Source organism: Clostridium perfringens ATCC 13124, from assembly GCF_000013285.1.
GTDB lineage: Bacteria > Bacillota > Clostridia > Clostridiales > Clostridiaceae > Sarcina > Sarcina perfringens.
This window is the reverse complement of sequence record NC_008261.1, coordinates 3,015,687-3,131,029: the sequence shown is the minus strand read 5'-3', so window position 1 is coordinate 3,131,029 and position 115,343 is coordinate 3,015,687. Positions and strand designations below refer to the sequence as shown.

Genomic DNA, 115,343 nt, shown 5'->3' with positions numbered 1-115,343 from the left:
CTTACATCTAAAATTAGTAAATCTTTATTTTCATCTATTAATTTTATAGATTCTGTTATATCTATATCTTTATACATTAAAGTTTCCTCCTAGAAATTCTCTTTTATTTATTATAAATTTTTAAAAGTATGGTTAATATATCAATAAGTAATAATATATTTGATTATACAACATAATTCAATTATTTTAGAAAAATTTATAATATATAATAATATTTGCATTGAATTAATATTTGAATTTTATTACAATTATTAATAAGAAAACGTTTTTTTGAAAAAAAATTAAAAGGAATTTGACCAAATTGCAGAAATATACATAAATTCCTTGTATAAATGTAAAGTTATCATTATAATATTGAAGTATTAAGAAATAGATAGGTAATAAGTTAGAGTATAGGAGTTGAGTTAGATGGCTGCTTCAATTAAAGACGTTGCTAGAGAAGCTGGAGTGTCAATAGCAACAGTTTCAAGAGTATTAAATGACATAGACGTTGTAAACGAAGAAACTAAGAAAAAAGTTTTAGAAGCTATAAAAAAACTAGGATATAGACCTAATATAGTGGCAAGAAGTTTAAAAACACATAGAACAAGAACTGTAGGTATATTAGTACCTGATATATCAAACCAAATATATCCTGAAATAGTTAGAGGTGCTGAGGACGTAGCTAACATATATAAATATAATGTAATGTTATGTAATTCAGACTTAGATTTAGAAAAAGAAAAGGAATACTTAAGAGTTCTTAAGGAAAAAATGGTTGATGGTGTTCTTTACATGAGTTCATCACTAGGAGAAGAAACTTTAAATTTAATAAATGAATTAGATTTAAAAACAGTTTTAGTTGAAAATGATGAGCAAAATGGTAAGTTCCCAAGTGTAACTATAGATAATGAAAAAGCTACATATGAAGCTACTAATCATTTAATTGATAAAGGTATGAAAAACATAGCTTTCATAGGTGTAGAAGGTGATTTAAATAATGCTTGGGGTAAAAGATACAAAGGATACCAAGCTGCATTAAAAGATGCTGGAATAGAAATGAAAGAAGAATTAACTTACTTTAAAAACTTAAAGGTTAAGACTGGATATGATGCTATTTTAGCAATGCTTGAAAATGGTCAAAAAATAGAAGGAATAATCTGTGCTTCAGATGAAATAGCTATGGGTGCTATAAACGCTTTAAGAGATAAAGGAATAAAGGTTCCTGAAGAAGTTAGCGTTATAGGATTTAACGACATAGATTTAGCACATGTATTCTATCCAAAATTAACTACTGTATCACAACCAATGTATGATATGGGATCAATAGCTATGAGAATGTTAATTAAAATAATAAATAATAAACCTTTAGATCAAGATCATTTTGTATTAGATCATGATTTAATAGAAAGAGATAGCTGTAAGTAATTAATGCATAAAAAATGCATAATCATTAGGTAACATAAGATTAAATTATGTTACCTTTTTTTATTTATGGAAAAATTTAAATTTTAGTAAGGGAGGAGTTGGAGGTGAAAAATAAGAGAAAATTAATAATATTAGGTTTAATTCTTTTCGCCCTAATAGGTATATATATTGGAAAAAACTATATTGAGGGAATAAAGCAAATAAATTTTCAGTCAATTAATGTGGTTGAAAATTTAGAAGAAGCAAAAGAGGGCATACCAACAATAATAATGTTTAAAACAGATACTTGTCCTTATTGTGTCGAAATGCAAAAAGAGTTAAGTTATGTTTCAAAAGAAAGAGAAGGAAAATTTAATATTTACTATGCTAGATTAGAAGAGGAGAAAAATATAGATTTAGCATATAAATATGATGCTAATATTGTTCCAACTACTGTGTTTTTAGATAAAGAAGGTAATAAATTCTATGTTCATCAAGGGCTTATGAGAAAGAATAATATAGAAACCATTTTAAATTCTTTGGGGGTTAAATAGAATATGGAATTTTTAGCTTATTTTAATAGTGTCATATCTAATAATATATTTTTAGCCATAATACTATCATTTTTTGCAGGAGTAGTAGCCTCTTTTAGTCCATGTACCCTTTCATCTATTCCATTATTAATAGGATATGTTCAAGGTAGTGAGGTTAAGGATAATAAGAAAGCATTTAAGTATTCACTGATATTTTCAATTGGACTTGGAATAACATTTACTGTAATAGGTTTACTTACAGCCTTAATAGGAAAAGCCTTTTTAGGTGCAGGAAAGTTTTGGTATATAATATTGGCTTTTATTATGATAGGATCAGGGCTACAAGTTCTTGATGTAATAAATTTATTTGGAGATAAAAAAGAGGCTTGTAAAATCACTAAAAGAAGAGAGGGAATTTTAGATGCCTTCTTTTTAGGAATATTAAGTGGAATATTAGCATCTCCTTGTGCAACACCTATAATGGCAGCAATAATAGCCTTTATAGCTGCTAGTGGTAACTTAGTAATAGGAATGATAATGCTTTTAATGTATTCATTAGGTCATAGTGTTTTAATAATTTTAGCTGGAACATCCTTTGGATTAGTTGAGAAAATAGCCTACTCTGAAAATGGTAAAAAGATAGGAAGAGTATTAAAAAATATATTAGGAACAATTATAATATTAGTTGGATTATACTTATTTTATCTTGGAGTATAGAAAATATGTAAACCAAATATACAGAAAGTGTTAAATTAAAATGAACTCAAGCAAAACTTATACTAATTTTGATATGATAATTATTAATATAAATTTTGATTGGAGGATTTTTATGGATCAAAATATCAATAAAAAATTATCAGTTGGACAATTTTTAAAATCTGTATTTAACATATTTATTAAAAATTTAGGAGATATAGCAATAATATCTGTGCTTTTTGCACTTCCTACTATTATAGGGAGAGGAAATGCTATATTTTCAGTAATTGGTATATTCAGCTTAGGATTTTCATCAATAGCTATAATAAAGTTAGCTAACAATTTTATTAGAGGTGAAAAGGTATCTTGGATTGAGACTATAAAATCAGCCTTTAAAAACCCTTTATTTCCTCTAGGAGTATTCCTTATACAAAACTTTGCTGTTTCTTTAGGCTCAAGCATATTTGCACCTTTAGGAATAGTAATATCAATTTTTTTTGTAATAGCTATGCAATGTTCTATATTTGAAAACATAAATGTCATAGAAAGCATAAGAAAAAGTTTTTTATTAGTAAAAAATAATTTTTTAGATATTCTTTTAAAGCAGTTTGCTTTAGTTTTTATAATTAACTTTTTTACAATGACCTTTGCAATGTTTTTAAATCAAAGTGTTTTATCAATAATAATATTTTCACTAGTTTTAAATATTATTACAGCTCTTACCTTAATAGGTGGAAATTTAATATATAAAGAAGTAACGGTTTAAGATTTTTAAAGACTATATAAGAGTCAAATTTATTTATCTATAGATAGTTAAATTTATGGAGAGAAAAAGTTTGATTTCCTATATAGTTTTTTATTTTTAAAATTTCACTGACTAAAAAATTAAAATTAATGTATAATAGAAAAGTTAGTATATATTTAAGAAATATAGATTTAAAGGAGGAGAGGCTTATGAAGGATCAAAAATTATTAGGGGAAGAATCAGAATTAAAGCTTTTGATCAAGTATTCGGTGCCAGCTATTATAGGTATGCTTGTAAATGCACTTTATAATATTGTTGATAGAATATTTATTGGACACATTCCAGGAGTTGGGCCAATGGCCATTACTGGAGTTGGTATAACTATGCCAATTATGTCTATATTACTTGGTTTTGGAATGCTTATAGGGATTGGTGCTACTGCAAACATCTCTATAAAATTTGGACAAAATAAAAGAAAAGATGCAGAGAAAATATTAGGAAACTCTGTGGTCTTAATAACTATAATATCTTTAGTTTTAACTATTGTTGGAATTGTCTTTGCAAACAGTATTCTACACTTATTTGGAGCAAGTGAGGCTACAATTTTTTATGCAAAGGAATATATAAATGTAATACTTTTAGGAACTATATTTAATTTAATGTCATTCTCTTTATATAGTACAATTAGAGCAGATGGAAATCCAAAGATGTCAGCTGCAGTAATGGTACTTGGATGTATTATAAATGTAATATTAGATGCAGTATTTATATTTGTATTTAACTTAGGGATAAAAGGTGCAGCTTTAGCTACAGTAATTTCTCAAATAGTTACTACATTAATAATGCTTTATTATTATACATTAGGAGGATCAAACTTAAAATTAAAATTTGAAACTCTTAAATTAGATTGGAGATTAGTTAAGATAGTTTTAGCTATAGGTGTAGCTCCATTTTCAATGCAGATGGCTGCAAGTGTAGTTCAAGTAATAGCTAACAATGCACTAAGAATGTATGGAGGAGACTTAGCTATAGGAGCTATGGCGGCAATTTCTTCAATAGCAATGATATTTTTAATGCCTATATTTGGTATAAACCAAGGTTCACAGCCTATAATTGGATATAACTATGGAGCTAAGAAGTATGAAAGAGCTCAAAAAACAGTTAAGTTAGCTATGATAGCAGCGACAACAATACTTGTTTTAGGAGGAATATTAATTCAAGCATTCCCAGCCTTAGTAATAAGTATGTTTAATTCAGATCCTAAACTTTTAGAAATAGGAGTTCCAGGATTAAGAATATATTTATTTATGATGCCTATAATAGGTATATCAATAATAGGATCTAACTATTTCCAATCAATAGGTAAAGCTAAGTTAGCAACTTTTTTAAGTTTATTAAGACAGGTTATACTTTTAATTCCTTTAACATTAGTCTTACCTAAGATTGCAGGATTAGGTTTAACAGGAGTTTGGTTAGCGGGTACAGTTTCAGACTTCTTATCTACAATAATAACTGGATTATTCATAATTAAAGAGTTTAAAAAAGAAGATAGTATAGAAGATGAAAAAGCGATTTAAAAAAAGCTGAGTTTAGAAATTTCTAAACTCAGCTTTCTTTTATATAATACCTTCGTCTTTTAATAAATCTTCAAGTTTTCTTACTTTCTCTGTTAGAGTAACGAATTTTTGCTTTAAATCATCTTTACTTAAATCATCTATTTGAACTTCAAGTTCTTCTACAGTTTTTAAAACTTCATCTATATCTTGTTGAGCTAATTTTAAATTTTTTTCGTTCATATAAAAAATTCTCCTTTTAAGTAAATTCGTTCTTTGTAGTTTTATGGTAACACTACTATTCTAACTATGCAAGGCATATATTATACAGAAATTACTTATGATTTAGGAGGAGAGATGATTAATTATATATGGTTTGCAATTATAGCCTTAGGATTGATTTTTAGCATAATGACAGGCCAGGGAGAGTTGATTACAACTGGCTTAACAGAATCTTCTGAAGGTGCTGTGAAGTTTATAATTTCCTTAGTAGGTATTATGTGTTTTTGGTGTGGAGTAATGAAGATAGCAGAAAATAGTGGATTAACATCTAAGGTTGCAAAACTATTAAACCCTATATTAAAAAAGATCTTTAAGGAGAGTTCTCATAGTGACGAGGCTATGGGAGCCATAGTTATGAACTTAACTGCTAATATGTTTGGACTATCTAATGCAGCTACTCCCCTTGGAATTAAGGCTATGAGCGAATTAAACAAGATAAATAAAGAAAAGGATGGAAGGGCATCAAATGATATGACATTATTTTTAGTTATAAATGCAGCTTGTATTCAATTAATTCCATCTACAGTTATATCAATTAGGGCAGCTGCTGGCTCAAGTGAACCTGCCAGTATAATAATTCCTGCTATTATATGCACTTTTACTGCCTGCTGTGTAGGAATCATATGCTGTAAAATCTTGCAGAGATACTTTTAGGAGGGATACTTTTGATTGCAAATAACATAATTCCAATAATATTTCTTTTAATAATAGTCTATGGAATGTTTAAGGGAAGAAAAGTTTACGAATGGTTTTTAGAAGGGGCAAAAGAAGGACTAATGGTATGCGTTAAAATTTTTCCTGCTTTATTAGCCATGATGATTGCCATAAGAATATTTAAAGATGCTAATTTACTTAATTATTTAAATAATCTTTTAGAGCCAATAGTTTCTCTAATAGGATTACCAAAGGATATTGTTCCACTAGTACTAATTAAACCTCTATCTGGAAGTGGAGCCTTAGGAGTATATACAGAATTAATAAATACCTTAGGACCAGATACAAGGGAAGGATTAATTTCTTCTGTAATAATGGGAGGAACAGAAACAATATTTTACACCATAACTGTTTACTTTGGGGCTGTTGGAATAAAGAAAATAAGACATACATTTTGGGCGGCTTTAATGGCTGATATAACTGCTATTATAATGGCGGTATTAGTAGTAAGTATGTTTTTTGGACTTTAAATGAATAAAATAATAAAAAAATAGCAACATAATATTAAGGAAAAAAGAAGCACAAAAGATGATTTAATTTAAATATGAAAGTACCTCAGAAATAATCCAAAATATTACAGAAATCGTTTAACTAAAATGTAAATATTTAAAGTTGATAAAAAAATCACAAAATAGTTAAAAAAATAACGAATTTTTGTCGATAAAATGTAAGAAATGTAAAAAAAAGTCTGGATTTTGATTTTGAAAGATGGTATTATAATCTCGTAAGGTTGGTAAAAAACTTTACAGAGCAGTTAAATCGCTTAAAAACAAAAAAAGATATGAAAAAAAGTTCTTAAATGGAATTTTATTAAAGTTAAAAACTTAACTAAATGCTTTTAATTAATTTTTACATATATTATGAAAATAAGAAACTAATCTATAATGAGGTGGGTATCATGAAAGTAACAAATGTAGATGAATTAATGCTTAGATTAGAGAAAGTTAGAGCAGCTCAAAAAGAGTTCTCAAAATTCTCTCAAGAGCAAGTAGATGAAATATTTAGACAAGCAGCAGTAGCAGCTAATAATGAAAGAATCAGATTAGCAAAAATGGCTGTTGAAGAATCAGGAATGGGTATAGTTGAAGATAAAGTTATAAAAAACCATTTTGCTGCAGAATACATATACAATAAATATAAAGATGAAAAAACTTGTGGGGTTATAGAAAAAGATGAATCATTTGGTATCACTAAAATAGCTGAGCCAATAGGAGTTGTAGCAGCAATCGTTCCTACTACAAACCCAACATCAACAGCTATATTCAAAGCTTTAATATCATTAAAGACTAGAAACGCTGTATTCTTTTCACCACATCCAAGAGCTAAAAACTCAACAATAGAAGCAGCTAGAGTTGTTTTAGAAGCAGCTGTTAAAGCTGGAGCTCCAAAAGATATAATAGGATGGATAGATGAGCCATCAGTTGAAATGTCACAAGTATTAATGGCAGAAGCTGATATCATACTAGCTACTGGTGGTCCAGGAATGGTTAAAGCAGCTTACTCATCAGGAAAACCAGCTATCGGGGTTGGAGCAGGTAATACACCAGCAATCATAGATGAAACAGCTCACTTAAAAATGGCAGTAAACTCAATATTATTATCAAAAACTTTCGATAACGGGGTTATCTGTGCATCAGAGCAAACAGTATTAGTTGTTGATAAAGTTTATGATGAAGTAAGAAAAGAGTTCGCTGATAGAGGAGCTTACTTCTTAAAAGATAAAGAAATAGATAAAGTAAGAAAAACAATTTTAATAAATGGTAACTTAAATGCTAACATAGTTGGTCAATCAGCATGGAAAATAGCTGACATGGCAGGTGTTAAGGTTCCAAAGGATACTAAAGTTTTAATTGGTGAAGTTGAGTCAGTTGAATTAGAAGAACCATTCTCACATGAAAAATTATCACCAGTATTAGGAATGTACAGAGTAGCTAACTTCGAAGAAGCTTTAGTTAAAGCTGAAAGATTAGTTGAACTTGGTGGATTCGGACATACTTCAGTTTTATACACTGATACAATGAAATCACAAGATAGAGTTCAAAAATTCGGTGCAACTATGAAAACTGGTAGAACAATAATAAACATGCCATCAACTCAAGGAGCTATCGGAGACATATACAACTTCAAGCTAGCACCATCATTAACATTAGGTTGTGGATCATGGGGTGGAAACTCAGTTTCAGAAAACGTTGGTCCTAAACACTTAATGAATGTTAAGAGTGTAGCTGAGAGGAGAGAAAATATGCTTTGGTTCAGAGTTCCAGAAAAAGTTTACTTCAAATATGGTGCTTTAGGAGTTGCTCTTAGAGAATTAAAAGATTTAAACAAGAAAAAAGTATTTATAGTAACAGACAACGTATTAGCTAGTCTAGGATATGTTGATAAAATAACAAGTGTTTTAGAAGAAATAGGTGTAGATTTCAGAGTATTCTCAGAAGTTACTCCAGACCCAACTTTAGCATATGCTAAAAAAGGTGCTGAAGCAATGAGAAGCTATCAACCAGATGCAATCATAGCTCTTGGTGGAGGTTCACCAATGGACGCAGCTAAGATTATGTGGGTAATGTATGAGCATCCAGAAGTTGCTTTTGAAGATTTAGCAATGAGATTCATGGATATAAGAAAGAGAGTTTACCCATTCCCAACTATGGGTCAAAAAGCTATGATGATTTCAGTTCCAACATCAGCTGGTACTGGTTCAGAAGTAACACCATTCGCAGTTATAACTGATGAAGAATCAGGAGTAAAATATCCATTAGCAGATTATGAATTAACTCCAGATATGGCTATCATAGATGCTGAGCTTATGATGAACATGCCAAAAGGATTAACAGCTGCATCAGGTATAGACGCATTAACTCATGCTTTAGAAGCTTACGTTTCAGTTTTAGCATCAGAGTACACTAATGGATTAGCTTTAGAAGCTATAAGATTAATATTTAAATACTTACCACAAGCTTACGCTGAAGGTACTACAAACATAAAAGCAAGAGAAAAAATGGCTCATGCTTCAACAATGGCTGGTATGGCATTCGCTAACGCATTCTTAGGAGTATGTCACTCAATGGCACACAAATTAGGATCAGAACACCATATAGCACACGGAGTTGCTAACGGAATCTTAATAGACCATGTAATAAGATTCAACGCTGTTGACAACCCAAGAAAACAAGCTGCATTCCCACAATACAAATATCCAAATGCTAAATGGAGATATGCAGTAATCGCTGACTACTTAGGATTAGGTGGAAAGAACGAAGAAGAAAAAGTTAATAACTTAATCAAGGCTATAGATAACCTTAAGAAAACAGTTGGAATCCCTGCAACAATAGCTGATTGTGGAGTTTCAAAAGAATCATTCTACGCTACATTAGAAAAAATGAGTGAAGATGCATTCGATGACCAATGTACTGGTGCTAACCCAAGATACCCATTAATAAGTGAAATCAAGCAAATGTACATCAATGCTTTCGAAGGTAAAAAAGACAGAGTTTAATAGCTTTGAAATAAGATAATAATAAATACTCACTAGATAATCTAGTGAGTATTTTTTTCTATAAAAATATGTAAAGATGTACTATTTGTTAAGATTTTAAATCTTATATATGGTAAAATTTAATAAATAGGAATTGGAGGGATTAAGATGAAAAGTTTAGTTTTTACTAAAAACAGAGAGAATTTATTAAAGAAACTAGAAGACAATTCATTATTAGTTTTATTTGCAGGAGAGGCTAAAAGAAAAACAGCAGATGAATATTTTCCATTTACTCCAAACAGAAACTTTTATTATTTAACAGGAGTAGATGAAGAAAAGCATATACTAATGATAAAGAAAATAAATGGTGTGGTTGATGAAGTCCTTTATATACTAAAGCCAAATTTAGAGCAAGAAAGATGGACTGGAAAAACTATAAGAGATTATGAGGCTAAAGAAGTATCTGGCATAGAAAATATAAAATATTTAGAAGAATTTAAAAGTGATTTAAATATGATTTTTACTAATGGAATTGCAGAAAATCTTTATTTAGATTTAGAAAGAGTTTCATTTGATGAAGAAATGAGTAAAAGTCAAAGTTTTGCAAAGGAAATTAAGGAGAGATATCCTCAAGTAGTTATAAAAGATGTTTATTCTGATATAGCTTCTTTAAGACAAATTAAATGTAAAGAAGAAGTAGAAGAAATAAAGAAGGCTGCTCACATAACAGCTAAGGGTGTAGAACTTTTAATGAAAGAATGTAAGCCTGGAATGAAAGAATATGAATTAGAAGCATATTTTGACTTTTATTTAAAACAAAATGGAGTTAAAGATTATGCTTTTAAAACTATAGCAGCTGCTGGAGTAAATGCTGCTACTTTACACTATGTTGATAATAATAGTGAAATAAAAGATGGAGACTTAATTCTTTTTGATTTAGGTGCTCAAGTAAATTATTATAATGGAGATATTTCAAGAACATTCCCTGCTAATGGTAAGTTTACTAAGAGACAAAAAGAGGTTTATGAAGAAGTTTTAAAAGTAAATGAAGAGATAATAAACGCTATTAGACCAGGGGTTGGATTCTATGAAATAAATGACAAAGCAAATAATCTTTTAGCTGAAGCTTGTGTAAGATTAGGTCTTATAGAAGACAAAAAGGATTATAGAAAGTATTATTTCCACTCAATAGGACATAGTTTAGGTCTTGACACTCATGATGTTGGTAAGAGAGATATCATTCTTGAAGAAGGTATGGTTTATACTGTAGAGCCAGGATTATATATTGAAGAAGAAGCTATAGGAATAAGAATAGAGGATGATGTTTTAGTTACTAAAGATGGCTGTGAAGTTCTAACAAAAGAATGCATCAAGTCTGTAGAAGATATAGAAAAGTTCATGAGTAATAGATAATTTTATAATTAACATTATTTTAAGAATAATAAGCTTTAAATTTGAAGAAATTAAGAGTAAAATGTAATAAAAATTAAAGAGCAAACTATGGTTTAGGAGATGATTTTATGATAAATGAATTAAAAAAAGCTGTCTTAGCTGGAATTGGAACTGCAGCTACTGCTTATGAAAAAACAGATTCTTTTATACAAGATATGGTTGCTAAGGGGAAAATAACTGTTGAAGATGGTAAAGTTTTATCTGAAGAATTAAAAAGAGATATGCAAGAAAAAACTACTGAAGCAACTAGCGAAATAATAACTAAGTTAGACAACATGAATCCTTTAACAAAAGAAGATTTTAGAGTTATGTTTGAGGAAGCTAATAAATCTACTTTAGAAGAAATAAATAAATTAAAAGAAAGAATAGCCGTATTAGAAGCTAAATTAAATGAAGAAGAAATTTAGGCTATAAAATAATAGAACTCTACAAGGGAAATGAAGAGTAGAATTTATAGCTATGTAAATAGCTAGTATGATTAAGCTTTTCAGTGCCTTGTAGAGTTTTTATAGTTTATTATTTTATTATCTTATAGGAGGTGAATTTATGAGTAAGGGACAGAGTGCAAAAAGGTTGAAAGAAATAATTAGGGTATTTACTTATTATGGTTTTGACTTTTTAATTTCATCAAAGTTGCCTAATAGTAAAAAGGCTGAGCCAAGGCCTCAAGCACTTAGAGAGGCTTTAGAAGAATTAGGGGCAACCTTTGTTAAAATTGGACAAATATTGAGTACAAGACCAGATTTACTTCCTAAAGCTTATATTGAAGAGTTGGAAAAGTTACAGGATAATAATGAAATAACAGACTTTCATAAGGTAAAGGAAATATTTTATGAATCTTTTGGGACAGATATAAATACATATTTCTTAGAGTTTAGTGAAACTCCATTAGCGTCAGCATCAATTGCACAGGTTCATAGAGCTAAATTAATAGATGGAAGGGATGTAGTAGTTAAGGTTCAGCATTATAAAATAGATGAAAAAATGAAGCTTGATTTAAGCATATTAAGAAGACTTAGCAAATTAACATCTAATCATATAACGAATACCTTAGTTAATCCAGTTGAAGCTTTTAAGGAAATTGAAGATGCTACCTTAAAGGAACTTGATTTCGAAAAGGAAGCAAAGAATACTAAAAGGTTTAGAGAGCTTAATAAAAATGTAGCCTGTGTTGGTGCACCTATAATTATTGATAAGCTTACTTCTAAGAAAATCCTTACCATGGAATATATAGATGGTTATAAAGTAACAGATTTTAATATTTTAAAAGAAGAAGGATATGATTTTGAAGATATTGCAAACAAATTAGCAAACTCATTTTTTAAACAGGTATTAGAAGATGGATTTTTTCATGGTGATCCCCATCCAGGAAATTTATTTATAAGAGAAGGCAAAATATACTTTATAGATTTTGGCTTAGTTGGAACTTTAGAAGCCAATTTAAGAAATTGGCTTAATAAGGCCATGATTGCTATGGTTTTAGGGGATATTGATACCTTAGTTGATTTTGTAAATGCCATAGGCATAAAAAAAGGAAAAGTTGAATATTCAATATTATATGATGATTTAAAAAATATAGTCTCAAAATATATAAATGCATCTTTAAAGACAATAAAGATATCAGATTTATTTAAAGAAATCTTTGAGATTGCAGAACGAAATAATATTCAATTTCCAAGAGAATTAGTTGCTTTAGTAAGATCCATAGTTATATTAGAAGGGGTTATAGCTAAAATAGATCCAGATTTAGAAATTATGGAATGTATTTATCCTTATGTAAAGGAAAGAAATAAAGAGGAAATGTTAAAAAGTTTAAACAAGGATAAACTTATAACTGAAGCCTATAAGTTTGCCTCTAAGAGCATAGAAATTCCTACTAAATTTTCAGAGCTTGTGGATAGCTTAACTAAGGGAAGAGCTAAGTTGCAATTTGAAATGAAGGGCTTAGATAAGCCACTTACAGATTTAAATAGAATGGTAAATAGAGTAGCATTCTCTTTAATAGTTGGATGTATGATTATAGGTTCTTCATTAATAGTTAATGCTAAAACTGGACCTACTTTTCAAGGGGTTCCTATTTTAGGATTAATAGGGTTTATAGTATCAGGAATTTTTGGTTTGTGGTTATTGATTTCCATAATAAAATCAGGCTTTTTTTAATAAATGGTTAATAAAGTAATTAAATACTTGAAAGAAACATAGTTATATTGTATAAATGTATACAATATAATAATTAAAAGTGAATAATTTAAAAAGAGGTAGAGGCGCGAGAATCAAGATTACTAAAATGGAGTTAAGTAGCGTAGAAGTTTTAGGAAAGGGATTATCGCCGAAGTTTTTGGCTAATACTTTAAGGCTAAATGCTGGGGTTGTATAGAATATATACAACACTGTCACAAAATGTGGAGAGCTATCATCTTAGGGAATTAAATAAATAAAAGTTTATTTGCAAAAGTGATTTTATTAAGTATTAAGACCTTAGGTTGATCAAGCCTAAGGTCTTTTTTGCAGAAATTTTATAATAAGAGAAAATAAGGGAACACCTCTGTAAATTAATTCACTGCATATTTAAGGGGGAATTTATAATGGGAAATAAAACTAGATTTAAAGTTTTTCTAACGGTTTTTGCAATGACAATGTTATGCTCAACCTTAGTCTTTGCTGCTGAAGATGCTGCGGCGGTAAACTCAGCTAAGTTTGGAATGTGGACAGTGCTGCCACCATTAGTTTCAATTGTATTAGCTTTTTTAACTAAGAATGTTGTAGTTTCTTTATTCATAGGAACAATTACAGGATGTATAATGCTTCAATTAAATGGATTTAATATAATTACAGCTTTAACTCAAGGATTTATTGATTTTACTTATAGAGCTTTAAATTCCTTAGCTGATCCTTGGAATGCAGGGATAATTCTTCAGGTTTTAGTTATTGGAGGAGTGATTCATTTAGTAGCTAAAATGGGAGGAGCAAAGGCAATAGCTGAGGCTTTAGCAAGAAAGGCTAAGACTGTTAAGAGTGCACAACTTACAACTTGGCTTTTAGGGTTAGCAGTTTTCTTTGATGATTATGCTAATTCATTAATTGTAGGACCAATAATGAGACCAGTTACAGATAAATTAGGAGTTTCAAGGGAAAAATTAGCCTTTGTTATAGATGCAACGGCAGCTCCAATTGCAGGGTTAGCAATAATATCAACTTGGATAGGCTTAGAGGTTGGATTAATTGGAGATGCCTTAAAAAGTGTAGGAATACAAGCAGATGGTTTTGGAGTATTTTTAGAAACAATACCATATAGATTTTATAATATATTAATTTTAGCTTTTGTTGTTATATCAGCAATAACTTTAAGAGAATTTGGACCAATGCTTAAAGCTGAGAGAAGAGCTAGAAGAGGAGAAGTTTTATCTACTACAGAAATTTCATCTGATAGTGAAGATTTAGAACCTATAGAAGGAATTAAATTAAGTGTTTGGAATGCAATAATTCCAATTGGAGTTTTAATAGTATCATCTTTAATAGGATTTTATTATAGTGGATGGGTAACTATAATGGGTGGAGAAGATTTAGCAATAATAGAGCTTATGAACAATACACCTTTTAGTTTTGCTGGAATACAAGCAGCATTCTCAAATGCAGATGCTTCAGTAGTTTTATTCCAATCAGCTTTATTAGCAACTATAGTAGCTCTTATATTAGGAGTAGGTAGAAAAATATTTACTATTTCAGAAGGAATAGGAATTTGGATTGAAGGAATGAAAGGACTTTTAATAACAGGAGTAATTCTTATATTAGCTTGGTCTTTAAGTTCTGTAATTAAAGAATTAGGAACTGCTTCTTATTTAGTAGGAGTATTATCAGATGCAATACCAGCATTTTTATTACCAGCAATAATATTTATTTTAGGTTCAATAATAGCCTTTGCTACAGGTACAGCTTATGGAACAATGGGAATATTAATGCCACTTGCAATTCCATTAGCCTTTGCAATAAATCCAGAATGGAATTTTGTTATAGTAAGCACATCAGCAGTATTAACAGGTGCTATCTTTGGAGATCATTGTTCACCTATTTCTGATACCACAATACTTTCCTCAACAGGTGCAGGATGCGATCATATAGAACATGTTAGAACTCAAATATGGTATGCAGTATTTGTAGGAATAGTAACTGTATTATTTGGATATATTCCAGCTGGTTTAGGATTAAGTATTTTCATAGTACTACCTTTATCCTTAGTAGCTTTATTCATATTAACAATGATATTTGGTAAAAAAGTAGATGACAAAGTAGTTAGCAATTAAAAAGGACATGTACCAAAATAACTTTTTATAAAACTTACAAACAGTATGAAGAGGAAATTTAGTAATTCTCGGAATATGTTTGTAAGTTTTATTATTATATTTTGATACAGCCCCTTTTAGTTAAATATATTAATTTGTTTTCTCTTCAGTTTTCTTTTGGTAAGGGTAGACAAGTCTGTTAATTATAATAGCTATTATTACCCCAATAAATGTATCTAGGATTCTATTAAAAGCATAGTCATATGAGCCAACACCCTTTAAGTTTGTCATTATGGCAAAAACAACTATACATGCACTATTTATTGCTCCTTTACAATTAAATAAAATACATAAAAAAATGGCTATAGTTGTACCTATGGCTGTTAAAAGAGCATAAACAATAAAGTGTTGAATACTTAATACATTAAATATGGCTGTTAATAATAAACCAACAATAGCACCTAAAAAGGTACCAAGCATTCTGTTTTTTCCCATTTTATATGAATTTTCAACTGTATCTTGCATGCACATCATTGCTGCAATACAAGCAAAAAAGGCACTAGAACGGCCTAATAGTTCAAATACTATAATGCATATAAATACTGAAAGAGAAGTTTTAAGGTTTCTAGCACCTATAGTTTGCAGGTTAAATTTAAACAAATATTTCCCTCCTAAATCATATTAGTTTTTTACATTAGTTCTTTTTATTTTCTTCTAGATTTTTTATATCATCTTTAACTTCTTTTTCAAGTCTAGAGATTTTTTCTTCTATATTTTCTAAATCTTTTTTTACCTTATTTTCATATTTATATATGTAGTTATTTATTAATAGAGCAATTATTATACCTATAAAAGTATCTATAATTCTATCAATTGCATAGGCATATGGAGCTTTACCATGTAAGTTTGTCATAATTGCTATTAATACTATACATGCTATAGAAACAGACCCTTTTCTGTTAAAAACATTAAGTAGATAAATGGTTATAACTATTCCAATCCCTGTTATTATTCCTGAGAATCTTGTAAGGTTAAAGTTTAAAGCTATAAAAGTTAAAGCTAAGCCAACAAGTCCACCAGTTATTGTACCAATCATTCTGCTTTTTCCCATTTTATATGAGTTTTCAACAGTATCTTTCATACAGATTACAGCGGCTATACAAGCATAAAAAGGATATTGTCTGTGTATTAGCTCAAAAAATCCTATGCATAAAGTTACAGCCAAAGCTGTCTTTAAGTTTCTTGCACCTATTTTAGGTAGGGCTAAACCTTTCATTTAAATAATACCTCCCAAACAATTTATATATTATTATAGATAGTATATAACATTTTTATATTAATACAAATTATGACTTAACAAGAATTTTAAAGAATTCAAAAATAAAAACGATTGACATTAATATAAAACTAATCATATAATTAAAATTAAGTGAGAAAATGCAATGAAGAGAAGAGTAATAAAGAAGATTGTATAAAAGAGAGCTGGGGTAGGTGAGAGCCAGATGCATGAGACTTTATGAAGATGGACTTGGAGCAGACTTTTTGAGAATTTTAATTTTAGAAAAGTACGGTGGCAACCGTTATATTGCAGAGTAATAAAATAAGTTAAACTTAGGAGTTACTTAGTGAGATATTTATGGTGACATAAATATGAAATAGAGTGGTATCGCGTAATTAACGCCTCTATGGGATTTCCCATAGGGGTTTTTTATATTTTTGAAATATTGGAAACAATAATAAGTAAGAATAAAGGAGGAAAAAATAATGTGTAAAAAACCATATTATATTACAACGCCTATTTATTACCCATCAACAAATCTACACATAGGTAATACTTATACAACTGTGGCTGCTGATGCTATAGCAAGATTCAAAAGACTTACAGGTCACGAAGTAATGTTCTTAACAGGAACAGATGAGCATGGTCAAAAAATAGAAAGAATAGCTAATGAAAAGGGAATTACTCCAAAGGAGCATGTTGACGAAATAGTTGCAGGAATTAAAGATCTTTGGAAAATGATGAATATAAGCTATGACAAATTTATAAGAACAACTGATGATTATCATGTGAAAGCTGTTCAAGAGATTTTCAAAAAGTTATATGATCAAGGAGATATATATAAAGATTCTTATGAAGGGCTTTACTGTACTCCATGTGAATCATTCTGGACAGAAACTCAATTAGTAAATGGAAACTGCCCTGATTGTGGAAGACCAGTTGAAAAAGCTAAGGAAGAAGCTTACTTCTTTAAAATGAGCAAATATGCTGATAGATTAATTCAGTATATAGAAGAACATCCAGATTTCATTCAACCAGAATCAAGAAAGAATGAAATGTTAAATAACTTCTTAAGACCAGGATTACAAGATCTTTGTGTTTCAAGAACAAGCTTTACTTGGGGAATACCTGTAAGCTTTGATGAAAAGCATGTTATCTATGTTTGGATAGATGCATTATCAAACTACATAACTGCTTTAGGATATGGTCAAGAAGACCAAGAGTTATACAAAAAGTTCTGGCCTGCTGATGTTCACTTAATAGGAAAAGATATTTTAAGATTCCACACAATTTACTGGCCAATAATGTTAATGGCTTTAGGATTAGAATTACCTAAGCAAGTATTTGGTCATGGATGGTTACTTGTTGATGGAGGAAAAATGTCAAAATCAAAAGGTAACGTTGTTGATCCAGTAGTTTTAGTTAACATGTTTGGAGCTGACGCTGTAAGATACTACTTATTAAGAGAAATACCATTTGGTTCAGACGGATTATTCAACAATGAAATATTTATAAAGAAAGTAAATACAGACTTAGCTAATGACTTAGGTAACTTATTATCAAGAACAATAGCTATGGTTTATAAATACTTTGATGGAGTTATTCAAGCACCAACATGCAAGGAAGCTATTGATGATGAATTAATAAACTTAGCTTTATCTACTCCAGGAAAAGTTGAAGCTAGCATAGATGCATTAAAGATTCCAGAAGCTTTAGAAAGTATATGGACTTTAATAAGCAGAGCTAACAAATATATAGATGAAACAACTCCTTGGATACTTGCTAAGGATGAAGAAAAGAAAGAAAGACTAGGAACAGTTTTATATAACTTATTAGAAACTTTAAGATTTGTTTCAGTAATGATTTCACCATTCTTAACAGAAACAAGTGTAAAAATAGATGCTCAATTAAACACTAAAGTTACTACTTGGGAAAGTTTAAAGGAGTTTAATGGAACAGTTGCAGGAGATAAAGTAGTTAAGGGTGATGTTATATTCCCAAGAATAGATGTTGAGGAAAAATTAGCAGAACTTGAAGCTTTAAAACAAGCTCCAGTTAAGCCAGCTAACGAAGAGTTAGTTAAAAATCCAATAAAAGAAGAAATAACTATAGATGACTTTGACAAGATAGATTTAAGAGTAGTTAAAGTATTAGAGTGTGAACCAGTTAAAAAAGCTAAAAAGTTATTAAAACTTAAAGTTGATTTAGGTGGAGAAGAAAGACAGGTTATTTCAGGAATAGCACAATACTATAAACCAGAAGAGTTAGTTGGAAAGTATGTAGTATTAGTTGCTAACTTAAAACCAGTTAAATTAAGAGGAGAATTATCTCAAGGTATGATACTTGCAGCAGCACCTTCAGATGATTCAGAACTTCTATTAGTTAACCCAGGAGAAATGTTAACTGGAAGCCAAGTAAGATAGTAAAATTAAAAAACTCTTATATTCATACTAGATTGTGGAATATAAGAGTTTTTTTGTATCATAATATTGTAGATAGAAGCATTTTAAGGGGGCTAATAAAATGAAAGTAATTATAGGTAATGCTTGGCCTTATGCCAACGGCTCACTTCATATAGGAAGAGTTTCATCTTGGATGGCAGGTGATATATTGGCAAGGTATCATAGGGCTAAGGGTGATGAAGTTATTTTTGTTTCAGGATCTGACTGTCATGGATCTCCAATTTTAAATAAAGCCAAGGAGATTAATAAGTCACCAGAAGAGCTTATAAATAAGTACCATAGGGAATTTGTTAGGTGCTTTAATAAATTAGGATTTTCCTTTGATATATTTACAAGAACAGATAGTGAGTATCATGAAGAGCAGGTGAAATATATAATAAAAAGCCTTTATAATAAGGGATTTATATATGAAAAAGAAACAGAAGAATTTTATTGTCCAAAATGCTGTGATACCTTAGATGAATTTGGGATTAAAGAAGGACTTTGTAATGAATGTAATAGTAAAGTTGAAGTTAGAAGTTCTAATAATCTTTTCTTTAAATTATCTTATTTTCAAGATTATATTCAAAATATATTAGATGAAGAAGAGAGTTGGAGAGAAAATGCCATTAAAATAACTAAGAGATATTTAGAGGGTGGGCTAAGAGATAAGATTCTAACAAGAGAAATTAATTGGGGAATAGAAGTTCCTATAGAAGGCTTTGAAGATAAAAGAGTTTATGTTTGGATTGATGCACTGTTAGCCTATGTTACTGCATCTAAGAAAGTTATAGAGGAAAAAGGACAATCTTTAGAAGAATATTGGAATAATGAAGAAAGTAGAATATACCTAGTTCATGGTAAGGAAAATATACCCTTTCACACAACAATGTTTCCAGCAATGCTCTCTGGCATTGGATTAGAGAAAAGTGAAATTAGAATATTCTCTTCTCAATATTTAACCTTAGAAGGAAAAACTTTTTCTACCAATAGAAATTGGGCCATATGGGTTCCTTACATTATGGAAAGATATAATATAGATTCTATTAGATATTATTTAATAAGTAGAGGTGCTGAAGAGAAAAATTCTGACTTTACTTGGAGAGATTTTATAAATGCAAATAATAATGAATTAGTAGGAGAAATAGGGAACTTTACAAATAGGGTTTTAACCTTTATAAAGAAAAACTTTAATGGGGAAATAAAGGGAGAAGAACTTCCTCTTCAATGGAAAAACATAATAAGAAGAACTTATGCTTCTGTAGGTAATAAATTTGAAGAGGGAGAATTTAAATCGGGAGTAAAAGAAATATTTAATCTTATAAAACAGGGAAATGATTTCTTTGATAAAAATAAACCTTGGATTTTAATAAATAATAACAAGAAAAAATGTGAAGAGGTACTGTATATTTGTTCTCAAATATTAGTAGCTTTAACTGATTTAATGAATCCTATAATTCCTTTTACTTGTGAGAAAATAAAAATGTTTTTAGGTATAAAGGATATAAAGTGGAGCTTTAAAGAGAGGAAGAATATAAGAGTTAATAGAGTTGAATTTTTATTTGATAAAATAGACAAGAAAGTTGCTATAGAAGAACTAAATAGATTAAAGAATAAAAAGATATAAATAAAATAAGCCTTGCTTCTATTAACATTAGAAACAAGGCTTATTCTACATCTTAAGGTTTAAGGTTAGGAATTATTATATAGAAATTTTTTAAATTAATTAAACTTAATAGCCCTTGACATTTGCGTAAGGGGGACAAACTATTCAAGGGCCATTTAAGGGGTAAAATTAAATTAGTGTTTTAGCTACGTTACAATTATTATATTAAGCTTCTTATGTGGCATTTATGTGTCAAAAAGTGTACAAAAATATTAACATTTGATTTAAAGTAAATAACCTTTTAACCCTTCTAAATCTTTTATTTCTATTATGTTTTTTGAAAAGTCTATAAGCCCTGCATCTCTCATTTTCATAAGTTCTCTAGACAATGAAGGACGTTGGACTCCAAGTTTGTCAGCCCAGTCCTTTCTTGAAAACTCTAACTTTATAGTTGTAGATTTTTCTTTGTTATATTTTTTTAATAAGTAATTGCAAATCATTTCTCTAATAGATTTCATTGTCACTTGTTTAAGTTTAGAACTTAGATTAAGAGCTTTATTTGAAAGAATTCTAAGTAACTCTCTTAAAAAAGCTTCATTTGAAGAGCATAGTTTATATATATAATCCTTTTTTATATGTAAAACTTGAGAATTTTCTTTAGCTACAACAGACATTGGGTAAAAGTTCCTATCTCCAAAAAGAAGATTTTCCCCAAAAACATTTCCTCTATTTAAGGTTGCAACCACTAATATGTTTCCGTTAGAATCTAATTTTTGAATTTCTATTTTCCCTTCTATAACTACACTTAAAAAATCGCAATACTCTCCTTCAGAAAACAGTAAGTCTTCCTTTGAATAGGATTTTACTGAAGCGAAACCAGAGCTTAATAATTCTTGAATATCTTGATCGCTGAAGTGGGAAAATAACCTACACTCTTTTATATTAGATAATTTTTTAAAATCCATTTTATTCACCACCCTTAAAAAATAAGTAGTATTATATTAATATAAATATATAATATTTTACACTATTTAAGTGAATTTTAAATTGATAGGAGTGAAAATAGATGAAAATTTATATTATAGGAGCCTTAATTGGAGCAGTAATAGGCTACATAACAAACTGGCTTGCTATAAAAATGTTATTTAGGCCAAGAGAAGCAAAGTATATCTTTGGCATGAAACTTCCTTTTACACCAGGGTTAATACCTAAGGAAAAAAGTAGAATAGCTAATAAGGTTGGAGAAACTGTAGGAACTCATTTACTAAATTCAGATAGCTTAAGCAAGGCTTTAAAGGATGATAAAATAAAAGCAAAATTTAATGAGGTTGCTAAAGAAAAAATTAATCAAATTATCAATAGCAATTCAACTTTAGAGAATTCATTAAAGAATACTTTAGGGGAAAATTACTATGCTCTAAAGGGAAATATGATAGACAATATAGCTAAGACTATTTTAGAATCAATTCAGGAAGAGGAGTTTAAAAATAAGGTTAAATTTTATATAGTAGATTCTATTAAAGAAAGACTAAATAAAGAGCCTGAAAAGATAATTGATTTTATAAATAGCAATAAATTTAGAGAAGTAATAATAAATACTTTAGAGGAAGAAAAAACAAGAGACATAATAGGAAAAGCTCTTCTTAAAGAAGTAAAAACTTTAGGAAAAGAAGATTTAACTATTGAGGAAGTAATTCCAGAAAATATTAAACCTTATATAGAAGAATATGTAAAATCTCAAAAAGATACCTTTGTGGATATAATAAAAAATCTTCTTAGAGATGATGAGGTTTCACATAAGATAAAAAGTGCAATAAATGATAATATACCATCTATAGTATCAATGTTTCTAAGTGGAGATGTAATATATGGAAAGTTAGTTTCATTAGTTGATAAATCTTTAAGTGAAGAAGAAAATAAAGAGTATATATGTGATGCGGCTTTAGCTTTTGTACATGAAAGTATGAAGAAAAAAGTAAGTGATGTAATAAATAATGTTGGAGAAGAAAAGCTAGAGGTAATATCAGATGCTTTAGGAGATAAGATTTCAAAAAAATTAAATACAGAAGAAAATATAGATTCTATAATAAGTAAACTAAATTGTAAAATTTCTTCTTTTAATAGTTATGAAGAAATTATAAAAGTGTTATTCAATGACTATGAAAATATTCTAATTGATAATATAGATTCAATGATTTCTCAAATTGTTAATAATAACCAATTATCTGGTGAAATAAGTAAAATGATTGAAAAGGTATTTGATAAATTTTTACAAAATTCCTTAAATGATATATGTTATAATAAACAAAACTTAGAAAATAGTATTATGAGTATTTTAGATAATTTATATAATGATTTTGTGGAAAATAAATCAGCTAAAGTACTAGAAATTGTGGATATTTCCTCAATAGTAGAAGAACAGATAAATGCTTTTGAAGTGGATTATGCAGAGGAAATCATAATTGGAATAGCTAATAAAGAACTTAAGGCAATAACTTGGTTAGGAGCTTTATTAGGAGGAATTCTAGGAATTTTATCACCACTTTTATCTACAATTTATATGTAAAATTCAAAGGAGAAAATTATGAAATATAAAATATTTGATACACATGCACATTACGACTCAGATAGTTTTGATGAAGATAGAGAAAATGTAATAAAAGAACTACAAGAAAATGGAGTTATTGGGGTTTTAAACTGTGGATCTGATCTTTATGGATTAAGAAAATCAGTTGAACTTGCAAAAGAGTTTGATATGTTTTATGCAGCAGTTGGTATACATCCAGAAAATGCAGATGAATTTAATGATGATGTTGTAAAAGAAATAAAAGAATTTGTTAAGAATGAAAAGGTTAAAGCCATTGGAGAAATAGGACTAGATTATTATTGGGAAGAAAATCCTCCAAGAGAAGTTCAAAAAGAAGTTTTTAGAGCTCAAATGAAATTAGCTGATGAATTAAATTTACCAGTTGTTATACATGATAGAGATGCTCATAAAGACACTTTAGAAATTATGAAGGAGTTTCCAAATGTAATTGGAGTAGTACATTGTTTTTCAGGTTCAGTTGAATTTGCAAAAGAGTGCATTAAATTAGGATATTACATTGGATTTACAGGAGTTTTAACATTTAAAAATGCTAAAAAATTAGTAGATGTTTGTAGAGAAATACCTGCTGAAAGAATGCTAGTTGAGACTGACTGTCCTTTTATGGCACCAGTTCCTTTTAGGGGCAAAAGAAACAAGTCAGATTATATTGAATATATCATAGATAAAATGAGTGAAATAAGAGGAATTTCAGGGGAAGAAATGAATGAAATCTTATTAAACAATAAAAAGAGATTATTCAAAATTTAATATAACCATAACTAAACTAAAGAAAAATAAATGTAATAACATGGAAAGTACACTAATATAATATAGTGTACTTTTTTAAATATAAATCAACCGTTATTTACCAAATCCCTGTATAAGCAGAGGTCAATTATTTATTATAATTTACAACTAAAAGTATAAATTTTAGGAGTCATCAGATTTGACATACTTGAAAAGGTAATATATAATGTCGAAATGACTCTTGCCTAAAAGGGGGAAGATTATATGAAAAAAATAATTAAGGCATTGAAAGAGAAGGTTGCCTCGAAAAATGGAAAAATTGTATTAGGAGTATTTAGTTTAGTTTTAGTAAGTTTTATAGCAGTTTTAGTTACAGCACATAAGAATATAACCATAAACTTAGATGGTGAAAATTTAGAGGTTGCCACATTTAAAGGAAATGTACAAGCAGTTTTGAGTCAACAAGGAATTTACTTATCTGACAAGGATAAAATAGAACCAAGTTTAACAAGCGAGATTGCTGATAATGATGTAATAAGCATTAAGAAGGCAGTTCCAGTAGAAGTAATGGTTGATGGAAAAAATATAGAGATAGATTCTGCGGAAGATTCAGTAAAGAATATGCTGGTTAAAGAAGGAATTAATCTAAATGATTTAGACAAAGTAGAGCCTTCATTAGAAACAGAACTATCAAAGGATTTGAAAATAAAGATTACAAGAGTTGAAGAGAAGACCATAGTTGAAAAAGAGCCAATAGACTTTGAAACTGTAGTAAAGGAAGATGATAACTTAGAGAGTGGAGTTAAAAAGACTACTCAAGAGGGTTCTGCTGGAGAAAAGGAAATAACTATGAAGTTAGTTATGGAAGATGGAAAAGAAGTATCTAGAGAAGTAGTAGAATCTAAAGTTGTTAAAGAACCAGTAGATGAAGTAGTGGTTAAAGGAACTATGGAGAAATTAGTTCTTTCAAGAGGAAACGATAATATAAATTATAAAAAAGCAATGGTAGTAGAAGCTACTGCCTATTCTGGAGATGGAATAACAGCTACAGGAACTGTACCTAAGAGAGATCCAAATGGATTAAGTACAATAGCTGTTGACCCTAGAGTAATACCTTTAGGAACTAAGGTTTATGTAGAAGGATATGGCTATGCAGTAGCAGAAGACACTGGTGGAGCTATAAAAAATAATATAATAGATTTATTCTTAAATTCAGCACCTGAATGTAAACAGTGGGGAAGAAGAAATGTTAATCTTTATATAATAGCTTATCCTGGTGAATGGTAATACCAATACTAAGAGAGGGATTCTAAAAGAGTATTCTTTTAGACCCTCTATTTATTTTGTATTAAAGCATTTTATTGACAGTTAAATGAGATATAGGTAAATTAAATATAGTACATATAATAAGAAAGGGAGTTTTAACCTTGATTAAAGAAGTTATAGTAGTTGAAGGTAGAGACGATATAACAGCAGTTAAGAAAGCCATAGATGCTGAAATCATAGCTGTTGGTGGATTCGGAATAAATGCAAAGGTTATAGAGAGAATAAAAGAAGCTCAAAAAAGAAAGGGAGTTATTGTATTTACTGATCCAGACTTTGCTGGAGAAAAGATAAGAGCAATAATATCAAAGAGAGTTAAAGGCGTTAAGCATGCTTACATAGGAAGAGCAGAGGGAACTAGAGCTAAGGATGGAAACATAGGTGTAGAGAATGCGTCACCAGAGGCTATAATTAGGGCCTTAGAAAATGCAAAAATAACTTTAGAAGAAAAAAGAGAAGAATTTACAATACAAGATTTAATATACTTTGGATTATCAGCAGATCCAAAGGCTAAAGTGAGAAGAGAGTTACTTGGTAAAGAATTAAGAATCGGTTATGGAAATGCAAACCAAGTTCTTTCAAGATTAAATAACTATGGCATAACAAAAGAAGAATTTGTTAAAGCTATAGAAAAGGTAGAAAAGATGATATAGGAGAGTAGTGAATGGATATAAATGAAATAAAAGATATAAAGACAAAAGAGCTTGTTCAGAAGTATAATTTTAGATTTTCAAAAAGCTTAGGACAAAACTTTTTAATTGATGATTCTGTTCCAAGAGATATAGTAAATGGAGCAGATGTTTGTGAAGATGATTTAGTAATAGAAATTGGACCTGGAGTTGGTACTCTTACTGTACAATTACTTAAAAGAGCAAAGAGAGTTGTTGCTATTGAATTAGATAGTTCACTTATTCCAATATTAACAGCTGAGCTTGGAGATAATCCAAAGTTTCAATTAATACATAATGATGCCTTAAAAGTTGACTTTAATGAAATTATAGGAGATGAAAAAAGCGTTAAGCTAGTTGCAAACTTACCTTATTATGTAACTACTCCTATAATAGTAAATTTATTAAAAGGTGGATATAACTTTAAATCATTAACTATAATGATACAAAAAGAAGTAGCAGAGAGAATGAATGCAGAACCTAATTGTAAAGATTATGGTGCTTTATCAATTTTAGTTCAATACTACTGTAATACTAAAATAGTTAGAAAGGTACCACCTTCATGCTTCATACCAAGACCAAAGGTTGATTCTATAGTAATAAGATTAGAAAGATTAGAAGAGCCAAGTGTTAAAGTTAAAAATGAAAAATTATTCTTTGAAATTGTTAGACATGCATTTAACATGAGAAGAAAAACTTTATGGAATGCAACTAAAAATGTAAAACTTCCTAAGGAATTAATGGAAAAGGCTTATGAAGAGGCTGGAATAGATCCTAAGAGAAGAGGAGAAACTCTAAGCCTAGCAGAGTTTGGTGCTCTTTCAGATGCAATAGATAAATATATGAATAACTAGAATATTTAGAGAGAATAAGAATTTTTAAATTTTTATTCTCTTTTTTTTTGTTCTCTCATATACTGTAGAGAATAAAATTATATTGGAGGGACCAGAGAATTGGCACATAATAAATCATATAGAACTTTTATAATATTACAAGAAGATGAAAAGGGGCATTCTATGGCTTCAGATAAGCCTTTAACTGGATATGCCAAGATAGAAACTAAGAATGATAAATGTAAAGTTTCTTTTTACGCTCAAAACTTAAAGAAAGAATACAAAGATTGTTATATGATGCTTATTTGTAACAAGAAAGATTTTAAGAAGAATATAAATCTTGGTCCAATGAACATAAATCAACAAGGAAAGGCAGAAATGAGTTTAGAATATGATTCTATCAACATAGGAGATTTAAATGTATCTTATGAGAATATAGTAGGAGCTGCTATAGGAAAAAATATTAATGGTAGAACAGTATTCTTTATGTGTGGATTTTTAAATAACCAAATGCCAAAGGATAATTGGAAAAATTATGAGATTAAGATGATATCAGGCAAAGAAAAGTCTCATTACGATAAAAATAATAAAGAAGACGAAATGAAAAAAGAATGTCCTATTAACATGAAAGAGCATAAGGAAAAATATAATGATGATAAAGATTATTATAAGGACAAGAAAGACAAAGATGAAAAAGATAAGTATAAAGAGTATCTAAAAGAAAAGGACAAGGATTATTTAAAAGAAGAGAATAAAGAAAAGGAATGTAAAAAAGAATATTGTAAGGATACAGAAGATAAAGAGGATAAAGATGATTGCAAAGAGCATTTAAAAGAAGAATATAAAGAGAAAAAAGATGACTGTAGAGGAAAAGACAAAGAAGAGTGCAAGCACCATGATAAAGAAGAGAAGCATGAGGAAAAATGTGAAGAGGATAAAAAATATAAAGATGATAAAGAGGACAAATATAAGAAAGAAGATAAATATAAGGATAAATATGAAGTAGATGATGATTGTAAAGATAAACATGAAGAGCATAAAGAATATAAGGATAAAGATACGGATAAAGATAATCATGAAGAAAAGAAAATAGAAGGTTATAAAGACTGCTATAAGGAAAAATATCACCGCAATGATAATTGGGATTATAGATCAAAATTACAAGAGTGTGATAGATTTATAAGTAAAATAGATTTAGAAAGAGAATATGATCCTTATGATGGAGAACGTTATGAGCTAGGTAGAAGATTTGCAGAGTACGAAAATGAAATAGAGCAAATGAAACTTAGAGATTGTAAGGAGAAAGAAGAAAAAACTTATGAAGTTGACTTTGATTGTCCTATAGGTGAAGTTTTAATGGGAGCTTTAGAAGGATGTAAGAAGGTTCCTAAATTTGCAGAGGATATAAAAAGATGTGCATGGTATAAGGTTGATGTTAGAAACTTCGATGATATGTGTAATATGTCAAACTATAATAAATACACAATGATGTATTATCCTATGATTAATTACTATCCTTATATAAGCAAAGAAGGTCATTTCTTCTTTGGTGTAAAGTGTGATAAGGATGGAGATATAAAATATATTTTATATGCTATTCCAGGAACTAAGGATAGAAAAGATCAACCATACGGTGGTAGAACTGGTTTCGTTACATGGGACAGATATGGAGATAGAGAAAATGGCTATTGGATAATGTTCTATGATTTTGAAAACTCATCTGTAGTTATCCCTATGAAATAATCAAGAGAAAAACTGTTTATATAGATTTTATTTCTATATAAACAGTTTTTTATTTATGTAATATTAATACTCTATTTAGTAATTTTTACTTACTTGTTGAATATATTTTAAATATAGACTTTCCTAAAAGATGAAAAGAGGTGATTTTTTGAATAAAAAACAATTTGGTATAACCCTAATATTAGTTTTGCTTATGATAATATTGGTAACTGGTGAAAATATGTTTACTGGAAATATAAAAAAAGTTGCATTAACAAATAATAATATTGAAGGGCTAAGTACATATACCGCCCTAGATGGTCTTTTAACCTATAAGTTACCTGATAGTTGGGACGTTGAAGAAAAAAAATACCCAGGAAATTATATTATTTATGATAATAGTTTTATAAGTGACACTATGGGCTTATGGGGATATGTGCAGATTTTAAATTCAAATGATGATTTAGACAAGATGGTTGAGAAGGAAAAAGAGCTTATTAGTAAGAATGATATAAGTGACTATTTAGTATCTGATGAAAGTCTTAATGATGAATTAGTGAAGAAGGTAGTTTTCAAAGAAAAAAATCAAAAGGGAATAATCTACGTTAATACTGTTTATTATAAAAAGTTGGGAGAAAATAAAATAATAAAGGTATTATTTAGTGCAAGTGAAAGTAAGCAAAAAGAAGATTATTCAATAATATATAAAGCCATAATTGATAGTATAGAGCATGGGGAGTAGAAAATTTGATTTGCTTTAATAGAAGTATTATAATTAAATTTAAAAGAGAAGCATAATAATATGCTTCTCTTTTAAATTTACAAATAAATATTGGAGGAGTTTATGAGGATTGTTTTAGGGGAAATCTTTGGACTTAAGATTTATAGCTATGGATTTATGATAGGATTAGGTATAATCTGTGCAACATTATTATTCTTAAAGCGAGGAACTCAAAGAGGCTATAACGAAGATAAGCTTTTTAATGCTACTATCTTAACTGTTATTTCAGGGATTTTAGGAGGAAAAATACTCTATATAATAACTGAGTGGAAAACAGTTATGCAAGATCCAAGTTTAATATTTAGAGATTTTGGAAATGGCTTTGTAATTTATGGAGCCATAATAGGAGGAGCCTTAGGAATCGCTCTATGCTCTTTAAAGAATAAGTGGAATGTATTAGAGCTTGCAGATTTAGTAGTACCAGGTTTAGCCTTAGCTCAAGGATTTGGAAGAATAGGATGTTTACTTGCAGGATGTTGTTATGGGGCTGAAACTACAAGTTCTATAGGAATTATATTTCCAGCTGATTCATTAGCTCCAGCAGGGATACCATTATATCCAACACAAATCTTTTCGTCAATTTTTGATTTTGCCTTAGGTTTATTTTTACTATGGTATGGAAATAAAAACAAAGAAAAAGGAAAAACTATGAGCATGTATATGATAATATACAGTATAGGTAGATTCTTTGTAGAGTTTTTAAGAAATGATCCTAGAGGTAGCGTAGGATCATTATCAACATCTCAATTTATATCAATATTTATATTAATAGGGGGTATATTACTATATAATATAAATAAATTAAAAGGGAGAAAAGAAACAAGTGAAAAATAAGAAATTAATTCTAGTAATACTTTGCTTAGTTTTAGGATTAGGCATTGCTGGATGTTCAGCTAAAGATATAAGCTCCAAATTTGTTGGGAGTAATAATAATGACTTTGAATATATAAAAGAAAATAGAGTTGATAAAATAGTTATTCAAAGTACAAGAGATTCTGGTTTTAGGTTTTTAGTAAAAGAAAAGTCAGTAATAGATAATATATACAGTATGTTATCTAAGGCTGAAGTTGTTAGCAAAAAGACAGATTTACCTCCAGATTATATTTTTGAAATACATGTTGGTGATGAAGAAAAGAAATTCTATTATGTAACAGGTGTAAAAAATAATGGAGAAGGTAATTTCTATGATGGAGATCACTTTTATAGAATATCTAAGAGATTAGATAACTATTTAATGCAAAATATGCAGGCAATAAGAAAACCTAGAGCTTTTGATGAAATATACTATACTTCAATACTTGAAGTAATGAAAAAAGAAAAAGATGAACTAAACAAAGATAATGCCAAAGTTGGTATTGATATACTTGGAGATAGAGATTGTACAAAATATATGTTATCATCAGATATTGAAGATTTTGAAAAAGATGTAAAAAAAGTAGTTCCAAATGCTTCAATAATGAACCATAATAGAGATGACTTTGATATAATAGTTACTGTAAGAAATTATGGTTATACATCTACTATGTTTAGAACTGTAATAACTATTGAAAACAGATTAACTCATTCAGAGAAAAAATTCTATGTAGATGGAGTTTATAAGAACTCTTGGGACATCAATGTTTATGATAGTTGGAAAGATGTTCAAAAGGAATGGGATAGATAACAGAATGGAGGATTTTTCTTATGGGAAGTTGTGCAAGTTGTGCAAATAAAGACAAATGTAGTTCAGCTAGTAAAGATGGAGGATGTAGTTCATCAGTACCAGCAAAATTAGGAACTAACTACGGAAATATTAAAAATGTTATAGGTGTTATAAGTGGTAAAGGTGGAGTTGGTAAATCAACTGTTACTGGAATATTAGCTACTCAACTAGCTAAAAAAGGATATAAAGTTGGAGTATTAGATGCTGATATAACAGGACCATCAATGCCAAGATTCTTTGGGATAAATGAAAAAAGAGCAGATATAGTTGCCATGGACAGTGAAGGTAAGCAAGTTAAATTTGTTCCAGTAAAAACTGAGCTAGGAATAAAAGTTATATCAATGAACTTACTTATGGAAGTTGAAGATGATCCTGTAATTTGGAGAGGACCAATGGTTACAGGAGTATTAAACCAAATGTTTAAAGATACTGATTGGGAAGAGTTAGACTACTTATTAATAGATATGCCACCAGGAACAAGTGACATAACATTAACAGTAATGCAAACATTCCCTATAAAGGAATTAGTAATAGTTTCAACACCTCAAGACATGGTATCAATGATAGTTAAAAAACTAGTTACTATGGCTCACAAAATGAATGTTTGTGTAAGAGGAGTAGTTGAAAATATGGCTTACATAGAGTGTGAGTGTGGTAAGAAGATGAGAGTATTTAGCAAGAAATCTTCAGAAGAGCATGCTGAATATTTAGGACTTCCTCTAATAGGAGAATTACCAATAAACTTAGACTTAACTGAAGCTTTAGAAAATGGAAAAGCTGAAGAATATGTGGCTGAAAATCCATTATATTCATTAATCTTTGAAGGATTATATTAGTATAAATAAAAGAATGAATCAAAATTATATTATTTTGGTTCATTCTTTTTATTTTTTAAATTAAGTTTATTTATAAAGTAATATAAATTAAAATTTAGGGAATAATGATATTGTTAATATAAAATTTTAAGGAGGCAATAATTATGAAAGCCAATGTAGATAAAGATACATGTATTGGATGTGGATTATGTCCAACAATAGCACCAGAAGTTTTTGATATGGATGATGATGGAAAAGCTCATACAATAGTTGAGGAAGTTCCTGAAAATAGTAAAGAAGCAGCAAAAGAAGCTGAGGGTAGTTGTCCAGTAGCAGCTATTTCAGTTGAATAATAATTAAAATTAAAAGATTCTAAAAGATTATATAATCTTTTAGAATCTTCTTTAGTTATAAAGATGTGAATATATTATTTTAAAGACTTCTAAGGCTTCTTTTATTTTAGGCTTTAATAAATGTTTTTTTTCTTCAAACTCTTTAAAACCTTCTGGCGTTAAAGAATATACTTTTTGTATTTTTCTTTTAGGATCATCCCAAGAGCCAGTTACAAAGCCTTGTTTTTCTAATTTCTTTAGTAAGGGATATATTCCACCTGTGCTAGGAAACCAAAGCCCATTAGTTTGTTCACCAATTTTCTGAGCTAAATCGTTTCCGTTAGTAGGTTGAATACTAAGAATATATAATGCGTATATAGGAAGAAGGCCCTTAGTGAAGACTTGTCCTACAGCATCTTTTTCTTTTTGTACTTTTTTTAAATTGGCTACCTGTTTTTTGTATTCATCATAAAGGCGTTTTTCTTCAGCTTTTATAAATTCATCATTATACATAGCTAAATTTCCTTTTGAATTGAAACACCCACCATACCAGGGCCAGCGTGAACACCCATAGCAGCTCCTATAGCTCTTACTTGAGATTTTAATAAGTTAGGATGAGAACTTATTGAATCAAGAACTTGATTAGCTTCCTCTTCTGCCATACCATTAAGGATAGCTACATTGCATTTACATTCATCAAGATGTTCTAAAATTATGCTAGCAAGTTTTTTCAAGGATTGTTTTCTTCCTCTTGCCTTAGCAATTGTTGTATAAGCACCATGTTCATCAACTGATATTATTGGTTTAAGGTGAAGTAAATCTCCAACTGTTCCTGCAACCTTACCTATTCTTCCACCACGTCTTAAATATTCTAAGGTATTAAGAGTATAAAATCCAGTTGTAGCTTCTCTTATACTTGGAAGAGCTTCAATTATTTCTTCAAAGCTTTTTCCTTCCTTAACAAATTCAGCTGCTTTTATAACTATAGAACCTAAAGGATAACCTATTATTTTACTATCAAATAAGTAAGATTTAAAAGAACTACGTTCTTCAATAACTAATCTAGCAGCATTGAATGTACCTGATAATGAGCTAGATATAAATATACCTATTAAGTGAGTATATCCTTCAGCTTCTAATTTATCTAATACTGAATTTATATAGTCAGGACTACATAGAGAAGTTGTTGGTACTTCATTGTGTAAGTTTTCGTAAACATCAATTGGTTTTATATCAAAAATATCATTATATTCTCTGTCTTTATATATTATCTTTAAAGGTAATATATTTAAATTATATTCTTTTATTTCATCTATAGTTAAGTCACAAGAGCTGTCTGTTATTATAGCAATTTTTTGCATTTTATATGCCCCCAATCATTTTATACTTACTAAATAAAATAATAATTTATATTCTATTTAGTGAATTAAATAGTAAACCGAATAATTCAACATTTATAGAAATTAATGAGAATTAAGTTTAGCTTTAACTGAATTATATATCAATACTGATACCATTATCAATATTGATAATGGTACAAAGAGAGAATAATCTGTTAATAATATATTAAAACAGATTATTCTTTAAGAAAACGGTTTACTTATGAACTTAATTGAGGGTTTAATTAAAAGATAAAGAAGAATTTTTATCTACTATATTCCAAATTGTGTTACCTCTAGATAAGTAAATTGGAGTGCCATCTTCAGTTTTTAATGTGGTTTTACTATTAGAATCTTCTTTTTCCCAATGAATTTTTTCCATTCTTCCATTAGAGAAAACATAGCCCTCTCCAGTACCTGTTAAATCAATATCTAAATGAGTATTATCAGATTGAAGTGACATATCAGTTATTTGAACCACTATATTTTTAAATTTAAGAGGCGAGTTGGTATTTTTATCTATGGCAAGCTCTCCATCCATATACTTTTCATAAAAGCCATCTACATATTTATAAGAGGTTTTGTAATAGTCACTTAGATTAAGTTTTATTTCAGATATATAGTTAGAAGAATTTAATAGAGAATTATCTTTAAAACTTAATGTATTGTTTTTAGAATACTCATATCCATTATCAGAAATGAACTTTCTTATATTTTTAGCTGAAGTATAAAGATTATGAGGTGCTTTTCTTGTGTTATCTCTCCAAAAAGCACTTCCATTTTTTATTTCGTTTATACTATTTAAGGATTTGTCACTAGATATTGTAGCTAGAGCTTCTGCACTTCCACCACAATGTGCAAAAGGTAGGTCGTGTTCCTTAGAAATATCTAAAAAATAAGGACGTACACTTCTTACAGGCCCAATAACCTCAGGAGAATTTTCATAAAATACAGCTAAGAATCTAGGAATTCCTGCCTCGGCCATGGTTTCATAAACTATATCTGCTTCTGAAAGTCCACTTTGAGGACGAGCTGCTCTAGAATTTTCAATTATACACATAAAAGGAATATTATCTATTGAATCTGATTCTAATATGTTTCCTGTGTATGGGCTAAGGGTTTCTAAAGATAACTCTTCCATATCAAAGTCATAGGGATTTTCTTCATTCATTGTTAAATCTATTGGCTTTAGTTCTTTTAAGGTATCTATTTTTTCTGATGTTTTTAAAGGCATAATTAAATTTCCCAATATGAATCCAACTAATAAACTTAATATTAATTGAAAAGCAATTAATGCTATTTTCTTCATTTAAACTCCTCCTATGAATTACTTTTCATATATTTATTATGTTACATTATATGGAATATTATTCATCTTATGGAGAAGATAAGAATAAGTTTTTGCCAATGTCAACTAAAGAAAAATTGAATATAGGCTAAGAAAAAGAAGGAAAGAGGGAGATAATAAGTCTTTTTTTTAGTATAAGGATTTTTTAAAATTAGCATAACTATTAATAGTAGAGTATAATGATTCGAGTACAAGATATAGTGGAGTGGAGGAATTGAAAATGCTACATGTTGTGAAAAGGGACGGTAGAGAATCTAGGTTTAATGCGGATAAAATAGCAAATGCAATAAAGAGAGCAGCCAATGAAGTTGGTATTGCAATAAGGGAAAGCCAAGTTTTAGATACTATACAAAAGGTAATTAATTATATTGAAATGTCAGGTAAGACAGATGTCACTGTTGAAGAAATTCAAGTTTTAGTAGAAAAGGCTTTAATGGATAATGGTTTTAACCAAGTAGCAACAGCATATAAGGCATATAGAACTGAAAGAACTAAAGTTAGAGAAATAAAATCAGACTTAATGAAAGCTATAAGTAAGATAGGAGTAGAGACTGATAGAGATAATGCCAATGTAGGAAATAACTTCTCATCAAAGCTTTTAAGAATAGCTTCAGAATCTAACAAATGGTATAACTTAGCTACAATGCCTAAAGAATTAGCAAAAGCTCATGAAAATGGAGATGTGTATTATCATGACTTAGATAGTTACAATTTAACTACTAACTGCTTACACATACCAACTGGTGAGTTATTACAAAGTGGATTTAACACTGGATACGGAACTATTAAGGCACCAAGAAGAATAGAGACAGCAGCGGAATTATCATGTATTTTATTACAATCAACTCAAAATGATATGTTTGGAGGACAATCACATCCAGACTTTGATAATGATATGAGTGTTTTTGTAGAACCTACAAGACAAGAGATAAGAGAAGAGTACATAGGATTAGGCTTAGAAGGAGCTAAGTTAGATGAACTAGTAGAGAAAAAATTAAGAGAAAGAGTGCATCAAGCAATGCAAGGAGTTGTTTATAATTTAAACACTATGCATTCAAGAGCAGGATCTCAAGTTCCTTTTAGTTCATTAAACTTAGGAATTCCATACAATGAAGATGCTGCTTTAGTTTGTGAAATATTCTTATTAGAATACGAAAAAGGATTAGGAAGAGGAGAACAACCAATATTCCCTAACATAATCTTTAGAGTAAAAGAAGGTGTAAATAGAGAAGTAGAGGATCCATATTTCTATTTATATGAATTAGCTTGCAGAGTAGCAGCTAAGAGAATGAATCCAACCTTCATGAATATCGATGCGGACTTTAATAAGGAATACTATGATAAGGGATATATGCCAGCAACTATGGGATGTAGAACTTATCTTATGAAAAATGTTAATGGTGAACCAGGATGTAAGGGAAGAGGAAATATAGCTCCTACAACTATAAACCTTCCTAGACTTGGAATATTAGCTAAAAAAGATATTAATAAATTCTTTGAGTTATTAGATGATAGATTAAGAATAGCTAAAGAATCTTTAATGCACAGATATGGAGTTCTTAAAAACTTAAAAGTTAAGGATTTACCTTTTGTTGCAGGTCAAGGATTAATGAAAGGTGCTGAAAACTTAGGTCCAGATGATTCAATAGAACCAATTTTAAAACAAGGTACTTGGGGAATTGGATTTATAGGAATTGCAGAAACTTTAATAGCCTTAACTGGAAAGCATCATGGTGAAGATGAAACTTCAAGAGAATTAGGAATAAAAATAGTTGAGAGAATAAGAGAATATTGTGATAGATTAACTGAGGAAACTAGATTAAACTGGAGCTGTTATGCTACTCCAGCAGAAGGATTATCAGGTAAATTTATAAAGCAAGATAAAAAAGCCTTTGGAATAATTAAAGGAGTAACAGATAAGGATTACTATACAAATAGTTACCATGTTCCTGTTTACTGTCCAATATCAATAAAAAATAAGATAGATATTGAAGCACCATATCATAAATTATGTAATGGTGGACATATCAGTTATATAGAAGTTGATGATTGTCCAAATGCAGAAACTATAATGAAAATAGTTAACTATGCTTACAAAGAAACTAATATAAGTTATATGGGGATTAACTTCCATATAAGATATTGTAAAAATTGTGGAACATATCTTCATAACAATGAGTGCAAATGTACTAAATGTGGATGCCAAGATATTCAAGGAATATCAAGGGTTACTGGATACTTAAGTCTTGATGAAAGATTTGGTCCAGGAAAATATGAAGAGAGAGAAGATAGACGTTCTCACTTAGAAGGAAATAAAAAAGCTTATCACTGTGTTTAATATTTTCAATGAAATTATTTATATAAGTTTATAGAAAAATCTATGCAATGTATTTTATATATTATCTTAATTAGATAAAAATTTAATACATGTGCATAGATTTTTATTTTACTTTAAAAATCATTTCAAGTTTTGTTAATAATTTATTGTTGACTATAAATTTTTATATGGTAAAATAAATAAAAAATAAATTTTGCTTCGTATAACTCTAATGATATGGATTAGAGGTTTCTACCAAGAACCGAGAATTCTTGATTACGAAGAAAGCCTATTTGCTTTCTTCGTAATCAAGAATTTTTTTTTAAACCTTTTTTAGGATATATAAATTCTTTATTCAATACTAGAAATTTTAGTTTTAATATAAATATTTAATTCGGGGAGGAAATATAAATGAACTTATTAAATTTACCAAAGATAGAATTACATTGTCATCTAGATGGATCCTTAAGAGTGGAGACTGCTATTGAATTAGCTAAAAAAGAAGGAGTTAAGCTAGATAGCTATGAATATGATAAGGTAAAAGAATTACTAGTTATTCCTAAAGAATGCAATTCATTAGAAGATTATTTAAATAGATTTGCTCTTCCAGTAAAACTGTTACAAAGAGCTGAGAACTTAGAAAGAGTTGCCTTTGAACTTATGGAAGATGCAAGCAAGGAAAATGTGAAGTACATAGAAATAAGATTTGCTCCATTATTGCATTTAGAAAAAGGGATGACTCAAAAAGAAGTAATAGAGAGTGTAATAAAGGGAATAAGAAAAGCTGAAGAGCTTTATGACATAAAAGGTAATTTAATATTATCTTGTTTAAGACATCATTCTATAGATAGTGTATATGAGGTAATTGAAGAGGGGAAAAACTTCATAGGAAAAGGTGTTGTTGCCATAGACTTAGCTGGTGGTGAATTAGAAAACTTTGTGAAACCTTATGAAGAAGTGATGAAATTAGCACGAAAGGCTGGTTTTAGGGTTACAATACATGCTGGTGAAACTGGATATGGTAAAAATGTTAGAGATGCCATAGAGCTTCTAGGTGCAGAAAGAATAGGGCATGGCTTATTTATATTTAATGATGAAGAGGCTTATAATTTAGTAAAAGAAAAAGGAGTAACATTAGAAATGTGCCCTAAGAGTAATATAGACACAAAGGGTGTGAATAAATATGAGGAGCATCCTATTTATAAATATCATAAAGATAATATAAAAGTTAATTTAAGTACAGATAACAGAACAGTTTCTAATATAAATCTTACTGAAGAATTTGAAAATGTACATAAGACATTTAATATAGATTTTGAAGATTATAAAAAGATTTATTTAAATAGTGTGGAAGCTTCATTCTGTTCAGAAGAGTTAAAGGAAAAATTAAAATTATCCATAATTATATAAATTTAAAATAATCCACAGGCAAATTAAGTTCTATTTGCCTGTGGATTATTTTTTAATTCAACAACTGTGGATATTTTTCAAAAAATTATTCTGTGGATAAATTTTTGAACGTATTATTGTTAGTAATTTGGTGTACTTTCACTAAAAACTTTAGTGAGATGTATATTATACAATAAAATCTTAGTGAAATTCTAGTAAAAATCTGATAAATTTAAAATTTTTGAACCTAAATATTTTAAAGAAGTGTAAATAAGAGAAAGATTATATTGACTAAGAGGTAGATTTATTAGACAATTAATAGGATTTAAAAGTAGATGGGCGGCTAAAGACTACCCATTTGCTTTTATTTTTTTGTATTTTTTTAAAAGGGGGATTAAATTTCATGAAAGGTTTTAAGAACAAGGAATTTTTACCTACTATGATAATGATGGCTGTTCCTATAACAATTCAGAGTTTCATTACATCGTCATTAAATCTAGTAGATAATTTAATGGTAGGAAAGCTAGGAGAAGAGTCAATAGCCTCAGTTGGGTTAGCTAACCAATATATATTTATTTTTACCTTATGTATTCTTGGGATAAATGCTGGAGCTAGTGTTTTCATGTCTCAGTTTTGGGGTAAAAAAGATTTGAAAAATATTAAAAAAGTTTTGGGACTAGATATATCTATTGGACTTATAGTTTCAACTCTTTTTGCCTTAGGCTCTGGATTTTTTTCTTATGAAATTATGGAGATTCTTTCTAATGATTTAAATGTTATAGAATTAGGAGCTAAATATCTACAGATTGTTTCTGTAAGTTGTATATTTACTAATTTTACTCAAGCTTATTCTTCAGCTTTAAGAAGTACAGAGCAACCTAGTGTTCCTATGTATGCAAGTATAGTTGGAGTCTTGATAAATGCATTTTTAAACTGGGTATTTATATTTGGAAATTTAGGATTTGAGCCTATGGGAGTTAATGGTGCAGCTTTAGCAACCACTATTGCAAGATTAGTAGAGATGATATTTATAGTTTCCTTTGTTTATTTTAGAAAGAATAAGGTGGCATCAAGATTAAATGAGCTTATATCCTTTGATTTAAATTTTGTAAAAATATACTTTAGAACATCTTGGTCAGTTATAGTAAATGAAATAGTATGGTCTTTAGGTATGACTGCATATTCAATAGCCTATGCTAGAATAGGAACAAACGCTGTTGCTAGCATGCAGATTGCTACCACATTAAATAATATGTTTATGGTATTACTAATAGGTTTAGCTACAGCTTCTTCTATAATGATAGGGAATAAAATTGGCTCTAATGAGGAAGAAATAGCAAGAGAATACGCTAAGGATATAGCTGTAATAGCTGTTTTAGTAGGATTTATTTTAGGAATTTTAATATGGATAACAGCACCATTAGCATTAAAGCCTTTTAATGTAAGTGAAGGAACTTATTTAGATACAGTTAAAGTTTTAAGAATAATAGGATTGTTCTTTACAATAAGAGCTTTTAATATGGTTATGATTGTTGGTGTATTTAGAGGTGGTGGAGATACTACTTACTCTATGTTAGTACAATGTGGAACAATATGGCTTTATGCTGTACCAATGGCTTTCCTTGGAGCTACAGTATTTTCTTTACCTGTATATGGAGTATATTTCTTAATTTGTACAGAGGAATTCTTAAAGATAATCTTCGAAGCAGTAAGATTAAAATCGGGAAAATGGATAAAGAATGTTATAAGTGATATTGAAGAAGATGAATCTGATAATAATTTAATTACAGTATAAATAAAAAAGGTTATATTAATAGTTTCAAAATAAGATTCTATTAATATAACCTTTTATTTATACTATTATTTCTTTTAATGGTAAGCAGGTTTTACTAGACATGATTTTAAGAAATTTATTACTATCTAAAAGATTTTTCTCTAAGTCATTATTTTTAGAACTTAGGTTTCCCAGCCTATTACATAGTGATAATAAGGCAACATCATGAATATCTGCCGTGTTTATTAAATCTATTATGCTATAGGAGACTCTATTAATAATAAATATAGGTGCAGAATGATGCTTTACTAGAGATATAATTTTTTCGTTTAAGTAAGTATCATCACTATATTCTCTAAGGAATCTTCTTGTTATTTCTCCTCCAATTCTATCATGGATTGGGTTTAGAGTTCTTATTTTTCCAATATCATGGAATAAGGCTGCCCACATAAAAGCTTTTGAGTTATTAGATAAATCTTTGTATTTTGAAGCTAGGTCTACTACATTTAATGTATGGGTCCAAGGATTGGATTGGTGGATTTGATTTTCCTTATTAAGTTGGTTGAAAATATTAAAAGAAGAATTTTTAAATGATTCTTCCTCTTTAATTTTATTTAAGAATATGGATGGTTTAACATCCTCTAATAAGTGCTTTTCTATTTCTAAAAATAAGTTTTGATTAGTCATTTTGTACCCCCTAATTAATACTTATTTTAATGATTAACAATAGTTAGTATTTTTAAACAGATAATTTTAAAAAAAGGAACATATAAATAATATAGGAGGTAATTTTCTATGAGTAATACTATTAGATTATCAGGAATAGCCTATGAGAGCTTAGTAAATGGTCCTGGAATAAGAAGAGTTTTCTTTTCACAAGGATGTAAACATAATTGTATAGGTTGTTTCAATCCAGATACTCATGATTTTAATGGTGGAGAAGAAAGAGACATAGATGAATTAATAAAGGATTTAGCTGATAATCCATTTATAGATGGAGTAACATTTAGTGGTGGAGATCCACTAGAACAAGCTAATAAATTTATATATATTGCTAAAGCTGCAAGAGAATTAGGATTAAATATTTGGAGTTATACAGGTTATAAATTTGAATATCTATTAGAACATGCTAATGAATTTAATAAGTGGAAAGAATACTTAGAAAACATTGATGTTTTAGTTGATGGAAAATTTGATATAAATAAAAAAGAAGATGGATTAAAATTTAGAGGTTCTTCAAATCAAAGAATAATAAATGTTAAAGAAAGTCTAAAAGAAGGAAAAGTAATTGAACTAGAATTTTAAGATTAAAATTTTAATAAATTTCAATTGTAATATGTTCATAATAGTTTATTTAAAAAAGCTATGGTAAAATTATTTATATAAATTTTGGGAAAGTGGAGATTAAATGCTTAAGGGGAGTAGAAAGCGCATATGTTGGAATTTGTTTTAAACAAAAATGAATTTGTAAAATGTAGAAAAGAGTTTATAAGCAGAGAAATTTTCTTTTGGACTTTGTTTGAAATCATAGGGGCTGTATTTGTATTTATAATGACCATGGTTTTTATTAAAGCCAGCAAAGATTTAAACAATAGTTTTTATTTTGTTACATTATTAGCATGGTTTATTTTTTCTATAGTATGTAATATTAAAAATAAAAAAATAATAGAGCGTGATATAGAAGAGAAGGTTAGATTCTTAGAAAATAAAAATATGTTTGGTAACTGTAAAGTAGAGATTTTAGGAAATGGAATAAGAATTGAATATAATGAAGGAGCAGTAGAGAGAATATATCCTTGGAAAATTATAAGAGAGGTATTTTCTTTTAAGGAGAATATATATTTATTTATATCTTCAATTGATTATGTTTCAATTCCAAAAGGAGCTTTCAAAAACAAAGAAGAGCGTATTTCTTTTTTAAACAAGATAAGTAGTGATAGAAATAATGTTAGAGAACGTATATTATCTATTATTGGATTAGCATAAGCTTAACTTTTTAGTTAAGCTTTTTTTCTTATATTGATTTGGTAATCTAGGTTACATATTTTTTTATAAATTAGGTATATATTAAAGATAGATTATTAAAGGTAAGTGTGATATATTAATTATAAAAATTTAAAGAGGTGGAAAATAAATGTATAATTTTTTAGTGAAAAAATCAAAGTGTACAGAGACAGATGCATTATTAATCCCATATTTTGAAGAAAAAACGAATATACCTAATGAAGAAATAAACAATAAGATAAATATACTTAAGAAAAAAGAACAATTTAAAGGCTCTTATGGAGAAATATTTAATATAACTAGAACAACTGAGGATAATATACAAGATATTATATTATTAGGTCTTGGAAAAGAGACAGAGATAACTAAAGAAAAAATTAGAAGAGCTTTTGGTAAAGCTGTAAATGAGATTAAGAGATTAAAAAGTAAAAGTGTATTTTTAAGGTTTGATTCAGTAGAGGCTATTGGATTAGAAAATACATTAAAAGCAATGGTTGAAGGATTAGCCTTAGGATCATATTCATTTAATAAATATAAGAGTGATAAAAAAGAAGAGATTGAAGTTACAGTTCATATTGGTGGACACAATATAAAGGAAGAAGAGGTAGAGCTTTGCGAGAAAGCTATTGATGAGGCTATTATTCTTTCAGAGACTACTTGTTTAGCAAGAGATTTAGTAAATGAACCTGCTAATAATATGTATCCAGAAACTTTAGCTAAAGAGGTTAAAAACATAGGTTCTAAATATGGATTTGAAGTTGAAGTATTTAATGAAAATCAAATAGAAGAATTAAAAATGGAATCTTTCTTATCAGTAGGAAAAGGATCAGATAATTTACCTAGACTTATAGTTATGAGATACTTTGGAGATAAGGATAATATGGATCAAAGGTTAGCCTTAGTAGGAAAGGGACTAACATATGATTCAGGTGGATATTCTTTAAAAACTAATGCTGGAATGGTAACAATGAAGGCTGATATGGGTGGAGCTGCTTCTGTAATAGGAGCAATAAGTGCCATAGCTAAAAGAAATTTAAAAATAAATGTAATAGCCGTGGTAGCTGCTTGTGAAAACTTAATATCAGGTCATGCTTATAAGCCAGGGGATATTATAGGTTCAATGGCAGGAAAGACTATAGAAATATTAAATACAGATGCTGAAGGAAGACTTACTTTAATAGATGCTGTAACTTATGCTATAGAAAAAGAAAAGGCTAGTGAGATAATCGATGTGGCTACATTAACTGGGGCTGCTGTAGTTTCCTTAGGAGAGGATGTTACAGCCGTAATAACTAATAAGGATGAATTCTATGGAGAGCTAAGAGAAGCTTCTTATGAGACTGGAGAAAAGGTATGGCAAATGCCTAGCTTTGAAGATTACGGTAAGCTTATAAAATCTAACATAGCAGATTTAAAAAATATAGGTGGAAAGTATGCAGGAACAATAACTGCAGGATTATTTATTGGAGAATTTGTTCAAAATAAACCTTGGTTACACTTAGATATAGCTGGCCCAGCATTCTCAGAGAAAAAAGGAGATTATTGTCCAGCTGGAGGAACAGGTGCAGGAGTTAGAACTTTATATGAATTAGCTAATAGAAGATGTAAATAAGATAAAAAGTAAGAATTAAGATTATAACCTTTATTAATTTTAAAAGCTAATAGTTAATAAATAAAAAATATGTGTATCAAAATAACTTTTTATAAAACTTACAAACAGTATGAAGAGAATATCTAGATAAGCTTTAGAATTTAAATTATTACGGAGAAGATATTACGTTAAAAAACTGAGACTGTTCGAAGCGTAGCAAGTTTCGAAGTTTTAGTAATATCTTCGGAGTAATAATTATAAATTCTTAGCGAAATCTAGTAATTCTCAGAATATGTTTGTAAGTTTTATTTGTTATATTTTGATACAGACCATTTTAGAATTCTGCAGTACCAGTAGTTCTTGGGAATGGTATTACGTCTCTTATGTTAGCCATTCCAGTAATATACATGATTAATCTTTCAAAACCTAGACCAAATCCAGAGTGAACAGTTTCACCGTATTTTCTAAGTTCTAAATACCACCAGTAATCTTCTTCATTTAAGTTTAATTCAGCCATTCTAGCTTTTAAGACATCAAGTCTTTCTTCTCTTTGGCTACCACCTATGATTTCTCCTATTCCAGGAACTAAGCAGTCCATAGCAGCAACTGTTTTTCCGTCTTCATTTAATCTCATGTAGAATGCTTTAATATCCTTTGGATAATCAGTTACAAATACAGGTTTTTTGAATATTTGCTCTGTTAAATATCTTTCATGTTCAGTTTGAAGATCTATTCCCCACTCAACAGGATATTCGAATTCTTTACCTGATTCTTGAAGTAATTTAACAGCTTCAGTATAAGTAACTTTTCCGAATTCTGAGTTTACAACATGGTTTAATCTCTCTAATAAGCCTTTGTCAACAAATTGGTTGAAGAAAGCTATTTCCTCTGGACATTCATCCATAACGTATTTTATAACATATTTTAACATGTTTTCAGCAACTTCCATGTCATCTATTAAATCAGCAAAAGCCATTTCAGGTTCTATCATCCAGAACTCAGCAGCATGTTTTACTGTGTTTGAGTTTTCAGCTCTAAATGTAGGACCAAATGTATAGATATTTCTAAATGCTAAAGCAAAACATTCAGCGTTTAATTGTCCTGAAACTGTAAGGTTAGTTTCTTTTCCGAAGAAGTCTTGTGAGAAGTCAATTCCACCTTCCTCTGCTATAGGAGGAGCCATCATGTCTAAAGTTGTTACTCTAAACATTTCTCCAGCACCTTCACAGTCTGAACCAGTTAATATTGGAGTATGAGTGTAAACAAATCCTTGATCTTGGAAGAATTTATGGATAGCGTAAGCTGCAACACTTCTTACTCTGAATGTAGCTGAGAAAGCATTACTTCTTGGTCTTAAGTGAGCTATTGTTCTTAAGTACTCAAAAGTATGTCTTTTCTTTTGTAGAGGATAATCTGAATCTGACATTCCTTCTACTATTATTTCTTCTGCTTGAATTTCAAATGGTTGTTTTGAATCTGGAGTCTCAACTAAAGTTCCTATAACTGATATTGATGAACTTATAGGTAATTTAGAAATTTCTTTGTAGTTTGATATCTTAGCGCTATCAAAAACTACTTGAACGTTTTTAAAGAATGAACCATCGTTAACTTCTATAAATCCAAAAGCATTTGATGCTCTTAAAGTTCTTATCCAACCTGAGATTTTTACTTTCTTATCACTATATTCACTAGTGTTTCTGTAAAGACTTTTTACTAAAACTACATCTTTCATTATTATTTCCTCTCTTTCCTAATTAAGTTTTATTCCAAATAAAAAAGCCCTTCATCCACATAATTAATGGGACGAATGGCATTATTCGCGGTACCACCCAAATTGCTATAAAATAGCCGGCTTTATGAACACAAAAATGTTCTTCAAGTATAACGGCCTGAAACCGTCTAAGTCTACTCTCCTAAAAAGGATTTCGGTTAGAAACTCAGAGATGTTCTTCAAAATAGGATACACTGCAGAACTCACACCATAATCTGCTCGCTGAGAGTTACTTCCTAAGTTTACTCTTCTCTTCATAGTAAATAAAATCGTATTTAGTTCGATTAATAATGATTTTACAATAAAACATTAACATTTGCAATATTAACCACATAGAAATATATAGATATAGTGTGTAATATAGGAGTTTTTATGTACAATTTTTTTGAAGAAAAGTTTGAGCAAATAAATAAATTGAAACATTTAATGACTTTATCTAAAGGAAATAATCAAGCTAAAACATATAAAGAACAAATAGAAGATATTTTTAAAGAATTTCAAAGGGACTATATAAGAGAAGAGAGTAATACTATGCTTATTCTGACAAAGGAGGAATTAGCAAATTTTAATGGGGAAAATGGAAATCCAGCCTATATTTCTATAGATGGTATTATATATGATATTTCAAATATAGAATTGTTTAAACAAAGTCCTTATAACAGTTTAAAACTTGGAAGTGATGTAACAGAGGCCTTTGATGAATTAAATGATGGAGATGAATCTATATTAAGAGATATTCCTATGGTAGGGCTTTTAGCAGAACCTGAGGAAGCTGAAATTATGAATGGAGTGGAAGAGTATTACCCACAACAAAGACTAAAAATAATGAGTTCAGAAGAACTTAAAAAATATAATGGAGAGAATGGAAGTTTAGCATATGTAGCTATTGAAGGAATAGTTTATGATATAACCAATTTATCAGTTTTGGAGCTATTTAATGGGACAAAATTAAGATTAGGCTCTGATATTACTGAAGAATTTAAAACTTATTACAGAGGGGATAAGGAGCTTTTAAAGGATGCTAAAGAAGTAGCAATATTACATGATTTCAATGAAAGTCAAAGGGGAAAACATATTGAACGCAATCTTAAGGAGTTAACTTTAAAGGAATTATCAAAATATGATGGAAAAAATGGGAACCCTGCTTATATAGCAGTTAATGGCATAATATACGATGTTACAAATGAAGCTGTTTTTAAAAAAAGTCCACATAATTCAGTGAATTTAGGAGTTGATATTAATAAAGAATTTAATGGATGTCATAATGCAGATGAAGGCGTATTATCTAAGCTTCCTATAGTTGGAACTGTTATGTTAAAAAAAGAGCCTTTAGTGAAGGATACGGGTTCTAAGGAATTTAATATAAATGAACTTAGTAATTATAATGGAAAGAATGGAAAGCCACCTTATATAGCAGTATTTGGGACAGTATATGATTTAACTGATGTAGATAAATGGCAAGAAAAAAACATAAAAGTAGGATGTGATTTAACTGGAGAATATAAAGAGGTTTATGGGAATGATAAATCTCATTTAAAAAATTTAAAAGTTGCAGGGGTCTTAACTTGTAGTTTAAATGATTATTAAAAAAATAAAAGCTAGATTCACTTATGAACTACTTATTATAAAATTTAAAGAGAGAATTCTATAAAGTTTTTACACAAAAAAATTAAAATTCTCATCTATTGAAGTATAGTAGTTTAAGTTTAATCTAGCTTTTTATTTATTCTTTACCAAATTCATAAGAGTATATTAACTTTTGAGGGAAGTTTTTTAATTCCATATCTTTCATAGTTCTTCTAAATTCATAAGGAACAGTTTTCATTTCTACCTTTAATTTAAATTCATTTGAAAAATCTAATATAACGTAAGTAGCATGAGGTTTACCGTTTTTAGGTTTACCAACACTACCATCATTTATAATAACCTTATTACCTATTTTTTTAGCATATGGAATATGAGTATGAGCACAAACTAACACATCTTCCTTAAGCTCATCCATTATCTCATCTAATTCAGAATAATCTTCACTTAAATATTCATTTATTTTTCTTGGACTACCATGGACAAATTTTATTGATTTTCCACAAACATTCATTGAAAGATCATCAGGTAAGTTATCTAAATAGTATCTATTAGATGTTCTTAGTTCTTCTACAGTCCAAGGAAGAGAAAATGAGTTTATATCTGTGTCTCTAATGTATGTATAATCATTATCCACAACAGAAGCATCATAGTTTCCTTTTAAACATAAAATATTTCTTCTTTTTATAAGAGCTATTACTTCATTAGGATGAGGTCCATAACCAACTAAGTCTCCTAAACATATTATAGAATCAATATTTTGGTTATCTATATCTTCTAAAACTTCTCTTAAGGCATATAAGTTTCCATGTATATCTGATATTACTGCTATTCTCAATTTAAAGACCTCCTATTTGTTAAAAAATTTTACTATAAATATTATATAACAATTTAGTGGACAAAATAAAAAAATAAATATTACAAATAAATGTATATTATTAGATAATTTGAAATTATGATATAATTTATTTAATGAATTTTAACTATTAGAGAGGAGCGATCAAGGTGAAAGAAGGAAGAGTAAAAAGAATTTTAGAAGCTATGAAGGCAAATGATATACCTCAAATGTTAGTTTCTTCACCTGCATCAATATTTTATTTAACAGGTAAGTGGATATCACCTGGAGAAAGAATGATAACACTTTACTTAAATACAAAGGGTGAACAAAAGTTTATAGTAAATGAATTATTCCCAATAAATGAGGACTTAGGTGTTGATATTTTATGGTACAACGATACTATGAATCCAATAGACATCTTAGATAAGACAATAGATCATGAAGAAGTATTAGGAATAGATAAGGATTGGAAGGCACATTTCTTAATTCAATTATTAGATAGAAATTCAGCAAAGAAATTTGTTAATGGATCTCCTATAGTTGATAGAGTTAGAATGAGAAAAGATGATGAAGAAATAGCTTTAATGAAAGAAGCTTCAAGAATAAATGATATTGTAGTAGAAAAAGCAATAAAGAGTTTAAAAGAGGGCATGACTGAAAAAGAAGTAGTAGAAGTTTTAGGAAAAGGTTATGCTGAATATGGGTGTCAAGGATATTCTTTTGAACCAATCGTTGCTTTTGCAGCTAATGCAGCAGATCCACATGCAGAGTCAGGAGAACAAAAATTAGAAAAAGGTATGGGAGTTCTAATAGATACTGGATGTAGAAAAGATTATTACTGTTCAGATATGACTAGATGTGTATTCTTTGGTGAGCCAACAGAACATCAAAAAGAAATATTTAATACAGTTTTAGAAGCTAATAAAAAAGCTATAGATATGATTAAACCAGGAGTTAGATTCTGTGATATAGATAAAGCTGCTAGAGATGTTATAGAAAATAAAGGTTATGGCAAGTATTTCACTCATAGAACAGGTCATTCAATAGGAATAGAAACTCATGATTTTGGTGATGTTGGATCAACTAATACTGATGAAGTTAAACCAGGTATGATTTTCTCAGTAGAACCAGGAATATATCTTCAAGGAGATATGGGAGTAAGAATAGAGGATTTAGTCTTAGTAACTGAAGATGGTTGTGAAAGATTAAATCACTTAAACAAAGAATTAGTTATTATAAAATAATAGTTTAAATAAAAAGAACATTCTTCAATTGAAGAATGTTCTTTTATTTTTAAGTAATTTAAATTTTTCTAATTATTAAGCACTAAATAAGATACCTGCTATAGTAGCTGTCATACAAGTAGCTAATACACCACCTAAAAGTGCTTTGAATCCTAACTTAGCTATAGTTGGTTTCTTTTCTGGAGCTAATCCACCGATACCACCTAATTGTATAGCAACTGAACTTAAGTTAGCGAATCCACAAAGAGCATAAGTTAATATCATTATAGTCTTAGGTTCTAAAGTTCCGCTTGCTATGTAGTTTGATAATTGTGAGTAAGCTAAGAATTCATTAACTGCTAATTTAATTCCTAGTAAGTCTCCAGCTGCGAAAACGTCTTTAGTTGGAACTCCCATTATAAATGCTAATGGAGAGAATAATCTACCAAGAATCCAGTTTAAGCTTAACCAAGGTGCACCAAATATTCCACCAATTGCTCCAAATAAAGCATTGATCATAGCTATAAGAGCAACGAATGCAAGAAGCATAGCACCAACGTTTAAAGCTAATCCTAAACCTTCTGAAGCACCGTTTGCAGCAGCTTCAATAACATTTTCACTTTCAACTTTAAGTTCTAAAGTTGCGCCACCTTTAGTTTCAGGAACTTCAGTTTCAGGAACTAATATTTTAGCTAATATTAATCCAGCAGGGGCTGCCATGATTGATGCTGCTAATAAGTTACCAGCGTTAACACCCATAGCTACATAACCAGCCATAACACCACCGGCAACAGTAGCCATACCACCTATCATGATTGCACATATTTCTGATCTAGTCATGTTCTTTATGTATGGTTTAACTAGTAGAGGAGCCTCTGTTTGACCTAAAAAGATATTACCAACTGCACTGAAAGTTTCAGCACCACTTGTTCCTAATACTTTAGCAACACCCTTAGCAATAACTTTAACTACTACTTGAACTATACCTAAATGATAAAGTACACTCATTAATGATGAGAAGAAGATAATAGTTGGTAATACTTGTAGAGCAAATATTACACCGAATTTGTCTGTATCAAGTAATGATCCAAATAAGAATGAACTACCTTCTTTAGTAAAATCTAATAACTTAGTTATTCCGCTACTAATCCATTCAAATACTGCTCTACCGGCAGGAACTTTTAGGATTAATAAAGCGAAAATAATTTGTAATAAAAGACCTGTTCCAACCAATCTCCAGTTGATCTTCTTTCTGTTTTCAGAAAAAAGAACAGCTATACCAATAATACAAATAAGACCGATTACACCAATAAACCTATCCACATTTATTCTCCTTTTCTTATGTTTTTATACTAGTTTTATATTTAACAAAAGTTAAGAAATATATTAATTTAACTTTTTATTAAATCTCTTTTATAATGTTAGTCATTAATTCTATGAATGTCTTTCTAACTTTAGCTGAAGTTTCCATAACTTCTTCATGGTTAAGTGGTTGTTCTAAGATACCAGCAGCCATGTTAGTCATGCATGATACACCTATAACTTTCATTCCACTGTGGTTAGCTATTATAACTTCAGGAACTGTTGACATACCAACTGCATCTGCTCCTAATATTCTAGCCATTCTTACTTCTGCAGGAGTTTCGTAAGTTGGGCCACTAAACATAGCATATACACCTTCTCTTACTTCTATTCCTAAATTTTTAGCTATATCTTTAACTTGAGCTCTTAAATCTTTATCATATGCATTTGACATATCAGGGAATCTAGTACCGAATTCATTTAAGTTTTTACCTATTAAAGGATTTGATCCTGATAAATTTAAGTGGTCTGATATTATCATTAAATCTCCAGGAGTATAATCTTTGTTAACTGCTCCAGCAGCGTTAGTAACTACTAAAGTTTCAACTCCTAATAATCTCATTACTCTTACTGGGCAAGTAACTTCTTGCATTGAGTAACCTTCGTAGTAGTGGAATCTTCCTTGCATTGCAACAACTTCTTTACCTTGGAATTTTCCTATAACTAATCTTCCAGCATGACCTTCAACTGTAGATACAGGGAAGTTTGGAATTTCGTTGTATGGGAAATATTCAGCATCTTCTATTTGATCAGCTATAGCTCCTAACCCTGATCCTAATATTAATCCTATTGTTGGGTTATATTTACTTTTACCTTTTATGTACTCAGCAGCTGCTTTAATTTTGTTTGATAAATCCATAACTCTACACCTCTTCAATGAAATTTTATTTTAGTAATGATTTTAATTGTGGAATATTTCTAGTATGTGGTAACGCTTACTTTAAAATGTATAAAATTCTAAATTAAACTTGAAATTATTTTATTAACTTTTCTGAACCTTTCAAAACAAGTTCAGGAGTTATTATTATACTATTTAATTCTTTTTTAGAGTCATTATTTAAAGATTCTATTAGTAAATTCATACCAATCTCTCCAAGTTCTCTAGTTGGACCATTTATGTGACTAAGATTTATACCTAGTGTATCTAATATAGGTATATTATCAAAGGAAATTAATGAAATATCTTTTGATAACTCAAGGTTTGCTTCTCTTAAAGCTTTTAAGCAACCTAAAGTCATAAGATTATTACATACAAAAATGGCTGAAGGTCTATTTTTCATAGCTAAGATTTTCTTAGTACATTCATATCCACTTTCTTCTTCATAATTTCCATAAAAAATTAAGTCATTATTTATAGGAATATTATTCATTAATAATGCTTTTTCATATCCTAATAATCTGTCCTGAGCTGGTTTAGATGTCATGCGACCAGTAATTATTGCTATATCCCTATGATTAGCTTTAATTAAAGCTTCGATAGCATCATAAGAACCTTTAATGTTGTCCACAAAAACGCCGTTAAAATTATGATATTTAAGACTTCCATCAACTAATATGACTGGTATGCCTAAATTTGTAATAGCTTTTAAGTACTCGCTATTTAAATCATTTTCAACAGAGGTTGGACAAATTATAATTCCCCTAATTCTTTGTTCTTTTAATGTTTTAATAGCCTTTATTTCCCTATCGATACTCTCGTTAGAGTCACAAAGAATCAAATTAAGATTATGCACTTCTGCAACATCACTTATTCCTTTTATTATTGATCCAAAGAATGGATTTGTAATATCAGGAACTATAACTCCAATAGTATTAGTAATACTTTTTGAAAGACTTCTAGCAATAGCACTAGGAGTATAGTTATATTTATTTATAACTTTCATAACCTTTTCACGAGTTTCATCTTTAACATATCCAGAATTATTTATAACCCTAGAAACTGTAGCTAAAGAAACTCCCGCTTCTTTTGCGATATTATTTATTGTTACAGACATTTCATTCACCCCCTTGTACATTATTATAGATTAACTAGGAAAATAATTAAACAAATATTTCCCAATAAATAAATTCAATTAAAATTTGTGTGTTATCGCTTACACACAAATGTACAAAGAGAGAATCACTACATGTAAATGATAACATTATTTTTATAAGAATGCAAATAAAAAAAGACTATTTTTTTAATAAAATAGTCTTTAAATTAATTTAGTTTAAAAAAAGTTCACCAACTTTAACTACATCACCAGCTCCAACTGTTAAAAGTAAGTCACCTTTTGATAAGTTAGCATTTACATATTCTAATGCTTCTTCATGAGAGTGTACATTTGTACATTTAACTCCATGAGATCTTATAGCATCTCCTAATTGATCTGAATTTATTTCACCTAAATCTTTTTCTCTAGCTGCATATATATCCATTAAAACAAGCTCATCACAATCATCAAAACATTTAACAAAATCATTGAATAGAGTTTTTGTTCTTGTGTAAGTATGTGGTTGGAATACACAAACTATTTTATTGTGATTCATTTTTTTAGCTGTGCTTAGAGTAGCTTTTATTTCAACAGGGTGGTGAGCGTAATCATCAATAACAGTTATATCATTTTTAGTACCCTTATATTCGAATCTTTTATGAGCTCCTCCAAAAGATGAAAGTCCTGATACTATTGCATCAGCGTTTATATTGAATATTTCTGCTAAACATACAGCTGATAATGAGTTTGATACATTATGCATACCAGGTACATTTAAAGAAAGAGAAAGAAGTTTTTCTTCATTTCTAAATACATCAAAAGTAGCACAACCTTTTTCATTAAACTCTATATTTCTAGCTTGTATATCCCCATTATTAATTCCATAAGTTAATACATTGCATTTAGCTACTTCAAGAACTTCCATAACTTTTTCATCATCAGCATTTCCTATGATATATCCATCATTAGGTATAAGTCTAACGAATTGTTTAAATGTATCTTTTATGTGGTTTATGTCCTTATAAAAATCTAGATGGTCTGCATCTATGTTTAATATTATTCCAACATAAGGGAAGAATCTTAAGAAACTTTGTTTATATTCACAAGCTTCTGTTATAAAGTATTCACTGTTTCCAACTCTAAAGTTTCCATGAATAATATCTAAATCTCCACCAACTAATATTGTAGGGTCTAGATCTGCACTAAGGGCAACATGAGAAATCATTGAAGTAGTAGTAGTTTTTCCGTGAGTTCCAGCGACAGCAACATTGAACTTATGACCTTTCATAATTTGTCCTAAAAATTCAGCCCTGTCCATTAAAATAAGATTATCCTCTTTAGCCTTAATTATTTCAGGGTTATCGCTAGGTATTGCTGCAGTATATACAACTACATCAACATCTTGTAAATTATCTTTACTGTGACCTATGTATATTTTTGCACCTTCTTCTTTTAATCTATTAGTAATTTCTGATTCTTTTGAATCAGATCCTGAAACTTTGTAACCAGCGTTAAGTAATACAGCAGCTAAGCCACTCATACTAACTCCACCAATTCCTATGAAATGAACTTTTTTATTAATATCTTTTAATAAATCGAAAGACAAGATATCAACTCCTTTACTTATATACACTAATAATTATATACACTTTTTTGGAAAAGCACACAAAAAAATTCTTTTTAAAATCATTTTATGAAAATTTATTTAGTTTAGTGCTAAAAATAACTGACAAATATTTATATAGTTATTATAGAATAACTTAATAATTATCAAGAAAAAAGTCTTAAAATTCGCAATGAGTGATACATAACCGGTTAACAGTATTAACAAAGTTTGTTATAATTATTTTAAATGCAGAATAAGAAGAAAAATATTTATAAAAATATATGTGTTTTATAAAGAATAAAATATGAATTATAAGTGGAAAATATATACTGGGAAATTTATATAGGTCAGGTGATTAATATGGAGAAGTTAAGTAGAAATAGTAGAGTATCGATTATAACAAAAGTTCTTATAGAAAATCCTAATAAAATAATAGGATTAAATAAGTTTTCAGATCTTTTAAATGCAGCTAAATCAACTATAAGTGAAGATATAGTTATTGTTAGAGAAGTGTTATCTAAGTTTTCTATGGGAAAAGTTGAGACAATAGCTGGTGCTGCTGGTGGAATAAGATATATTCCAGAAGTAGGAGAAATAGAAAAAAGAAAGTTTTTAGAAGAATTATGTGATATTGCAAGTGAAAGCAATAGAGTTGTTCCAGGTAATTTTTTATATGTTACTGATATAATGTTTAATCCAAGTATAATAAGTAAAGCTTCTATTATATTAGCATCTTATTTTCAAGATATGGATATAGACTATGTGATAACTGTGGAAACTAAGGGAGTTCCATTAGCTTACGAAGTAGCTAAATGCTTAGGAGTACAATTAATAACAGCAAGAAGAGATAGTAAAGTAACAGAAGGATCTACAGTTTCAATAAACTATGTTTCAGGAACATCAGGCAAAATACAACAAATGTGTTTATCTAGAAAATCATTAAAGCAAGGAAGCAAATGCATATTTATAGATGATTTTATGAGAGGCGGCGGAACTGCTAAAGGTTTAGTTGATTTATTAAAAGAATTCGATTCTGAGCTTATGGGAATTGGAGTATTAATAGACAATAAATTATCAACAAACAAAATAACAAAAGATTATGTATCTTTAATTGATATTGTTGAGATAAATGAGGATGGAGTGAAAATGGTACCATCTATGTAATTTCTACAGTTGTTGTGTTAAAGAATAATTTACAAAAAATATGAAAAAAAGAAGGATTTCTATATTTTTCATAGAATATACATAATAACAACAACTGGAGGTGTACCATAATGAATATTACAGATGTAAGAATTAGAAAAATATCTGCAGAAGGTAAAATGAAAGCCATAGTTTCAGTAACTTTTGAAAATCAATTCGTAGTACATGATATTAAAGTTATAGAGGGACAAAATGGACTTTTCATAGCAATGCCTAGCAGAAAGACACCAGATGGAGAGTTTAAGGATATAGCTCATCCTATAAATACAGAAACTAGAGAGCAAATTCAAAAAGCTATTCTTGATGAATATGAAAAGGTTAAAAACTTAGATGTGCAAGAATAATTTTAATAAAAGGAAGATATCTTCCTTTTATTTTTTTGTCTAACATAATAAATTCCATGTAAATGGCATTAATAAGTTATTATTGAAATAAGTAATTTATTAACATATAATTGAAAATGAGAAATTTGAAGATTTCTGAAAAAAATAAGAGATTAAATTTAAATAGTATAGCTTATATAATAAAATGAGTATCACAAAGAGGTGTTTTTATGAATAAATGTGCTATAATATTAGCAGCAGGTCAAGGAACTAGAATAAAATCTAAGTTACCAAAAGTTCTACACAAAGCTTGTGGAAAAGAAATGGTTAATCATGTTATTGATGCTATGAGAAATGCAGAGATAGATGATGTTAATGTAATAATAGGAAAAGGTGCTGAATTAGTTAAAGAAAGAACTACATCAAGAAATGTTAGTTATTCTTTACAAGCAGAGCAGTTAGGAACTGGCCATGCTGTTAAATGTGCAAAAGACTTTTTAGAAGGAAAAACAGGAGTAGTAGCTATATTTACAGGAGATGCTCCTTTAATAAAGCCTGAAACTGTTAAGAATTTAGTTGATACACATATCAATGAAAAGAATTCAGCTACACTGTTAACATCAGTGATAGAAAATCCAACTGGCTATGGAAGAATAGTTAGAAATGGTGAATCAGTTGAAAAAATTGTAGAACATAAAGATTGTAATGAACAAGAAATAAAAATACAAGAAATCAATGCAGGAATGTATTGTTTTGATATAGAAAGTTTATTAACTTCTTTAGAACAACTTTCAAATGATAATGCTCAAGGAGAATATTACTTAACAGATGTTATAGAAATATTAAAGAAAGAGAACAAGAAAGTTGGAGCAATGATCACAGATTTTGAAGAAACTTTAGGGGTTAATTCAAGAGCTGAGCTTGCTAAAGTTGAAAGCATAATGAGAAATAGAATAAATAGAACTCATTTAGATAATGGAGTTACTATAATAGATCCTCTAAACACATATATAGAACCAGAAGTAGTTATTGGTAAGGACACTATAATCTATCCAGGTAATGTTATAGAAGGAAAAACAGTAATTGGAGAGGATTGTGTTTTATATCCTAATTCAAGAATTAACAATAGTACAATAGGAAATGGTGTTGAAATTCAAAGTTCAGTTATTTTAGATAGTAAAATAGGTGATGAAACAACTGTAGGACCATTTGCTTATGTTAGACCAGAAAGTAATATTGGAGAACACGTTAGAATTGGTGATTTTGTTGAAATTAAAAAATCAACAATTGGAAATAATACAAAGGTATCACACTTAACTTACATTGGAGACGCTGAAGTTGGAGAAAGATGTAACTTTGGATGCGGTACAGTTGTAGTTAACTATGATGGAAAGAAAAAACACAAAACAATCATAGGTGATGATTCATTTATAGGATGTAATACTAATTTAGTTTCACCTGTAGAAGTAAAAGATAATACTTATATAGCTGCAGGATCAACAATAACTAAAGAGGTTCCAGAAGGAAGTTTAGCAATAGCAAGAGCTAAACAACAAAACATAGAGGGCTGGGTTGAAAGAAAAAAGCTTAAATAAGCATTAAATATACAAATGCCAAAGGCTAGGTTTAATTTTAAGGAGGTCTTCACTAAATGGAAAATCATTCAAAAAACATAAAAATATTTACAGGTAATTCTCATCCAGAATTAGCTAGAGAGATTGCAAAGGCGCTAAACATTCCTCTAGGTAAAGCTGAAGTTGGTACTTTCAGTGATGGAGAAATATCAGTAAATATAAAAGAAACTGTTAGAGGTTGCGATGTATTTATAGTTCAATCAACTTGTAGTCCTGTAAATAATAACTTAATGGAGTTATTAATAATGATAGATGCCTTTAAAAGAGCATCAGCAGGAAGAATAAATGCTGTTATACCTTACTATGGATATGCTAGACAAGACAGAAAAGCTAAGTCAAGAGATCCAATAACAGCTAAGTTAGTAGCTGACCTATTAACAGCAGCGGGTGCAGATAGAGTTCTTACTATGGATTTACATGCAGCACAAATTCAAGGTTATTTTAATATACCAGTAGATCACTTATTAGGCTCACCAATTTTAGCAAAATATTTTGTTGAAAAAGGATTAGCTGATAGAGATGATGTAGTTGTTGTTTCACCAGATTTAGGTTCAGTAACTAGAGCTAGAAAGTTTGCAGATAAACTTAATGCTCCAATAGCTATAATTGATAAAAGAAGACCAAAAGCAAATGTATCTGAAATAATGAATATAATAGGAGATGTTAAGGACAAAGTTTGTATCTTAATAGACGATATGATAGACACTGCAGGAACAATAACTAATGCAGCTAATGCTCTTAAAGATTTAGGAGCAAAAAATGTATATGCTTGTTGTACTCATGGAGTATTATCAGGTCCTGCATTTGAAAGAATAAATAACAGTGCTATTGAAGAGTTAGTTATGTTAAATACTATAGCTCTTCCAGAGGGAGAAGGTTTAAATAAGTTTAAATCATTATCAGTTGCACCAATTATGGCAGATGCAATAAATAGAATTTATGATGATGAACCATTAAGTGGATTATTCCAAGACTAAAAAAAAGAGCGCATATGTCGCTCTTTTTTTTATAAAATCACTAAAAATTGAAACTTTTTTTTAAACAAAAACGTTTAAATTTGATTAAAATGTAAAAATAAAATAATTTTGTTAATTATAAATTGATAAAAATCAATAAATGTTTTACACTTTATTTATATACATTAATAATATGTTAAATGAAAATATTTCATGTTTTTAAAGTATAAAACTGCATAAAATAAGGACAAATGTAGAATAGTTACAGAAAGGATTTTAAGAGGTGAATTTTATGGAAGGTTTATTAGGAAAGATTTTAATTGTAGACGACGATGAGAATATATGTGAAGTCATAAAAATGTATCTAGAAACTACAGGATATAACGTTAAAGTAGATCAGGATGGAAAGGCTGCTAAAGAAGAATTTGTTAACTTTAGCCCTAACCTAGTTGTATTAGATATGATTCTACCTGGAATTGATGGAATGGAAGTATTAAAGTGGATAAGAAAAGATAGTAACGTTCCAGTAATAATGTTAACTGCTAAAGGAGAAACTTTTGATAAGGTATTAGCTTTAGAAATCGGTGCAGATGACTATGTAGTTAAACCTTTTGAACCAAAAGAATTATTAGCTAGAGTAAAAGCGGTTATGAGAAGATATTCAGGAGAAGAGCCAGATAATGTAGTATTAAACTTCCCAGGTTTAACTATAGATGCTAACTCATATAAAGTTATATACAATGGAGAAGAAGTTAAGACTCCACCTAAAGAGTTTGAACTTTTACACTATCTTGCAAGCAACAAGAATAAAGTTTTCACAAGAGATCAATTATTATGTGAAGTTTGGGGATATGATTACCCAGGTGATTCAAGAACTGTTGATGTTCACATAAAGAGATTAAGAGAAAAATTAAACGGTGGAGAAGACTGGCAACTTGAAACTGTTTGGGGTGTTGGGTATAAATTTGAGGTGAAATAATGAGATGTCGTGGCTTAGTTCCAAAGTTAATCTTAACACTAAGCGTAACAATATGCATTACTTTCTTTATTGTAGGTATAATACTTTCTAGCTTGTTTAGAGAAGAATATTATCAAGAAAGATTAAAAACTTTATCTGGAGAAGCGGAAGTTATAGAACAAGTTGTAAATTCATTTATGAATAGTGAAACTACTTTAGGTGAATTAGATAAATCTATATCATTTATAGGAGATTCATTAAAAGCAGATATTTATTTAATTGATAGTTATGGTTACATATATTCAGTTTCTAATGAAAAATATGATTATTTAAAACGCACAAAAATAGATGATAATGATATGAAAACATTAAAGGAAAATATTCCTATAGAGCAGAAGAAAAAAATGAATTTATATATTCTAAACCTATCTTCTACAAGGGGGTATTTACAGGAGCTGTTTCAATAGTTACTCCTTTAAGTGCTTTATCAGATTCTCTTGTTAGAATTAATCAAATTGTATGGATGTGTGTAGCTATAGCTATAATTTTTTCTGGATTAGCAATATATTTTATTTCAAAAAAGATAATCATAAAACCTTTAAAAGTTATAAATAATGCTGCTAAAAAGATTGCTAACGGAGAAATTGGAAATAGAGTTAATGTTTCTTATGATGATGAGGTCGGTGAGTTAGCTGAATCATTTAATATAATGGCAACTTCTATTGAGGAGGCAGAACTAAATAGAAGGGAATTTATATCTAATGTATCTCATGAGTTAAGATCACCAATGACATCGATTAAGGGCTTCATAACTGCCATATTAGATGGAGTTATTCCTAAAGATAAAGAAGAATATTATCTTGTTATAGTAAATGATGAGATAAGTAGATTAACTAGACTTATAAATGACTTACTAGATTTATCTGCTATGCAAGCTGGAAAACTAGAGTTTAATATAAGTGAGTTAGAATTAAATAGAATTATAGAGACAACTGTATTAAAGATGAATCAAAAGGCTGCAAGTAAAAATATAAAAATTGAAGTTCTCTTAGAGAGCGAAAAATTATATGTTTATGGAGATAATGATAGATTAATACAGGTTGTTACTAATTTAGTTGATAATGCTATAAAATACTGTGATGAAAATGGTGAAGTTAAAATATCAACTAAAACAAAGGGAAGTAAGATTATTGTTAGCATATTTAACACTAGTAAAGGAATAGATGAATATGATTTAACTCATATTTGGGATAGATTTTATAAAGTTGACAAGGCAAGAAGTAATAAAACTAGTACAGGGTTAGGATTATCTATTGTGAGAAATATAATACTGCAACTAGAAGAAGATATTTGGGCTGAAAATGTCAAAGATAAAAATGGTGAAATAAAAGGTGTTAGATTTAATTTTACTTTAACTAAAGTTAAATAAGTATTGCATAGGGGGTCTTTATGGGGAATTTTTTTAAGAACTCTAAAAAGGGGAAGGATCTCCATGGAGTAAATGAAAAAAACTATGACAATATAGTGATTAAAAAGGATAAAAAAAGGTTTTGGATAAAGAGCTTATTAAAGTTAGTTAGTTTTGTTATTCTAGTTGTTTTAGTGAGTTTTATTGCCTTTAAACACTATACTAAAGATTTAACCATGAAAGAGCAAAAAGCAAATCTTTTAAATGAAATAAAAGATGGTAGATATGATATAACCAATTTAGTAAATAAATCAGGATGTAGTTTAGTTACAATCGGTGATGACAGTAATAACTTAGCTATAGGAAAAGATGATGGTAAAAATGTTTCTGGATCTATCATAAGAACAGATGGGTACATAATAACTAGTTATAGTGCAATAAAGGATTTTTCAAAAGTCTATGTAAAAATATCAAGTAATGATATAAGTCCTTTTGAGGCTAGAATTGTTGGATTTGATAAGGATACTGACATTGCAGTATTAAAAATAGGGGCTAATGGATTAAAAAGTATTTCAACATCAGAATTAGAGGTTCTAGAAATAGGCGAAAAAGTTGCAACCTTAGGAAATACAACAAGTGAGGAACCTGTAGGTTTTGTATCTAATGGAATAGTTAGTGCGCCTATAAAGAAAACAAGCGTAGGAGAAGAAGGTCATTCTGATTCTAAGGTCTTTGATCTTATAGAAACTAATTCTTTAATAAATTCAGATAATAATAGTGGTATATTATGTGACTATAATGGAGTTGTTATTGGTATAAATAGTTTATATTTTACTAATAAATTTTCTAAACCAGGAATATATTATGCCTTAGAAATAAATGATGCTTTAAGAATAGCAGATTCTATAATAAGAAAAGGTGGCGTAACTGCAAGCGTAACCTTAGGGGTTACAGGATCTACTGTTGCAGATGAAAAGAGCAATATTTATGGAATTTATGTAGAAGATGTTGATAAAGGTAGCAATGCCTTTAATGCAGGAATAAAACTAACTGATATAATAGTTGAAGCTGATAATGAGAAGGTTAAGAATATAGAAAGCTTAGCTGACTTATTGAAAAAACATTCTGTAGGTGACATAATTAAACTTAAAGTTATAAGAGGAGATACCACAAAGGATATTTCTGTAACTTTAAATTGATTAAAAGAATATAACCCTTCACATAATTTAGTGAGGGGTTTTTTATTGTTTTATATTAATAGTAAAAGTATAATTAAAGAATGATTTAATTAAAAATTAAGAATTTAATCAATATGGAGGTTAATATGATTTTAATAGTTGGATTAGGAAATCCGGGAAAACAATATGAGCAAACTAGACATAACATTGGATTTGATGTAATTGATTATATGGCAAATAAGTATAATATTGATGTAAATAGGGAAAAATTTAAAGGTATTTGTGGTGAAGGATTTATAGAGAATAAAAAGGTTATTTTATTAAAACCTTTAACATATATGAATTTAAGTGGAGAAAGTATAAGAGAACTTGCTAACTTTTATAAGTTAGAAGATGATGAAATAATAGTAGTTTATGATGATATAAGTTTAGATATAGGAAGATTAAGAATAAGAGAAAAAGGTAGTGCTGGTGGGCATAATGGAATCAAGAGCATAATACAAAATCTTGGTGGAGATAAATTCCCAAGGGTTAAAGTGGGTGTAGGACAACCTAAAGATAACTTAGTAAATCACGTTTTAGGAAAATTCTCAAAGGAAGATAGGGAACATATAGAAAAGGTTATTCCAGTAGTAAGTGATGCAATAGTTGAAATTGTAAAAAATGATGCTAAGGAATCAATGAATAAATTTAATGGAGTTAATATAGAATAGTTTATTTATTTTAGAATGGTGGTGTTTAGATTGAGGTTACAGGGGTTAATGGCTCCCTTATTAAATAGTGAGGCTTTTCAAAAGGTTAAATCTTTTATGGAAAGCGGAAATTATCCAGTAATGATAAATGGTTTATCTGATTCAGGGAAATCATATTTTATAAATGGTATATATGAGGAATCAGATAAGCCTATAGTTGTTGTTACGCATAATGATATTGAAGCTAGAAATATATATGAGGATTTATCTTTTTACTTACCTAATGTGTATTATTTACCTTCAAGAGAGATTGTGTTTTACAATATAGATGCTATTTCTGGAGATTTAAGATGGGCAAGGTTAAAGGTTATAAAGGAAATGCTAAGAAGCACTAAAAAAATTATAGTTACGTCTATAGATGCTTTTGCAGCAACTTATACACCTAAGGAGCTTTATAAAAGTCATATATTAAAAATTAAAGTTGGAGATGAAGTCGATTTTAAAGAGATTTCTCATAAACTTATTGAATCAGGTTATGAAAGATTAGAAACAGTTGAAGGAAAAGGTGAATTTTCATTAAGAGGAGGAATATTAGATGTATTTCCTCCTAATTCTGCTAATCCTTTTAGAATAGAGTTATTTGGAGATGAAGTTGATTCTATTAGAACCTTTAATGTAGAATCACAAAGAAGTATAGAAAAGGTAAAGAGAGCAGAAATATTCCCTGCTAAGGAAGTTATATTAAGTAAAGAAACTATAGAACATGCTATAGAAAAGATGAGAAAAGAACTTTCTGACTTTGAAAACAAAGTTTCTGATAAGGAAATAAAAGAGAGACTTAGAAAATTAATAGAAAGAAATATAGAATCATTACAAGAAAATTGGAGCTTTGAAACTATAGATAGTTATCTCCCATTTTTCTTTGATAAACCAGCAACATTATTTGATTATTTAAATAATTATACCTTTATAATTGATGATGCTAAAAGATGTAAGGGAAAGCTAGAAAGTACTGTATTTGAGTTTACTGAAAACTATGAAGCCTTCCTAGAAAGAGGAAGCATATTACCTTCTCAAATTAATTTAAGCTTAAGTGCTGAGGTGGTAGAAGAATCATTTAAGGGGAATAAAGTAATAAATCTAGCTCCTTTTGGAGATGGTGGATTTATAGAATCCTTCAATAAAGTTGAAGTGAAACAAAGTACTAAAAGTGGATATCAAGGTCAACTTGATATGCTTATAGATGATATAAAAGAGAATAAGAAAAATGGATTTAGAACTTTAATACTTTCAGGAACAAGACCAAGGGGAGAAAGATTAGTAAACACTTTAAGAGAATTAGAGATAGAAAGTGTATATAAAGACGAAGTTGATGAAATAAATAATGGAGAAGTTGTAATAACCTTTGGAGAGCAGAATAAAGGATTTGAGTACCCAGATATAAAACTTTGTTTAATATCAGATAAGAGTGTTTTTGGTGAGGGTAAAAGAGCTAAAAAAGCTAAGAGAAAAAAATCAAAAGGTGTATCTAAAATTAAGAGTTTCGCTGAGTTAAAGCCAGGAGACTACGTAGTTCATGTAAATAGTGGTATAGGTGTCTATAAAGGAATAAAACAAATAGAAGTTCAAGGACATAAAAGAGATTATTTAGATATTGAATATTCAAAAGGTGATAAGTTATATGTGCCAGTTGAACAATTAGATTTAGTTCAAAAATATATTGGATCAGATAGTGCCTCTCCTAAGATAAGTAAATTAGGAGGAAATGAGTGGCAAAAAGCTAAGGCTAAGGTAAGAAAGTCCATAAATGACATAGCTGGTGACTTAGTAAAATTATATGCTGAGAGATCTACTGTAAAGGGATATAAATTCTCAAAGGATACTCAATGGCAAAAGCAATTTGAAGATGAATTTCCATATGAAGAAACACCAGACCAATTATCAGCTATTGAAGATATAAAGAGTGATATGGAAACAAACAAGGTTATGGATAGATTACTTTGTGGTGATGTTGGGTATGGAAAAACTGAGGTTGCCATTAGAGCCGCATTTAAGGCCGTAATGGAAGGAAAGCAAGTAGCATTTTTAGTTCCTACAACAATATTAGCAGAGCAACATTATAAGAATATGAAAAAAAGATTTGCAGGATTCCCTATAACTATTGATATGATAAGTAGATTTAGGACTAAGAAGCAACAAACAGAAACTTTAAAAGCTTTAAAAGAAGGAAATGTTGATATATTAATAGGAACTCATAGACTTGTTTCTAAAGATATTCAGTTTAAGGATTTAGGGCTTCTTATTGTGGATGAAGAGCAAAGATTTGGAGTAGCTCAAAAAGAAAAGATTAAGAGTTTTAAGAAGAATGTTGATGTTCTTACTTTAAGTGCAACGCCAATACCTAGAACTCTTCATATGTCACTTACAGGGGTAAGAGATATTTCTGTAATAGAGACTCCACCAGAGAATAGATATCCTATTCAAACCTATGTTGTAGAACAAAATGATCAACTTATTAGAGATGCAATTTTAAGAGAAATTAATAGAGATGGTCAAGTTTATTTTGTTCATAATAGAGTTGAAAGTATTCAAGAGGTAGCTAATTATATACAAGAGCTTGTTCCAGAGTGTAAGGCAACTGTTATTCATGGACAAATGACAGAGAGACAGTTAGAAACTGAAATGATAGACTTTATGGAAAGAAAGTATGATGTTTTAGTATGTACTTCCATAATAGAAACAGGAATTGATATTTCAAATGTAAACACAATGATAGTAAATGACGCAGATAAAATGGGACTTTCTCAGCTTTATCAATTAAGAGGAAGAGTTGGTAGAAGTAACAAGGTTGCTTATGCATATTTCCTATATCAAAGAGATAAGGTGTTAACTGAGGTAGCAGAGAAGAGACTTAAAGCCTTAAAAGATTTTACAGAGCTTGGATCAGGATTTAAAATAGCCATGAGAGACCTTGAAATAAGAGGAGCTGGAAATATGATGGGATCAGCTCAGCATGGGCACATGGCGGCTATAGGATATGATTTATACTGTAGAATGTTAGAAGACACTATAAAAATTGTTAAGGGTGAAATAGAAAGAGAGCCAGTAGAGACAACTGTAGATTTAAAAGTGGATGCATTTATTCCTTCAAGTTATATAAAAGATGAAATTCAAAAGATTGAAGTATATAAGAAAATTGCTGCTATAGAAAATGAAGAGGATTATGAATATGTTAGAGAGGAATTAGAAGATAGATTTTCTAATATACCAAATACAGTTTATAATCTTATGGACATAGCTTATATAAAAAGCAAAGCTAAACTTTTAAATATTGAAGAAATAAAAGAAAAGAATGAAGATATAATATTTATATTTGAAAGTAGAGAAAGAACAGATAAGAGAATATTTAAAGTACTTTTAGAAGAATATAAAGATGATATATTAATTGAATTTGGAGATAACCCAACAATTTTATATAGAGTGAAGGACAAGAAAAAAGAAGATGTTTTATCTACTTTTAAAGAGATGTTAGATAAGTTAATAGCTTTAAATAATTAATAATTTATAAATTGAAATATTACTGTAACATTGATATACTAAAATAGAATTTGACTAGAATATTATGTAAATTTTAATAGGAGAAAGGCGAGGTATTAGAATGGTAAGTGTAAAAAAAATAGTCGCATCTGCACTAGTGGGAGTTTTAATGTTTAGTGCTGTTGGGTGTAATATGGTAGAAAAAACTCAAGCCGCTATTGATAAGACGACTGTAGCTACAGTTAACGGAGAGAAAATAACTTTAGGAGAGGTTGATTCACATTTAAAAGGAGTCTTTGCTCAAATGAAAAGCCAATATGGTGATAAATATATGGATGACCCTCAAGTTGCACAACAAATATTACAACAAAGACAAAGTGTAGTACAGGGCTTAGTAACTGACAAAGTTTTAGGAATCGAAGCTGATAAATTAGGAATAAAACCATCAGAAGAAGAGATTAAGAAAAAAGTAGATGAGCAATTTGAGAATATCAAAAAAGGAATGGGAGATAACTTTGATAAAGCTTTAGAGGCTGAAGGATATACAGAAGATACATTCAAAGATGTAATAAAAAATCAAGTTATAAATCAAGCCGTTCAAGATTATATTATTAAAGATGTAAAGGTAACTGATGAGGATGCACAAAAATACTATGATGAGAATAAACAACAGTTTGTAGCTAAGGATTCTGGAGTTCTTACAAAACACTTATTATTTGAAAATGAAGAAGAAGCTCAAAAAGCTTATGATGAAATTCAATCAGGAAAAACAACATTCAATGATTTATTTACAAAATATGAAAATAATAAATCAGAGAATAAGAAACCTATAGCAGAAAACTTAGGAGTAGTACCTGCAGAAAACTCAGGATTAGTTCAAGAGTTTGTAGATGGATTAAAACCATTAAAAGAAGGAGAAATATCTAAGCCTATAAAAACTCAATTTGGATATCATATAATTCAAGCTGGAGCTACTTATGAAAAAGGAGCACAGTTACCATTTGATGATGTTAAATCACAAATAATACAAATTTTAAAACAACAAAAAGATTCAGAGAAATTTAAAGCTGATATGGATCAATGGAAAAAAGATTTAAATGTTAAAGTTTATGATGATAAATTACAAGAAGGTTTAAAAATAAGCAAATAGTTTTTATTAAGACTTATGGAATAAATTCCATAAGTCTTTTTTTATAGTTTTTATGAGATATTTTCTTAAATTGGCTATTAAATTTAAAGATGACATAAATATAATCAATATGCATAAAATTTCAAATAAATTAAATACTATTAGTGTAGACAAAGATTAGTGATTAGTATTTATACAGGGAGGTACATATAAATGAAAGCTACTGGAATAGTAAGACGTATTGATGATTTAGGTAGAGTTGTAATACCTAAGGAAATAAGAAGAACTTTAAGAATAAGAGAAGGGGATCCTTTAGAAATCTTTACTGATAGAGATGGTGGAGTAATATTAAAAAAATACTCACCAATAGGGGAACTAACAGATTTTTCAAAGGAATATGCTGAAGCTCTACAACAATCTACAGGACACATAATTCTGATATCAGATAATGATGCATTTATATCTGTAAGTGGAACTTCTAAAAAAGAGTTTTTAGAAAGAAAAATAAGTGATGAGTTAGAAGATATAATGGATAAGAGAAAATCAGTAGTATTAAGTGCTACTAATAAAAACTTAATACCAATCCATGGTGATGATGATGAAAGTAAATATAGTGGGCAGGTTATAGCACCTATATTAGCTGAGGGTGATGCTATAGGCTCTGTAGTTATACTTTCTAAAGAAGGTAAAGCTTTAGGAGAGGTTGAACAAAAACTAGCAGAAACAGCAGCTGCATTCTTAGGCAAACAAATGGAACAATAAAGCTATCATAATTAAATATTTGTATTTTAAATAGTAATAATACCTCTGAATTTAAAATAATATAAAATGAGACTTAATTTAGAGAAAGTAAATCCTTACTTAAATTAAGTAATATTAAATCCATGCACTTTTAATAAGTATTAAATATAGTATTTTAATATAATTTGGTTAATTTAAATTTGGAGGTATTTTATGAAGAAACAATCCCTTATAAAAGGTAGTCTTGTACTTGCTTGTGCTGGTATTTTAGCCAAGTTTCTTGGTTTATTTTTTAGATGGCCATTAATAATGTTAATAGGAGATGAAGGTTTAGGATATTATCAAATGACCTATCCTTTATATATGCTTTTTGTTGCCATTGCAGCAGGTATACCTATAGCAGTATCTAAATTAGTATCTGAAAAAAATGCTCTAGGAAAGTATGAGGAAAGTTTTCAGGTAATAAAAGAAGCTTTAAAGGTAATGGTTTTACTAGGAATAGGGACAAGCATCTTTTTAGCTGTAGGTGGTAAATTTCTTTTACCGTTTTTAAAATGGGATGATAAGGCCTATTATTCTATACTAGGAATTTGTTTAGCTCCTACATTAATAGGAATAATAACCCCTATTAGAGGTTTTTTTCAAGGATTTCAGAATATGACTCCAACTGCTATATCTCAAATACTAGAGCAAATAGGTAGAGTTATAGTTGGTGTTGGATTAGCTTATATATTGATAGATAAAGGAATTGAATACTCAGCAGGGGGAGCATCCTTTGGAGCAGTAGCTGGAGCCTTTGTAGCAGCCTTATATTTAATTCCTAAATATAGAAAGATAAAAAATAGTTTTAAACTAGGTAAGATAAAAGGTAGTCATAAAATATTTATGGAAATAATAAATATAGCTCTTCCTATATCTATAGGGGCTGCCGTAGGAAGTGTTATGGGGGTTATAGATTCTGTCTTAGTTCCTCAAAAGCTTTTACAAGCTGGGTTTACTGGGCAAGAGGCTACAGTTTTATATGCTCAGCTTACAGGGAAAGCTACTGTGTTTACTAATATTCCTATGACCTTAGCCACTGCATTAGCTGCCTCAATAATACCTATAATTTCTGAATTATATATTCTTAAAGATAAAGTACAAGTTAAACAAAAAATAGATACTACAATGAAATTATGTATGATAGTTTCTATTCCATGTTTTTTAGGTTTATTTTTTATGGCAGAACCTATAATGAATCTTTTATTTCCAGGAAAAGCTGATGGATTTATGATATTAAAATATTTATCAATTAGTGTTCCATTTTTAGTTGGGACGCAGATAACAACATCCATATTACAAGGAATGGGATATTATTATAGACCTGTTTTTCATCTTTTTATAGGGTGTATATTAAAAGTGGTATTAACTATGAATTTAATACCTATAAGATCTTTAAACATTTATGGTGCTGTAATAGCAACAATAATATCTTATTCTGTGGTATTAATATTAAATTTAATATATATGGCTAAGAGATTTAAATATGCTCCAAATATAAAAGATGTAATAATAAAGCCTATCTTCGCATCAATTTTAATGATTGGTACAGTTTTATATTTATATACACAAGCTTTAAAATATAGCGGAAGTAACAGTATATCTTGCTTAATAGCTGTATTTGTGGGTATTATTATATATATGATATCATTGTTTGTACTTAAAATTTTTAGCGTAGAAGAAATAAAGGGACGGCTAAGAAATTAATTTTTATAAGTTGCGAAGGAGAATATGGAATGCTTAAGATAATGGGTCTAGGGCCAGGTGCCTATGAAGCATTAACAATAGGTGCTTTAAAAGAATTAAAAAACAATAAAAATATATATTTTAGAACAGAAAAACATCCTACAGTGGATTTCTTAAAAGATGAAGGAATTAAGTTTGAATCATATGATCATGCATATGAAAAATATGATAGCTTTGATGATGTATATAAATATATTGCAGAGGATTTAATAACTAAAATTAAGGATGATGAGGATTTAATATATGCAGTACCAGGTCATCCTTTAGTGGCAGAAAAATCAGTAATTAATTTAATTGAATTATGTAAGGAAAATAATATTCAGTATGAAGTTTTGCCAGCAGTTAGCTTTGTAGATGCTATGATGGAAGCTTTGCAAGTAGATCCAATAGAGGGTGTAAAAATAATTGATGCCTTTGACATGAAAAATCAAATATTAGATAAGCGTGTTGGAACTATAATAACTCAAGTTTATAATAATTTCATAGCTTCAGAGGTTAAGTTAAGACTTCTAGAAGGATATGAAGATGATACTGAAATAATATTTGTAAGAGCGGCTGGAGTTGAAGGTTTAGAGAGTATAAGAAAAATACCTTTATATGAATTAGATTGGCAAGAAGATATAGATTATTTAACTTCAATATATATACCTAAGGATTTAGGAAATAAAAAAGATTTTCAAGATTTATTAGATATTATAGAAACTTTAAGAAACCCAGGTGGATGTCCTTGGGATAGAGAGCAAACTCATGAGAGTTTAAAGAGTGCTCTTTTAGAAGAATGCTATGAAGTAATTGATGCTATTGAAAATGAGGATGAGGATGCTTTAATAGAAGAGCTTGGTGATGTTTTACTTCAAGTTGTATTCCACGCTTCTATAGGTAAGGAAGATGGATATTTTGATATTATGGATGTAATAGGTGGAATATCAAATAAAATGATAAATAGACATCCTCATGTCTTTGGAAATGAAGAAGTAAATACTTCAGAGCAAGTTTTAGTAAATTGGGATGAAATTAAGAAAGAAGAAAAAGGTATTAAAACTTTAACAGAAGAAATGCAAAACATAGCTAAATCTCTTCCAGCTACAACAAGAGCTTATAAGGTTCAAAAGAAAGCAAAAAAAGTAGGCTTTGACTGGGATGATGTAAATTGTGCTATGGATAAAGTAAAAGAAGAATTAAATGAAATAAAAGAGGTTTATAATTGTGAAGATAAGTCAATAATAGAAGGTGAAGTAGGTGACTTACTTTTTGCTTGTATAAATGTAGCAAGATTCCTAGAAGTTGATGGAGAATTAGCTTTAGATAAAACAATTAAAAAGTTTATAAAGAGATTCTCTTATATTGAAAATGAAGCAATAAAAAACAATAAGAATTTAAAAGATATGACCTTAGAAGAGATGGATAAACTATGGGAAGAGGCTAAAACAAGTGAAAAATAAGTGTTTTTACTAATTTATGGCTTGTTAAAATGAAAAAAAGCATAAATTTTAAAAAAAATGCAAAAATATCAGTATTTTTAGGGCAAAAATTGAAAGTATTGACTATACAAAGAAAGAAATATATATTATGATAATATAAGTTGATACTAGTTCATTTGGATAACTGGTAAACAATTATTGCAGTAAACTAACTGGAATTTTAAGGAGGATGTAAAAGTGAATAAAGCAGAATTAATAACAAGCATGGCTGAAAAAAGCAACTTAACTAAAAAAGATGCTGAATTAGCTTTAAAAGCATTCATAGAAAGCGTTAGCGAAACTTTAGAAAATGGTGACAAAGTTCAATTAGTTGGATTCGGAACTTTCGAAACTAGAGTAAGAGCTGAAAGAGAAGGAAGAAACCCAAGAACTAAAGAAGTTATAAAAATACCTGCTTCAATAGCTCCTGTATTCAAGCCAGGTAAAGAGTTAAAAGAAAGAGTTAACGCTTAATTTTAGATATTTTAAGTTTGGTTAATTTAACTTTAAAAAAGCCCGAGTTATTTCTCGGGCTTTTTTATCTATTAATGAAGTTTCTTTAAGATTAAGGAGGATATCCTATGAGATTAGATAAATATTTAAAGGTTTCTAGAATAATTAAAAGAAGAACAGTTGCTAAGGAAGCTTGTGAAAGTGGAAGAGTAATAATAAATGGAAAAGTTGCAAAACCTTCAAATGATATAAAAGAAGGGGATATAATAGAAATATTATTTGGAAACAGAACTTTAAAAGCAAGGGTTATAAACATTGCTGAGCATGTTAGAAAAGAAAATGCTAAAGAGATGTATGAGATATTAGAAGGCGAAGAAGATAAAGAATAATATGGTTTACTTAAAGCTTTATTATTAAAAATGACTAATATAATTTAAAGGATTATATTAGTCATTTTTTTGTGTAAAGATGAATAATCATAAGTTAGGGAAAATATTTTTTTACATAGGAGGCTTTCTTATGACTGATAAAAAAAGTGAAAATAAAACCATACAAGGTGCTAGCAGTTTATCTTTAGAAAATAGAAAAATTTTATCTATTACAGGTGTAAATGAAGTTATAAACTTTGACGAAGAAAAAATAAGTTTAAAAACAGATTTAGGTCCATTATTAATAAAGGGATCTGAGTTAAAGATGAATAAATTAGATGTTCAAAATGGGGAGGTTATAATAGGAGGATTTATAAGTAATATTGATTATTTAAATAAAAAAAATAAGCGTAAAAGAAATATAAATTTACTTTCTAAAATATTTAAATAGGTGGGAGATATGCTTTTAGATATAAATATTCAATTTAAAATTGTTATTTTTGCAATATTATCTGGAATAATAATTGGATTTTTGTTTGATATTTATAGAGAATTTAGAGGTGTTTGCAAAAATAAAATATTAATAACAATTGAAGATATATTATTTTGGATATGGTGTAGTTTAATTGTATTTGTATTTTTACTAAAATATAATTATGCCCTTATAGGCGTGTATGTATATGTGTTTATGGGAATAACTTTAGTTATTTATTTAAAAACATTATCTAAATATTTTAGAAGAATACAACATAAAATTCTAGCTATACTATTAAAGAATCTGAGAATAATATTCAAAAATATAAGATATGCATTTAAAAATACATTCACAAATTAAAAAGTTAATTCATAAGGTAAAAATTGCTTGAATTAAGCTATAATAGTGTTTACAATAGACTTATATCGTACCGTTGCAAGTATGGGGGTATAAGAGTGAAAAAAAGAATGAATTTAAAAAATATGGTAATAATTATATTAATTGCTATATTGGTTATTTCTTATGTTAGACAAGAACTTACAATGAACAAAATACACAAAGACATAGAAGCCAAGCAAACTCAGCTTAATGAGCTTCAAGATAAAAATAAGAAGTTACAAGATGAGGTAAACCAATCTTCAACAGACGAATACATAGAGAGAATGGCTAGAGAAAGATTAGGTATGATTAAGGATGGCGAGAAGGTTATTACTAACTCAGATTCACCTCAAGACAAGCAAAATAATTCTGAAGTAAAAAACAATCAGAATAAATAAGGTTATTATTAAAAATAACATATATTTTATTTATAAATTTAAGGAGGAAACTTTTAAACATGACCTTAATGGCAGGAAACATATTAGAGGGTAGAATAATTAACATCACAAACTTTGGTGCGTTTGTTGAAGTGGAAGGAAAGACAGGTTTAGTTCATATATCTGAAGTAGCAGATACTTATGTTAAAGATATAAGAGAGCATCTTAAAGAAGATGACAAAGTTAAAGTGAAAGTAATATCAGTTGATGATAAAGGCAAAATAAGCTTATCAATAAAGCAAGCTATGCCACCAAAGAAGAAATCTGTTAAACCTGCAGATTTTGATTGGAATAATGAAAAGAAAGCTAAGCCAAAACAAAACTTTGAAGATATAATGTCAAAGTTTTTAAAGGATAGTGAAGAAAGACTTCAAGATGTAAAAAAACATCAAGATGTAAAACAAAGAAAAAGAAAATCAATATAATATTTCTTAAAATCCCTTGGAGCATATCTAAGGGATTTTAAATTTAGCTTTTATATTTTATCTTTGTAGAATTTAATACTTATTTAAAATAGAATTTCAATAATAAAATATAGATTATAATAAAAATATTTCTTTATTTTAATTATTTTTAAGCTTAATTTTTTTTATGTTTTTTAGTTTTTTCTAAAAAATCATATGAGATTATGGAGTTTTTTTATGATTTTTTTTAACTAAACCTTAGATTTCATGAGGGTTTATTAATATTTATAATAAATTTTATAAAAAACTTTAAAAAATATGTTGACAGTATGCTTGTGCTTATGTATAATAAATCTTGTCGTTGGGAAACACGATGACATGCCGAAGTGGCGGAACTGGCAGACGCACAGGACTTAAAATCCTGCGGTGCTAACACACCGTACCGGTTCGATTCCGGTCTTCGGCACCACAACATCGCGGGGTGGAGCAGCTGGTAGCTCGTCGGGCTCATAACCCGAAGGTCGTAGGTTCAAGTCCTGCCCCCGCAACCACATGGCGGGATAGCTCAGCTGGCTAGAGCATTCGGTTCATACCCGAAGGGTCGCAAGTTCGAATCTTGTTCCCGCTACCATTTAAACTTAATATATGCCGAAGTGGCGGAACTGGCAGACGCACAGGACTTAAAATCCTGCGATGCTAACACATCGTACCGGTTCGATTCCGGTCTTCGGCACCAATAATATCGCGGGGTGGAGCAGCTGGTAGCTCGTCGGGCTCATAACCCGAAGGTCGTAGGTTCAAGTCCTGCCCCCGCAACCACATGGCGGGATAGCTCAGCTGGCTAGAGCATTCGGTTCATACCCGAAGGGTCGCAAGTTCGAATCTTGTTCCCGCTACCATTTAAACTTAATATATGCCGAAGTGGCGGAACTGGCAGACGCACAGGACTTAAAATCCTGCGATGCTAACACATCGTACCGGTTCGATTCCGGTCTTCGGCACCAAAACTCATCTTAAAATAAGATGAGTTTTTTATTTTTCTTTAATATATAATTATCTTTTTTGTAGATAAAAACATACTTTATTCAACAAAAAGTGTTTTTAGTAAAGTCTAAAAAAGATAATATATTTCTTAAAATTCATGTCAGTTCATTTATTTCCAATTAAATGGTAATTAAATTATAAATCTTATATAAAAAAGATAAATTCCATAAAATTTTTGTTTTATTATGTCTTAAAAAAATAAAAGCTTAATCTATATATTTACAAATTTTTCCTGTAAATCTTGCTATAATGTTGATAAAGATAGAAGGTTAGGAGGATAAATATGCAATATGGAGTTAAAATTGATAATTACAAAAGAGCAAAGGATTCAGAAAATGTAAAAAATAATATGAAAATAGAAGCTTCTAGCATTGGGCTTATTATGGCTATGGTTGCAGGTCTTTTAATAAGTAGAGTGTATTTAGATATGACTTTTGGAGTAGTTCAAGTATTAGCTCCATTTGGATTAGCATATTTAATTGCAATAACAAATTATGAAAGAAAATATATATTATCATCAAGTTTAGGAGTTATATTAGGGTATATTACCTTGTTTAATAAGGTTAGCAACTTTTCGGCTTACATAATAATATCAACTATAGTTACCATAATTTCTATGAGTAAACTAAATAAAAAGGCTAGAAATATAGCAAGTTTTATTATTGTATTTTCAGGATTGTTTGTTTATGGAGTTTTAGTAGGAAGTTCAGATATAATTTTACACTTAATAGGTGCGATTTCAGTGACAGCCTTAGTTTTTCCTATATATTATGTTGTGAGCTATACATTAAAGTGCATAGAAGAAATAAATACTCAACATTTTTTCTCAATAGATGAAATTGTAAGTATAGAACTATTTATATGTTTATTAATAGTTGGAATTGGAACTCTATCACTAAATGATATTAGTTTTAGAAATATAGCAGCTATACTTTTTATTATAGTTTTAGCCTTTATTTCAGATACAAATATGGGTGCTGGAGCAGGTATAACTATGGGCATAATATTAGGTTTTGCCACAGGGAATCTTATGGAGAGCATAGCTATTTATGGAGCTTGTGGCTTAGTTGCAGGGATATTTAGAGAGTCAGGAAAGCTTTTTACAGCCTTATCATTTAACATAATTTTTATAATAGTAACTTTATATTCTGGAGTTTTTAATAATATTTCATTTATAGAAGCCTTAGTTGGAACAGGAATATTTCTTTTAATTCCTAAAAAAATATACAATAAAATTTCTTTAGAGATAAACAAGGATAAAAAGGTTGGTCATTTTAGTGAAGTTAGATTTGCTGAGATTAAGGATGAGTTAACTGAAAGATTAAAAGATTTTACTGAAGTTTTATCTATAATGGGTAAGTCACTAAATAATCTAGTTGGTAATGATAAATTAGCTATAAAAAATAAGGGTAATGCATTGGTTGAAAATTTATCAGATAGAACTTGTAGTGACTGTGATATGAGATATATGTGTTGGAAGAGAGAGCTTCATCAAACTTATAATGCTTTTTCAGATTTAATAAGAAATTATGAAAATAATTCAGGTGCTTTTCCTCATGAGCTTGAGAAAAAGTGCATAAAGAAATATGCTCTAGTTAAAAATTTAGAGGACATAATGAATATCTATATGGTAAATGAAACCTTAAAGAGTAGATTAGGAGAGGGAAGAAAAATCTTATCTAATCATATAAACAATATGTCAGTTACAATTAGTGAAATAGTTGACGAGTTTGGAAATGAACTGCATCTATGTACTGATGTAGAGAAAAGCATAAAAAAATCTCTTTTAAAGTATGGCATTAATTTTGGAAGCTTAATATGTTATAACGATAAAAATGGAAGAATTAAAATTAAGATGCAAATGGAAAATTGTATGGGATCTCAAACATGTATAAAAACAGTTCTTCCTATAATAAGCGAGACCATAGGAAAAAATATGAGTATTGGAAGTGAAGGGTGTAATATAAATAGCAAAAATAATATGTGTGAGATTGTTATTGAAGAAGCGCCTAAATATCATATTAATTCCCATGTAGCAGTTGCTACTAAAGAGGGAGAAAAATTCACTGGAGATTCATATTCATATGGTAGAACAAAGGATGGTAATTATATAACTGTAATATCAGATGGCATGGGATCAGGACCTGAAGCAGGACTTGAAAGTAAAGTTTCAGTAGAAATAATAGAAAAATTTATGGAAGTTGGTTTTGATGAAAAAATAGCTATTGATGCAGTTAATGCAATTATGAGTATAAAGTTTAGTGAAGATGAAAAGTTTTCTACATTAGATATGAATAAGATAGACTTATATACTGGAAATGCTAAGTTTATGAAAGTTGGAGCTATAGAAAGCTTTATAAAGAGAGGAAATAAAGTAGAAGTTATAAATTCAAATACACTTCCCTTTGGTGTCTTAGAAGAACCAGATGTAGATACTGTTGAAAAGCAAGTAAGTAATGGGGATGTAATAGTTAGTATAAGTGATGGTATTTTAGATGTTAAAAATGATGGAAGTTTTGATACTACATGGTTAATTGAATTTTTAAAGAATACTAAGTATAGACAACCTAAGGATTTATCAATAGCTATTTTAGAAAAAGCAAAGGAATTAAGTGGAGGAAAGGCTAAGGATGATATGACAGTAGTTGTATCTAAGGTTTTTGCAATAAATTAAGAAAAGGAGAGTGTATAAGAACTAAATAAAATCTATAAATTGTTTTGTGTGTAGATTTTACTTAAAAGAAAAGTTCTTATGCACTTTCTTTTATTTTTAAGTAAATAATTAAATTTATTATTTAAAATTAATTATACGAACTTTTTTAAGAACATAAGGGATTTTTTATGTGTTATAATATTAGGGCAAAATATAATATTTATGGAGTGAGTTACAATGAAGAAAAAGGTTATAGATTTTATAAAGGAAAACTCCATGATTAAAAATGGAGATAAGGTTTTAGTAGCTTTATCAGGTGGTCCAGACTCAGTATGTTTACTACATATTTTAAGTGAACTTAGGGAATTATTACACATAGAAGTATATGCAGCCCATGTGAATCATTGTTTAAGAGGAGAAAGTGCTTTAAAAGATGAAGCTTATGTAGAAGAACTTTGTAAGAATTTAAATATAAAATGTTTTGTAAAAAGAGTAGATATAAACAAGATAAGTGAAGAACAAAACATTTCTACAGAAATGGCTGGAAGAGAAGAGAGATATAAATTCTTTGAAGAACTAAAAAATGAATATTCATTAGATAAAATAGCTATAGCACACAATGCTAATGATCAAGCAGAAACTCTTATTATGAGAGCTTTAAGAGGAACTGGTATAGAAGGATTAGTTGGAATTAAACCAGTTAGAGATGGTATTTTCATAAGACCTATATTGATTTTAAGAAGAAAAGAAATAGAAGAATACTGTGAAATAAATAATTTGAATCCTAGAATAGATGAAACTAATTTAGAAGAAATATATTCTAGAAATAAAATAAGGCTTAAGGCAATACCATTTATAGAAGAGAATTTTAATCCTGATATAGTTGCTACTTTAAATAGATTAGCTTATAGCTGTAGTAAGGATGTAGAGTTTATACAAGAAGAAGTGGAAAAGAGATTTCCTAAACTTTGTATAAAGGAAAATCACAGCATTCTTATTAAAGAAGAAGCCTTTAATGAAAAGGAAGCTCTATTAACAAGAATAATAAAAAAGGCATTATTTGAAGTAAGTTCTAAACATAATAACTTTGAATTAAAACATATACAGGACATAATTGCCTTAAAAGATAAAGGGACAGGAAAGCAAATTAACATAACTAATGGGGTAATTGCTTTAAATGAATATGGAGATATAAGAATAAAATTAGTAGATAGCAAAAAGGCTAAAGAGAATAAAGTTTTAAATTTAGAAAATATTAAAGATGAACTAGATAAAAATCAAAAAGTTGTAATAGAAGATGATATTTTAGGAAATTATGAATTAATAGTAGAAGATTTAAAAAAAGGTGAAAAATTTTCAAAAGATAGATTTATAAAGTCTTTTGATTATGATAAAATTTCCAATATAGATATTAGATTTAGACAAAATGGAGATAAAATAATTCCTTTAGGAATGAAGAGTAGCAAAAAGCTAAAAGATATATTTATAAATAATAAAATACCTAAAGAAGAAAGAGATTTTATACCCTTAGTGCTATTTAATAATGAAATAGCATGGATTGTAGGATCTAATGTTAGTGAAACATTTAAAGTTACAAATAAAACTAAAAAGGTAATTAAAATTACTTTTAAAGGAAAGGAAAATTAATTATGATAAGAGACATAAAAGATGATGTTAAAAAAGTTTTATATTCAGAAGAACAATTAGCTAAACGTGTAAAAGAGATGGCTGAAGAAATTAGTAAAGATTATGCTGGAAAAGATTTATTAGTTGTTGGTATATTAAAAGGTTCAGTATTATTTACTTCAGACCTTATTAAAAATATAACCATACCATGTGAAATAGATTTTATGGCTGTTTCAAGTTATGGCAACTCAGCTCAAACTTCAGGAGTTGTTAGAATATTAAAAGACTTAGATAGTGATATAGAAAATAAGCATGTTCTTATAGTTGAAGATATAGTTGATACAGGAACAACTTTAAGCTATCTTTTAGAATATTTAAAAGCTAGAAAGGCAGCAAGTATAGAAATAGTTGCTCTATTAGATAAAGAGGCTAGAAGAACTTCAAATGTTTCAGCAAAATACAAAGGATTTGATGTACCAGATGAATTCATAGTTGGATATGGAATAGACTATGCTGAAAAATATAGAAACTTACCATTCATCGGTGCTTTAAAAGAAGAAATTTATAATAAGTAATTCAAAATATTGTAAAATACTATTTCTTATGTTAAAATTCATTAAAAATGATGGTCAGAGAGGGGGGCATAGAGATGAAAAAATTACAAAGTATGATTACTTATATAGCTATTTTTGCTGTAGTGCTTATGTTTGCATTTGCTTTTTATAGAAATGGAACTCAAGGAAAAGTAATATCATATACTGAATTTAAAGAAGCATATGTAGAAAATAAAATTGAAACAATGACCATAAAAGAAGATAAAATGTCAGTTGATGGGGTTTTTAAAGATGGTAAGAGGTTTACTTCATATGTTTCAAATAAGATGTTAGACAATCTTTTACAAGAGACTCAAGGGGTAGAAACTGTAATAAAGTATACTCCGCCTAATAATGTGGGTATTTGGATTAGTTTCCTTCCAACAATACTTATAATAGGTGTGATATTCTTTGGTTTATTTATGTTCACACAGCAAGCTCAAAACAGTGGTGGAAATAGAGGGGTAATGAATTTCGGTAAAAGTAAAGCTAAGATGGCTAATTTAGACGGAAAGAAAGTTACGTTCAAAGATGTCGCTGGAGCTGATGAAGAAAAAGGTGAATTAGAAGAAATTGTTGATTTCTTAAAACAACCTAAGAGATATATAGAAATGGGAGCAAGAATACCTAAAGGAGTTCTTTTAGTAGGGCCTCCAGGAACAGGTAAGACACTTCTTGCAAAAGCTATAGCAGGAGAAGCTGGTGTTCCTTTCTTTAGTATATCAGGTTCAGATTTCGTTGAAATGTTTGTTGGAGTTGGTGCTTCAAGAGTAAGAGATTTATTTGAGCAAGCTAAGAAAAATGCTCCATGTATTATATTCATAGACGAAATCGATGCTGTTGGTAGACAAAGAGGTGCTGGACTTGGTGGCGGTCATGATGAAAGAGAACAAACATTAAACCAATTACTAGTTGAGATGGACGGTTTTGGAGTTAATGAAGGAATAATTATGATAGCTGCTACAAATAGACCAGATATATTAGATCCAGCATTATTAAGACCAGGAAGATTTGATAGAAGAATTTTAGTAGGTGCACCTGATGTTAAGGGTAGAGAAGAAGTACTAAAAGTTCATACAAGAAATAAACATCTATCAGAAGATGTAGATTTAAAAGTTTTAGCTAAAATGACACCAGGATTTAGTGGTGCAGATCTTGAAAACTTAACTAACGAAGCTGCATTATTAGCAGTTAGAGGTGGCAAAAGTAGCATAGATATGGCAGACATTGAAGAGGCTATAACAAGAGTGATAGCTGGGCCAGAGAAGAAGAGTAGAGTTGTTAGTGAATATGATAGAAGAATCACTGCAGTTCACGAATCTGGTCACGCTGTTGTAAGTAATGTTCTAGAGTATGCAGATCCAGTTCATGAAATAAGTATAATTCAAAGAGGAATGGCTGCAGGATACACAATGAATTTACCAGAGGAAGATAGAACTCACACATCTAAGAAACAACTTAAGGATAAGATGGTTGAACTTTTAGGTGGAAGAGTGGCTGAGAAATTAGTTATTGGAGATATAAGTGCCGGTGCTAAAAATGATATAGATAGAGCTAGTCACATTGCTAGAAGTATGGTTATGGAATATGGAATGAGTGATGTTATTGGACCTATATCATTTGGTAATAGCGATGGTGGCGAAGTATTCTTAGGTAGAGACATTGGAAAGAGTAGTAACATAAGTGAAGAAACTAGCGCTAAAATAGATGAAGAAATCAAGAAATTAATTGATGAAGCTTATAATAGAGCAGAATCTATATTAAGAGAAAATATAAGTAAATTAAATGCAGTAACTGATGTGTTACTTCAAAAAGAAAAAATTGATGGTGATGAGTTTAGAGAAATATTTAAAAACTCATAGTTAAAAGAGGTACTTAAGTACCTCTTTTTTTATAATTATTATTTAATTAAGAATTATTTTATATTATAATTTCACTAAAGATATTTTAATAATACGAACAATTTTTATAAAATACATAAAAATGTTCGATAAAACTCTTTGTTTTTTAATAAATTATGGGTATAATATTAAGTAGATTACTTTGGAATGAGGTGCGGAATTATGAAAAATGATATTGAAATAGCACAAAGTGCTAAAATGGAGCCAATAATAAATATTGCTAAAAAAATAGGTCTTGGAGAAGATGATATTGAGCTTTATGGAAAATATAAATGTAAGATATCTTTAGATGCAATAAAAAAACTAGAAAATAATAAGGATGGTAAGCTTGTTTTAGTTACAGCCATAAATCCAACGCCAGCAGGAGAGGGAAAATCTACTGTTACAGTAGGATTAGGACAAGCGTTAAATAAAATAGGAAAAAATACTGTTATAGCCTTAAGAGAGCCATCATTAGGACCTGTATTTGGAATAAAAGGTGGAGCAGCTGGTGGTGGATATGCTCAAGTAGTTCCTATGGAAGATATAAATCTTCATTTTACAGGGGATATGCATGCAATAACTTCAGCTAATAATCTTTTATGTGCAGCTATAGATAACCATATTCATCAAGGTAATTTATTAAGAATAGATTCAAGAAGAATTGTATTTAAAAGAGTTATGGATATGAATGATAGAGCCTTAAGAAATATAGTTGTTGGAATGGGTGGTAAAATAAACGGATTCTTAAGAGAAGATGGATTTATGATCACTGTTGCATCAGAAATAATGGCTATATTATGTATGGCTAGTGATTTAGAAGACTTAAAAGAGAGAATGGGAAATATCTTAATTGCATATAACTTAGATGGAGAGCCTGTTTATGCTAAGGAATTAGAAGTTCAAGGAGCTATGGCTTTACTTATGAAAGATGCTATAAAACCTAACCTTGTTCAAACTTTAGAAAATACTCCAGCAATAATTCATGGTGGACCATTTGCCAATATAGCTCATGGATGTAATTCAATAATAGCAACTAAGACAGCTTTAAAAATGAGTGATATAACTATAACAGAGGCTGGCTTTGGAGCGGATTTAGGTGCAGAAAAATTCTTAGATATAAAATGTAGATACGGAAATTTAAATCCTGATTGTGTAGTTTTAGTAGCTACTATAAGAGCTTTAAAACATCACGGTGGCGTAAAGAAAGATGAATTAAACATATCAAATGTAGATGCTTTAAATAAAGGAATGAAAAACTTAGAAAAGCAAATAGAAAATATAAAAGCTTATGGAGTACCAGTTGTTGTTGCTATAAATAAGTTTATAACTGATTCAGATGAAGAGGTTAAAGCTATAGAAGACTTCTGCAAAAATATAGGAGTAGAGGTTAGCTTAACAGAAGTATGGGAAAAAGGTGGAGAAGGCGGAATTGATTTAGCTAATAAAGTTATAAAAACAATGGAAACTGAGCCTTCAAACTTTAAGATGATTTACGATTCAGAAGAATCAATAAATGATAAAATATTAAAAATAGTTCAAACTATATATGGTGGAAAAGGAGTAAACTATACTCCTCAAGCTCTTAAACAAATAGCTGAAATTGAGAAATTTAATTTAGATAAGCTTCCAATATGTATGGCTAAGACACAGTATTCATTATCAGATAATCCAAGTCTTTTAGGAAGACCTGAAAACTTTGATATAACTGTTAGAGAGGTTAGAGTTTCAAATGGAGCTGGATTCATAGTTGTTTTAACAGGGGATGTTATGACAATGCCAGGTTTACCTAAAGTTCCTGCTGCTAATAGAATGGATATAAAAGACAATGGAGAAATAGTAGGATTATTCTAAATGTTTAGATAATTTTGAGGCTTATATGACACTGTTAAAAAAATAGTCATATAAGCCTTTTTTTATTTAAAAACTAGTAATTGTAATTGCTTGACAAATGTATAGTAGTTGTTAAAATTAATATTGTTATATAAAGGGTACATGGTATTTTCCGGACAGCTTTATTAGCTGTCTTTAATTATATTAAGGTGGTGTAAAACACATGATTTTATTAATAGATGTAGGTAATACAAATATAGTTTTAGGGATTCATGATAATGAAAAATACATAGCATCATGGAGAATATCTACAGATTCTAAGAAAACATCAGATGAATATTCAATACAAGTTATGCAACTATTTAATCAAGCAAAATTAAATCCAGAAGAGGTTGAAGGAATAATAATTTCTTCAGTAGTTCCTAATATAATGCATTCTTTAGAAAACATGGTTAGAAAATGTTTCTGCAAAGAACCTATTGTAGTAGGGCCTGGAATAAAAACTGGAATTAATATAAAATATGATAATCCTAAAGAGGTTGGAGCAGATAGAATAGTAAATGCTGTAGCTGCTTTTGAAAAGCATAAAAAACCTATGATAATAATAGATTTTGGAACAGCAACAACATTCTGTGCCATTACTGAAAAGGGAGATTATTTAGGTGGAAATATATGCCCAGGAATTCAAATTTCAGCAGATGCTTTATTTGAGAGAGCTGCAAAGCTTCCAAGAATAGAACTTGAAAAACCAAAGAGTGTAATTTGTAAAAATACAGTTACAAGTATGCAAGCTGGAATAATTTATGGATATATTGGAAAAGTTGAATATATAGTTAAACGTATGAAAAAGGAAATGATGGACTTAGGAGAAAAGGAACCATTTGTATTAGCTACAGGAGGGCTAGCTAAACTTGTTTATAGCGAAACGGATGTAATTGATGAAGTAGATCGTAAATTAACTTTAGAAGGGCTTAAGATTCTTTACGAAAAAAACAAGGAGTAGAAAGTAATGAAAATATCAAACATAGTTTTAGAAAATAATGTTTTCTTAGCACCTATGGCAGGGGTTACAGATATATCTTTTAGGGGATTATGTAAAGAGATGGGTGCAGGAATTGTTTGCACTGAAATGGTTAGTGCAAAGGCATTGTACTATGGGAGTGAAAATACAAAAGAATTAATGAGAATTGCAGATGAAGAAAAACCGGTATCTTGTCAGATGTTTGGAAATGATCCAGAGATAATGGCTTATGTCACTGAGAAGCATTTTAATACAAATGATGATATATGTATAATAGATGTGAATATGGGATGTCCTGCACCTAAGATAGTAAAAAATGGTGAAGGTTCAGCCTTAATGAAAAATCCTAAATTAGCTTATGAGATCATGAGTAGCATAAAAAAAGTTGCAACAAAGCCTGTAACAGTTAAGTTTAGAATGGGTTTTGATGAAGAAAATATAAATGCTGTTGAGTTTGCTAAAATCATGGAAGAAGCAGGAGTAGATGCCATTGCTGTACATGGAAGAACTAGGGCTCAAATGTATGAAGGAAAAGCTAACTGGGATATAATAAGACAAGTAAAGGAAGCAGTTAATATTCCTGTTATAGGAAATGGAGATGTATTTACTGCGGAGGATGCTTTAAGTCTTAAAAATCAAACTAACTGTGATGGAATTATGGTTGCAAGAGGAAGTATGGGAAACCCATGGATCTTCAAGCAAATAGTTCAGAAATTAAATGGAGAAGAGGTTTATATGCCTACTCCAGAAGAAAAAATAGATATGTGTATAAGACACTATAATTTATCACTTAAATATGATGGAGAGTATAAGGCTGTAAGAGAAATGAGAAAACATGCAGCTTGGTATATAAAAGGATTAAATAATTGTACTGAAGTTAAGAATAGGCTTAATTTAGAAGCTGATCCAGAGAAGATTATGGGTATCCTTAATGAGTATAAAGAATATTTAATGAAAAATGATTTATAATATTTATCATAAATGGGGATATAACTGGATATAATAAAGCATCAGTAAAATATTAGATGTTTAATTTATACAAATAAAGGTGAGAATTAAAGCTAAATAATGATTTTTTATTTAGTGTATTCTATCTTATATAATATATAGTTTGACATAATAATCTTTAGGAATTATAATAATTTGAATAATTAGGCTTAATAATCTTAAAGTTTTTATGAATTGTATATTAACAGGTTAAGTTTAAATATGATATTATAATAATATGTTCAAAGGGGAGAAAGAAAATGAGCGAAAAGAAACATATAATGACATATGAAGGTGTTAAAAAATTAGAAGATGAATTAGAATATCTTAAAACAGTAAAAAGAAAAGAAATAACTGAAAAGATAAAAGTTGCTTTAGGATACGGAGATTTAAGTGAGAACTCAGAATATGATGAAGCTAAAAATGAGCAAGCTTTCACTGAAGGAAGAATAATTCAATTAGAAAACATGCTTAAAAACGCTGTTGTTGTTGATGAGTCAGAAATATCAACAGATATAGTTACAGTTGGATCAATCGTTAAGGTTATGGACTTTGATTTTGATGAAGAAGTTGAGTATTCAATAGTTGGTTCAGCAGAAGCAGATCCAATGAACTTTAAGATATCAAATGAATCACCAGTTGGTGAAGGGTTAATGGGTAAAAAAGTTGGAGATGTTGTAGAGATAGAAGTACCAGGAGGAACTACTAAGTTCGAAGTTCTTGGAATAAGAAGATAGATAATATAGATGGAGGGATTTTTAAATGTCAAATGAGGAAATAAATATTCACGAAGCAGAAGAACAATTAAGTGAACAAGAGATGTTAAGAAGACAAAAGCTTGCTGAATTACAAGAAGCTGGTAAGGACCCATTTGATGTATACAAGGTAGAGAGAACACACTCTTCTGCTGATGTAAAAGATAATTTTGAAGAGTTAGAAGGTAAAGAAGTAAAAGTTGCTGGAAGACTTATGTCAAAAAGAGGTCAAGGTAAAGTAGTATTCGCTGATTTAGCAGATTTACCAGGAAAAATTCAATTATTTATTAAGATTGATAACGTTGGAGAGGAAGCTTTAAAGGAATTTAAAACTTTCGATTTAGGTGACTGGGTTGCTGCAACTGGAGAAGTATTTAAAACAAAAATGGGTGAAGTTTCAGTAAAAGTAACTTCATTTGAATTAATCTGTAAATCTTTAAAACCATTACCAGAAAAATGGCATGGTTTAAAAGACCCAGACTTAAGATACAGACAAAGAGAAGTTGATATAATAACAAACCCAGAAGTTAAAGATACTTTTATTAAGAGATCACAAATAGTAAAAGCAATAAGAGAATTCTTAGATAATAGAGGATTCTTAGAGGTTGACACACCAATTCTTTCACCAATAGCTGGTGGAGCTGCTGCTAGACCTTTCATAACTCACCACAATGCTTTAGATATAGATATGTATTTAAGAATTGCTACTGAGTTATACTTAAAGAGATTAATAGTTGCTGGATTTGAAAAAGTTTATGAAATGGGTAAAAACTTCAGAAATGAAGGGGTTTCAGTAAGACATAATCCAGAATTCACTGCTATAGAGTTATATGAAGCATATGCTGATTACAATGACATGATGGAAATCATGGAAAACATGATTGCTTATGTTTGTGAAAAAGTAAATGGATCAACTAAAGTTACTTATGAAGGAACTGAAATAGACTTCACACCACCATGGAGAAGAATTACTATGGTTGATGCAGTTAAAGAATTTGCTGGTATAGATTTCAACGAAATTAAGAGTGATGAAGAAGCTCAAGCTATAGCTAAAGAGAAAAACTTAGAATTCCCTAAACCATTAGATAAGGTTACTAAAGGTGAAGTTCTAAATATGTTATTTGAAGAATATGGTGAAGATAAATTAATCCAACCTACATTCTTAATAGATTATCCAGTAGAGATATCACCTCTTACTAAAAAGAAAAGAGGAAATGAAATGTTTACTGAGAGATTTGAAGGATTTGTATATGGTAGAGAAGTATGTAACGCATACTCAGAGCTTAACGATCCAATAGTTCAAAGAGAAAGATTTGAACAACAAGCTAGAGAAAGAGAATACGGAGATGATGAAGCATACATGTTAGATGAAGAATTCATGAGTGCTTTAGAAACTGGTATGCCTCCAACAGGTGGATTAGGAATAGGAATAGACAGAATGATAATGTTCTTAACTGACTCTTCATCAATAAGAGACGTTATATTATTCCCAACAATGAAACCACAAAAATAGTTTATATAAAGTAGAAGTTTACTAAAAAGTAGACTTCTATTTTTTTATTTTATTTGAAGAGAAAAAGCTTAAAAAAATTCTAGATTATTTTTAAAATCTACTTAAAAAAACTATTGTATTTTATTTGAAATATGATATAATAAATTTGTAAATGTTCCTCGGTAGCTCAATGGTGGAGCACTCGGCTGTTAACCGATAGGTTGGAGGTTCGAGTCCTCTCCGAGGAGCCATTTTTTTTATCTAAAATTAATTAAGAAAGAATTTATAAATATATAAGCTTTTGTATGTTTATAAATTCTTTTTTTATTGACATATAATTTAGTTTTGATAAAATTAAGAGTATAACTAAATATGTACTATGATGAAGAAGAGTAATTTTAAAATCTTTTTTAGAGAGATAACGGTTGGTGAAAGTTATTAAAGGTTTAAAATGAAGGGAGCTTTTGAGTACAATTATTTTGAGAGATGAGCTTTTGCTAAAAAGGGTGGAACCGCGGAATTTTATTTCGTCCCTTTGAATGTAATGGCTTTTTTTATTTATATAAAGCCCTTAGGCTGTTAATCTAGATGAGTATTTCTAGCAGTGAATAAAACTGTTAGAAATATTTCTCAAGGAAGTTTAAAGTTCTTTATAAAGTGAAGAATTAATATAAAATAAGTTATTTAATATAAATGGAGGTAATTGTAATGGCAGTAGAAAAAACTATGGATAAAATAGTAGCCTTATGTAAAAACAGAGGATTTATATTCCCAGGTTCAGAAATATACGGTGGACTTGCAAACTCATGGGATTACGGCCCACTAGGAGTTGAATTCAAAAATAACGTAAAAAGAGCTTGGTGGAAAAAGTTTGTTCAAGAGAGCAAATATAATGTTGGATTAGATTCAGCTATATTAATGAATAGAGAAGTTTGGGTTGCATCAGGTCACGTTGGTGGATTCTCAGATCCTCTAATGGATTGTAAAGAATGTAAAGCTAGATTCAGAGCAGATAAATTAGTTGAAGATCATATGACTGCAAACGGAGCAGAAGTTGCTACAGCTGATGGATGGAGCAATGAAGAGTTAATGGACTACATAACTAAGAATAACATAGTTTGTCCTAAATGTGGAAAATTAAACTACACAGATATAAGAAAGTTCAACTTAATGTTTAAAACTTTCCAAGGAATAACTGAAGACAGTAAAAACGAAGTATATTTAAGACCAGAAACTGCTCAAGGTATATTCGTAAACTTTAAATCAGTACAAAGAACTACAAGAAAGAAAGTACCATTTGGTATAGCTCAAATTGGTAAATCTTTCAGAAATGAAATAACTCCAGGTAACTTCACTTTCAGAACTAGAGAGTTCGAACAAATGGAGCTTGAGTTCTTCTGTAAACCAGGAACTGATTTAGAATGGTTCAACTTCTGGAAAGATAGTTGTTGGAACTTCCTATTAAACTTAGGAATGAAAGAAGAAAACATAAGAATGAGAGATCATGGAGAAGAAGAATTAAGCTTCTACTCAAATGCTACTTCAGATATAGAATACTTATTCCCATTTGGATGGGGAGAACTTTGGGGAATAGCTGATAGAACAGACTATGACTTAAATAAGCATGCTGAACACTCAGGTCAAGACATGACTTACTTAGACCCAACAACAAATGAAAAATATGTACCATATGTTATAGAGCCATCATTAGGAGCAGACAGGGTTGCATTAGCATTCTTAGTTGAAGCTTATGATGAGGAAGAATTAGAAGGAGCTAATGGAAAAGTAGATGTAAGAACAGTTATGCACTTACACCCAGCTTTAGCACCATTTAAGGCTGCTATATTACCACTTTCTAAGAAATTATCAGAAAAAGCTGATGAAGTATATGCTGAATTAAGCAAACACTTCAATGTTGATTATGATGAAACAGGAAGTATCGGTAAGAGATATAGAAGACAAGATGAAATAGGAACTCCATTCTGTATAACAGTTGACTTCGATACTTTAGAAGATGGATGTGTAACTGTAAGAGATAGAGATAACATGGAACAACAAAGAGTTAAAATAGAAGATGTAAGAGCTATAATAGAAAAGAGCTTAGAATTCTAGTTTAAAAGCAAAAATAAAAACTTATAAATATATTCTTTACATATATTTATAAGTTTTTTTATTTATAATTTTAAGGTACTAAAGCACATAGTTATGAATTTTGTTTTACAATTACGGACAAATGTATTTTTCGTGATATAATTTTATATGAAATTTATTAAAATGCTTTAAGGGAGACTAAAATATTATGATAAATGAAAAAAGAGTTTTAGAAAGTTTTTTAGATTATATCCAAATAGATAGCGAAACTTATGAAGAAGGTAATTTTGCTAAAAGATTAGAAAAGGATTTAATGGAAGCTGGATTAGAAGTTGAATTTGATAAAAGTGGAGAAAAAATAGGTTCAAATACAGGAAACTTAATAGCTAAATTAAAAGGTAATGTAGAAGGAGAAACTATTCTTTTTGCATGTCATATGGATACTGTTAAACCTGGTAAAGGAATAAAGCCAATAATAAAAGATGGAGTTATATATAGTGATGGGACAACTATATTAGGTGGAGACGATAAAGGTGGAATAGCTGCTATAGTTGAAGCTTTAAGAGTAATAAAAGAAAACAACATAGACCATGCTAATATAGAAGTTGTATTTACAATAGCTGAAGAAACAGGTCTTTTAGGAGCTAAAAATTTAGATTATTCAAAAATAAGTGCAAAAAAAGCATTCCTTTTTGATACAAGTGGAGACCCAGGATTTATAACTACAATAGGACCTGCTCATGATACTTTAAAGGTTACTATAAAGGGAAAACCTGCACATGCTGGAGTTTCACCTGAAGATGGAATAAGTGCAATTTCCATAGCTTCAGATGCTATAGCAAACATGAAACTTTTAAGAGTAGATAAAGATACTACTGCTAATATAGGAAAAATTTCAGGAGGAGTTGCTAATAATGTAGTTTGTCCTGAAGTAATAATAGATGCAGAAGCAAGAAGTACAGTTACAGAAAAATTAGATGCTCAAACAAAACACATGGTAGAAACTTTTAAAGCTTCTGCTGAAAAATTTGGTGGAGAAGTTAATATAGAAGTAAATAGAATGTATGGTGCTTTTGTTATAGATGATAATGAAGATATAGTTTTACATGCAAAGAGAGCATTTAAAAACTTAGGAATAAATGGAGAAACTAAAGCCTCAGGTGGTGGAAGTGATACAAATATCTTTAACTGTAATGGCATAAAGGCAGTTAATCTTTCAAGTGGTGAAAGAAAGCCTCATACTTTAGAGGAACATATGAAAATTGAAGATTTAGGAACAATATCAAAAGTGGTTCTTGAATTAGTTAAAGAAAGTATAAATAAATAATTTTAATTTTAAGGATGAAGAATTTTCTTCATCCTTTTTCATAAGTTTTTAAGTGCATATTTATTTTGGAGGATTTGAAAAAATAATTATAATCAATAATATTTTAAAATAGATAAATTTATGAAAATAAGTGGTATTATATATAATAATTATTTTTATTTGGGAGGTTGCTATGAGTATGAGTTTTTTAAATAAAGGAGATAAAATAGGGGTAATAAGCTGTTCAAATGGACTTAGCATAAAAAATAAAAACATAATAGAGGAATTAAAACTTAATTTAAAAAGTTTAGATATAGAGATGGTTGAAGGAGATACACTATATGCAAAAGAATATAATCTTTTTAGTGGGACAGTAGAAGAAAAATCTAGAGCTTTAGAAAAATTATTTTTAGATAAAGATATAAAAATGATTTTTGATATTTCTGGTGGAGATTTAGCTAATGAAGTCCTAGATTTTTTAGACTTTAATTTAATAAAAGAAAATCCTAAACCTTTCTTTGGATATAGTGATTTAACAGTATTGCTTAATGCTATATATTCTCAGTGTGATATAACCACTTATAATTATCAATTAAGAAATTTAATTGGTAAATTTAAAGAAGAGCAAATGCAAAATTTTAAGGCTTCTTTTATAGAAGGAAAAGAAGATATATTTAACTTAGATTATAAATGGATAAATGGAAGTCATCTTGAAGGGATAGTTGTTGGTGGTAATATAAGATGTTTATTAAAATTAGCAGGTACAAAATATATGCCTGATTTTAAAGATAAAATATTGTTTTTAGAAAGTTTTAGTGGAAATTCAGCTAAGATGGTAACTTATATAACTCAATATAAAAACTTAGGTGTTTTTAATGAGGTAAAAGGAATAATATTAGGTGAGTTTACTGAAATGGAAAGAGAGAATTTAAAGCCTGATATAGTAGAAATATTAAAGAGAGTTATAGGAGAAATTAATATTCCAATATTAAAAACAAGAGACCTTGGACATGGTGCAGATGCTAAATGTATTCCTATAGGAAAATATTTAATCTTTAAATAAATGACTTTATTAAATTATTTTGATAATATAATATATTATGAAACAATGAAGAATTTTTATAGGTTGTTAAGAAATCAGGGGGTTTATTAAAATGACAGTAAATGAGCAAAACTTAAAAGAAGAAGCTTTAAGATGCTTAATGTGCAAAAATCCAAGATGTAAGGCTAATTGCCCAATAAGTACACCTATTCCAGAGGTAATAGGATTATTTAAAGAAGATAAAATAAAAGAGGCTGGGGAAATTTTATTTGAAAACAATCCTTTATCAGTAGTTTGTTCCATAGTATGTCCTCATGAAAATCAATGTAAGGGGAATTGTATAAAAGGAATAAAGGATACACCAGTAAACTTTAGTGAAATAGAGAGAGAAATATCAGAAGAGTTTTTAGATAATCTAGAACTTACTCAAGATACTATTTTAGAAGATAAAATTGCTATAATAGGTGGAGGTCCTGCGGGAATAACAGCTGCATTTATATTAGCTAAAAAAGGATATCAAGTAACAATATTTGATGAAAATGATAAAATTGGTGGAGTATTAAGATATGGAATACCAGAGTTTAGACTTTCTAGAGATATAATAGATAAATATGAAGAGGCCCTTATTAAATTAAATGTTAAAATAAGACCTAACACTTTAATAGGAACAGTTATAACTTTAGATATGTTAAAAAGTGATGGTTATAAAGCAATATTTATAGCAACTGGGGTTTGGAATCCTAAGACTTTAAATGTTAAGGGAGAAACTTTAGGCAATGTTCACTATGCTATAGATTATTTAAAAGCACCAAAATCATATAATCTTGGAGAGAGAGTAGTTGTAATTGGGGCTGGAAATGTTGCAATGGATGCTGCTAGAACTGCAAAGAGAAATGGTGCAGATACATATGTGCTTTATAGAAAAAGCTTTGAAGATATGCCAGCTACTAAGGTTGAAATAGAAGAGGCTAAGGAAGATGGCGTAAAATTTGAACTTTATAAAGCTCCTTTAGAGATTTATGAGGATGGAGTAAAATACATACAAACAGAAAGAGTAATTTCTGAGGATGGAAGAGTATCATTTAAAACCTTAGAAGGTAGTGAAGGGGTATTTAAATGTGATTCAATAATAGTTGCCATAAGTCAGGCTCCTAGAACTAATATAGTATCTAGTAGTAGAGATCTTTCAACAGATAAATATGGCTTAGTAGTAACTGACGAAAAGGGAATAACAACACTTAATGGGGTTTTTGCTTCAGGAGATGTGGTAAGTGGGCCTAAGACTGTAGTTGAGGCAGTTGCAAATAGTAAAAAGGTTGCTCATGCTATAGATGAATTTTGTAAAAATAATTAAAAAGTAATTAATTTTAATATTGAATTAAATAATTCATAAGGCTGTAGGAAGTTTATATAAAATAAATTTTCCTACAGTTTTTTTATGTAATTAAAAGAGCTAAGCATTTAATTAATAATGAGATTAAGTTTGTAAAGGAAAAGAAATTCTTATTTGACTCTAAATAAAAAACTCTAGAATTTAATTTAGATTTTACTAAATTGTTCTAGAGTTTTATAAATATTATTTATATTACATTTTATTAACGAGTTTTAGGTTTAAATCCATTAGCTCTAAATCCAGGTCCGTCAGAAACTATTCTCCCTATACCTCTAATTTTTCCAGAGATACATCCTCTACAATGAGCAGGTGTATCGCCTGTACATATTTTACCTGGATATAAGGCATAAAGTTTTCTATATTCACCTTCAGTAACGTTAGGCATTACTACATTTGCTCCACATTGAAGAGCAATTACTCTTCCTTGTTTATTTAATGTTTCCATAGCTGTTGTAGCAGGAATATTTATATCAGGTAAAAGTAATCTAACTATAGCCATTACTTTTAGGGCTAGTTCAAATTGTCCACCTTCAGCATCTTTTAGTGGAGTATCTTCATTTGGAATAAATGGTCCTATACCATTCATATCTACATCAAGTTCTTTGAAAAATAAAATATCATCAGCTAAGGATTCTATTTTTTGACCAGGAAGACCAACAAGACATCCACTTCCAACTTCATATCCAAGTTTTCTTAAGTTTTTAAGACATTGAATTCTATTTTCATGACTCATACCTGGATCAAGTTCTTCATATAATTCTCTATCTGTTGTTTCAATTCTTAAAAGGAATCTATCAGCTCCAGCTTTTTTTAAGGCTTCATATTCTTCAAAAGGTCTTTCGCCTATACTTAATGTTAAGGCAACTCCTAAGGCTTTAAGATCTTTAACTATAGGAACTAAACGCTCAACAGTATAATAATCATCTTCACCGCCTTGAAGAACTAAAGTTTTATATCCATAACCAACGGCTTTTTTTGCAAAATCTATAATCTCTTCATGAGAAAGTCTATATCTATTAAGATTTTTATTATCTCTTCTAAGTCCACAATACATACAGTTTCTTTTACATATGTTAGTGAATTCTATAAGTCCTCTTAAATGTACTTCATCACCAAGGTATTTTTTTCTAACTTCATCAGCAGCTTTAAAAAGTTCTTCATTTATAGAATCATCTTTTAATAATGCTATAATTTCATCTCTTGAAAGTTCATGAGTTTCTTTTGCTTTTTGTATAATAGTATTCATATTAATCCTCCTAATTAATCTGGGTATAAGGATTTTAGATATTAAAAATTACTCTTTTTATCCTAAAATAATTATTAATTAATAATTATAATTTAACAAGCTCTTTTAAACAATATAGTTAAAAATAGATTAATAATTTATTATAACATGAATATTTTTAGAAAATCATCACTAGAACAAAATAGAAGAATTCTGAATAAGTTATAATAATATGGAATGGAAAATTCCATAGTGTTATAATTAGAAAGAAATGGGATACAATTTATAAAGAACCATTATTAATATTGGTAAAAATTTTGGAGGCCACAAAATGAAGAGAGACTTTAATGAGTTTAAAGAATTTATAAAGGGAAAAAATGTAGCAGTTGTAGGAATTGGGGTAAGTAACATACCTCTTATAAAGTTTTTAGTTAAACTAGGAGCTAAAGTAACTGCTTTTGATATGAAATCAGCTGAGGAGTTAGGTGGAATTTCAAAAGAATTTGAAATATTAGGAGTAAATTTAGAACTTGGAAAAGGTTATTTAGATAGATTAACTGGATTTGAGGTTGTATTTAAAACACCATCTATGAGAATAGACAGTGAAGCTTTAGTAAGATGTAAAAATCAAGGCGCATATATTACTTCAGAGATGGAGGAATTCGTAAGATATTGTAAAGGTAAAGTTTACGGGGTAACTGGTAGTGATGGTAAAACAACAACTACAACAATAGTGTCTAAGTTATTATCACAAGAGGGATATAAAACTTGGACAGGAGGAAATATAGGTACTCCATTATTCTCAAACATAGAAGAAATAAAAGAAGAAGATAAAGTTGTATTAGAATTATCAAGTTTTCAGCTTATGACTATGGATGTTGAAATTGATGTAGCAATAGTTACTAATATAACTCCAAATCACTTAGATATGCATAAAGATATGCAAGAATATATTGATGCTAAGAAAAATGTTTTTAAATATCAAAGAGAAAATGATCTTTTAGTAATTAATGATGAAAATGAAATAACTAAAAATTTAGATAAAGAAGCAAAAGGAAAAGTTGTTAGATTTAGTTCAAAGAAAACAGCAGGAGAAGATGCATACTATAAAGATGGAAAGTTATATGTTCATGGTAAAGAAGTATGTAAAAAAGATGATATAATCATAAAGGGAATGCATAATGTAGAGAATTATTTAGCTGCATTCTTAGCTGTTTATGATGAAGTATCAATAGAATCAATGAAAAAGGTAGCAGAAACTTTTGGAGGAGTTCATCATAGATGTGAGTTCATAAGAGAAGTTGATGGAGTAAAATATTATAATGATTCTATAGCATCAACTCCAACAAGAACTTTAGCTGGATTAAAAGCTTTTGAAAAACCAGTTATACTTTTAGCAGGGGGATACGATAAACATGTACCTTTTGAGCCTTTAGCTTATGAAGGATATGAAAAAATAAAAGCTATAGTATTATTTGGAGTAACTAAAGAAAAAATAAAAGCAGCTTTCAAGAGATTAGAAGAGGAAAAAGGAATTCATGTACCAGTATACTCAGGAGAAAGCTTAGAAGAGGTAGTAAATATAGCTAAATCAATAGCTGAAAATGGAGATATAATAACACTTTCACCTGCTTGCGCAAGTTTTGATATGTTTAAAAACTTTGAAGTAAGAGGAGATAAGTTCAAGGAAATAGTAAATAATATATAATGAGATAAATATATCTTAAAATGAGCCATATTATGATTTTAGTTTAATTAATTCTATGAAATTATTAAATTTAAATCATAATATGGCTTATTTTTATTTGAATTTTAAATTGTTTTTATGTATAAAATATACTTCAGCAGACAATAATATATATGTCTCTTATGAAAATAGATAAAAACGCAACCTGGAGTATCAATAGTTGGATTTTAAACTAAACATAAGAAAAGTTAAGTATTTAAAGAATATTTTAGTAAAAGCTTGTTATTTATAATAAAATGTTATTGCTTATGATGGTAAGATAAATCTCGTCGCTAAGAGACACAGAAACAACTTAACAAAACAAATTAAAAGTTTTGAAAAAAGTTGTTGACAAAGTTTCAAAGTGATGTTAAACTAAGAAAGTCGCTTGAGGGCGACAAAGAAATGGTCTTTGAAAATTAAACAGAAGATATTAACATAAACCAGCAATTCTTTTATAAGTAATATGAGTATAGATTAAACTTTTAAATTGAGAGTTTGATCCTGGCTCAGGATGAACGCTGGCGGCGTGCTTAACACATGCAAGTCGAGCGATGAAGTTTCCTTCGGGAAACGGATTAGCGGCGGACGGGTGAGTAACACGTGGGTAACCTGCCTCATAGAGTGGAATAGCCTTCCGAAAGGAAGATTAATACCGCATAACGTTGAAAGATGGCATCATCATTTAACCAAAGGAGCAATCCGCTATGAGATGGACCCGCGGCGCATTAGCTAGTTGGTGGGGTAACGGCCTACCAAGGCGACGATGCGTAGCCGACCTGAGAGGGTGATCGGCCACATTGGGACTGAGACACGGCCCAGACTCCTACGGGAGGCAGCAGTGGGGAATATTGCACAATGGGGGAAACCCTGATGCAGCAACGCCGCGTGAGTGATGAAGGTTTTCGGATCGTAAAGCTCTGTCTTTGGGGAAGATAATGACGGTACCCAAGGAGGAAGCCACGGCTAACTACGTGCCAGCAGCCGCGGTAATACGTAGGTGGCGAGCGTTATCCGGATTTACTGGGCGTAAAGGGAGCGTAGGCGGATGATTAAGTGGGATGTGAAATACCCGGGCTCAACTTGGGTGCTGCATTCCAAACTGGTTATCTAGAGTGCAGGAGAGGAGAGTGGAATTCCTAGTGTAGCGGTGAAATGCGTAGAGATTAGGAAGAACACCAGTGGCGAAGGCGACTCTCTGGACTGTAACTGACGCTGAGGCTCGAAAGCGTGGGGAGCAAACAGGATTAGATACCCTGGTAGTCCACGCCGTAAACGATGAATACTAGGTGTGGGGGTTTCAACACCTCCGTGCCGCCGCTAACGCATTAAGTATTCCGCCTGGGGAGTACGGTCGCAAGATTAAAACTCAAAGGAATTGACGGGGACCCGCACAAGTAGCGGAGCATGTGGTTTAATTCGAAGCAACGCGAAGAACCTTACCTACACTTGACATCCCTTGCATTACTCTTAATCGAGGAAATCCCTTCGGGGACAAGGTGACAGGTGGTGCATGGTTGTCGTCAGCTCGTGTCGTGAGATGTTGGGTTAAGTCCCGCAACGAGCGCAACCCTTGTCGTTAGTTACTACCATTAAGTTGAGGACTCTAGCGAGACTGCCTGGGTTAACCAGGAGGAAGGTGGGGATGACGTCAAATCATCATGCCCCTTATGTGTAGGGCTACACACGTGCTACAATGGCTGGTACAGAGAGATGCAATACCGCGAGGTGGAGCCAAACTTAAAAACCAGTCTCAGTTCGGATTGTAGGCTGAAACTCGCCTACATGAAGCTGGAGTTACTAGTAATCGCGAATCAGAATGTCGCGGTGAATACGTTCCCGGGTCTTGTACACACCGCCCGTCACACCATGAGAGTTGGCAATACCCGAAGTCCGTGAGCTAACCGCAAGGAGGCAGCGGCCGAAGGTAGGGTCAGCGATTGGGGTGAAGTCGTAACAAGGTAGCCGTAGGAGAACCTGCGGCTGGATCACCTCCTTTCTAAGGAATACATCTTAGGACAACTAAGATGACAATGAATTCTGGATAATATCTCTGTTTAATTTTGAGAGACTAAATTCGACAAAATACTACAAAAAAGTATTGACAACGAAAAAGTTTCTTGATAAAATAATATGCGTTGTGAGAGCAACGATTAAATATGGGGGTATAGCTCAGTTGGGAGAGCACCTGCCTTGCACGCAGGGGGTCAGGAGTTCGAATCTCCTTACCTCCACCATATGTGGGTCTATAGCTCAGGTGGTTAGAGCGCACGCCTGATAAGCGTGAGGTCGATGGTTCGAGTCCATTTAGACCCACCATTGTTCTTTGAAAATTGCACATAAATTAATATAGAAACAACAAGCCAAATTGGCAAAACCAATTTCTATTCTTTGTAAAATGAGAACTATAACTAATATAGGTCAAGCTACAAAGGGCGCATGGTGAATGCCTTGGCATCAGGAGCCGATGAAGGACGTGATAAGCTGCGATAAGCTTCGGGTAGGCGCACATAGCCTGAGATCCGAAGATCTCCGAATGAGGAAACTCACATGGGAAACCCCATGTATCATTAAGTGAATACATAACTTAATGAAGGTAACCCAGGGAACTGAAACATCTAAGTACCTGGAGGAAGAGAAAGAAAAATCGATTTTCTTAGTAGCGGCGAGCGAAAGGGAAAGAGCCCAAACCGGAAACTTGTTTCCGGGGTTGAGGACATAACATAAAGAGAAGTAATGGCTAATTGAAGAGAACTGGAAAGTTCCACCGTAGAAGGTAATAGTCCTGTAAATGAAAGCTAGTATAATCGAGTTATGATCCAGAGTACCACGAGACACGTGAAACCTTGTGGGAAGCAGGGAGGACCACCTCCCAAGGCTAAATACTACCTGATGACCGATAGTGAAGCAGTACCGTGAGGGAAAGGTGAAAAGAACCCCAGGAGGGGAGTGAAATAGAACCTGAAACCGTGTGCCTACAACCGCTCAGAGCCCCTTATGAGGGTGATGAGGTGCTTTTTGTAGAACGAGCCAACGAGTTACGGTATGTAGCAAGGTTAAGTACTTAAGGTACGGAGCCGAAGGGAAACCGAGTCTGAATAGGGCGACTAGTTGCATGCCGTAGACCCGAAACCGGGTGACCTATCCATGGCCAGGTTGAAGCGAGGGTAAAACCTCGTGGAGGACCGAACCACGTTGCTGTTGAAAAAGCATGGGATGAGCTGTGGATAGCGGAGAAATTCCAATCGAACCCGGAGATAGCTGGTTCTCTCCGAAATAGCTTTAGGGCTAGCGTCGAGTATGAGTAGTGGAGGTAGAGCACTGAATGGGCTAGGGGGCATAGCGCTTACCGAACCTTATCAAACTCCGAATGCCACATACTTTGAGCTCGGCAGTCAGACTACGAATGATAAGATCCGTGGTCAAAAGGGAAACAGCCCAGATCGTCAGCTAAGGTCCCAAAGTGTAAGTTAAGTGGGAAAGGATGTGAGATTTCTAAGACAACTAGGATGTTGGCTTAGAAGCAGCCATTCATTAAAAGAGTGCGTAATAGCTCACTAGTCGAGAGATCTTGCGCCGAAAATGTAACGGGGCTAAACTTACCACCGAAGCTACGGGCTTGAACTTAGTTCAAGCGGTAGGAGAGCGTCGTAACCGGGCTGAAGTCGTACCGTAAGGAGCGGTGGACTGGTTACGAGTGAGAATGTTGGCATCAGTAGCGAGATGTGGGTGAGAATCCCACAGGCCGAAAACCTAAGGTTTCCTCAGGAAGGTTCGTCCGCTGAGGGTTAGTCGGGACCTAAGCCGAGGCCGAAAGGCGTAGGTGATGGACAACTGGTTGATATTCCAGTACCACTACCATCGTTATTATCGATGGCGTGACGCAGGAGGATAGTGTGTGCTAGCTATTGGATGCTAGTCTAAGCGTTTAGGCAGTGAGAGTAGGCAAATCCGCTCTCATAATGCTGAGGCGTGATGGGGAAGGTTCCACGGAACCGAAGTACATGATTCCACGCTGCCAAGAAAAGCGTCTAGAGAGAGAAGTAGTGCCCGTACCGCAAACCGACACAGGTAGGTGAGGAGAGAATCCTAAGGCCGGCGGAAGAATTACAGTTAAGGAACTCGGCAAATTGACCCCGTAAGTTCGCGAGAAGGGGTGCCTACGAGAGTAGGCCGCAGAGAATAGGCCCAAGCAACTGTTTAGCAAAAACACAGGTCTCTGCTAAAGCGTAAGCTGATGTATAGGGGCTGACGCCTGCCCGGTGCTGGAAGGTTAAGGGGAACACTTAGCGCAAGCGAAGGTGTGAACTTAAGCCCCAGTAAACGGCGGCCGTAACTATAACGGTCCTAAGGTAGCGAAATTCCTTGTCAGGTAAGTTCTGACCCGCACGAATGGCGTAATGACTTGGGCACTGTCTCAACTGTAAATCCGGCGAAGTTGTAGTGCGAGTGAAGATGCTCGCTACCCGCGATTGGACGGAAAGACCCCGTAGAGCTTTACTGTAGCTTAGCATTGAGTTTTGGTATTGTCTGTACAGGATAGGTGGGAGACTAGGAAACCAGGGCGTCAGCCTTGGTGGAGTCAACCTTGGGATACCACCCTGACAGTACTGAAATTCTAACTGGCGGCCATGAATCTGGTCACAGGACATTGTTAGGTGGGCAGTTTGACTGGGGCGGTCGCCTCCTAAAAAGTAACGGAGGCGCCCAAAGGTTCCCTCAGAACGGTCGGAAATCGTTCGAAGAGTGCAAAGGCAGAAGGGAGCCTGACTGCGACACCCACAAGTGGAGCAGGGACGAAAGTCGGGCTTAGTGATCCGGTGGTACCTCGTGGGAGGGCCATCGCTCAACGGATAAAAGCTACCTCGGGGATAACAGGCTGATCTCCCCCAAGAGTCCACATCGACGGGGAGGTTTGGCACCTCGATGTCGGCTCGTCGCATCCTGGGGCTGAAGTAGGTCCCAAGGGTTGGGCTGTTCGCCCATTAAAGCGGCACGCGAGCTGGGTTCAGAACGTCGTGAGACAGTTCGGTCCCTATCCGTCGCGGGCGTAGGAAATTTGAGAGGAGCTGTCCTTAGTACGAGAGGACCGGGATGGACTGACCTCTGGTGTACCAGTTGTTCCGCCAGGAGCACAGCTGGGTAGCTAAGTCGGGAATGGATAAACGCTGAAAGCATCTAAGCGTGAAGCCAACCTCAAGATGAGATTTCCCATAGCGTAAGCTAGTAAGATCCCTTGAAGAACACAAGGTTGATAGGTCGGGGGTGTAAGCATGGTAACATGTTCAGCTGACCGATACTAATAGATCGAGGGCTTGACCAAATATAGTATTAATTATGTGCAATTTTGAAAAAACAAAATATTTCTAATAATCTGGTGATGATGTTCTTTAGGGTAACACCCGTTCCCATTCCGAACACGACGGTTAAGCCTTTAGAAGCCGATGGTACTGCACGGGAGACTGTGTGGGAGAGTAGGTGGTCGCCAGGTCAGTATTCCTCGATAGCTCAATGGTGGAGCACTCGGCTGTTAACCGATAGGCTGGAGGTTCGAGTCCTCTTCGAGGAGCCAAATCTAGTGATGATGCGTTTAAGGGTAACACCCGTTCCCATTCCGAACACGACGGTTAAGCCTTTAACGGTCGATGGTACTGCACGGGAGACTGTGTGGGAGAGTAGATGGTCGCTAGGTAAGATAAAGCTTGAATTTTAATTCAAGCTTTTTTATTTTGTAATTTTTATAATATCCACATGAAAGGTTTAATTTTTAAAATTAGATTTTCCTGTGGATATTTTTATTTTAAAAATTATCCACAGAATTTATTGAATTAAAATATAAAATATATTTGTGGATAACTTTTGAGTAGTAATACTTGTCCTATAGCAAGTTGAATTATTATATTATAGTTTAGATTATTTTTAATAAGATTTATAATATTTAAATTTATGTCTTAAGATTGTGAAGTTAAGTTTATGCGGTTTGAGTTTTAAATTAAGTTTAAAATCATAATTACATTAAAAATAAGATAAGAATATAAGAGAATATATTTATTAATAGAATCTTATATTTTTAAATAAAAATTTAAATAAAAAAAGATTTGTCTTTTAGAATTTATATTCTTTCTATATATAATTTGAGTTAATTTTCAAATATTAATTTAACAGCTTTAATAGTTTTTTTCTTTTTATTATCTTTAATACTTTTTAGGACTATAGTAGTATTTACGTTATTATAAATAGTATAAGTTTCTGTTGATAAATTTTTTCTTGTTTTACTTGTGGATAAATTTTAAGAAATTATCTAATAAAAAGTTTAAAATTAAGGAACACTTTTTATTCTTAAGAATACAATATAGTGTGGTTAAAATATTAAATTATAGTTATAAATTTAATTAATAAAAAGTAATGTATAAAAAAATAAGGTATAGAAAAATAAGTTATAAGAATAAATCATAAAAATAGATTATGAAAATAAATTGTAGAAAAGTAATTCAAAATTAAAATATAGTAATTTACTAATTAATTCAATATGAGTGAAGTCTTTATCACATAAAAATAATATTTTTAAGTTAAATTAATGTTATTTTTAGAAAAGGAGCTTTTTAGTGGCTTTATAATGTATTTTTTGTTATATATTAATCTAATAAATATATTTTTATAAAAAAAATCATAAAATTTTTAAAAAATGTATTGACATATTAGCTATATATCTATATAATTAATACTTGTGAAGAGCAAATGTTCTTTGGTGGTAAGGCTCGATAGCTCAGTCGGTAGAGCAGAGGACTGAAAATCCTCGTGTCGCTGGTTCGATTCCTGCTCGAGCCACCAGTGTGGCGCTATAGCCAAGTGGTAAGGCAGAGGTCTGCAAAACCTTTATTCCCCGGTTCAAATCCGGGTGGCGCCTCCATAAAAAACCTCAGTAACTTTACTGAGGTTTTTGCTTTGCAGAAATTTACATATACACACTAAATTTTATTCCAAACACTAAGAATTAAGTGGATTTATATTTTATAAATCCACTTTTTTCATTAAACATTAAAATGTACATATTAACATGTCCCTTTTAATGTTTATTTAGCATAAATAAAAGTAAATGTTATGCAGTAGCTAGAACTCTCTCTTTTATTCTTCTTAAATCTTATTATAAATAAAAGTACATTTTATGTGGTAGCTAATAAATTCTTATAGCCTTAGTGCAATCTACATGTTTTATCGATGGTTATGATATTAGTTTATCCTTAGCTAGAATATTGACTTCACTATTAACCATAAGAAACATTTAATATTTTATTATTAGTTTATCTTTAGCTGCGTCGAAAAGAATTGATGATCCTATTGGTAAGGTTATATTAGGATAGTCATGACCAAAAGGAATATTATATATAATTGGTTTTTTATATGGTAATAGTATAGAAAGTATAGTATTAATTGTTTTTGGATTATATGGGGTGAAATGGCCTATTAAAAAAGCTCTACAAGAATCTAGTTTACCTGAAAGTTTTAATTGCATTAAGTATCTATCTATAGCATAATTCTCTTCATTTACATCTTCAATCATGAGAATTTTATTTCGAGTATTTATTTCATAAGGAGTTCCTAAGGTGCTACATATCATAGTTAGGTTTCCACCGCAAAGAATTCCTCTAAATAGTTCCTTATTTTCCACCTTAAAATCCTTTGTAGATATGTTAATTAAATTGCTCTCATCAGTAAGCAGTGATAGAAAGCTATTTTTAGTTATTTCATCTGAACTAATTTTAGAATTTATCATAGGTCCATGAAATGTTATTAAGCCTGTCTTTTGAGATAAATAATTTAAGAGAACTGTTAAATCACTATAACCACATAAAATTTTAGGATTTTTTTTAATTACTCCCATATCTAAATAAGGTAACATTCTTATACATCCATACCCACCTCTATAAGCTACTATTGCTTTAACTTCTTTATCTTTAAACATTTCCATTAAATCTTCAGCTCTTTCTTTGTCAGAAGCAGCTAGATAATCATTTTTTTTTCTTAAATATTTTCCTTCTTTAATTTTAAAGCCAAGATTTTTAAATGAGGATATATTATAGTTTATTACATCAGCACTATCTCCACTGGCAGGGGAAACAATACCTATAGTATCACCAATTTTTAATTTTTGAAATTTAACCATAAAACCTCCTAAAAAAATAGAGAGCATAAATTGCTCTCAATAATCTTTTAGTTAATTATATGCAAAAATCTTTTTATGGTTACAGATAAATTTAAAACATATCTTTTTTATATAATATAAATGCTATTACACCACAAAGTATTACAGATAAAGTCATTATTATATGGAATCCATATGGATGGTGTAATAGTGGCAAGTAGTCAAAGTTCATTCCGTATATACCAGAGATAACTGTAAGGGTAGACATAAGGATTGTAACTGAAGCTAAGACTTTCATCACTATGTTTAGGTTATTAGAAATAACAGAAGCAAAGAAGTCCATGGTACTACCTAGAATGTTACTATAAATATCAGTCATCTCAATAGCCTGTTTATTTTCTATTATTACATCTTCTAAAACATCTTTATCTTCTTCATATCTTTGAATAACATCAAGTTTTAACATCTTTTCTAATGTAATTTCATTAGATTTTAAGGATGTTGAGAAATATACTAAGGATTTACTTAATGAGTGCAATTGTACTAACTCTCTGTTTTTCATTGATTTATGAAGACGTTTTTCTATCATAATACTTTTCTTATCTATCTGTCTTAAGTATAAAAGATAATATGTAGAAACTCTGTTTAGAATTTGTAAAATAAATCTTGATTTTTTAAATGAGTAAAAATTACGAACTTTGTTTGAAGAGAAGTCGGTTAATACCTTGCTATTTTTTAAGCATACAGTAATTAATTCATTTTTTGTATGAATTATTGCTAATGGATAAGTATCATATGTTAAGGAGTTATCCTCCATTTCTGTAAAAGGAATATCGACTATTATTAATATAAAATCTCCTTCAATTTCTATACGAGAAGTTTCTTCATCATCTAAAGGTGCTCTTAAAAATTCTAAAGGAACTCCTGTTTTTTTAGAAATAAGAAGTAATTCTTCCTGAGAAGGTGCTATTATATTAACCCAACAACCTGGTTCAAGGGAAGCAATTTTCTTTAAAGTCCCATCATTTTCACTTAAAGATTTATATATCTGAATCATTTTCTCCCTCCCAAAGCATTAAGTTATATTTTGTTTCAATTATCATTAAACAAGTTATTTAAAATAAAATCAAGATAATTTTTATAATTAGCTTAGATATAACAAAGAAAGTAATAGAAATAAAGAGGTACAAGCAATACAATTACTATAAACTTTAAATATGAGCAATTAAGATTAAAATCAATAAAATTTTACACTTATCTAGGTAGAATTAATTTTTGAAAATTAGTATAATGTGATTTGTTTATAATATTAAAAGTCGGGGGATTTTTAAATGGGCACTATGCATAAGGAAGTTGTCAAAAAAAGAAGGGATGTAGCTATTGTAATTAGTATAGTTTGCATGAGCTTAGCTATAAGCCTATCTAATTTTTTTGGCAATATTAAATTTGAGTCTTTTAATGCAGAGACAATAACAGATCCAATATTTCTAGTTTTAACATTAGTTATATTCTTTAGAGAGTATAGAAAATGTAAGACAAGTTATAAATATTCCATAGTAGCTAATCAACTAATGATTCATAAGGTGAAAGCTAATAAGCAATCAACTTTAGAGAACATAAAGTTAAATAACATTGTTTATTTAGGTAAAGATTATTCTAAAGAAGCAAAGGATTTTAAAACTTCTTCTTGTAAGAAATATGTGTGTAGTTTATTAGATAGAACAGGTCATTATTGTTGTATATATAAAAATGGTGATGGATATAATAAATTCTATTTTAAGCCAAGTAAAACACTTGTTGATAAATTAGAAAAAAACTTAGCTATTTAAGAAAAGAGAGTCTTAAGACTCTCTTTTTTTAATATAAATTTTCCTTAGACATATTGAAGGTTTCTTTAACCTCTGAAAGAAGAAAATCGCTTTCTATAAGATCTAAGGCTGTTGAAATAAGGGCATAAGAAGCTGAAAGTGCTTGTTCTTGAGCAAAGGATGATATTGTTGCATCTGCAAATTCTTTAGTTCCATAATCAATATTTACATTATCAACTATGTTTATATAAGGATGAATACAAGGTACCTTGTGACTTACAGTTCCTAATGAAAGACCAGCATCTATATCTCTTGGTTTTCCTATGTTTATTATTCCGTTTTCTTTTAAATTATGACTATATAATCTATTTAATACTTGATTAGATAAAAGCTCTTCATTAGGTGGCTCATAAAGTTCAACACAACTTTCTAAGTTCATTGTGTCAGAAATACAAGCAACAATGTTTCTTATTTTATTTTCAATACATTTTGCAGTTTTGGTGCTTTCTGCTCTTATATATAATTTACCTTCTGATTCAACAGGTCTTAGAAGAGGTGTAACGCCTCCTTGAGATAAAATAGTGTGTATGTTAGCTTTCTTACAGAAGCCCTTAGATAAAGCGTTTATTACATTAAAAGTTAGCATAGTACCATCTAAAGATGTAAAACTATCAAAATCTAAGAAACTTAATCCATCATGACCTTTAAAAGTTACTTTTAGGGGTATAATTGCCTTTGAAGTACCACTTTCAGAGGTTACTATATCTGGGTGAGCTGTTAATACCACATCTATATCATCAAAAATACCTTGTCTAACATAAGTAGACTTAGTTCCACCTAAATACTCTCCAGGACATCCTATTAATATTACTGTTCCACCAGACTTTTCAATTACCTTGCTTAATCCTAAGGCACTTGTAATTGATATAGTAGTAAGAAGATTATGACCTGTTATATGTCCTCCCTTAGATTTAATAGCATCATATTCGCATAAAAAGCATATTTTAGGGTATCCATTTCCTTTCTTAGCATAGAAAGCAGTATCTAAATCTAAAAATTTTTCTCTTACATCAAAATCTCTATCTCTTAGGAAATTACATATATATTTGCAAGCGTCATATTCTTTGTAACTATCTTCGGGATTATCATGCAGAAACTTACAAAGATTAAAGAGAGCTTCTTTTTCTGTAGATAAATAAGAAATAACTTCCTGTCTCATTGAAAAAACCTCCTAAATATTTATAGGATTAGTTTGTGCTACAATAGAAAAAATATTAATTTTTATTTATTTAAATATTTTTCCAGCTGAATTATGTATAGAAAAATATTATATGGAAAAAATATAGAAGAATAGAGATTTAAGGAGTGTTATCTATGAATAAGTCAATTTGTATAATTTGTGGCAAAGAGGGTCATGGTATAATGATAAGAGGAAAATTAATATGCACAGAATGTGAGAAAAAAGCTATAAGTTGTGATATTAATAGTGAATTCTATGAGTTTTATAAAAATAGATTAAAAGAAGAAGTTTATAAGAAAAAATTAGGATAACAGAGGAGTGGTTAACTTTGAGAAATATTCCTATAATTAATGGAATATCAATGTACTTAAGAGAAGAAATAGTACCTTTTTCTATGCCAGGTCATAAGAATGGACGAGGCTTTAAGGGATTTGAAGAAATACTTTTACAAGGTGATTTAACTGAAGTTGAAGGATTAGATAACTTGCAGCATCCAGAGGGAATAATTAAAGAAGCTGAGGATAAACTTTCTAAGTTATATAAAAGTAAAAAGAGTTATTTTTTAGTTAATGGAAGTACTTGTGGAAATTTAATAATGATATTTTCTTTGTTTAAAGAAGGAGATAAAGTTTTAGTAGAAAGAAACTGCCACAAAAGTATAATGAATGGAATAATAATGAGAAAATTAAAACCAGTTTTTATAAATAATATATTTCATTCAAAACTAAAAGCACCAGTAGGAATTGATTTAAATCATTTAAAAGAGCAAATAAGTTTAAATAAAGATTTAAAAGGAATAATATTAACATACCCTAATTATTATGGCGTAGGAGTTAATATAGATGAGACTATAAAAATAGCTAGAGAAGCAAATTTAAAAGTAGGAATAGATTCAGCTCATGGAGCACACTTTGGATTTAACAACTTATTGCCTGAAAGTGTACAAGAATTAAAGGCTGATATAGTTGTAATGAGTGCTCATAAAACTTTACCAAGTTTAACACAGACTGCTTGGATGCATGTTAACAATGAGGATTTTATTGAAGAAATAGAATTTTATAAAAATATTTTTATGAGTACTAGCCCTTCATATATGTTTATGATGAGTTTAGATTATTCAAGAAACTTTTTAGAAGAACATGGTGAAGAGGCATATAATAACTTGTTTAAGATCATAGAGGATTTTAAAAATGATATTAAGGACTTATCATATTTTAAAATATTAGATAAGGAATTTTTAATTAATGAGTTAGAAAAAAATATTAAGATAAATGATATTAAGATAGATAACAGTAGAATAGTACTAAACTTAAGGGAAAATTTAAATGGTAATAAACTATTAGATTATTTAAGAAGTAAAAATATACAGTGTGAAATGAGTGATAATAAAAATGTTGTTTTAATACCGTCACCATTTAATACTGAAGAAGATTTTAAAATTTTAAAATATGCTTTAAAATCTTGTGATATAAATTGTCTTAAAGATGAAGAAATAGATTTTTATTTAACAGATTTACCAGAGAAAAAATTAGAACCTTTTGAAGTTTTAGATTTAGAATATGAAAGAATTAATATAAATGATGCTGTAGGTAAAATTGTAGCAGAGAGTATAGTTCCATACCCACCAGGAGTTCCTATGATAATAATGGGAGAAGTGATAGAAGAAAGACATATTAAATTACTTAATGAGTATATGAAAAGCAAGGTAGATTTAATAGGTATAAAGGATAAAAAAGTTAAGGTAATAAAGAATAAGTAAATACTTAAAGAATATATTAGTTAGGTTGTATCGAAGTTAGGAGTTAAATAAAGAATATAATAAGTATTTTTTATTTATAAGATTTTGGTACAACCTTTTTAATTTATTAAATAAACGGATTAGAAGATTATTTGATATAATAATCCTTGTATTAAAATTATTACATAAAACTTTTTAGGGAGTTTTATAGAATTTATTTAATATATTTTTAGAGAAAAAAACGTGTTTATATAGATTGGAGTAGTTATGGGTAAAATATTTTGCATAATGGGGAAAAGTGGTTCTGGTAAGGATACTATTTTAAAAGAGATAAATAAGGTTGAAGATTTAAATTTAAAAACTATAGTTACATATACAACTAGACCTAAAAGAAATAATGAAACAGATGGAGTGGAATATTTCTTTATAGATAAGGAAAAGCTAGATGATTTTAATAGAGAAGGTAAGATAATAGAATGTAGAGTTTATGATACTGTTCACGGAAAATGGTATTACCTAACTGTAGATGATGGACAAATAAACTTAGAAGAAAATAACTATATAGTTATTGTAACTTTAGAGGCTTATTCTGAGTTTAGAAAATATTTTGGAGATGAGAAATTAGTACCACTTTACATAGACTTAGATGATGGAGTTAGACTTGAAAGAGCATTAAAAAGAGAGAGAGAACAGAAAAGTCCTAATTATAATGAGATGTGCAGAAGATTTTTGGCAGATAATGAAGATTTTAGTGAAGATAAATTACTAAATAACAATATAATTAAGAAATATAACAATTACAATTTAGAAGAATGTATAAGTGAAATATATGATGTAATAAGAAAAACTTCTAAATAATCTGGGGGAAAATAATATGAAAAATGCATTAAAGTTAACTTTTATTGGATTTCTAATAATATTAGTAGGAATATACTTAGCGGTTTCTGATATAGATACATATGGAGTACATAAAGTTCTTACTATAGTAGGAGTTATTTTAGCTGGTTTTGGCATAAAGAGCATAAAATAACTTAGCTATTAAAAATATTAATTTTAAATAAAAAGTAAATTATATAACTTATGAAATTAAAGCAATAATAAGGTTTGGTTAAGGGTTGTAAATAATGATATAATTATTTAAAACATAAATTTGAATTTTAGGGTAGAGATGTGAGGAGGACGTGTTATGAAATTAGTAATATCTATAGTTCAGGATGATGATGCTTTAGATTTAGTTGATGCGTTAAATGAGAAAGGTTATAGTGTAACTAAATTAGCTACAACAGGTGGATTTTTAAAATCAGGAAATACTACACTTTTAGCTGGGGTTCAAAAAGAAAAGGTTGATGATGTTATAAGTATAATAAAAGATATATGCCAAACAAGAAAGGGCGTTGTAAGTTCATCTGCAAGTGTTTCTGAACCAGGTGGAGTGTATATACCATATCCTATGGAAGTGCAGGTTGGAGGAGCTACAATATTTGTTGTTGATGTAGATAAATTTATAAAGATTTAAAATAGAAAGGAAAGTGCATAAATGATAGGTCACAATAAAGTTAGAGATAGATTTAGTAAAAGTGTAAGTAAAAATGCACTTTCCCATGCTCATTTAATTATTGGTGAGGATGGAATAGGAAAAAGTCTTTTAGCAGATGAATTTGCTTATAAGATTTTAGGAATACCATCACAGAGAGAACATGTAGATATTGTTCATTATAAATCTGAAAAGGCCTCTTTTGGTGTTGATTTAGTAAGAAATATTATAGCTGAGGCAAATAAAAAACCTTATGAATGTGATAGAAAGGTTATAATAATTCATAATGGAGAAAAGCTTACAGTTGCAGCACAAAATGCTTTATTAAAGACCATAGAAGAACCTCTTACAGGTATTTTTATAATAATTTTAAGTAGTAATATTGATTCTATATTAGAAACTATAAGATCTAGATGTCAAATACATAGGTTAGCACCTCTTAGTAAAGAGGAAATTAATTTATATATATCTAAAAAGTATAATGGAATAGATGATGAATTAAATAGAACTCTTATATCTTTTAGTGAAGGTATCCCAGGAAGAGTTGATAAATTCATGAATGATGATATTTTTAAGGATATAAGAAATACAGTTATAGATATGTTAAAAGATATTGGGCATGGGAAAATAGAAGTTCCTATAAAATATTCTGATAAATTTTATAGCATGAAGGGTAACGAAGAGGAAATCTTAGAGACCATAACTATTTTTGCCAGAGACTCAATTATATTTAAGGAAATAGAAAGCAACTTGTCCATAATAAATGGAGATAAAATAGATGGTATTAGAGAAATAGCTAGTAATTTATCCTATAATAAATTAAATAGGATAATAAAAGTAGTTAATGAGGCCAGAAATAATTTAAAAAGTAATACTAATTTATGGCTAACTTTAGATAGTATGCTGATTAGTATATTGGAGGAATAAAAATGATAGAAGTAATAGGAGTCAGATTTAAAAAAGCTGGTAAAATATATTACTTTGGTCCTAATGGTATAGAGATAAAGAAGGGTCAAAACGTAATTGTTGAAACTGCTAGAGGTATTGAATTTGGAGAATGTGTAATTGGTATAAGAAAAATTAGTGAAGAGGATATCGTTGCACCATTAAAATCTGTATTAAGATTAGCTACAGAGGAAGATATAAATAAGCATAAGGAGAATAAAGCTAAAGAGACAGAGGCTTTTGAAATATGCTTAAAGAAGATAGAAGAACATAATTTAGTAATGAAACTAATAGATGTAGAATATACATTTGATAATAATAAGGTTATATTCTACTTTACTGCAGAGGGTAGAGTTGACTTTAGAGAATTAGTAAAAGATTTAGCAACTATATTTAAGACAAGAATAGAGCTTAGACAAATAGGGGTTAGAGATGAGGCTAAAATGATAGGTGGACTTGGACCATGTGGAAGACCTCTTTGTTGCTCTACATTCTTAGGAGACTTTGCTTCAGTTTCAATAAAAATGGCTAAGGAACAAAGTTTATCACTAAATCCAACTAAGATATCAGGAATATGTGGAAGACTTATGTGTTGTTTAAATTATGAGCAAAGCACATATGAAGAAATAAGAAAAGAACTTCCTAGAGTAGGATCTGTAGTTGAGACTGAACTTGGAAAAGGTGAAGTAGTAGGTAACAACGTATTAAAGGAATTAGTAAGAGTTAAATTACCAAGAAAAAATGAAGAGATTATACAGGATTTTAAAATGTATGATGTAAAATTAATCTCAGGTAGCTATGAAGGTGAAGTAGAGGATACAAACATTAGATTAGAAATTACTGATGAAGCGGATAAAGCATTAATTAAAAATCTAATAAAAGATAATTAAAATTAAATTTTTAATACGGTATAGGGGTATTCTTTAGCATGTTAATTCTAATTTTACTAGAATAGGCTAAATATGCTTAAAAGAGATATTAAATACTTTAAAAATTAGCAAAAATATGATAATATAAATATGGTATTTTTATACCAACATTTTAGGAGGTGTTTTATTATGGCATACAAAATATTAGACACATGTGTAAGCTGTGGAGCATGCGCTGCTGAGTGTCCTGTAGATGCAATATCACAAGGAGATACTCAATTCGTTATAGATGCAGATACTTGTATCGATTGCGGAAACTGCGCTAATGTTTGTCCAGTAGGTGCACCAGTTCAAGAATAATATTATTAAAGATCATCTTCGGATGATCTTTTTTTTTGCAGCTTTAGGCTGCTTTTTTTATTTTAAAGTAAATTTTGAATAAATGTAGGAGAGTGTTGGAAAAATATAATATAAAAAATGGTAGGAAGGGTGAGTGATTTGAAACTAAAGGATTTAAGAGTTCTAGAGGGGAGAAATATAAAGGGAGAAGAAAATCTTATATTTATAGACATAGAGGAATCTGAAAGAAAAAGATTATATTGGTTAATAAGTGATTATGAGTTCATATGCAGAAAGATGAATATTGAAGGTACCTTAAAAGAGGCTATATATAATGAGTTTGGAGGATGTGCGTGGTTAACTTACTCTAATAAGGAATTAGCTTTATTTATAATTGAAAGCTTAATAGAGGGAGTAAGTGCAGATAAATTATTAAATGAAGCTGTAGCTAAAAAGCAACGGATTTGGGAGTATAACTTATTAGAAGAGTGTTCTAAGAAAAAAATAGACTTCTTTAAAGAGGATGATGAAATAATAGTAGGGTATGGAGTTAATTCTAAGAGAATAAGTAAAGAGGATTATGAAAATAAAAATTATAATCTGGATTTAATAAATAATGGAGTTATTCCTATAGTATCTATAACAGGAACTAATGGTAAAACATCTACTTCAAGATTAATATACAAAGGTTTTGAGAATTTAGGGTATTTCTCTGGATTAGCTATGACTGGTGGAATAATTATAAATAATGAGTTTGTAAAGAAGGGAGATACTACAGGATTTTATAGTGCTAAAAAGGTTCTTACCAATCCACAGGTTGAAGTTGGGGTTTTAGAGACTGCTAGAGGTGGTATTTTAAGAAAGGGATTAGGATTTAAAAATTCTAAGGTTGCCATAATAACATCCTTAGCAGAGGACCACATAGGGGTAGATGGAATAAAAGATATTAATGATTTACTAGATATAAAATTAATTACAACTAGAGAAGTTTTACCAGAAGGAAAAGTAATAATAAAGGCAGAACCAAAGCTATATGAAGTTCTACAGACAAAAGAAAATTTAGTTTTATTTAATTCTAAAAAGAATGAATATATTGAAAAACACATGAAAAATGGTAAGGAAGCTTGGTTCGTAGAGGATGAAAATGTAATATTTTTTGATGGTAAAGATAAAAATATTATCTCTAATATAAAAGATTTTAAGTTTACTCATAATGGTAATTCAAAAACTAATATAAATAATATTTTGGTATCTATAGCTGCTATATATGAAGTACATAAAAATTTAAGGGAAGTAGTGGATTCCTTAAAAAATATAGAGTGTGATGTCTATAACAATATTGGAAGACAAAACATAATTGAACTTGAAAATTTTAAGATTATATTGGACTATGGTCATAATCCAGAAGCCTTTGAGGAATTATTTTACTTAGCTAATAATATCAAAAGAAATAAGATAATTTCTATAGTTTCATCACCAGGAGATAGGCTTGATGAATACATAAAAGAATTAGGAAAAATAGCAGGAAAAAATTCAGATACTATTATAATAAAAGAAACCTTTGATAGAAGGGGAAGAGAGGAATTAGAAATAACTAATTTAATAAAAAGTGGGATAAATGAAGTTGAAAATAAATCAGTAGAAGTATTATCAATAATAGATGAAGAAGAAGCTATCAAAAAGGCAATATCAATGGCCAAAGAAGGTGATATTATAGTAGATTTTACTCAACATTTAGATGTAGTAATCCCTGTTATAAATAAATACTTATCTCATCATGGAAAAGAAATTATAGAGGTTGATTTAGAAGACTTTCACTAAAGAAAAAGGCTATATCAAATTCCTAAGTAATGGAGTTTGCATATAGTCTTTTATATCATATCTTCAGAAGTAAGTTCTAATATTTTTATTGTAGTATTTTCAGGAATTGATTCAGGATTTACTGATAAAACCTGATCATGAGTTATTTTAAAACCTTTCATTTCCATTAGAAATTTATCTACAGTATTTAAATAGAAACTTAATTTTGCAGTTTTATAATGCATTGGAATAACGTAACCAGGATTTATATCTAGGATTACCTTTTTTAGATTTTCTACAGAAATAGTTAAATGTTCTCCTACAGGAACAAATAATATATCTATATGGCCTAGTTGCTTTATAACTTTAGAAGAAAGTATATGTCCTAAATCTCCTAAGTGACAAAGTGTTATGTCATCACAAAGAATTTTAAATATGAAGTTTTTATCACGTTTTAATCCAAAGCAATCATCATGAAAAGATAAATATGATTTAACTTTGCAAAAGGTATTTTGATAATCAACTAAGTCTGTTAATACTTTTGCTTCATCATTAATGTATTTTGTACAATTATGATCGAAGTGCATATGACTTATAGTAACTAAGTCCACATCACCTTTATAGGGAATA

The 115,343-nt window shown here is 29.8% G+C and carries 97 protein-coding genes, 13 tRNA genes, 4 rRNA genes, 2 riboswitches and 3 other annotated features (2 of these 119 cut by a window edge); of the genes, 94 read left to right on the top strand and 20 right to left on the bottom strand.

Annotated elements, in window-relative coordinates; all coding sequences use genetic code 11:
• Positions 1-77, bottom strand: the 5' end (the start) of a protein-coding gene (locus CPF_RS14005) for a rhodanese-like domain-containing protein (protein WP_003462958.1). Its footprint begins 253 nt before the window's first position; 77 of the gene's 330 nt are visible here — the first part of the coding sequence; the start codon lies at positions 75-77; its stop codon lies off the left edge, out of view.
• 331 nt (positions 78-408) lie between these two features.
• Here CPF_RS14005 and CPF_RS14000 point away from each other — a divergent pair, with 331 nt between their 5' ends.
• The 5 genes from CPF_RS14000 to CPF_RS13980 all read left to right on the top strand — a co-directional run bounded on the left by CPF_RS14000 (position 409) and on the right by CPF_RS13980 (position 4,937).
• Positions 409-1,407: a LacI family DNA-binding transcriptional regulator gene (locus CPF_RS14000; protein ID WP_003450596.1), complete on the top strand. Its 999-nt coding sequence runs from the start codon at positions 409-411 to the stop codon at positions 1,405-1,407.
• 104 nt (positions 1,408-1,511) lie between these two features.
• Positions 1,512-1,940, top strand: a complete 429-nt coding sequence (locus CPF_RS13995; RefSeq protein WP_003456683.1) for a thioredoxin family protein — start codon at positions 1,512-1,514, stop codon at positions 1,938-1,940.
• A gap of 3 nt (positions 1,941-1,943) precedes the next feature.
• Positions 1,944-2,636, top strand: coding sequence for a cytochrome c biogenesis CcdA family protein (locus tag CPF_RS13990; RefSeq protein WP_003456899.1), 693 nt, complete (start codon positions 1,944-1,946; stop codon positions 2,634-2,636).
• Between the two features lie 112 nt (positions 2,637-2,748).
• Positions 2,749-3,381: a hypothetical protein gene (locus CPF_RS13985; RefSeq protein WP_003463058.1), complete on the top strand. Its 633-nt coding sequence runs from the start codon at positions 2,749-2,751 to the stop codon at positions 3,379-3,381.
• A gap of 188 nt (positions 3,382-3,569) precedes the next feature.
• Positions 3,570-4,937 carry an MATE family efflux transporter gene (locus tag CPF_RS13980; RefSeq protein ID WP_003450630.1) on the top strand — a complete coding sequence of 456 codons (1,368 nt, stop codon included), beginning with the start codon at positions 3,570-3,572 and terminating at the stop codon, positions 4,935-4,937.
• 39 nt (positions 4,938-4,976) lie between these two features.
• Here CPF_RS13980 and CPF_RS13975 read toward each other — a convergent pair whose 3' ends face one another.
• Positions 4,977-5,156, bottom strand: a complete 180-nt coding sequence (locus CPF_RS13975; RefSeq protein WP_003450573.1) for a hypothetical protein — start codon at positions 5,154-5,156, stop codon at positions 4,977-4,979.
• A 114-nt stretch (positions 5,157-5,270) separates the two neighbouring features.
• Here CPF_RS13975 and CPF_RS13970 point away from each other — a divergent pair, with 114 nt between their 5' ends.
• The 7 genes from CPF_RS13970 to CPF_RS13940 all read left to right on the top strand — a co-directional run bounded on the left by CPF_RS13970 (position 5,271) and on the right by CPF_RS13940 (position 15,137).
• Positions 5,271-5,849, top strand: a complete 579-nt coding sequence (locus CPF_RS13970) for a nucleoside recognition domain-containing protein (protein ID WP_011591159.1) — start codon at positions 5,271-5,273, stop codon at positions 5,847-5,849.
• Between the two features lie 11 nt (positions 5,850-5,860).
• A complete protein-coding gene (locus CPF_RS13965) occupies positions 5,861-6,379 on the top strand; it encodes a spore maturation protein (RefSeq protein ID WP_003479331.1) in 519 nt (172 codons plus the stop codon).
• A 428-nt stretch (positions 6,380-6,807) separates the two neighbouring features.
• Positions 6,808-9,405, top strand: a complete 2,598-nt coding sequence (gene adhE / locus CPF_RS13960) for a bifunctional acetaldehyde-CoA/alcohol dehydrogenase (protein ID WP_011591158.1) — start codon at positions 6,808-6,810, stop codon at positions 9,403-9,405.
• Positions 9,406-9,552: 147 nt separating this feature from the next.
• Positions 9,553-10,797 (top strand): aminopeptidase P family protein, encoded by a 1,245-nt coding sequence (locus tag CPF_RS13955; protein WP_003456838.1) that lies wholly within the window; start codon positions 9,553-9,555, stop codon positions 10,795-10,797.
• Positions 10,798-10,904: 107 nt separating this feature from the next.
• The gene (locus CPF_RS13950) at positions 10,905-11,243 is read left to right on the top strand and encodes a phasin family protein (RefSeq protein WP_003456770.1); all 339 of its coding nucleotides are present in this window, start codon (positions 10,905-10,907) and stop codon (positions 11,241-11,243) included.
• Between the two features lie 139 nt (positions 11,244-11,382).
• A complete protein-coding gene (locus CPF_RS13945; RefSeq protein WP_003463008.1) occupies positions 11,383-12,996 on the top strand; it encodes an ABC1 kinase family protein in 1,614 nt (537 codons plus the stop codon).
• 91 nt (positions 12,997-13,087) lie between these two features.
• A riboswitch (Lysine riboswitch) is annotated at positions 13,088-13,257 on the top strand.
• 164 nt (positions 13,258-13,421) lie between these two features.
• Positions 13,422-15,137, top strand: coding sequence for a Na+/H+ antiporter NhaC family protein (locus tag CPF_RS13940; protein ID WP_003456822.1), 1,716 nt, complete (start codon positions 13,422-13,424; stop codon positions 15,135-15,137).
• A gap of 129 nt (positions 15,138-15,266) precedes the next feature.
• Here the strand turns inward: CPF_RS13940 and CPF_RS13935 are convergent, their stop codons facing one another.
• Together CPF_RS13935 and CPF_RS13930 are read right to left on the bottom strand one after the other, a co-directional pair.
• Positions 15,267-15,776 carry an FUSC family protein gene (locus CPF_RS13935; protein WP_003456858.1) on the bottom strand — a complete coding sequence of 170 codons (510 nt, stop codon included), beginning with the start codon at positions 15,774-15,776 and terminating at the stop codon, positions 15,267-15,269.
• A 34-nt stretch (positions 15,777-15,810) separates the two neighbouring features.
• Positions 15,811-16,392, bottom strand: a complete 582-nt coding sequence (locus CPF_RS13930) for an FUSC family protein (protein ID WP_003482466.1) — start codon at positions 16,390-16,392, stop codon at positions 15,811-15,813.
• 157 nt (positions 16,393-16,549) lie between these two features.
• Positions 16,550-16,804 (top strand) — a binding site (T-box leader).
• A gap of 76 nt (positions 16,805-16,880) precedes the next feature.
• Between CPF_RS13930 and metG the strand changes: the two genes are divergently transcribed.
• On the top strand, positions 16,881-18,818 hold the full coding sequence (gene metG / locus CPF_RS13925) for a methionine--tRNA ligase (RefSeq protein ID WP_011591157.1): 1,938 nt from the start codon (positions 16,881-16,883) through the stop codon (positions 18,816-18,818).
• A gap of 100 nt (positions 18,819-18,918) precedes the next feature.
• Complete coding sequence (locus CPF_RS13920; protein ID WP_003456732.1) at positions 18,919-20,463, top strand: methionine--tRNA ligase; 1,545 nt, start codon at positions 18,919-18,921, stop codon at positions 20,461-20,463.
• 263 nt (positions 20,464-20,726) lie between these two features.
• Here the strand turns inward: CPF_RS13920 and CPF_RS13915 are convergent, their stop codons facing one another.
• The gene (locus CPF_RS13915) at positions 20,727-21,407 is read right to left on the bottom strand and encodes a Crp/Fnr family transcriptional regulator (protein ID WP_003456830.1); all 681 of its coding nucleotides are present in this window, start codon (positions 21,405-21,407) and stop codon (positions 20,727-20,729) included.
• Between the two features lie 101 nt (positions 21,408-21,508).
• Here CPF_RS13915 and CPF_RS13910 point away from each other — a divergent pair, with 101 nt between their 5' ends.
• From CPF_RS13910 to CPF_RS13860, 11 genes are all read left to right on the top strand, one after another.
• Entirely contained in the window at positions 21,509-23,008 is a 1,500-nt protein-coding gene (locus tag CPF_RS13910) for a DUF445 family protein (protein ID WP_003462961.1), read from the top strand.
• Positions 23,009-23,026: 18 nt separating this feature from the next.
• The gene (locus CPF_RS13905) at positions 23,027-23,797 is read left to right on the top strand and encodes a TatD family hydrolase (protein WP_011591156.1); all 771 of its coding nucleotides are present in this window, start codon (positions 23,027-23,029) and stop codon (positions 23,795-23,797) included.
• A 243-nt stretch (positions 23,798-24,040) separates the two neighbouring features.
• Positions 24,041-25,063, top strand: coding sequence for a ubiquitin-like domain-containing protein (locus CPF_RS13900; protein ID WP_003456850.1), 1,023 nt, complete (start codon positions 24,041-24,043; stop codon positions 25,061-25,063).
• Positions 25,064-25,203: 140 nt separating this feature from the next.
• Entirely contained in the window at positions 25,204-25,752 is a 549-nt protein-coding gene (gene rnmV / locus CPF_RS13895; RefSeq protein ID WP_011591155.1) for a ribonuclease M5, read from the top strand.
• Positions 25,753-25,763: 11 nt separating this feature from the next.
• Positions 25,764-26,621 carry a 16S rRNA (adenine(1518)-N(6)/adenine(1519)-N(6))-dimethyltransferase RsmA gene (gene rsmA, locus CPF_RS13890; RefSeq protein WP_003450598.1) on the top strand — a complete coding sequence of 286 codons (858 nt, stop codon included), beginning with the start codon at positions 25,764-25,766 and terminating at the stop codon, positions 26,619-26,621.
• Between the two features lie 99 nt (positions 26,622-26,720).
• Positions 26,721-28,343: a hypothetical protein gene (locus tag CPF_RS13885; protein WP_011591154.1), complete on the top strand. Its 1,623-nt coding sequence runs from the start codon at positions 26,721-26,723 to the stop codon at positions 28,341-28,343.
• 148 nt (positions 28,344-28,491) lie between these two features.
• Positions 28,492-29,064 carry a hypothetical protein gene (locus tag CPF_RS13880; protein ID WP_041702733.1) on the top strand — a complete coding sequence of 191 codons (573 nt, stop codon included), beginning with the start codon at positions 28,492-28,494 and terminating at the stop codon, positions 29,062-29,064.
• A gap of 102 nt (positions 29,065-29,166) precedes the next feature.
• Positions 29,167-29,937, top strand: coding sequence for a prolipoprotein diacylglyceryl transferase (locus CPF_RS13875; RefSeq protein ID WP_003456764.1), 771 nt, complete (start codon positions 29,167-29,169; stop codon positions 29,935-29,937).
• Positions 29,927-30,766 (top strand): hypothetical protein, encoded by an 840-nt coding sequence (locus tag CPF_RS13870; RefSeq protein WP_003456826.1) that lies wholly within the window; start codon positions 29,927-29,929, stop codon positions 30,764-30,766. The genes CPF_RS13875 and CPF_RS13870 overlap by 11 nt, the downstream gene beginning before the upstream one ends.
• A 20-nt stretch (positions 30,767-30,786) precedes the next feature.
• On the top strand, positions 30,787-31,641 hold the full coding sequence (locus CPF_RS13865; protein ID WP_003450706.1) for an Mrp/NBP35 family ATP-binding protein: 855 nt from the start codon (positions 30,787-30,789) through the stop codon (positions 31,639-31,641).
• A 143-nt stretch (positions 31,642-31,784) separates the two neighbouring features.
• Positions 31,785-31,973, top strand: coding sequence for a ferredoxin (locus CPF_RS13860; protein WP_003450562.1), 189 nt, complete (start codon positions 31,785-31,787; stop codon positions 31,971-31,973).
• Between the two features lie 51 nt (positions 31,974-32,024).
• On the opposite strand, the gene CPF_RS13855 is transcribed toward CPF_RS13860, so the two are convergent.
• The 3 genes from CPF_RS13855 to CPF_RS13845 form a co-directional block, all read right to left on the bottom strand.
• The gene (locus tag CPF_RS13855; RefSeq protein ID WP_003450702.1) at positions 32,025-32,465 is read right to left on the bottom strand and encodes a PadR family transcriptional regulator; all 441 of its coding nucleotides are present in this window, start codon (positions 32,463-32,465) and stop codon (positions 32,025-32,027) included.
• 2 nt (positions 32,466-32,467) lie between these two features.
• Positions 32,468-33,313 (bottom strand): DegV family protein, encoded by an 846-nt coding sequence (locus tag CPF_RS13850; RefSeq protein WP_011591152.1) that lies wholly within the window; start codon positions 33,311-33,313, stop codon positions 32,468-32,470.
• Positions 33,314-33,572: 259 nt separating this feature from the next.
• Entirely contained in the window at positions 33,573-34,640 is a 1,068-nt protein-coding gene (locus CPF_RS13845; protein WP_011591151.1) for a DUF3048 domain-containing protein, read from the bottom strand.
• Between the two features lie 259 nt (positions 34,641-34,899).
• On the opposite strand from CPF_RS13845, the gene CPF_RS13840 reads away from it, so the two are divergent.
• The 3 genes from CPF_RS13840 (at position 34,900) to CPF_RS13830 (ending at position 40,180) form a co-directional block, all read left to right on the top strand.
• Complete coding sequence (locus CPF_RS13840; protein ID WP_003482449.1) at positions 34,900-37,017, top strand: anaerobic ribonucleoside triphosphate reductase; 2,118 nt, start codon at positions 34,900-34,902, stop codon at positions 37,015-37,017.
• Between the two features lie 178 nt (positions 37,018-37,195).
• Positions 37,196-37,295: riboswitch (purine riboswitch) on the top strand.
• A gap of 112 nt (positions 37,296-37,407) precedes the next feature.
• Positions 37,408-38,406: an adenosine deaminase gene (gene add, locus CPF_RS13835; protein ID WP_011591150.1), complete on the top strand. Its 999-nt coding sequence runs from the start codon at positions 37,408-37,410 to the stop codon at positions 38,404-38,406.
• A gap of 382 nt (positions 38,407-38,788) precedes the next feature.
• Complete coding sequence (locus tag CPF_RS13830) at positions 38,789-40,180, top strand: MATE family efflux transporter (RefSeq protein ID WP_011591149.1); 1,392 nt, start codon at positions 38,789-38,791, stop codon at positions 40,178-40,180.
• Positions 40,181-40,237: 57 nt separating this feature from the next.
• Here CPF_RS13830 and CPF_RS13825 read toward each other — a convergent pair whose 3' ends face one another.
• Entirely contained in the window at positions 40,238-40,846 is a 609-nt protein-coding gene (locus CPF_RS13825) for an HD domain-containing protein (protein ID WP_003456742.1), read from the bottom strand.
• Between the two features lie 108 nt (positions 40,847-40,954).
• On the opposite strand from CPF_RS13825, the gene nrdG reads away from it, so the two are divergent.
• From nrdG to CPF_RS13810, 3 genes are all read left to right on the top strand, one after another.
• Positions 40,955-41,464, top strand: coding sequence for an anaerobic ribonucleoside-triphosphate reductase activating protein (nrdG, locus tag CPF_RS13820; protein WP_003450666.1), 510 nt, complete (start codon positions 40,955-40,957; stop codon positions 41,462-41,464).
• Between the two features lie 129 nt (positions 41,465-41,593).
• Complete coding sequence (locus CPF_RS13815) at positions 41,594-42,145, top strand: YcxB family protein (protein ID WP_003456686.1); 552 nt, start codon at positions 41,594-41,596, stop codon at positions 42,143-42,145.
• A 148-nt stretch (positions 42,146-42,293) separates the two neighbouring features.
• The gene (locus tag CPF_RS13810) at positions 42,294-43,775 is read left to right on the top strand and encodes a leucyl aminopeptidase (protein WP_003456695.1); all 1,482 of its coding nucleotides are present in this window, start codon (positions 42,294-42,296) and stop codon (positions 43,773-43,775) included.
• A gap of 313 nt (positions 43,776-44,088) precedes the next feature.
• On the opposite strand, the gene asnS is transcribed toward CPF_RS13810, so the two are convergent.
• Positions 44,089-45,486 carry an asparagine--tRNA ligase gene (asnS, locus tag CPF_RS13805; protein ID WP_003450738.1) on the bottom strand — a complete coding sequence of 466 codons (1,398 nt, stop codon included), beginning with the start codon at positions 45,484-45,486 and terminating at the stop codon, positions 44,089-44,091.
• 64 nt (positions 45,487-45,550) lie between these two features.
• Positions 45,551-45,792: a binding site (T-box leader), on the bottom strand.
• Between the two features lie 105 nt (positions 45,793-45,897).
• On the opposite strand from asnS, the gene CPF_RS13800 reads away from it, so the two are divergent.
• Positions 45,898-47,112 carry a cytochrome b5 domain-containing protein gene (locus CPF_RS13800; RefSeq protein ID WP_011591148.1) on the top strand — a complete coding sequence of 405 codons (1,215 nt, stop codon included), beginning with the start codon at positions 45,898-45,900 and terminating at the stop codon, positions 47,110-47,112.
• A 136-nt stretch (positions 47,113-47,248) separates the two neighbouring features.
• Here CPF_RS13800 and CPF_RS13795 read toward each other — a convergent pair whose 3' ends face one another.
• A complete protein-coding gene (locus tag CPF_RS13795) occupies positions 47,249-47,947 on the bottom strand; it encodes a metallophosphoesterase family protein (RefSeq protein WP_003456816.1) in 699 nt (232 codons plus the stop codon).
• A gap of 167 nt (positions 47,948-48,114) precedes the next feature.
• Between CPF_RS13795 and CPF_RS13790 the strand changes: the two genes are divergently transcribed.
• On the top strand, positions 48,115-49,191 hold the full coding sequence (locus CPF_RS13790; protein ID WP_003456773.1) for a M24 family metallopeptidase: 1,077 nt from the start codon (positions 48,115-48,117) through the stop codon (positions 49,189-49,191).
• Positions 49,192-49,266: 75 nt separating this feature from the next.
• Here the strand turns inward: CPF_RS13790 and CPF_RS13785 are convergent, their stop codons facing one another.
• The 4 genes from CPF_RS13785 to murC all read right to left on the bottom strand — a co-directional run bounded on the left by CPF_RS13785 (position 49,267) and on the right by murC (position 54,111).
• Positions 49,267-50,493, bottom strand: a complete 1,227-nt coding sequence (locus tag CPF_RS13785) for a NupC/NupG family nucleoside CNT transporter (protein WP_003456809.1) — start codon at positions 50,491-50,493, stop codon at positions 49,267-49,269.
• Between the two features lie 79 nt (positions 50,494-50,572).
• Positions 50,573-51,391, bottom strand: coding sequence for a purine-nucleoside phosphorylase (locus CPF_RS13780; RefSeq protein ID WP_003456857.1), 819 nt, complete (start codon positions 51,389-51,391; stop codon positions 50,573-50,575).
• Positions 51,392-51,506: 115 nt separating this feature from the next.
• Positions 51,507-52,526, bottom strand: coding sequence for a LacI family DNA-binding transcriptional regulator (locus CPF_RS13775; protein WP_003450734.1), 1,020 nt, complete (start codon positions 52,524-52,526; stop codon positions 51,507-51,509).
• Between the two features lie 211 nt (positions 52,527-52,737).
• Positions 52,738-54,111, bottom strand: coding sequence for a UDP-N-acetylmuramate--L-alanine ligase (gene murC, locus CPF_RS13770; RefSeq protein WP_003463013.1), 1,374 nt, complete (start codon positions 54,109-54,111; stop codon positions 52,738-52,740).
• A gap of 360 nt (positions 54,112-54,471) precedes the next feature.
• Between murC and purR the strand changes: the two genes are divergently transcribed.
• The 41 genes from purR (at position 54,472) to CPF_RS13570 (ending at position 93,307) form a co-directional block, all read left to right on the top strand.
• Positions 54,472-55,275, top strand: a complete 804-nt coding sequence (gene purR, locus CPF_RS13765) for a pur operon repressor (protein WP_003456678.1) — start codon at positions 54,472-54,474, stop codon at positions 55,273-55,275.
• Between the two features lie 110 nt (positions 55,276-55,385).
• Positions 55,386-55,658 (top strand): septation regulator SpoVG, encoded by a 273-nt coding sequence (gene spoVG, locus CPF_RS13760; protein ID WP_003450704.1) that lies wholly within the window; start codon positions 55,386-55,388, stop codon positions 55,656-55,658.
• A 209-nt stretch (positions 55,659-55,867) separates the two neighbouring features.
• Positions 55,868-57,232: a bifunctional UDP-N-acetylglucosamine diphosphorylase/glucosamine-1-phosphate N-acetyltransferase GlmU gene (glmU, locus tag CPF_RS13755; RefSeq protein WP_003456738.1), complete on the top strand. Its 1,365-nt coding sequence runs from the start codon at positions 55,868-55,870 to the stop codon at positions 57,230-57,232.
• 56 nt (positions 57,233-57,288) lie between these two features.
• On the top strand, positions 57,289-58,248 hold the full coding sequence (locus CPF_RS13750) for a ribose-phosphate diphosphokinase (protein ID WP_003456820.1): 960 nt from the start codon (positions 57,289-57,291) through the stop codon (positions 58,246-58,248).
• A 271-nt stretch (positions 58,249-58,519) separates the two neighbouring features.
• The gene (locus tag CPF_RS13745) at positions 58,520-59,206 is read left to right on the top strand and encodes a response regulator transcription factor (RefSeq protein WP_011591146.1); all 687 of its coding nucleotides are present in this window, start codon (positions 58,520-58,522) and stop codon (positions 59,204-59,206) included.
• Positions 59,206-59,652: a hypothetical protein gene (locus CPF_RS15180; protein ID WP_233419460.1), complete on the top strand. Its 447-nt coding sequence runs from the start codon at positions 59,206-59,208 to the stop codon at positions 59,650-59,652. The genes CPF_RS13745 and CPF_RS15180 overlap by 1 nt, the downstream gene beginning before the upstream one ends.
• 56 nt (positions 59,653-59,708) lie before the next feature.
• The gene (locus CPF_RS15175) at positions 59,709-60,614 is read left to right on the top strand and encodes a HAMP domain-containing sensor histidine kinase (protein ID WP_233419459.1); all 906 of its coding nucleotides are present in this window, start codon (positions 59,709-59,711) and stop codon (positions 60,612-60,614) included.
• Positions 60,615-60,634: 20 nt separating this feature from the next.
• Positions 60,635-61,792, top strand: coding sequence for a S1C family serine protease (locus tag CPF_RS13735; RefSeq protein WP_011591145.1), 1,158 nt, complete (start codon positions 60,635-60,637; stop codon positions 61,790-61,792).
• Between the two features lie 125 nt (positions 61,793-61,917).
• Positions 61,918-62,484 carry an aminoacyl-tRNA hydrolase gene (gene pth, locus CPF_RS13730; protein ID WP_003450588.1) on the top strand — a complete coding sequence of 189 codons (567 nt, stop codon included), beginning with the start codon at positions 61,918-61,920 and terminating at the stop codon, positions 62,482-62,484.
• Between the two features lie 30 nt (positions 62,485-62,514).
• Entirely contained in the window at positions 62,515-66,021 is a 3,507-nt protein-coding gene (gene mfd / locus CPF_RS13725; RefSeq protein ID WP_003467883.1) for a transcription-repair coupling factor, read from the top strand.
• Between the two features lie 100 nt (positions 66,022-66,121).
• Entirely contained in the window at positions 66,122-67,150 is a 1,029-nt protein-coding gene (locus tag CPF_RS13720) for a peptidylprolyl isomerase (protein WP_011591143.1), read from the top strand.
• Positions 67,151-67,342: 192 nt separating this feature from the next.
• A complete protein-coding gene (gene spoVT / locus CPF_RS13715) occupies positions 67,343-67,891 on the top strand; it encodes a stage V sporulation protein T (RefSeq protein ID WP_003450655.1) in 549 nt (182 codons plus the stop codon).
• A gap of 192 nt (positions 67,892-68,083) precedes the next feature.
• The gene (locus tag CPF_RS13710) at positions 68,084-69,616 is read left to right on the top strand and encodes a putative polysaccharide biosynthesis protein (protein ID WP_003467866.1); all 1,533 of its coding nucleotides are present in this window, start codon (positions 68,084-68,086) and stop codon (positions 69,614-69,616) included.
• A gap of 29 nt (positions 69,617-69,645) precedes the next feature.
• On the top strand, positions 69,646-71,097 hold the full coding sequence (gene mazG, locus CPF_RS13705) for a nucleoside triphosphate pyrophosphohydrolase (protein ID WP_003467940.1): 1,452 nt from the start codon (positions 69,646-69,648) through the stop codon (positions 71,095-71,097).
• Positions 71,098-71,313: 216 nt separating this feature from the next.
• The gene (locus CPF_RS13700; protein ID WP_003450698.1) at positions 71,314-71,589 is read left to right on the top strand and encodes an HU family DNA-binding protein; all 276 of its coding nucleotides are present in this window, start codon (positions 71,314-71,316) and stop codon (positions 71,587-71,589) included.
• Between the two features lie 107 nt (positions 71,590-71,696).
• Positions 71,697-71,957: an RNA-binding S4 domain-containing protein gene (locus CPF_RS13695; RefSeq protein ID WP_003450572.1), complete on the top strand. Its 261-nt coding sequence runs from the start codon at positions 71,697-71,699 to the stop codon at positions 71,955-71,957.
• A gap of 130 nt (positions 71,958-72,087) precedes the next feature.
• The gene (gene yabP, locus CPF_RS13690) at positions 72,088-72,387 is read left to right on the top strand and encodes a sporulation protein YabP (protein WP_003479288.1); all 300 of its coding nucleotides are present in this window, start codon (positions 72,088-72,090) and stop codon (positions 72,385-72,387) included.
• A gap of 9 nt (positions 72,388-72,396) precedes the next feature.
• The gene (yabQ, locus tag CPF_RS13685; protein WP_003467923.1) at positions 72,397-72,771 is read left to right on the top strand and encodes a spore cortex biosynthesis protein YabQ; all 375 of its coding nucleotides are present in this window, start codon (positions 72,397-72,399) and stop codon (positions 72,769-72,771) included.
• A gap of 95 nt (positions 72,772-72,866) precedes the next feature.
• Positions 72,867-73,187 carry an FtsB family cell division protein gene (locus CPF_RS13680; RefSeq protein WP_003450312.1) on the top strand — a complete coding sequence of 107 codons (321 nt, stop codon included), beginning with the start codon at positions 72,867-72,869 and terminating at the stop codon, positions 73,185-73,187.
• A gap of 59 nt (positions 73,188-73,246) precedes the next feature.
• On the top strand, positions 73,247-73,651 hold the full coding sequence (locus CPF_RS13675) for a S1 domain-containing RNA-binding protein (RefSeq protein WP_003450336.1): 405 nt from the start codon (positions 73,247-73,249) through the stop codon (positions 73,649-73,651).
• A 359-nt stretch (positions 73,652-74,010) separates the two neighbouring features.
• Positions 74,011-74,099: transfer RNA gene (locus CPF_RS13670), tRNA-Leu, on the top strand.
• Positions 74,100-74,105: 6 nt separating this feature from the next.
• A tRNA-Met gene (locus tag CPF_RS13665) sits at positions 74,106-74,181 on the top strand.
• Between the two features lie 3 nt (positions 74,182-74,184).
• Positions 74,185-74,261: transfer RNA gene (locus CPF_RS13660), tRNA-Met, on the top strand.
• Between the two features lie 16 nt (positions 74,262-74,277).
• Positions 74,278-74,366: transfer RNA gene (locus CPF_RS13655), tRNA-Leu, on the top strand.
• Positions 74,367-74,373: 7 nt separating this feature from the next.
• Positions 74,374-74,449 (top strand) — tRNA-Met (locus CPF_RS13650).
• 3 nt (positions 74,450-74,452) lie between these two features.
• A tRNA-Met gene (locus CPF_RS13645) sits at positions 74,453-74,529 on the top strand.
• A 16-nt stretch (positions 74,530-74,545) separates the two neighbouring features.
• Positions 74,546-74,634, top strand: a tRNA-Leu gene (locus CPF_RS13640).
• A gap of 323 nt (positions 74,635-74,957) precedes the next feature.
• Positions 74,958-77,348, top strand: coding sequence for a stage II sporulation protein E (gene spoIIE, locus CPF_RS13635; RefSeq protein ID WP_011591142.1), 2,391 nt, complete (start codon positions 74,958-74,960; stop codon positions 77,346-77,348).
• Between the two features lie 216 nt (positions 77,349-77,564).
• Positions 77,565-78,974 (top strand): tRNA lysidine(34) synthetase TilS, encoded by a 1,410-nt coding sequence (tilS, locus tag CPF_RS13630; RefSeq protein WP_003479285.1) that lies wholly within the window; start codon positions 77,565-77,567, stop codon positions 78,972-78,974.
• Positions 78,975-78,976: 2 nt separating this feature from the next.
• On the top strand, positions 78,977-79,528 hold the full coding sequence (gene hpt, locus CPF_RS13625; protein ID WP_003450331.1) for a hypoxanthine phosphoribosyltransferase: 552 nt from the start codon (positions 78,977-78,979) through the stop codon (positions 79,526-79,528).
• Between the two features lie 74 nt (positions 79,529-79,602).
• A complete protein-coding gene (ftsH, locus tag CPF_RS13620) occupies positions 79,603-81,408 on the top strand; it encodes an ATP-dependent zinc metalloprotease FtsH (RefSeq protein ID WP_011591141.1) in 1,806 nt (601 codons plus the stop codon).
• A gap of 201 nt (positions 81,409-81,609) precedes the next feature.
• Positions 81,610-83,280: a formate--tetrahydrofolate ligase gene (locus tag CPF_RS13615; protein ID WP_003470195.1), complete on the top strand. Its 1,671-nt coding sequence runs from the start codon at positions 81,610-81,612 to the stop codon at positions 83,278-83,280.
• 202 nt (positions 83,281-83,482) lie between these two features.
• Positions 83,483-84,262, top strand: coding sequence for a type III pantothenate kinase (locus CPF_RS13610; protein WP_003450343.1), 780 nt, complete (start codon positions 83,483-83,485; stop codon positions 84,260-84,262).
• 6 nt (positions 84,263-84,268) lie between these two features.
• Positions 84,269-85,249: a tRNA dihydrouridine synthase DusB gene (gene dusB / locus CPF_RS13605; protein WP_003459360.1), complete on the top strand. Its 981-nt coding sequence runs from the start codon at positions 84,269-84,271 to the stop codon at positions 85,247-85,249.
• 278 nt (positions 85,250-85,527) lie between these two features.
• Positions 85,528-86,004 carry a transcription elongation factor GreA gene (gene greA, locus CPF_RS13600; RefSeq protein ID WP_003450338.1) on the top strand — a complete coding sequence of 159 codons (477 nt, stop codon included), beginning with the start codon at positions 85,528-85,530 and terminating at the stop codon, positions 86,002-86,004.
• A gap of 25 nt (positions 86,005-86,029) precedes the next feature.
• Complete coding sequence (gene lysS / locus CPF_RS13595) at positions 86,030-87,535, top strand: lysine--tRNA ligase (protein ID WP_011591140.1); 1,506 nt, start codon at positions 86,030-86,032, stop codon at positions 87,533-87,535.
• Positions 87,536-87,690: 155 nt separating this feature from the next.
• Positions 87,691-87,765, top strand: a tRNA-Asn gene (locus CPF_RS13590).
• A 119-nt stretch (positions 87,766-87,884) separates the two neighbouring features.
• Positions 87,885-88,052: a binding site (T-box leader), on the top strand.
• A 170-nt stretch (positions 88,053-88,222) separates the two neighbouring features.
• Entirely contained in the window at positions 88,223-89,626 is a 1,404-nt protein-coding gene (locus CPF_RS13585) for a glycine--tRNA ligase (RefSeq protein WP_003450306.1), read from the top strand.
• Positions 89,627-89,813: 187 nt separating this feature from the next.
• A complete protein-coding gene (locus CPF_RS13580; RefSeq protein WP_003470196.1) occupies positions 89,814-90,932 on the top strand; it encodes a M20/M25/M40 family metallo-hydrolase in 1,119 nt (372 codons plus the stop codon).
• Between the two features lie 172 nt (positions 90,933-91,104).
• Positions 91,105-91,974 carry a S66 family peptidase gene (locus tag CPF_RS13575; protein WP_011591139.1) on the top strand — a complete coding sequence of 290 codons (870 nt, stop codon included), beginning with the start codon at positions 91,105-91,107 and terminating at the stop codon, positions 91,972-91,974.
• 91 nt (positions 91,975-92,065) lie between these two features.
• Positions 92,066-93,307 (top strand): NAD(P)-dependent oxidoreductase, encoded by a 1,242-nt coding sequence (locus CPF_RS13570; protein ID WP_011010917.1) that lies wholly within the window; start codon positions 92,066-92,068, stop codon positions 93,305-93,307.
• Positions 93,308-93,548: 241 nt separating this feature from the next.
• Here CPF_RS13570 and hydE read toward each other — a convergent pair whose 3' ends face one another.
• Positions 93,549-94,592 carry a [FeFe] hydrogenase H-cluster radical SAM maturase HydE gene (hydE, locus tag CPF_RS13565; protein ID WP_003450326.1) on the bottom strand — a complete coding sequence of 348 codons (1,044 nt, stop codon included), beginning with the start codon at positions 94,590-94,592 and terminating at the stop codon, positions 93,549-93,551.
• Positions 94,593-94,902: 310 nt separating this feature from the next.
• Between hydE and murD the strand changes: the two genes are divergently transcribed.
• The 10 genes from murD (at position 94,903) to CPF_RS13515 (ending at position 103,207) form a co-directional block, all read left to right on the top strand.
• Positions 94,903-96,279: a UDP-N-acetylmuramoyl-L-alanine--D-glutamate ligase gene (gene murD / locus CPF_RS13560; protein ID WP_003470204.1), complete on the top strand. Its 1,377-nt coding sequence runs from the start codon at positions 94,903-94,905 to the stop codon at positions 96,277-96,279.
• A gap of 504 nt (positions 96,280-96,783) precedes the next feature.
• Positions 96,784-98,296, top strand: a 16S ribosomal RNA gene (locus tag CPF_RS13555).
• Positions 98,297-98,458: 162 nt separating this feature from the next.
• Positions 98,459-98,534 (top strand) — tRNA-Ala (locus CPF_RS13550).
• A gap of 5 nt (positions 98,535-98,539) precedes the next feature.
• A tRNA-Ile gene (locus CPF_RS13545) sits at positions 98,540-98,616 on the top strand.
• Positions 98,617-98,716: 100 nt separating this feature from the next.
• Positions 98,717-101,620, top strand: a 23S ribosomal RNA gene (locus CPF_RS13540).
• Between the two features lie 50 nt (positions 101,621-101,670).
• A 5S ribosomal RNA gene (rrf, locus tag CPF_RS13535) occupies positions 101,671-101,788 on the top strand.
• A 6-nt stretch (positions 101,789-101,794) separates the two neighbouring features.
• Positions 101,795-101,869: transfer RNA gene (locus CPF_RS13530), tRNA-Asn, on the top strand.
• A 2-nt stretch (positions 101,870-101,871) separates the two neighbouring features.
• Positions 101,872-101,989, top strand: a 5S ribosomal RNA gene (gene rrf, locus CPF_RS13525).
• The 16S, 23S and 5S rRNA genes sit together here with 3 tRNA genes alongside, the layout of an rRNA operon.
• 1,063 nt (positions 101,990-103,052) lie before the next feature.
• Positions 103,053-103,128 (top strand) — tRNA-Phe (locus tag CPF_RS13520).
• A gap of 4 nt (positions 103,129-103,132) precedes the next feature.
• Positions 103,133-103,207, top strand: a tRNA-Cys gene (locus CPF_RS13515).
• 372 nt (positions 103,208-103,579) lie between these two features.
• Here the strand turns inward: CPF_RS13515 and CPF_RS13510 are convergent.
• A complete protein-coding gene (locus tag CPF_RS13510) occupies positions 103,580-104,461 on the bottom strand; it encodes a S66 peptidase family protein (protein WP_011591138.1) in 882 nt (293 codons plus the stop codon).
• 91 nt (positions 104,462-104,552) lie between these two features.
• Positions 104,553-105,497, bottom strand: a complete 945-nt coding sequence (locus CPF_RS13505) for a magnesium transporter CorA family protein (protein WP_003459363.1) — start codon at positions 105,495-105,497, stop codon at positions 104,553-104,555.
• A gap of 274 nt (positions 105,498-105,771) precedes the next feature.
• On the opposite strand from CPF_RS13505, the gene CPF_RS13500 reads away from it, so the two are divergent.
• Complete coding sequence (locus tag CPF_RS13500) at positions 105,772-106,269, top strand: hypothetical protein (protein ID WP_003459375.1); 498 nt, start codon at positions 105,772-105,774, stop codon at positions 106,267-106,269.
• A gap of 28 nt (positions 106,270-106,297) precedes the next feature.
• Here CPF_RS13500 and CPF_RS13495 read toward each other — a convergent pair whose 3' ends face one another.
• On the bottom strand, positions 106,298-107,467 hold the full coding sequence (locus tag CPF_RS13495) for an amidohydrolase (protein ID WP_011591137.1): 1,170 nt from the start codon (positions 107,465-107,467) through the stop codon (positions 106,298-106,300).
• Positions 107,468-107,622: 155 nt separating this feature from the next.
• On the opposite strand from CPF_RS13495, the gene CPF_RS13490 reads away from it, so the two are divergent.
• From CPF_RS13490 to CPF_RS13455, 9 genes are all read left to right on the top strand, one after another.
• Positions 107,623-107,799, top strand: coding sequence for a sigma factor G inhibitor Gin (locus CPF_RS13490; RefSeq protein WP_003452260.1), 177 nt, complete (start codon positions 107,623-107,625; stop codon positions 107,797-107,799).
• 17 nt (positions 107,800-107,816) lie between these two features.
• Positions 107,817-109,247 carry an aminotransferase class I/II-fold pyridoxal phosphate-dependent enzyme gene (locus CPF_RS13485; RefSeq protein ID WP_011591136.1) on the top strand — a complete coding sequence of 477 codons (1,431 nt, stop codon included), beginning with the start codon at positions 107,817-107,819 and terminating at the stop codon, positions 109,245-109,247.
• Positions 109,248-109,493: 246 nt separating this feature from the next.
• The gene (locus CPF_RS13480) at positions 109,494-110,084 is read left to right on the top strand and encodes a guanylate kinase (protein WP_003459338.1); all 591 of its coding nucleotides are present in this window, start codon (positions 109,494-109,496) and stop codon (positions 110,082-110,084) included.
• Between the two features lie 16 nt (positions 110,085-110,100).
• Entirely contained in the window at positions 110,101-110,256 is a 156-nt protein-coding gene (locus CPF_RS15045) for a hypothetical protein (RefSeq protein WP_003452252.1), read from the top strand.
• A 156-nt stretch (positions 110,257-110,412) separates the two neighbouring features.
• On the top strand, positions 110,413-110,742 hold the full coding sequence (locus tag CPF_RS13475) for a cyclic-di-AMP receptor (protein WP_003459310.1): 330 nt from the start codon (positions 110,413-110,415) through the stop codon (positions 110,740-110,742).
• A gap of 21 nt (positions 110,743-110,763) precedes the next feature.
• Entirely contained in the window at positions 110,764-111,687 is a 924-nt protein-coding gene (locus CPF_RS13470; protein ID WP_011591135.1) for a DNA polymerase III subunit delta', read from the top strand.
• Between the two features lie 2 nt (positions 111,688-111,689).
• The gene (locus CPF_RS13465; protein WP_003452261.1) at positions 111,690-112,595 is read left to right on the top strand and encodes a PSP1 domain-containing protein; all 906 of its coding nucleotides are present in this window, start codon (positions 111,690-111,692) and stop codon (positions 112,593-112,595) included.
• Positions 112,596-112,763: 168 nt separating this feature from the next.
• The gene (locus CPF_RS13460) at positions 112,764-112,934 is read left to right on the top strand and encodes a DUF362 domain-containing protein (RefSeq protein ID WP_003452217.1); all 171 of its coding nucleotides are present in this window, start codon (positions 112,764-112,766) and stop codon (positions 112,932-112,934) included.
• A gap of 117 nt (positions 112,935-113,051) precedes the next feature.
• A complete protein-coding gene (locus CPF_RS13455) occupies positions 113,052-114,734 on the top strand; it encodes a Mur ligase family protein (RefSeq protein ID WP_011591134.1) in 1,683 nt (560 codons plus the stop codon).
• Between the two features lie 50 nt (positions 114,735-114,784).
• Here the strand turns inward: CPF_RS13455 and CPF_RS13450 are convergent, their stop codons facing one another.
• A protein-coding gene (locus tag CPF_RS13450) for an MBL fold metallo-hydrolase (RefSeq protein ID WP_003479254.1) crosses the window boundary here: on the bottom strand, positions 114,785-115,343 show its 3' portion. Its footprint extends 95 nt past the window's final position; 559 of the gene's 654 nt are visible here — the last part of the coding sequence; the start codon falls outside the window, past its right edge; its stop codon occupies positions 114,785-114,787.

Bases quoted from the DNA above. Each gene is read 5' to 3' on its own strand.
- dusB (WP_003459360.1), top strand. From the start codon at position 84,269: ATGAAAATATCAAACATAGTTTTAGAAAATAATGTTTTCTTAGCACCT.
- greA (WP_003450338.1), top strand. From the start codon at position 85,528: ATGAGCGAAAAGAAACATATAATGACATATGAAGGTGTTAAAAAATTA.
- CPF_RS13800 (WP_011591148.1), top strand. From the start codon at position 45,898: ATGTACAATTTTTTTGAAGAAAAGTTTGAGCAAATAAATAAATTGAAA.
- CPF_RS13510 (WP_011591138.1), bottom strand. From the start codon at position 104,461: ATGGTTAAATTTCAAAAATTAAAAATTGGTGATACTATAGGTATTGTT.
- nrdG (WP_003450666.1), top strand. From the start codon at position 40,955: ATGAGTAATACTATTAGATTATCAGGAATAGCCTATGAGAGCTTAGTA.
- CPF_RS13980 (WP_003450630.1), top strand. From the start codon at position 3,570: ATGAAGGATCAAAAATTATTAGGGGAAGAATCAGAATTAAAGCTTTTG.
- CPF_RS13575 (WP_011591139.1), top strand. From the start codon at position 91,105: ATGAGTATGAGTTTTTTAAATAAAGGAGATAAAATAGGGGTAATAAGC.
- CPF_RS13865 (WP_003450706.1), top strand. From the start codon at position 30,787: ATGGGAAGTTGTGCAAGTTGTGCAAATAAAGACAAATGTAGTTCAGCT.
- mazG (WP_003467940.1), top strand. From the start codon at position 69,646: ATGCTTAAGATAATGGGTCTAGGGCCAGGTGCCTATGAAGCATTAACA.
- CPF_RS13955 (WP_003456838.1), top strand. From the start codon at position 9,553: ATGAAAAGTTTAGTTTTTACTAAAAACAGAGAGAATTTATTAAAGAAA.
- CPF_RS13610 (WP_003450343.1), top strand. From the start codon at position 83,483: ATGATTTTATTAATAGATGTAGGTAATACAAATATAGTTTTAGGGATT.
- CPF_RS15045 (WP_003452252.1), top strand. From the start codon at position 110,101: ATGAAAAATGCATTAAAGTTAACTTTTATTGGATTTCTAATAATATTA.
- CPF_RS13915 (WP_003456830.1), bottom strand. From the start codon at position 21,407: ATGGATTTTAAAAAATTATCTAATATAAAAGAGTGTAGGTTATTTTCC.
- CPF_RS13945 (WP_003463008.1), top strand. From the start codon at position 11,383: ATGAGTAAGGGACAGAGTGCAAAAAGGTTGAAAGAAATAATTAGGGTA.
- CPF_RS13500 (WP_003459375.1), top strand. From the start codon at position 105,772: ATGGGCACTATGCATAAGGAAGTTGTCAAAAAAAGAAGGGATGTAGCT.
- CPF_RS13875 (WP_003456764.1), top strand. From the start codon at position 29,167: ATGAGGATTGTTTTAGGGGAAATCTTTGGACTTAAGATTTATAGCTAT.
- ftsH (WP_011591141.1), top strand. From the start codon at position 79,603: ATGAAAAAATTACAAAGTATGATTACTTATATAGCTATTTTTGCTGTA.
- CPF_RS13615 (WP_003470195.1), top strand. From the start codon at position 81,610: ATGAAAAATGATATTGAAATAGCACAAAGTGCTAAAATGGAGCCAATA.
- hydE (WP_003450326.1), bottom strand. From the start codon at position 94,592: ATGAATACTATTATACAAAAAGCAAAAGAAACTCATGAACTTTCAAGA.
- CPF_RS13480 (WP_003459338.1), top strand. From the start codon at position 109,494: ATGGGTAAAATATTTTGCATAATGGGGAAAAGTGGTTCTGGTAAGGAT.
- CPF_RS14000 (WP_003450596.1), top strand. From the start codon at position 409: ATGGCTGCTTCAATTAAAGACGTTGCTAGAGAAGCTGGAGTGTCAATA.
- murD (WP_003470204.1), top strand. From the start codon at position 94,903: ATGAAGAGAGACTTTAATGAGTTTAAAGAATTTATAAAGGGAAAAAAT.
- CPF_RS13855 (WP_003450702.1), bottom strand. From the start codon at position 32,465: ATGTATAATGATGAATTTATAAAAGCTGAAGAAAAACGCCTTTATGAT.
- CPF_RS13745 (WP_011591146.1), top strand. From the start codon at position 58,520: ATGGAAGGTTTATTAGGAAAGATTTTAATTGTAGACGACGATGAGAAT.
- CPF_RS13580 (WP_003470196.1), top strand. From the start codon at position 89,814: ATGATAAATGAAAAAAGAGTTTTAGAAAGTTTTTTAGATTATATCCAA.
- hpt (WP_003450331.1), top strand. From the start codon at position 78,977: ATGATAAGAGACATAAAAGATGATGTTAAAAAAGTTTTATATTCAGAA.
- CPF_RS13950 (WP_003456770.1), top strand. From the start codon at position 10,905: ATGATAAATGAATTAAAAAAAGCTGTCTTAGCTGGAATTGGAACTGCA.
- add (WP_011591150.1), top strand. From the start codon at position 37,408: ATGAACTTATTAAATTTACCAAAGATAGAATTACATTGTCATCTAGAT.
- CPF_RS13460 (WP_003452217.1), top strand. From the start codon at position 112,764: ATGGCATACAAAATATTAGACACATGTGTAAGCTGTGGAGCATGCGCT.
- CPF_RS15175 (WP_233419459.1), top strand. From the start codon at position 59,709: ATGTGTGTAGCTATAGCTATAATTTTTTCTGGATTAGCAATATATTTT.
- CPF_RS13830 (WP_011591149.1), top strand. From the start codon at position 38,789: ATGAAAGGTTTTAAGAACAAGGAATTTTTACCTACTATGATAATGATG.
- CPF_RS13860 (WP_003450562.1), top strand. From the start codon at position 31,785: ATGAAAGCCAATGTAGATAAAGATACATGTATTGGATGTGGATTATGT.
- CPF_RS13920 (WP_003456732.1), top strand. From the start codon at position 18,919: ATGAAAGTAATTATAGGTAATGCTTGGCCTTATGCCAACGGCTCACTT.
- CPF_RS13465 (WP_003452261.1), top strand. From the start codon at position 111,690: ATGATAGAAGTAATAGGAGTCAGATTTAAAAAAGCTGGTAAAATATAT.
- CPF_RS13810 (WP_003456695.1), top strand. From the start codon at position 42,294: ATGTATAATTTTTTAGTGAAAAAATCAAAGTGTACAGAGACAGATGCA.
- spoVG (WP_003450704.1), top strand. From the start codon at position 55,386: ATGAATATTACAGATGTAAGAATTAGAAAAATATCTGCAGAAGGTAAA.
- CPF_RS13845 (WP_011591151.1), bottom strand. From the start codon at position 34,640: ATGAAGAAAATAGCATTAATTGCTTTTCAATTAATATTAAGTTTATTA.
- spoIIE (WP_011591142.1), top strand. From the start codon at position 74,958: ATGCAATATGGAGTTAAAATTGATAATTACAAAAGAGCAAAGGATTCA.
- CPF_RS13940 (WP_003456822.1), top strand. From the start codon at position 13,422: ATGGGAAATAAAACTAGATTTAAAGTTTTTCTAACGGTTTTTGCAATG.
- CPF_RS13720 (WP_011591143.1), top strand. From the start codon at position 66,122: ATGGTAAGTGTAAAAAAAATAGTCGCATCTGCACTAGTGGGAGTTTTA.
- CPF_RS13840 (WP_003482449.1), top strand. From the start codon at position 34,900: ATGCTACATGTTGTGAAAAGGGACGGTAGAGAATCTAGGTTTAATGCG.
- CPF_RS13825 (WP_003456742.1), bottom strand. From the start codon at position 40,846: ATGACTAATCAAAACTTATTTTTAGAAATAGAAAAGCACTTATTAGAG.
- CPF_RS13695 (WP_003450572.1), top strand. From the start codon at position 71,697: ATGAGATTAGATAAATATTTAAAGGTTTCTAGAATAATTAAAAGAAGA.
- asnS (WP_003450738.1), bottom strand. From the start codon at position 45,486: ATGAAAGATGTAGTTTTAGTAAAAAGTCTTTACAGAAACACTAGTGAA.
- metG (WP_011591157.1), top strand. From the start codon at position 16,881: ATGTGTAAAAAACCATATTATATTACAACGCCTATTTATTACCCATCA.
- lysS (WP_011591140.1), top strand. From the start codon at position 86,030: ATGTCAAATGAGGAAATAAATATTCACGAAGCAGAAGAACAATTAAGT.
- spoVT (WP_003450655.1), top strand. From the start codon at position 67,343: ATGAAAGCTACTGGAATAGTAAGACGTATTGATGATTTAGGTAGAGTT.
- rsmA (WP_003450598.1), top strand. From the start codon at position 25,764: ATGGATATAAATGAAATAAAAGATATAAAGACAAAAGAGCTTGTTCAG.
- CPF_RS13585 (WP_003450306.1), top strand. From the start codon at position 88,223: ATGGCAGTAGAAAAAACTATGGATAAAATAGTAGCCTTATGTAAAAAC.
- CPF_RS13990 (WP_003456899.1), top strand. From the start codon at position 1,944: ATGGAATTTTTAGCTTATTTTAATAGTGTCATATCTAATAATATATTT.
- yabQ (WP_003467923.1), top strand. From the start codon at position 72,397: ATGCTTTTAGATATAAATATTCAATTTAAAATTGTTATTTTTGCAATA.
- CPF_RS13750 (WP_003456820.1), top strand. From the start codon at position 57,289: ATGGAAAATCATTCAAAAAACATAAAAATATTTACAGGTAATTCTCAT.
- pth (WP_003450588.1), top strand. From the start codon at position 61,918: ATGATTTTAATAGTTGGATTAGGAAATCCGGGAAAACAATATGAGCAA.
- CPF_RS13505 (WP_003459363.1), bottom strand. From the start codon at position 105,497: ATGATTCAGATATATAAATCTTTAAGTGAAAATGATGGGACTTTAAAG.
- CPF_RS13475 (WP_003459310.1), top strand. From the start codon at position 110,413: ATGAAATTAGTAATATCTATAGTTCAGGATGATGATGCTTTAGATTTA.
- CPF_RS13490 (WP_003452260.1), top strand. From the start codon at position 107,623: ATGAATAAGTCAATTTGTATAATTTGTGGCAAAGAGGGTCATGGTATA.
- tilS (WP_003479285.1), top strand. From the start codon at position 77,565: ATGAAGAAAAAGGTTATAGATTTTATAAAGGAAAACTCCATGATTAAA.
- CPF_RS13455 (WP_011591134.1), top strand. From the start codon at position 113,052: ATGGTAGGAAGGGTGAGTGATTTGAAACTAAAGGATTTAAGAGTTCTA.
- CPF_RS13905 (WP_011591156.1), top strand. From the start codon at position 23,027: ATGAAATATAAAATATTTGATACACATGCACATTACGACTCAGATAGT.
- CPF_RS13775 (WP_003450734.1), bottom strand. From the start codon at position 52,526: ATGTCTGTAACAATAAATAATATCGCAAAAGAAGCGGGAGTTTCTTTA.
- CPF_RS15180 (WP_233419460.1), top strand. From the start codon at position 59,206: ATGAGATGTCGTGGCTTAGTTCCAAAGTTAATCTTAACACTAAGCGTA.
- CPF_RS13735 (WP_011591145.1), top strand. From the start codon at position 60,635: ATGGGGAATTTTTTTAAGAACTCTAAAAAGGGGAAGGATCTCCATGGA.
- CPF_RS13710 (WP_003467866.1), top strand. From the start codon at position 68,084: ATGAAGAAACAATCCCTTATAAAAGGTAGTCTTGTACTTGCTTGTGCT.
- CPF_RS13815 (WP_003456686.1), top strand. From the start codon at position 41,594: ATGTTGGAATTTGTTTTAAACAAAAATGAATTTGTAAAATGTAGAAAA.
- purR (WP_003456678.1), top strand. From the start codon at position 54,472: ATGGAGAAGTTAAGTAGAAATAGTAGAGTATCGATTATAACAAAAGTT.
- adhE (WP_011591158.1), top strand. From the start codon at position 6,808: ATGAAAGTAACAAATGTAGATGAATTAATGCTTAGATTAGAGAAAGTT.
- CPF_RS13675 (WP_003450336.1), top strand. From the start codon at position 73,247: ATGACCTTAATGGCAGGAAACATATTAGAGGGTAGAATAATTAACATC.
- CPF_RS13910 (WP_003462961.1), top strand. From the start codon at position 21,509: ATGAAAATTTATATTATAGGAGCCTTAATTGGAGCAGTAATAGGCTAC.
- CPF_RS13780 (WP_003456857.1), bottom strand. From the start codon at position 51,391: ATGGATTTATCAAACAAAATTAAAGCAGCTGCTGAGTACATAAAAGGT.
- yabP (WP_003479288.1), top strand. From the start codon at position 72,088: ATGACTGATAAAAAAAGTGAAAATAAAACCATACAAGGTGCTAGCAGT.
- CPF_RS13970 (WP_011591159.1), top strand. From the start codon at position 5,271: ATGATTAATTATATATGGTTTGCAATTATAGCCTTAGGATTGATTTTT.
- CPF_RS13570 (WP_011010917.1), top strand. From the start codon at position 92,066: ATGACAGTAAATGAGCAAAACTTAAAAGAAGAAGCTTTAAGATGCTTA.
- CPF_RS13470 (WP_011591135.1), top strand. From the start codon at position 110,764: ATGATAGGTCACAATAAAGTTAGAGATAGATTTAGTAAAAGTGTAAGT.
- CPF_RS13900 (WP_003456850.1), top strand. From the start codon at position 24,041: ATGAAAAAAATAATTAAGGCATTGAAAGAGAAGGTTGCCTCGAAAAAT.
- CPF_RS13930 (WP_003482466.1), bottom strand. From the start codon at position 16,392: ATGAAAGGTTTAGCCCTACCTAAAATAGGTGCAAGAAACTTAAAGACA.
- CPF_RS13975 (WP_003450573.1), bottom strand. From the start codon at position 5,156: ATGAACGAAAAAAATTTAAAATTAGCTCAACAAGATATAGATGAAGTT.
- CPF_RS13495 (WP_011591137.1), bottom strand. From the start codon at position 107,467: ATGAGACAGGAAGTTATTTCTTATTTATCTACAGAAAAAGAAGCTCTC.
- CPF_RS13850 (WP_011591152.1), bottom strand. From the start codon at position 33,313: ATGCAAAAAATTGCTATAATAACAGACAGCTCTTGTGACTTAACTATA.
- CPF_RS13985 (WP_003463058.1), top strand. From the start codon at position 2,749: ATGGATCAAAATATCAATAAAAAATTATCAGTTGGACAATTTTTAAAA.
- glmU (WP_003456738.1), top strand. From the start codon at position 55,868: ATGAATAAATGTGCTATAATATTAGCAGCAGGTCAAGGAACTAGAATA.